The sequence below is a fragment of the Roseospira marina genome (genome assembly GCF_014197855.1).
GTDB classification, from domain to species: Bacteria; Pseudomonadota; Alphaproteobacteria; order Rhodospirillales; family Rhodospirillaceae; genus Rhodospira; species Rhodospira marina.
Genome location: NZ_JACIGJ010000004.1, coordinates 55,943 through 170,531 on the forward strand (window position 1 = coordinate 55,943; position 114,589 = coordinate 170,531).

Sequence of the window (114,589 nt, forward strand, 5' to 3'; positions counted from 1 at the left end):
GTACGCGATGAACTCGTTGGCCTCGGCGTCGAGGCGGTCGCCGTACCGCACCCGCAAGAGACCGAGGAAGTTGGAGATGGTGCGCAGCGGCGCCTGGAGGTCGTGCGAGGTGGCGTAGGCAAACTGCTCCAGGTCCTCGTTCGACCGTTTGAGCTCGCTGTTCATCGTTTCCAGCCGTTCCGTCCGCTCGCGCACCGCCTGTTCAAGGCGGGCGTTGCTTTCGTTCAGGATAGCCAGACGCTCGGCATCGGCGCGCTGTTTCAGGGCCAGGGTCACCACAAAGCCGATCATCAGCGCGGAGATAAGCCCGAGCATGATGAGTTCGCGCTCAAACGTGCGCTCCACGCCGAAGATGCTCAGTATTTCGTGTTCGGGCGTGGACAGGCCGATGGTCCAGGTATCCGCTCCGACCCGCACAGACGTCCACGCCGTGTATTCACGCCCTTTCTCGGGTAACCAGATGTACCACGCGGTGCCCGTGGTGGCGTTCTTCACCGCATTCACGATCTCTTCGTAGTGCGAGGCCCCACGTTCCTTTTGCCGCGCGAAGACCTGCTCCACGGATAGACCGGCGTATTCCGAGGGAAAGTCGGAACTCCCATCGAAGACGACGCTGTCTTGGTTGTAGACCCAGGCGTCGCCCAACTCGCCAAGCCGGATGGGCGCAATGAACAGGGCCAGCACCTCCTGTTCCGCCTGCCGAACGCTGACGTCGTCTGTGGTCGTGCGCTCCACAAGCCATTCACGGGCAGCGCGGGCGGCGTTCTCGACGATTTCCGCCTCCAGGTCCAACCACGACTCCAGGGCGGAGGCCGTTCGCGCCGCATGGCGATCGAACACCTGCCACCAAAGAACGCCAAGAACACACAGGGCAATCAGGCCGATTGCGACAAAAGGCTTAGAGGACGGCGGCCCTTGACCCCTTGGCGCACCCTGTTCCACGTCGCTGGCCATCGGGGCCTCTCGGTTTCAACGGGTCGGAACCGACCGGCGCGCGCCCCGGTTCCCAGGTTCGTCCTGCTGTGACGGGTGGAACGGTAAACTATGCTGCCCTCTTCTTTGGGTTGAGGCAATCCCCTAAAGGTGCGTGGATACGGCATTTGTCCTTTTGCTAGACATGCGGGTACCGAAGGCCTTGGCGCTTGACCCATTGGCCGCCAACCGAAATGGTACAAAATCCGATGCACCGACCCCGCAATCACAACGAGGAGGGCCCCATGTTCACGGCGATCATCCTGACCCGCGCCGAGGATAAGTCCACGCAGGCCGCCGTTGCGGAGGCGGACGAGACGGACCTGCCTGAGGGCGACGTGACCGTCGCGGTCAGTCACTCGACCCTGAACTATAAGGATGGCCTGGCCATCACGGGCAAGGGGCCCGTGGTGCGGTCCTGGCCGATGATCCCCGGCATCGACTTCGCCGGCACGGTGGCCGACAGCAGCCACGCGGCGTTCAAGCCCGGCGACCGTGTCGTGCTGAACGGCTGGGGCTTGGGCGAAACCCGGTGGGGCGGCCTTGGCGCCAAGGCTCGCGTACCCGGCGACTGGCTAGTGCCGCTGCCCGATGCGTTCTCACCGGCGCAGGCGATGGCCATCGGCACGGCGGGCTACACGGCGGCGCTGTCCGTGCTGGAGCTGGAGCGCCAGGGCGCGACACCCGACAAGGGGCCGGTGCTGGTGACGGGCGCCAGCGGCGGCGTCGGCGGCGTGGCCATCGCGCTGCTGGCCAGCAAGGGCTTCGAGGTGGTGGCGCTGACCGGCCGCACCAGCGAGGAGGCCTATCTCAAGGGCCTGGGGGCGTCGGCGATCATGGACCGGGCCGAATATGCCGGGCCGGCGAAGCCCTTGGGCAAGGAACGCTGGGCTGCGGCGATCGACACCGTCGGTACCCACACGCTTGCGAATGTGCTGTCCCAGATGAAGATGTACAGCCCGGTCGCGTCCTGCGGTCTGGCGGGCGGCATGGATTTGCCGTCGTCGGTGGCGCCGTTCATTCTGCGTGGCGTGAAGCTGTGCGGCATCGACAGCGTCTATATGCCGAAGCCGGAGCGCGTGGCGGCCTATGCTCTGCTGGCGGCGCATCTGGATCCGGCCCGGTTGGAGGCGATGACGGAGACGGTGGGCCTCGCCGACGCGATTCCGGCGGCGGAGCGCCTGATGGCCGGGCAGGTGCGCGGGCGCGTCGTCGTCGATGTGACCCGTTAGCGACCGAATCCCGCACCGCTTAGCGGGCGATCCGGTCCGAAACCACCCGGCGATATTGACACACCGGCCCGAGGCGCGTAGACATGCGACCCTTCCCTCGGGCCGGGGTCCTGGCACGAGGGCGTTCACGCACCGCATTCGGTCGCATCTCCACCGCCAGGGCGGTCCGTCAGTCCGCGAGGGTTCGCGCACTGGCGCCATACGTGTTTGCGTGGAGATTTGCGTTCGGGGGCACGGTCGCACGAGCAAAAGGTACGCTGGCCCATGTTCGAAGGTCTGTCCGGTCGTCTCGGCGATGTCCTGGAAAAGCTGCGCGGTAAGGGCAGCATCACCCAGGACGACGTCAACGCCGCCATGCGCGAGGTTCGCATCGCGCTGCTGGAGGCGGACGTGGCCCTGCCGGTGGTCAAAGACTTCGTCAACACGGTGAAGGAACGGGCCGTCGGTCAGGAGGTCATCAAGTCGGTGACCCCGGGCCAGATGGTCATCAAGATCGTCCACGATGCCCTGGTCGAGATGCTGTCCGGGCGCATCGGGTCCCAGGTGGAGGACGAGGAGGACGACGCCGAGGCCCGCAAGCGTGACCGGGTGGCGGAGTCCCTGAACCTCAACGCCACGCCGCCGGTGCCGATCCTGATGGTCGGCCTCCAGGGCTCGGGTAAGACCACGACCTCGGCCAAGATCGGCCTGCGCCTGAAAAGCGCGATGCGCAAGAAGGTGCTGATGGCCTCGCTGGACGTGCAGCGTCCGGCCGCCCAGCATCAGCTTGCTGTGCTGGGCGAACAGACTGGGGTGGATACCCTGCCCATCATTATGGGGCAGCAGCCGGTCCAGATCGCCCGTCGCGCGCTCGACGAGGGCCGCAAGGGTGGCTACGACGTGGTCATTCTGGACACCGCCGGCCGGCTCGCCATCGACGAGGAGTTGATGGAGGAGGTCGCCGAGGTTCGCAAGGTGACCAACCCGGCCGAAACGCTGCTCGTCACCGACGCCATGATCGGTCAGGACGCGGTGACCGTCGCGACCGAGTTTAACGACAAGGTCGGCATCTCCGGCATTGTGTTGACGCGCGTGGATGGCGACGCGCGCGGCGGTGCCGCCCTGTCGATGCGCGCCATCACCGGCCGCCCCATCAAGCTGATGGGCGTGGGCGAGAAGATGGACGCGCTGGAGGAGTTCCAGGCCGACCGCATCGCCGGCCGCATCCTCGGCATGGGCGACGTCGTCAGTCTGGTCGAAAAGGCCGCCCAGTCCATCCAGATGGACGAGGCGGAGAAGATTGCCCGCCGCATGGAGAAGGGCAAGTTCGACCTGGAGGACTTGCTCAGCCAGCTCCGGCAGGTGCGCCGGATGGGCGACATCAAGGGCCTGCTCGGCCTCATGCCGGGCGTCGCCAAGATGAAGAAGCAGATCGACGCCGCGAACATCGACGATTCGATGATCAAGCGTCAGGAGGCGGTCATCCTGTCGATGACCCTGCGCGAACGGCGTCATCCGGAGATCATCAAGGCCTCCCGCAAGAAGCGTATCGCGGCCGGCGCCGGCACCACGGTGCCGGAGGTCAACAAGCTGCTGAAACAGCATCAGCAGATGGCCATGATGATGAAAAAGATGAAGAAAATGGGCGGCATGAAGGGCATGGCCGAACGCATGGGTGGCCTATTCGGCGGCGGGGCCGGCGGCATGGGCGACATGGCCGGGCTCGGTGACATGGACCCCAAGGAACTGGCCGCCATGGCGAAGAAGGGCGAGCTGCCGCCCGAACTGGCGGAGCAGATCGCCGACGGCAAAATGCCCCCCGGTTTGGGTGGCGACCTGGGCGGCGGTGCGGGCGGCGCCGGTCTGCCGCCGGGCCTCGGCAGCGCGGCCGGTCTGCCCGGGCGCTCCGGCCTGCCGACAAACCTGCTGACCCAGCGGCCGAAGGGCCGCAAGAGATGAATCTGAGGCCGAAGGGCCGCAAGAGATGAATCTGAGGCCGAAGGGCCGCAAGAGATGAATCTGAGGCCCAAGGGGCGCCCGCGTTGACCCGCGACCCAGCGGCCTTAAAACGACACACCAGCGGCGTTTGGCCGTTGGCGAGCCCCACAACAGGTTCAAAGACCTAAACCCCAAGGAGTTCCACGTCCCATGTCCCTTAAGATTCGTCTGGCCCGTGGCGGTGCCAAGAAGCGTCCGTTCTACCGCATCGTGCTGGCCGACTCCCGTGCCCCGCGCGACGGCCGCTTCATCGAGAAGCTGGGCACCTACAACCCGGTTCTGCCGCGTGAGAACGAGGAGCGCATCCGCCTGAAGGAAGAGCGCATCCGTCACTGGATCGCCAACGGCGCCCAGCCGACCGACCGCGTCGCCAAGTTCCTGGCGGAGGCCGGCCTGATGGATCCGCGTCCGCGCACGGAGCAGACCAAGAAGAACCAGCCCAAGGCCAAGGCGCAGGAGCGTCTGCGCGAGGCTCGCGAAAAGGCTGAAGCCGCAGCGGCGGCTGCCGCCGAGGCCGAGGCCGGCGAGTAAGAGCAGGGCGAACGTCACGGGGACACGGGCATGGTCGACCGCGTGTGCGTGGGAGTGATCGTGGGCGTCCATGGCGTGCGCGGCGCCGTGCGGGTGAAGAGTTTCACCGCCGAGCCCGAGGACGTCGGCGCTTACGGCCCGGTGTCCACCGAGGATGGCGCGCGGTCGTGGGCCCTGAAGGTCGTCGGTTCGGCCAAGGGCGTTGTCATTGTCCAGTTGGACGGGGTGCGCGACCGCACCACGGCCGAGGGGTTGAAAGGTGTCCGCCTGTACGTCCCCCGCTCGGCGCTGCCGCCGCCGGAGGACGAGGAGGAGTTCTACCACGCCGACCTCGTCGGGCTGGCGGTGGAGCACGAGAGCGGGGAGCGCATCGGCACGGTGCGCGCGGTCCATGACTTCGGCGCCGGCGACATGCTGGAAGTGGCCCCGTCCGCCGATCCGGCCGATGCCGCCGGTGGGGGCCGAGCGATCATGATTCCCTTCACCCGCTCCGCCGTGCCGGTGGTGGATCTGAAGGGGGCGCGGCTCGTCGTGGCGCCGTTGCCGGGCCTACTGGATCCGGCACCGGTCGGCGGGGACCCGGACGATTGCGAGGGATCGGACGGTCCTCCGGACAGCCCCTCTGGGGGCGATACGGCCGATGGCTGAGGACACCCCTCCGTGCTGGACGGCGATGGTCCTGACGTTGTTTCCGGAGATGTTTCCGGGTCCGTTGGGGCTCTCGCTGGCCGGCAAGGCCCTCACGGATGGTGTGTGGGCGCTGCGGACGGCGGATATCCGGGACTACGCCCGCGACCGTCACCGCACCGTGGATGACACACCGTTCGGCGGCGGTGCCGGGATGGTCATGCGGCCCGACGTGGTCAGCGACGCCATCGCGGCCAACCATGACCCGGCGGAGGGCCGCCGTTTGATCTACCTGTCGCCCCGTGGGCGGCGGCTCGATCAGCCGCTGGTGCGGGAGTTGGCGGCGGGGCCGGGGGTGACCCTGGTCTGCGGCCGGTACGAGGGTCTGGACCAGCGCGTTCTGGACGCCTGGGCCATGGACGAGGTCAGCGTCGGCGATGTCGTCCTCTCCGGGGGCGAGACGGCGGCGCTGGTGCTGCTGGACGCGGTGGCGCGGCTGCTGCCCGGTGTGACCGGCAAGGTCGAATCGCTGGAAGACGAAAGCTTCGAGCACGGCCTGCTGGAGTACCCGCACTACACCCGACCCCGGGAGTGGAGCGGGCGGTCCGTGCCGGAGGTCTTGATCTCCGGCCACCACGGGCGCGTCGCCCAGTGGCGGCGGGAGCAGGCCGAGGCGGTCACCCGCGAGCGGCGGCCCGACCTGTGGGCGCGCTATGTCGCGGGAGAAGAGTAGGGCGGAACGGGCCACTGCACCGGAACAAACCGCTTTCCTCCGGGCGGAGGCCAGCGTATGAGAGGGGCCCGCGCGCGGACCCCTCAACGAGACGGTCCCGGTGGGACCCAGGCTTTTTAGCCCCAAAACCCTGTAGCCAATGAAAACCAACCAAGATTGATGCGAAAGGATCCCGGATCATGAACCTCATTGAGCAGCTCGAAAAAGAGCAGATGGACAAGGCCCTCGAGGCACGCGGCGTGCCCGAGTTCGCGCCCGGTGACACCGTCAAGGTTCACCTGAAGGTCGTCGAGGGCACCCGCAGCCGTATTCAGGTCTACGAGGGCGTTGTGATCGCCCGTCGGAATGCGGCCTTCAACAGCACCTTCACGGTGCGCAAGATTTCCTTCGGCGAGGGCGTGGAGCGCGTGTTCCCGCTGTACGCGCCGACCATCGACCGGATCGAGGTCGTTCGTCGCGGTAAAGTCCGGCGCGCGAAGCTGTACTACCTGCGCGGCCGTCGCGGCCGGTCGGCCCGCATCGTCGAGGACGGCACCGCCACGCAGAAGGCGCTGTCGCACGAGCGGCAGGTCAGCAAGGAGCGCAAGGAAGCCGCCACCGCCGCCAAGGGCGAGTAACGCGCGCGCGGCATCCGCGTTTGCGGCTGTGTTCGACCCCGCCCGGCGGCGTTCGCCTGGCGGGGTCGTTTGCGTTCGGGCCCCCATGGTGCGCGCCCGTCGGTTCCCGTCCGTCGGTTCGCAGCCGCCGGGCGGCACCTGCGGGTCCGCCGTGTCTTGCCCGGTGCGCGGCGTCGTGGCATGACTGCCCCACTTCATAAACACTAGAGACCATTGATCCGAGGAGCCCCCGCGCCATGGCCAGTACGCTGTTCGACAAGATCTGGGCAAGTCACCTGATCGAGCGTCAGGAGGATGGCACCTGCCTGATCTACATCGACCGTCACATGGTCCATGAGGTGACCAGCCCGCAGGCCTTCGAGGGGCTGCGTCTGGCCGGTCGCCCCGTGCGGGTGCCGAAGGCGACGCTCGCGGTGGCGGATCACAACGTGCCGACCACCGACCGGAGCAAGGGCATCAGCGACCCCGAAAGTGCCCTCCAGGTCCAGACGCTGGAGGATAACTGCCGCGACTTCGGCGTCGAATACCTGTCGATGACCGATATCCGTCAGGGCATCGTGCACATCGTCGGGCCGGAGCAGGGCTTCACGCTGCCGGGGGCCACCATCGTCTGTGGCGACTCCCACACCGCGACCCATGGCGCCTTTGGCGCGCTGGCGTTCGGCATCGGGACGTCGGAGGTCGAGCACGTCCTGGCCACCCAGACGCTGCGCCAGATGCCGGCCAAGAACATGCGCGTGCGCATCGACGGGCAGGTCGGGCCGGGCGTGACGGCCAAGGACATCGTGCTCGCCATCATCGGCACCATCGGCACCGCCGGCGGCACCGGCTACGTCATCGAGTACGCGGGCGAGGCCATTCAGGCACTGTCGATGGAAGGCCGCATGACGGTCTGCAACATGAGCATCGAGGCGGGCGCCCGCGCCGGCCTGATCGCGCCGGACGAGACCACGTTCGCCTATATGCAGGGCCGTCCGCTGGCGCCGAAGGGCGCCGCCTGGGAGGCGGCCGTCACCTGGTGGAAGACGCTCAAGACCGATCCGGACGCGACCTTCGACAAGGAAGTCGTGATCGACGCCACCACCATCGTGCCGCAGGTGACCTGGGGCACGAGCCCGGAGAACGTCCTGCCGATCACCGCCACCGTGCCCGATCCGGCCGCGGAGAGCGATCCGAGCCGGCGCGCGACCATTGAACGGGCGTTGGCCTACATGGGCCTGACCGCCGGCATGAAGCTGACGGACATCGCGGTGGATCGGGTGTTCATCGGCTCCTGCACCAACGGCCGCATCGAGGACCTGCGCGCGGCCGCCGCCCTGGCCAAGGGCCGTAAGGTGGCCGACAGCGTGAGCGCCATGGTCGTGCCCGGGTCCGGGCTGGTGAAGGAGCAGGCGGAGGCCGAGGGCCTGGACGCCATTTTCACCGAGGCCGGGTTCGAGTGGCGCGAGCCGGGCTGTTCCATGTGTCTGGCCATGAATGCCGACCGGCTGGCGCCCGGCGAGCGGTGTGCCTCCACCTCCAACCGCAATTTCGAGGGCCGGCAGGGCCGGGGCGGTCGCACCCACCTTGTGAGTCCGGAAATGGCGGTGGCCGCCGCCATCACGGGCCACCTGACCGACGCCCGCGATTTGGCGTAACCCGATACCGGGCGGGGGAGCCTACGCGGCTCCCCCCGGCTCACCACCGATTGCGGCCTGTCAACGACTCCCATTCGCATCGCGTGCTACCGTTTCGGGATGATCGGGCGTCCCGTGTGGGGCGCCCTCGCCTGATGCATGGGAGATTTATCATGGTGATGTCCGGGCGATGGGGCGGCGGGTTGGTCCTGGCCCTCGCTCTGGCGGTTTTCGCCGGGGTCGTGAGCGCCGGGACGGCCGAGGCTGCGGCCCCCACGGTTCGTGTGGACCTGCGATGCAATGGACCCGACGGGCCCCGTGATGTCCGCGCCTGTCTGGACGGCGCGACCCTGGAGGTCGGCCGCGCCGGCATCATCACGATCTATCAGACCGAGGATGTGGTGGCTCTGGGCGACCCGTCCACCGGCCATTTGAGCCTGTCCCTGCCCAAGGACTTCCGCGTCCGGGCGCAGAATCGGGGCGCCGACACCCGCCTGAGCCTGACCGTTGCCGCGCCGTCGGGCAAGACGGTCTACGAGGCCGCCGCCGGCCATTATGAGTGGGTGCAGTACACCCACTGCGGCCCGCAGGTGGAGCCGACGTGCCGCCAGTACAACTATGGCAAGGACGGCCGGGTCCGCCCCCGCTACAGCGACTCGGCCACGCACTGAGCGGGCCCGACCTGAGAGGCTATGCCCCGGGGGGCGAGTCGGTCTTGGGGCTCCGGCGTTGCGGCTACGGATTGATCCCGTTGGTGCCGACGGCCAGCCGGAATCGCACCTCCGTGGCCGCGTCGTAGCGGTCCATGACCGCGGGGTTCGCGTGGCGCGGCTCGTCGGCCGGTGTGCGCAGGGGGATCCCTGTGCCGTCGCGCGCGGCCAGCAGGGCCGGAAACGTCAGCGTGTCATAGCCCCCGTTCGGGCCTCCGTTCGGGTGCGCCCAGACCTGGAACGCGACCGCGCCATTCTGACAGCCGACCGCGAGCCACCAGTAGTCCTGAGAGCGCAGTTGCGTGCCGGCCGGCGCCGGGGCCCCGAGTCCGTCGCGAGCCAAGGCGGCGCGAACGGCGGCGGCGTCCGCGGGGGCCAGAGTCGTTTGCCGGATCTCCCCGGCCCAGGGCGCGAACACGCGCGACGGATTGCTGAACTCGAAGGTCGTCTGATTCGTCGGCCCGCCGATGACCCGAGTCCGCAGCCGCGCCGCGCCGGCGGGCGCTCCGCCGCTCAGAAATGGATCGGCGGCGACCATCTCATAGACCCGAATCCGCTTGCTGTAATTGGCGTTGTGGACCAGCCGGAGGTGGTCGGGCGCCCCTGGGCCACATGTCGCGCGGATGTCGTCGCCGTTCAGGAACGAGAACCACGTCAGTTTGCGGGTGACCGGATTGGATATATCTCCCGTCGAGGTGCAGGCCGCCACGGCCCCCAGGATCCCGCCAAAGGTTATAGCGGCGAGCACGCGACCCGCGGGCCCGCGTCGCGCCAGCGTCGGTGTCGACCGACCGACACCCCCAATCGGTAGTCCGCGCCAGTTTCGCGTCCCCAACATTTTGAAAATTCTATGGCCGCGTCCCATCGTGTGTACATCCTCGATCCGGAGGGCGGAGCGCCCCGTTCGCGCAAAGAGATTCTTTCTGTAAAACGAAACGCCTATGGACAGCCACTCACCGATTTTCTATGGTAAGCGCAGTTGCTCTTTGAATCCGCTCAAAATTATGTGTCGGTCGTAAGGCTGATCGGAGAGAGCGGACAGAGCGCTGCCGAACCCGTGCCCATACACCCGGATCGGGGGCGCCAGTCGCGTGCTCACGCTGTCGTGTCGCATTGCGTCCCGTCCTTTTCGTCCCGTGGCATGCGCTCCATGGCATGCTCCCGTCGCGCAGGAGGCCGCCGTGTCCTCGTCGCCGTCTTCATCCCCGTTGCGGCCTTCGTTCGTCCGGCTGTGCGCCGCGCTGTCGATCGGGCTGATGCTGGTGTTCATGTTGCCTGGAGAGGCGTCGGCCCGCTACGCCTCGATCGTCGTGGATGCGGCATCCGGGCGGATCGTGCACGCCCGGCACATCGACACGCGGCTGTATCCCGCGTCGATGACCAAGATGATGACTCTTTACCTGCTGTTCGAGGCCCTCGACACGGGCAAACTGTCGCTCGATTCGCGGTTGCCCGTCTCGGCGCGGGCGGCGGGGCAGCCCCCGACCAAGCTGGGGCTTCCGGCGGGGTCGACCATCGCCGTGCGCGATGCCATCCGCGCGCTCGTCACGCGATCAGCGAACGATATCGCCACGGTCGTGGCGGAGGCCGTGGGCACGACCGAGGTCAACTTCGCGCGCATGATGACGGCCAAGGCCCGCTCTCTGGGCATGCGGAACACGACCTTCCTCAATGCCTCCGGCTTGCCCAACAGCGGCCAGAAGAGCACCGCGCGCGATATGGCGATCCTGTCCTTGTCGCTGATGCGCCACTTCCCGCACTACTACCACTATTTCGGAACGGAGTCGTTCCGCTACGGCAACCGCACCATTGGGACCCACAACCACCTGATGAAGCGCTACAGCGGCGCAGACGGTCTCAAAACCGGCTACATCCGGGCGTCCGGGTTCAACATCGCGTTCTCCGCGACGCGGAACGGCCGTCGGCTGATCGGAGTCGTGTTCGGCGGCCGTAGTGCCCGCAGCCGGGACGATCACATGGCGGAGCTGATGGACTCCGGCTTCCGGACCATCGTGCAGGCTGGCTACAGCCCGAACAGCGGCGATCGCATCCGCGTTGTCGCGCGGCCGGATCTCCCCTCCGGGGTGGCGCCGATTCCGCCGGCTCTTCCCCCGGGCAAGATCGCGGAACCGCAGATCGCGGCGGTGCCGACAACCGGGCTCACCGACGTGATCGAACGGCTCGTGGTCATGCCGAAGCCCGATCCCGTGGGCGGGGAGGGCGACGCCACGACGACGGCTGCCATGATCGTGCCGGCGCCCCGTCCGGATCCGGCTGCGGCTCAGGACGGGGCGGCGACCGGGCCGGAGACGCCCGGCACGTGGGGCATTCAGGTCGGGGCGTTCAGTTCCCTGACCTCGGCGGAGGCAGCCGCGCGCGACGCGGCGGGGCTGCTCGCGGCGCGTCCGGCGGGCATCAAGGTGCGTGTGATCCCGCACGGGATTCACGAGGGCAAGGTCTACCGCGCCCGGCTGCTGGGCATGGATTCCGAGGAGCAGGCCCGGGACGCCTGCCGGGACCTGCGCGCGCGTCAGCGGTCGTGCCTCGTGGTCGTGCCGAAGGGCTGGACGGTGGCCTCGCGCTGAGCGCGCCGCTATCGGGCGCCGCTGGTCTCGGTTTCGAACCGGTCCAGCAGCGCCGCGATGCGGGCCGCGTCCGGCTGACCGAGGACCCAGTGGGCGAGTGTCTGGGCCTTGGCGGTGACTATGCGCCGCACCCTCTGCTTCACCGCTGGAATGGCGAACGACGCCATCGACAGATCGCGGAGGCCCAACCCGATCAACAGGGCGGTCATGCGTGGGTCGCCCGCCATCTCTCCGCACACCGACACCGGGATTCCGGCCGCCTGGGCCGCTCCCGTGGTGAAGTGAATCAGGCGCAGCACGGCCGGGTGCAGCGGGTCGTAGAGATGCGCCACCGATTCGTCGGTGCGATCGATCGCCAGGGCGTACTGCGTCAGATCGTTGGTGCCGATGGCGAAGAACGCGGCCTCACGCGCCAGGGCGTCGGCCGACAGGGCCGCGGCTGGGACCTCGATCATCACGCCCAGGGGCGGGATCGGGTCGGGAAGCGGCCGGCCACGGCTGCGGAAGTCGGCCACCACCTCCGCCAGGACGGCCTTGACGGCGATCAGTTCCTCGACCGTGCAGATCATCGGCACGAGAATGCGCGTTGGACCGTGCCAGGCGGCGCGCAGGATGGCCGCGAACTGCGTCCGCAGCATGTCCTTGCGCACCAGCGACAGGCGTACCGCGCGCAGGCCGAGGGCCGGGTTGGCGCTCGGCTTGATGTCCAGGGCGTCCCCCAGCTTCTCGCCCCCCAGATCGAGGGTGCGGATGGTGACCGTGCGGCCCCGCATATGCTCCACCAGGGTCGTCAGGGCGGCGGCCTGCTCGTCCTCGGTCGGCAGGGTGTCGCGGTTCATGAACAGGAACTCGGAACGCACGAGGCCGATGCCCTCGGCGCCCGCCTGCACCACGCTCTCGACCTCGGTCGGGAGTTCGATGTTGGCGTTCAAGTGAACCGCGATGCCGTCCCGCGTCACCGAAGGCACGTCGCGCAGCCGTTGCAGGTTGCGCCGGGTGCGCAGGAAGCCCATCCGCCGGTCCCGGTACAGCGCCAGGGTTTCCGGGTCGGGGTCCAGGATCACGACGCCCTCGGAGCCGTCGACGATGATGCGGGCGTCGGCGTGGGCGTGGTTCATGACCCCCGCGGTCGCGACCACGGCCGGCAGGCCCAGGGACCGGGCCATGATCGCCGTGTGGCTCTGCCGGGCGCCAAGCGCGGTGACAAGCCCACCGGTCTGGCGCGGGTTGAGCTGGGCCGTGTCGGCGGGGCTGAGCTCCTCGGCCACGATCACGCTGCCGCGCGGCAGGTTCGCAAGCCCGGTCTGGCGCGGCCGGCGTGCCAGATTCCGGATCAGGCGGCGGCCAACCTCGCGGATGTCGTCGATTCGGGCGGCCAGATAGTCGTCCTGCATGGCGGAGAACGCGCTGATGAGGTCGGCCATTTCCCCGCGGACGGCGGCCTCGGCGTTGATTTGCCGGGCAGCGATGCGTTGGTCGACGCCCCGCACCAGCCGGGAGCCGCGCAGCATCTGCTCGTAGGCTTCGAGGATGCAGGCCAGTTCCTCACCGGCGGCGCCGGGCAGAGCGCGCGCCTTCTGGCCCAGCGCGTTCAGTTCCTTGATGGAGCGGTCCGCGGCATGGGCGAAGCGCAGCCGTTCCCGCTCGACCAGCAGCGGCGGGATCCGGTACTCCGGAATCGGGGCCAGTCCGTTGTCGTACAGATAGATGGTTCCGATGGCGAACCCGGGGCCGACGGCAACCCCCTGCAGGCGCACCATCGGGCGGTCGTCAAGGAAGGGGGGCGCATCCTCGGCGTCGTTCGGGGGGCTCGCGCCCGCGCCCGGTCGCGATGCGGTCGGCCCCGGCCCGTCGGTGTCGGCCGTCATGTGGGCGGCGAGGGGCTCGTCCAGGTCGAGCCCCATAGGAAGCCCCATGGGGAGCCCAAGAGGGCCGACCCTAGTCCTCATCGAACCGGCCCGCGATCAGGGCGACCAGCGCGTCCCGGACCGCCTGGGCCTGGGCGCCCTCGCACACGATGCGGATCACCGTACCGGGTCCGGCGGCCAGCATCATCAAGCCCATGATCGAATGCCCCGACACCTCTTGGCCCCGGCTGAACACCTTTACCGCGGCGTTGAAGCGATCGACCGTCTTCACGAACTTGGCTGCCGCGCGGGCATGTAGGCCGCGCTGATTGACGATCTCGCACTCGGCGGTGACGGCGCCCCCGGGGGCATCCGCAACCGGGAGGGACGCGACGTTCGTGTCTCCTCCGGGGCCGGCGCCGTCATCGGCGGCGCGGACAAGGGCGACGGCGACGCCCTGGGACGGGGCGGCGGGGCGTGGGCGCACGGCTCTACTCCTGTGTCAGCAGGCGCGAGGCCACGTTGATGTACTTGCGGCCGGCAAGCTGGGCACTGGTGACGGCTTCCGCCAGGGGCTCGGAGCCACGCACGGAGGCCAGCTTGATGAGCATGGGAAGGTTCACGCCGGCAATGACCTCGATGCTGGCCCGATCCATGATCGAGATCGCCAGATTCGACGGTGTGCCGCCGAACATGTCGGTCAGAACGATCACGCCCTGGCCCGTGTCGACCTGGCTGACCGCTTCGACGATGTCGGCGCGGCGCTGTTCCATGTCATCATCGGGGCCGATACAGATGGTCCCGACGTTCTTCTGTACGCCCACGACGTGCTCCAGCGCGGCGAGCATCTCCTCGGCCAGCCGGCCGTGGGTGACGAGCACCAGTCCGATCATCGGGCGCTCCCCTGGGTCAAGCGGGACCTTGTCATAGCATCCATTTCCTTATTCCCTACGCATCCGGCGGTCCGGGCGGACCGGACCGGTGTCCTCACCGCGAGGGCTATCGCGTGTCCAGGTCCCGATGGCGCACGGACACGCGATGGCCCCGCTCCGCCAGCCAAGCCCCCAGGCGCTCCGTAATCAGAACCGAACGATGCCGTCCGCCGGTGCACCCGATTGCCAGTGTGAGGTAGCTTTTGCCTTCGATACCCTGGCGGAGCAAGACCACGTCGAGCAGGCCGATTAGGGCCGACCAGAAGCGGTCAAAATCTGGATCGCCCTCCACATGGGCGGCTACGGCCGCGTCCCTCCCCGTCAGCGGCCGTAATTCCGTCACATAGTGAGGATTACGCAGGAATCGGACGTCAAACACAAGATCCGCCTCGCGCGGCAGGCCATTGCGGTAGCCAAAAGAGACCGCGGCGATTTGGAGACCCTCGCTGGCGCGGCCCAATCCTAGACGTTCCTCCAGGCGGTGCTTGAGGTCGCCGAGGGTCTGATGCGCGGTATCAACGAGAATATCGGCGCAGGCCCGCAGCGGGTCCATGCGCTCCCGCTCCAGGGCGAGGCCGTCCGCTAAGGGCCGGTCGAGCGCCAGGGGGTGGCGTCGCCGCGTTTCCGTGAACCGCTGGCGCAGCACCTCGTCGTCGCAATCGAGATACGCGACCGTGACGTCGAGGCCGGGCCGGTCGCGCAGTTGCTGCACGGTGGACAGCAGGCGGTCGACGGTGAAATCGCGCGTCCGCACGTCGATGACGACGGCCAGCGGGCGATCAAGCGTGCCCCCGGCGATGAGGGCGTCGAGAAGGGCGAGCGGCAAGTTGTCGACCGCTTCGTAGCCGAGGTCCTCCAGCGCCCCGAGGGCCGACGACTTGCCGGCCCCCGACATGCCGGTCAGGACCACGAGGCGTTGGGTCACGCCGGGTCCCGCACCGACGCCGTCATCCGGCGGCGCGGAGCCGGGTGGGGGCGCATCGTCGGTCATTCGCTCTCCTGCTCGGCGATGGGCACGATGGCCTCAACGGCAATCGCGGCGGCCAGGCGGACCTTGGCTGGCGCCGACACCTCGAACGGCCACAGCACGAAGCGCCGCACCCGGACCGGGACATGCTCGCTGAAGCGGTTGGCGTCGGCCAGCGGATCGCAGGTGGCGGTCGAGGGCATGCGGGGCACGGCGCCCGGCAGCGGGGCCATGTCGACCACCGCGATGAGGGGCGCGTGCGCCACCCAGCGGGTGGTGTCGAGCGGAATGATGCCGATGCCACGCACCTCCATCAGGCCGCGCAGCGGGTGGGGGGTCGAGGCGTACAGAACTCCGCTTTCCGCGTCGCGTTCCAGGATAACGCGGTCATCGGCGACGAGGCGGACATCGCCCGTTTCCATCAGGCGAAGGGCCAGATCGGATTTGCCGCTGCCGGCGCCGCCGCGCAGCAGCACGGCACCCTCGGGCAGGGCGACGCAGGTGCCGTGAACGGTCAGCGGATGGGTCAAGGCATCTCTCCTTCGTCGGGCGGGCTCAGGTGCGCATCCGGCCGGGCCCAGAACACGGGCTTGGCGCGATGTGCGCTGCAGTGTAGCGTTCCTGGCTCCCAAAGGCCAAACCAGAGCCCATGTTTATTGCTATCTTTTCGGTTATCGCTCCGGTTCTTCTGATCGCCGGTATTGGTAACGTCTGGGCACGTCGCGGCTGGCCCTTCGATACGCAGATGGTGGCGGCGCTGTCCACCAACCTTGGCGTGCCGTGTCTGGTGCTGGACGTGCTGACGCGCGTCGAGCTGGACATGGCGGCGCTCGGCCAGATGGCGCTGGCGGCCATTCTGGGGCTCGGATTCTGCGCGGGTGCCGGGACCTTGGCGCTGCGGGCCGTCCGCCTGCCACTGTCCCCATATTTGCCGTCGTTGATCTTCGGCAACAGCGGCAACATGGGCCTGCCCCTGTGTCTGTTCGCGTTCGGCGAACCCGGCCTGGCGCTGGCCATCGCCATTTTCATCATCAGTGCCGTGTTCAACTTCACGGCCGGCGTGGCGATCGCGTCGGGCCAATTCAGCGCAAAGGCCCTTTTGCGCACGCCCGTCATCTGGGCGCTGGTGGTCGCCCTGATCCTGCGCGCGACCGGTGCCGACCTGCCGGCGTTCCTGGCGAACACGGTCAAACTGCTGGGCGGCATGACGATCCCGTTGATGCTGCTGGCGTTGGGCGTCGCCTTGGCGCAACTGCGGCCGGGCGGTCTCGGCCGCGCGGCGGCGCTGTCGGCGCTTCGCCTTGCCCTGGGCTGGGGTGGAGGCCTTCTGGTCGTCACCCTGCTTGGCATGGACGGCATCAGTCGGGGCATCGTGTTGATCGAGATGGCCATGCCGGTGGCCGTGTTCAACTATCTTTTCGCGCAGCGCTACGACAACCGGCCCGAGGAAGTGGCCGGAATGGTGCTGATGTCGACCCTGATGACGTTCGCGCTCTTGCCCGTCTTGTTGTGGTTGGCGTGGGGCGGGGCACCGCCACCCGGTTTAGGCGCTGTATCGGCGGGTTGACGCGGGGTGGTGGGCGTCGTACACGGACGGAACGGTTCAGACGGTCGCGCCCGCCAGCTTTGAGCGGGCTGAATCGTGAGAGGGGCACAGGGCATGCCGCGTCCGCGAGGTTTTGATATCGATGTCGCCCTTGAACGGGCTCTGGAGACCTTCTGGCGCCATGGTTTCGCGGCGACCTCGCTTCCGGCGCTGCTGGACGCGATGGAGATCGGCCGGTCCAGCTTCTACGAGACCTTCGGGGGGAAGCGCGAACTGTTCGAGGCGGTGCTCGATCAATACGAGGCCCGTGTGACTGCGCAGGTCCTCACTGCTGTGGAGCGGCCCGGTCCGATCCGCGGTGTGCTGCGGGATCTCGCGCAGGATCTGGTGGAGCGTGCCCTGAGCGACGGGGGCAAGGGCTGTCTGGTCGGCAACACATCCGTCGAGTTGGGACCACACGATCTCGAACTGCGGGCCTGGGTGGCGCGCAGCATGACTCGTGTCGAAACGGCCCTGGAAACCCGGCTGTCCGTTGCCCAGCAGGACGGTGATCTAGACGCCGGAGCCGACACACGCCAGATCGCCCGGACTATGGTGGCGACGTTCCATGGGCTGCGTATTGTGGCCAAGGCACGCCCGGACCGAGCCATTCTGGAGGATATCGCGGGCGGGGTCGTCGCCTTGCTCGATGCGCCGGCGACGCGCGCACCGGAAGCGATGCGCGTCGATGATGAGGTGCCGACGGGCGCGACGCTCGCCTGACCCCACCTGACGTCGTCGAATCCCGTCTGATTGGGGCGATCAGATGACCCGTCCCCCCCCCGTTCCTCCCCCCCCGTTTTTCCGTTGCCGGGGTTCCGTTCCCGGTGTTCACCGGCGCTTGTCGCGGCCCTTGAGAGTTGCGAATACCTCCGTGGCCAGGGCTCCGATTTCGCGCGCGGCCGTGGAGCGGGGCTGGTATTCGACCACACCCTGGCCTTCCATCATACTGGCGGCGAAGGCAACGCGGTTGCCGAGCGTGGTGTGGGCGATCGGTAGGCCTTCTTCCAGCAGCTTTTCCAGCATGATCTCCTGAAGCTTGCCGCGCGGCGGCATCCGGTTCATGACGATCAGGGCGTCGGTGCTTTCCTTCTCCGCCATCTCGGCCGTCGAGCGGGTGGCCCATAGGTCCATCGGACTCGGCTGCACCGGCAGCAGCAGAATGTCGCCGGCTCGCACGGCGGCGCGGGCCTCCGTCTCGGCGTGCGGCGGCGTGTCGATGACCACCACGTCGAAATGGTCGCGCAGCCGGTCCAATTCCGTGCCCAGGCGCCAGCCCGCCACATCCGACAGGTGGAGCGCCGCGCCGTCGGGCTGGTGCTCCGCCCGCCACGCATGCCAGGAGGCGAGGCTGCGCTGCGGGTCGATGTCGACCAGCCCCACCGACTGGCCGCGCCGGGCCCAGGTCACCGCCAATTGAGCGGCGAGCGTCGTCTTGCCGGCGCCCCCCTTCTGCTGGGCGATGGTGATGATGCGCGCCGCCATGCGCGTCCCCTCCCTTTTGTCGTAACCCGTTCCGGCCCCGAGCATAGCGGGTCCGGTCGGCGGCGGGCTAGGGCGGATCGCGTCCTATTTGACCCGTTGCGCGGGGCCAATAGGACCGTGTGAAACCGCCCGATCTGTCGGATTTAGGGTCGGCGGGCCAGCCGCTTTGCCATCTTGAAGTTTGTCAGCGCCACCGCGCCCTTCTGGACGGTCTGTTCGCGCTCCACGGTCCACCCCTGGCGCTCGAAAAAGGGCCGGGCCGTCAGGCTGGCGTCGGTTGTCAGGCGCGCAATGCCAAGGTCCTCGGCCCGCGCCTCGACCGCCTGATACAGGCGCCAGCCAGCCCCCGTTCCCGCGACATCCGACCGGACAAAGGCAAGGTCGATGTATCCGTTTGCATCGAGGGTCATGAACCCGACGGGTTCGCCGTTCCGCTCCGCCATGAAGCCGTCGACGTCGACACACATGGTTCGCCATCCGGCTGTGTTCGGGGATGCGCCAGCCCAAGCGATTCGCTGCTCCGGCGTGTAGTGCGCAGCCGCGCCCCTATGAACGGCGTCAAAGAAAATGGCGCCTGCGATGTCACCGTCGTCGGCGCGCAAGGGCCGGAGTGTCAGGGTCTCCATACGGATCTCCGTGTCGCGCTGTGGGATCGATGGGCGCGTCAGGGACGGGCAGGGGGACCGCATGGCGTTTCAGCGCGGGCCGAAAAGGTCCCCCTGGGCGGGGTTTGACCGGGCCGATGGCGGGTTTGGCGCGACGATATGATGCACGGGCAGCTTGGTCCGTTCGGCCAGGGCGGCCGCGATGAACCGCCGATGGCAGTGCATCGGGTCGCGTTCCAGGCACATCAGGGCTATGGGCCGCCCGGTTTCGGCCAGAAGGGCCGCCGCCGCGTCGAGCGCAGCCCGCCCCGCCCCCGACGCGAGGTGGTTCGCCATCCCGGGCCCGCCCGTTGGGTCCGTCTTGGCCGGATTGCCCAGGCCGGCAAGGTGGACGTACCGCAACTCGGCCGCGGTCGTGGCCGTACGCAGGGCCGCCTTCGTGAACACCGCCCGGCGCGACCATGGCACGGCGCGCACGTCGATGAGAACGCCGGCCCCGGCCGCGCGAAGGTCGGCGAACAGATCCTCCGGGCTCCGGCCCTGGTACCCGATGGTCAGGATGGCGGTCATGGGACGGTGTGGTTCGACATGTCGGACGGTTGGGGCGACAGTCCCCTCTCGAGCGGGGTGAACACCTGCTCTTCGCGGTCGCGGCCGCGCACCGAGACCGGTCCGAGCGCCGCGAAGGGGATCGCGGGGGCCAGTGCGGCGGTGCGCTCCGACACCAGGATGCGGGTGCCGGTCGTCTTGTTCAGCGACTCCAGCCGCGCGGCCAGGTTCACCGCGTCGCCGTGGACCGTATAGGTCAGGCGGTCCTGGGCCCCCACCGCGCCGGCCAGGACCATGCCGGTGCCGATTCCAATGCGGCAGGACAGGGTGCGACCCTCGATCGGTCCGGCGTCGAGGCGGGCCATCATGGCCTGGGCGGCCGTCACGGCGGCGGTGGCGTGATCCGGGTGGCGTTCCGGGACGTTGAACGCGACCAGCATGGCGTCCCCCTGGAACTGTGTCACGACGCCGCCGTGCTGCTCCAGAATGTCCACCATCACCGAGAAATAGGCGTTCAGCACCCGGACGGTTGGTTCCGGTCCCAGCGCCTGCGTCAGGGTGCTGAACGCCGAGATATCGGCGAACAGCACGGTGGCTTCGATTTCGTCGGCGCGGGCCTTGGCATCCTGGGCGAGCAGACGGCGGGCGACCTCTTCCGGGACGTACTTGCCGAACAGATTGCGGACCCGCTCCCGCTCCCGAAGCCCTTGAATCATGCTGCGGACTGCGTTGTCCGCCTCGTGATACTCGCGGATCCAGGAGCGGCTGCGCGGCGGATCCTGGCTCAGATCTCCGGCCGCGACGGCGCGGGCGAACCGCGCGAAGCGGACCACAGGGCGCGCAATCGACCGCGCCAGCAGGAGGCCGGCCAGGGCGGATAAGGCCAGGATCGCCAGGCTGACGCCGATGCTGAACCACAGGCGAACGTACGCCGGCGCGCCCTGTTCCGGCGTGAAATGGGCGCCGACCAAAATGGGCTCCGGCGTGATGTCGGTAATCTGGCGGAGCGTATGGATGACCTCCGTATCCGGCAACTGGATGCCCTGGGCCCACCCGGGCTTCAGGTCCGATGGTCCCATCAGGTCCAGCGGCTCGGCGCTCCACAGCGTGGCGAGATGGAGGTCTGGGAAGTCGGCGAGGTCGGGCAGGGCCTGCGCCCCCGTGCGGGACGCACCCTCGTCGAAGGCAGCCCCTGTGTCGAGCAGCGGATGCGCCAGGACCTTATCCCGGCCGTACAGGGCATACGGCGTCAGGATGTCCGTGGAGAGCAAACGGGGAAGGATCGGGCCGATCGGGGCCAGGCCGATCATGGCGATCAGCACACCCGCCGGCGCGCCGTCCGCCATCAGCGGCGCGCGGATATTGAACACCGTGTGGCCGTAGGTGCCGCGCCAGACCGGGTTGCCCCACTCGGGCGTGGTCTCGCCCAGGGCGGCGCGGTCCAGCAGATCGGTGATCATGGCCGCGACGGCGGGACGATCCTCCCAGGTTTCCGTGGTCGGCATTCCGCCCTGACGGTATCGGCGGACCTGCTGGTCCGGGCGCACGATGGCGAGGCTTTCCAGGCGCGGGACGGCGGTCAACAAGCCGACCGCATAGGCGTCCATCTGCTGCGGGTCGTCGAGGTCCAGTGTGCCGTCGGCCACGCGGGCCTGGGTGGCCGTCGCGATCTGGTCAAGTGGTTCAAGCTGGCGGCGCACCCAGCCTTCCAGCCCGTGCAGAACCGTGGCCGACCGCTGCAGCAGGAGCTCATGGGCCGACGTGTTTCCCGACCACGCCCCGATCGCGAGCATGGTGCCGGCCGAGGTCAACACCAGGCCGACAAACCCGACAAGAAGGACGGTGCGCAAGGATATCTGGACGTGTGGCGGCATCGATCACGGTCTTCAAGCAAGGCTGGCGCAAACGGGGGGAACCACACGAACGGGCGCTGCGGTCCGCAGACTGTCACAACATAGCAGGTGTTCAGGCCGGCGGAACCTCCGTATTGTGAGGGGCTTTCCGACACGGTCGGAGCGCAACCGGCGGCGCTGGGGTTCAGAACGGCCGTCCGGAGTTGAGACGGGGGGGACGGCATACGGGGCGCCAGACGCGATGCGCTTTTATTTCATCGGAACCGGGTCGGCTTTCACGTTGGCCGATGATAATTTTCAGAGTAATGCGGTCCTGGAGGCGGACGATGGGCGCCGCCTGCTGATCGACTGTGGCACCGACGCGCGCCGGGCGCTCAAGGCGCTCGGCTTGGGGCGCGAGGACATCCACGCGATCTATATCAGCCACCTGCACGGCGACCACGTGGGGGGGCTGGAGTGGTTTGGGTTTACCAGCTACTTTTGCCCGGGATCCCACAGGCCGGAGCTGTTCCTGGCGGAGGATCTGGTCGGTCCTTTATGGGACAACTCCCTGAAGGCGGGCATGGCGGCGCTGGATTTCGGCTGGGCGCGCCTGGAGACGTTCTTCAAAGTGCATTCATTGGCCACGACCGGGAGCTTTGACTTCGCCGGCGTGCGCCTCGATCTGGTGCGGCTGCTGCACATCCGCTCCGGCGAGGCTGAGATGTGGTCGTATGGCCTGATGATCCATGCGCCGACGGGCCCGGTCCTGTTTACCTCCGACTGTCTGCACCAGCCGGACGTTCTCATGCCGTGGTATCGGGCCGCGCGGCTGATTTTTCAGGATTGCGACACGGGTTCGCGGCCGGGCGGGGCGCACGCGCATTACAGCCACCTGTGTTCCCTGCCGGCGGAGATCCGCGCTCGCATGTGGCTCTATCATGTGAAGGACGGCCCGCTCCCCGATGCGGTCGCGGACGGGTTCCTGGGGTTCGTGCGTCCCGGGCAGGTGTTCGAGTTCGGGGCGGCCGCCTAATGCCGCCGCCGGAGGTCCATGTGCAACTCACCGTCCCGTCGTCCTGGATCGTCCGGTTCGCCGCCCTCATCCGCGCCGGCGGCACGGTGCTTGACGTGGCTTGTGGCGGCGGCCGGCATGCCCGCTGGCTGCTGGACCACGGCTTCGTTCCGACGCTGGTGGACCGCGATACCGAGTACGTCGGTGATCTCGCCGGTCGGGCGGAGATCATCACGATGGATCTGGAGGCGGGCGGCCCGTGGCCGTTCGCCGGCCGTCGGTTCGACGCGGTCATTGTGACCAACTACCTGCATCGCCCGCTGTTTCCGCACCTGATCGACAGCGTGGCCGCGCCGGGGGGGCGTGCTGCTGTATCAGACGTTCATGCTGGGCCATGAGCGCATCGCCCGGCCCCGCAATCCGGATCATTTGCTGCGACCGGGCGAACTGCTCGATGCCGTGGCGGGGCGGCTTCAAGTCGTGGCGTTCGAGCAGGGCCTTCAGCCGACACCCTCCCTTCGGGGGCAGGGTGTGGTGCAAAGTCTGTGCGCGGTGCGTGGTGACGAGCCCGCGAGTCTTCCCGCCGCGCCGTAGGTCTGCGTTATCCCCCGCCTGGAGAGCCGCCTTCGGTCGGTGGCGTGCCGGCGACCGGGTCCCCGAACTGGCGGATGCGGCGGTAGATCGTGCTGGGGCTGACCTCCAACAGGGCGGCCGCCCGAGGCACGTTGCCGTGGCAGATTTTCAGGGCCTTGGTCATGTGCTCCCATTCGACCTGCCATAGGGGGCGCAGCCCGTTGGCGTCGCGGCGGCCATCAAAGCGCCCCTCCGTCGGGCCCGGTTCGCCCGCGCCCCCGAGGGGGCCTCCCGCCATGGCGGGGCCGCCGGTCGCGGCGCTACCCGACATGGGGTCGCCTGAGGTGGGTGTGGCCTCGGCTGTCGGCGCGCGTGGCGGCTCGGGAGTGGCGGGGGCGGCGGGGGGGCCCGTCGACGGGGCGGATGGGGCGGCCTCACCGGCCGCCTTCGCCGCCTGTGCGGAGGACGCCGCCATGGCGCCGCCGAGGGTTCGCGCGGGCCCTTCCAGCATCTCGGCGGAGACGATGGGGCCGTCGTTCAGCACCACGACGTTGCGCAGAACATTCTGGAGCTGGCGGACGTTGCCGGGCCACGGCAGCAGCTTCAGCAGGGCCTCGGCGGGCTCGGTAAAGCCCGTGAAGGTACGCCCTTCTTCCTTTGCGAACCGTTCCAGGAGGGCCGTGGCGATCTCCACCACGTCCCCCTCCCGCTCGCGCAGGGGCGGCAGGTGAATCGGGATGACGTGCAGGCGGAAATAGAGATCCTCGCGAAAGCGTCCGCCCTGAACCTCGGTCCAGGGGTCGCGGTTGGTGGCGCAGATGAAGCGCGTATCGACGCTTTCCAGCTTGGTTCCGCCAACGGGGATGAAGGTGCCGGTCTGGATGAAGCGCAGCAGCTTGGCCTGCAACCCCAGATCCATTTCGCAGATTTCATCCAGGAACAGGGTGCCCCCGTCCGCGCGGGCGGCGGCGCCCTTGCGGTCGGCGGTGGCGCCCGTGAACGCGCCCTTGATGTGGCCGAAGATCTCGCTTTCGATCAGCTCGTGGGGGATGGCGGCGCAGTTGAGGGCCACGAACGGGCCGACCTTGCGTGTGCTGGCGCGGTGCAGGGCCTCGGCGCAGACCTCCTTGCCGGTGCCCGATTCGCCCGTGATGAACACGCTGGCGCGGGACGGCGCGGCCGCCTCGATGGTGCGGTAGACCGCCTGCATCGGCAGCGACGAGCCGATAAACCCGTGGAACGTCTCGCGGCCGATCTCCGCGCGGATGCGCCGGAGAGTCCCGGCCATCGTGTGCCGCTCCACGGCATTCTTGAGGGTGACCCGAAGGCGGTCGGCGGGGAAGGGCTTGGTGAGGAAGTCGTCCGCGCCCTCGCGCATGGCTTCCACGGCCACCTGCATGGATCCCTGGGAGGTTACGACGACCACCGCCATGTCGCTGGACCCGGCCCGGATCTCGCGCAGGATATCCAGGCCCGACCCGTCCGGCAGGCGAAGGTCCAGGATGATGGCGATGTGCTGGGCTTGGGCCAGCAGGCGGCGGGCTTCGGCGCCGGTCTCGGCCAGATCCACCGGCCACGGCAGGTCGCGCAGGTACTCCAGGTATACCCGTGCCATGGACGGCGTATCCTCGACGAGGAGAACGCGTCCATCCGACCCTGAAGTCGATGTTGTCGGGGCGACGGTGTGCCCGGGGGTCATTTGCTGTCCAGTTGCTGCAACCTAGGGCAGAGGGTGCCGACGGCTCATCCGGTCTTTGCGACGTGGAGAGACGACCTCACCACGCACGAGAAGAGGTGCGACGCAAAACTTTCGACCACACCCATGTTCTGTTGCCATACCCTCTTCTCAAGCGATGCGGTCCCTATAGTGTACCGTGTTACATGGCCATTGGAACCCACTGGATGACGGAAAGGGCAAAACAAGGCGGACGATCGGGTCGCTCCTGGGGTTATTACACCATACGGAGGGCGTTTCGTCCGGAAAACGCGGGATCATGGGGCGGGGCCTTTCGAACCTGGGTGATGGCTGCTCGCACTGCGTGTTGACCCAGCGCGGACAGAGTCGGTCGCTGCAGGCACACGACCGCCGGGCCGCGCGGCCGGTGTTTGTCCGGGTTGGACGCGGCGGAGAACAGGGCCACGGTCGGGCATCCGGCCAGGGCGATCATGTGCAGCGGGCCGGTGTCGTTGCCCACCGCCAGGGCCGCCCGGTGGCCGAGTGCGGGGATGTCGAGCAGGTCGGTCCGGCCGATCAGCGCGATGGCGTCCGGACAGGCCGCCCGCACGGCGTCGATCACGTTGGCCTCGGCGGTCGTTCCCAGCAGCACCGGGGTGAGACCCTCCTCCGCGACCAGCCAGCGGGCGAGGGCGGCGAACTGGTCCGCCGGCCAGCGCTTTTCCGGTCGGTGCGCGGAGCCGCCGGGCACCAGCAGGGCATACCGTTCCGGCAGGGCGAAGCGCGCGACGTCGGCCGCCCCGGGGCCTGTCCAGGCGAACGACAGGTCCGGGGCGTGCGTGACCGGGATCCCGGCGATCCGGAGTTGTTCCGCCTGACGCTCGATGGAGTGCAGGTGGGTGCGTTGGGGTGTGTCGTGACAAAACGCGCAGCCCGGCGCGATGCCGCTCCAGGGCGGGGCGGCGCCCATCAGGCGCAGGGCGCGGAAGTATCCGGATGAGCGGTCGGAGGTTTGCAGGTCGTACACCCGGTCGAATGCGCCGACACGGATCCACCGCACCGTGTCGGCCCAGGCGAGGGGCCGCCGCAGGCCGCCGCGCCGGTCCACCCGGACGGCGTCGAACAGGCCGCTGGCGCGCAGAAGGGGCGCATAGGGGGCCGTGGTCAGCATGGTCAGGTGTGCGTGCGGATGGTGGCGGCGGATGGCCGCCATCGGCCCCAGCGCCAACACGACATCGCCCAGCGCGGACAGCTTGATGACCAGAATGCGGGGGCGGGCGGAGTCCGGGGTCATGGGGCTGGCTTCATGGAACTGGGCTCATGGGGCGGGGCTCACGGGACGGAGAGAGCCGGTTCGGGCGCGCCGAGCAGTTCGCGGTACACCGCAAGCGTATCCAGGATCATCGCGGTCTTTGAAAACACCCGCTGGGTCTGCACCATGGCGCGTTCGGTCATGGCGGTCCGAGCGGCCGGGTCCATGTCGAGCGCGACGGCAAGGGCATAGGCGAGACTGTCGGCGTCCCCGGGCTCGAACAGCCAGCCGGTGACGCCGTGGTCCACGATCTCCAGCGCACCCCCATGCGCCGGCGCCACCACGACGCGGCCGAGAGCCTGCCCCTCGGCCGGCACCCGCCCGAACGCTTCCGGCTCCAGCGAGGCGGACACGACCACGTTGGCGAGGCGGTAGGCCGCCGGCATGTCGTCGCAATGATCCAGGATATGGACCTGGCCTTCCAAGCCATGGTGCGCGATCTGATCGTCCAGGGTGGTTCGATAGGCCGCGCGGCCCTGATCGGAGCCCACGATCAGCGCGTGGACGCCGGGCCGGCCGAGCCGGGCCATGGCCTCGATCAGCAGGCTCTGGCCCTTCCAGCGCGTCAGGCGGCCCGGCATGAGGATCACGGTGGCGTCCTCGGGCAGGCGCCATTGCGTGGCCAGCCGGACGATCCGCTGTTCGCGCACCGCTTGCGGGGTGAAGGTGGTGAGATCGACCCCGCGCGGGATGATCCGGATCCGGTCGTCGGTCACGCCGTACTGTTCGCGGATGTGCGCCGCGATGAACTGCGAGATGGCGATCACCCGGGCGCCCTCGATCATCACCCGGTTGTAGCCGGCCTTGAGGCCCCACGGCCCCAGGGTATAGGTGCCGTGAAAGGTCGTGACCAAGGGCACGCCGGTGGCGCGGGACGCCCACAGGGCGCTCCAGGCCGGGGCGCGGCTGCGGGCGTGGATCAGATCCACGCCGTGCTCCCGAATGACGCGGGCGAGCCGGCCGGCGTTGCGGCGCAGGGCGAGGGGGTTCTTGGTGGCCAGCGGCAACGTGATATGCCGTGCGCCGACGCGGGCCAGGGCGTGCTCCAACCGGCCCCCCTGAGAGGCGACAAGGGCCCGCCAGCCGGCGCCGACGATCCCTTCGGCCACGTCCACGGTGCCGCGCTCCACGCCCCCCGCCTCCAGGGCGGGCAGAACCTGTAGTACGGTGGGGATGGCCCCGGCTGCCTGTGTTTCCCTTCGCGTCGTCGCGGTGATACCGTGCGCCGTCACCCTCGTGCCGCCCTTGCCCTGTGCTTGCCCTGCACGCGTTGTCCTCGTTTGGACGGCTGGACCGACCGACCCATGAGTGAAACCGATATGACAGACACCGATACGCCCCCCGGCACTTCTCCTGACGCCGCGCCCCGCCGTCTGACCCGTCCGGATGGCGCCACCATCGCCTATCACACGGTGTCCGGCAAGGGGCCGGGCGTGATCTTCGTGCATGGCTTCATGTCCGATATGACGGGCGGCAAGGCCCTGTTCCTGGAGCACTGGGCGCGCCGGAACGGTCGCGCCTTCGTCCGCTTTGACCAGCGGGGCCACGGTGTGTCGGACGGCCGGTTCGAGGACGGCACCATCAGCGCCTGGGCGGACGACCTCGTTCAGGTCATCGACCACCTGACCGAGGGGCCGCAGGTGATCGTGGGGAGTTCCATGGGTGGTTGGCTGATGCTGCTGGCCGCGCTGGCGCGGCCGGAGCGCGTGGCCGGGCTGCTGGGGCTGGCCGCCGCGCCGGACTTCACGGAAGACCTGATGTGGTCGGAATTCGACGCCGCCGCCCGGGCGAGGCTGGCGCGCGATGGTGTGGTGCACGTGCCGTCCGATTACGGCGATACGCCGTATCCCATTACCCGGGCGCTGATCGAGGACGGCCGCACCCGCACGCTGCTGGGCGGACCGATTCCCATCCACTGTCCGGTGCGCCTGATCCAGGGCATGCAGGACGAGTCTGTGCCGTGGTCCACCGCCCAGCGCCTGCTCGACCGTCTGGAGAGTTCCGACGTCGAACTGACCCTGGTCAAGGCTGGCGACCATCGCCTGTCGGAGCTGCACGATCTGGCCCGGCTGGAACGGGTGCTGACCGGCCTTCTCGGAGCCCTGGAGTAGGACGCCCCCTCAGCGCGGCGCCTCGTCTCCGCCGGGAGCGGTCGCCGCGCCCAGAAGGCGGTCGTACACCTCCATGACGCGCGCGGCGGTATCGTCCATGCGCGCCTTGAGATCCTCGAAATCAACGGCGCCGTCCCAGATCGCAATCAGCCGGGCCTTCAGGCCCTCGGGCAGGGTGTCGTCCGTCGGTACGCCGTCCATGGAATGGCGGATCATTCCCTGTAAGCTGAGCCACCGCTGGTGCGCATCGCTTAGGAACGCGGCGTCCGGGGCCGGCAGCAGGCCGGCGTCGCCCACTCGGCGCAGCCCTTCCGCCGTGTTCGGCACCATGATGTTCGGGTGGTCGTGCGCGTGCTGGAGCTGGAGGAACTGCGCCAGGAACTCCACGTCCACCAGCCCGCCGCGCCGATGCTTGATGTTCCAGCGGTTGCGATCCCCGTGTTCCGCGTCCATGCGGCGGCGCATGTCGGCGACGTCGTGCGCCAGCCGCTCCGGGTCGCGCGGCCGGCAGACGGTATCCCGAATCACGGTCGCGACCCGCTCCGCCACCGTGGCGGGACCGGCGACGACGCGGGCGCGGGTCAGGGCCTGATGCTCCCAGGTCCAGGCGGCCTCGCCCTGATAGCGGCGGAACGATTCCAGGCTAGTGGCGAGCGGTCCCTTGTTGCCCGAGGGGCGCAGGCGCATGTCCACCTCGTACAGGCGACCCTGCGCGGTGTTGGCCGTGATCGCGTTGATGAAGCGCTGCACCAGCCGGGTGTAGTAGGCGGTCGGCGGCAGTGGCTTGGGGCCGGTCGACTGCTCCACGCTGTCCGGCACGTCATAGACCATGATGAGGTCGAGGTCGGACGTGGGCGTCATCTCCTGGCCGCCCAGCTTGCCCAGGGCCACGACCACCACGGCGGCGTCGGGCATGGCGCCGTGGGTCTGGGCGAACTCACACCAGACCCGATCGAGCATGACGGCCAGGGCGACGTCGGCGACATCGGCCAGCGCGTGCCCGGTCGCGCCCGGGGCCTGCCGGCCGAACAGGGCCTGCACACCGATCTGAAACCGGTGGTCGTTGGTCCAACGCCGGCAGATGTCGAGCACGTCCTCGAACACGCGGGCGTCGCGTAGCGCGACGTCGAGCCCCTCGCGGAGCACGGCTTGCGTCGGTGCGGTGTTCAGGAACGCCGGCTCCAGCACGGCGTCAAGCAGGCGCGGGTTGCGGGCCAAGTGTTCGGCCAGACGCGGCGCGTCGCCCATGATCTCGGCCACCAGCGTCATAACATGCGGGTTCGCCAGGAACAGCGACATGATCTGCGCGCCCGTGGGCAGGTGAGCCAGGAAGCTGTCGAAGCGCAGCAGGGCCGCGTCTGGATTGACGGTCCGGGCCAGGGCGCGGATCAGGGTCGGCATCAACTCGGTCAGGCGCTCCCGGGTGCGCGTGCTGCTCATGGCCCGATAGCGGGCGGTGTGCCAGCCGCGAATCGTGCTGGCGATGCCGGTGGGATTCGCAAAGCCCAGGTCGCTAAGGGTGCGCAGGGTTTCCGGATCGTCCTCGCCACCCGTGAACACCAGATTGCCGGCGCCGCCCGACAGATTGGGCTGGTCCTCGAACAGGTCGGCGTAATGGTCCTGCACGGTCATCAGCGTGGATTTCAGGGCCAGCGCGAATGGCTTGATGCCCTCGTATCCCAGGAACACGGCCAGGGCGCGCAGGGCGTCCGTGTCGGTCGGCAGGGTCTGGGTCTGCTCGTCGTTGACCATCTGCAAGCGGTGCTCGGCCTGCCTCAGGTGGCGATAGGCGGCCGTCAGATCATCGCGCACCGCCGGGGCGACCAGCCCGCGTGCGGTGAGGGCGTTCAGCGCCTTGAGCGTTTCCCGGTCGCGCAGCGTCGGATCCCGACCGCCCCAGATGAGCTGCTGGGTCTGCACGAAGAACTCGATCTCGCGGATGCCGCCCCGGCCGAGCTTCAGATTGTGACCCTCGACCGCCACCACGGCGTGGCCCTTCTGGGCGTGGATCTGGCGCTTGATCGAGTGGATGTCCTGGATGGCGTTGAAATCGAGCGAGCGCCGCCAGACGAAGGGGCGCAACCCGTCCAGGAACCGGTCGCCCGCCGGAATGTCGCCGGCCACCGGGCGCGCCTTGATCATGGCGGCGCGTTCCCAGTTCTGCCCGAAGCTCTCGTAATAAATCTCGGCCGCCAGCGTGGAGATCGCCACGGACGTGGACCCCGGATCGGGCCGAAGCCTCAGGTCGCAGCGGAACACATAGCCGTGCGCGGTCCGTTCCTCCATCAGGCGGACCACGTCCTTGGTCAGGCGCACCATGTCTTCGCGCGGCGTGCGGCGGCCCCGGTAGTTCAGGCGCTCCTCGTCGAACAGCACGATCAGGTCGATATCGGAGGAGTAGTTCAGCTCCCGGGCGCCCAGCTTGCCCATGCCCAGCACGATCAGCCCGCTGTCGCGCGTCGGTGCCTCCGGGTGGGGCAGCACGAGGTCGCCCTTGGTATGCAGGCGCGCCAACAGGTGGCCGCAGGCCAGATCCAGTGTGGTTTCGGCGAGCCGGGACAGAGCACCCGTCACCTGCTCAAGGGTCCAGAGCCCCAGGATGTCGGCGACCGCCGTGGTCAGGGCCACGCGCCGCTTGGCCACGCGCAGCGCCCGCATCACCGCCGTCTGATCGTCGGTGGCGGCCGCGTCCGTCCGTACGGTATCGAGCGCGCGGTCAAAGGCCGCATCGACGCCCGTCTCGCACAGCACATGGATCCAGGCGGGTTCCTGAAGCGCGCATTTGGTCAGGAACGGGCTGTTGCCGAACAGGGCATCCAGAAGGGGGCGGCACGGGTGGTCGGCGGCGACCGACTCCCGGATGAAGGCGGCCAGGGCTGGGTCGCCCGTGGTTTCGGCCTGATCCAGCCAACGCTCCCGCCCGCGTTCGGCGCGGTCGGTATCTCCAGCGGCGGGGGTTGTGTGCGGTGTGTCCGTCAGTTGGCACGGCGTCATAGCATCACCTCAATTGGACAGGCACACTGTGGACAACGCCCCGCCCGGTCAAGGTCGGCCATGGTTCGTCCACGAGCGTGGGGTGCGCACACTCAAACAGATCACACTCAAACTGATAAAGGGAGGGCGGGTGTCCGGACGGACCATGCACCGCGTGCTGGGGGGCCTCGGCGCCGGGGTGGGGGCTTTGGTGCTGCTGTTCGTGGTCGGTGCGTGGCTGGCTACGCGCGGGCCATTGAGCGTGCCCTTTCTCGTGCCCCTGATCGAACAGGAACTGACGGCCGCCGTCGAAGACGCGGGCCTCGACCTCGACGTGACGGTGGGCGAGGCGGTTGTCCTGTGGCGCGGCATCGAGCGCGGCCTGGATGTCCGGCTGCATGCGGTGCAGTTGGGGTCGGCGGAAAAAGGGGCCCCGGCCGAGGTCGGGACGGTCGAGGCCGCGCTGGATGGGCGCGCGCTGCTGGAGGGGACCGTCCATCTGTCCGGGCTGGCGTTGGTCGGCTCCACCGTGCGGGTGATCCGTACCCCGGAGGGCACGGTCCAGCTTGCGTCCGGCCCTGGGCCGGCGGCTCTGGCGGGCGTCTCGCCGCCGGCAACCGAGGACGGGACGGAAGAGGGGGCCGCGCCGGGGGGCGCTGGCCTGTCGCCGGACGTGATCGTGAACGCCTGGGGGCGGCTCGCCGATTTGGGGCTGGCGTTGCGCAACGCGCGGCTGGTGTTCGATGACCGGATGACGGATCAGGTCTGGCTGGCGACCATCGGCCATCTGACCGCGACGCGGGACGGTGAAGCGGCGTTGATCGTGGAGACGTCGGTGCGGGTGCAGACGCGCCCCGCCGAGGCCTCCGAAACGGCGCCACATGAGGACCCGTATGAGGACGGGGCGGGGCCGTCCCTGGATCTGGCGCTGCGGCACGAGATGACCAGCGGAACCGCGTCCGGCCTTGTGGCGCTGCACGACATCAATCCGTCGCGGGACCTGGCGCCTTTGGCCGCCGTTGCCGATGTGCCGGCGTTGGCCGGTTGGGATCAGCACCTCGAAGGCACCGTTACGCTGGATATCGCGTTCGAGGGTGACGCGCCCGAAACCTGGTTCCGGTTCGCGAGCCTTTCCGTGGTGGGTGGGGCCGGCAGCGTGACCGCCCCGCCGCCCGTGGATCGTCCCTATGCCCTGGATGACCTTACCGTTGAGGCGACGTTGGACCGTGCTCCGGAGAGCGGGCGCCTGACCCTGACCGTGGAGCAGGGGCACATCGGTCTGGACGGCGTCGCACTGGCCGCGACGGGCGCGTTGACGGTGGATCCCGGTGGGCCGGCCGTGGGTTATGCGGACCTATCGACCTCGACGGTGACCGTTCCCGTGGTGGAGCGGCTGTGGCCGGGCTCCCTCGCGCATGGGGCCATCGAGTGGATCGGACACAATCTGTCGGACGGCGTGGTCGTAGGGACCCAGATGCGCGCCACGCTGGCGGGGGGCTCCCTCGCGGATCTGACGCTGACCGATCTGAGCGGCGATGCCGGCCTCTTTGGCATGACGGTGAACTATCTGGACGGCCTGCCGCCGGCCACCGATGCGCACGGGCGCTTGCGGTTCGGCCTTGAGACGGTGGAGGTCGACGTCTCCGGCGGCGGCGTTGGCGCCGTGCGCGTGACTGATGGCCACGCTGTGTTCTCGGATTTCGACGCCGATGTGGAACGGGCGGACCTGACGTTCGATATCGTCGGGCCGCTGGCGGATGCCCTGGCGCTGATCGACCACGAGCCGCTGGGGTATGCGTCCAAGGTTGGGATCGATCCGGCCAGCTTGCGCGGCGACGCCAAGGCCACCTTGACCCTGGGGATGCCGCTGCTGAAGGATTTGCCCCTGGAAGACCTGGAGATCGGGGTTGAGGCCTCGGCCGAGGGCGTTGGTGTTCCCGAGGTGCTTCTGAACCAGGATCTGTCGGCCGGTGACCTGGATCTGAGCCTGACCCAGGACGGCATGGATGTGAACGGAACCGCCCGGCTGGGGCCGGTGCCGGTCCGCCTGACATGGCGCGAGAACTTCACGGATGGCGCGCCGTTCGACCGGCGTTACCGGGTCAAGGCCCGCGTGGATGCGGCCGGGCGGAAGGCATTCGGTCTGCATGGCGTGCCGTTCCAGCCCCCCTGGCTTGATGGCCCGGTCGAGGCGGTCGCGACCTACACCGAGGCGGAGGGCAAGCCCGGGCGCCTGACGGCGGACCTTGATCTGACCCCGGCGTCGCTGTCGGTCGGGCCGCTGGGCTGGAGCAAGCCGGCGGGTGTGGCCGGCCGGGCGGCGGTGAAGGGTACATTCTCAGACGACGCGATGGTCATCGACTTCGATGTAACCAGTCCGGCCGGGGCTACCGTGGCGGGACAGGCTCGCCTGAACGGGGAGGGCGGGCTGCGCGACATCACGGTCGATCCCATCCGCCTCGGGGCCGATACGGACGCCCGGGCATTGGTGCGGGCCGAGACCGACCCGGAGAGGGTGATCCGGGTCACCGTGGCCGGGCGGTCCGTCGATCTTCGCGCGGCCCTGGGGGGCGATGATGCGCGACCGGCCGAGGAGGCGGACCCCGGACCCGACGCCGAGGCTGGGGGCGGGGCGCTGCGGACTCTGGAGCCGGGCGCGGCGGCGGACAGCGGCACCGCGCTCGATCTGGCGTTGGCTGTTGAGCGAGTTCGCATGACGGACACCATTGCTTTGACGGACGTGAATGCGACCGCGATCCGCGATGCGGCCGGTCACTGGCGCAGCGGCGACGTGGATGCGCGTATCGGCGGCGGGCCGGAGATCGTCGTGCACCTCACGCCCGAAGGTGCCGGGCTGGCACGCACCCTGACGGCGCGGGCGGGCGACGCCGGCGCGGTTGCCGCGGCGCTCGGTGTCATCGACCAGCTTCGCGGGGGCACGCTGTCCCTGGACGGCACACTGGATGCCGAGGACCGCTTGAGCGGGACGTTGACGATCCGCGACTTTCACTTGGCGGAGGCGCCATTGTTGGCGCGCATCCTGGCGGTGGCCTCGCTGACCGGCATTCTGGACGAGTTGCAGGGCGATGGCTTGTCGCTGTCCCGCCTGGTGGCTCCGTTCACCTACGCGGACTCCCTCCTGACCCTGTCCGAGGCCCGCACCAACGGGCCGTCGCTTGGCCTGACCGCCAACGGCACGATCAACATCGACACGGGTCGGCTGGACCTGACCGGTGTGGTGGTACCGGCCTATGTCGTGAACGCGCTGCTGGGCAAGATTCCGGTCGTCGGTGACATCCTGGTCGGGGAGAAAGGGGGCGGTGTGTTTGCCGTCGGGTATGGGGCGACCGGGACGCTGGACGACCCGGACGTTTCGGTGAATCCGCTGACGGTGCTGACACCCGGGGCTCTGCGCGGGGTGTTCGGCGATGGAACGAGCGACGGGGACGATGGGCCGGTGACCATGCCGAGCGTCGGCCCCCCGGATTGAGTGGTCCGGCGGATGCAATCGTCATGTTTCATATCAAGCAAAAGATTTGAGGACAAAGACCTTATGTGCTCGCTCGAAGAACACGGAGTGCGTGCGCTTATTATTTATTGAAGTGGAAATGCACCTATCATACCATCGTTGATCGAGAGGAGGGGGCGCCGAGGCATCATCAAAGGAGGATGACCTCTTGCCTAGTCTGTGCCCCGGGGGTTTGCAACGCGCGGCTGCGGCCGTGCGCGCCGTGAGGCGATGTTGCGCCGCAACGTTTTGGGGAGTCCCCAGCCCTCTTGTCATCCATCGTGATACTCACTCTCTGCGCTGGCGGCACCCATCCGCGACGTTCAGGAGGACTGTGCCGAGGGCCGACGTACTGGCAGCGGGCTGGGCGGCGTCCGGTCGTCTGCGGCCGGCGGCCGCTAACGTGTCGCGGTCGACGCCGCCCGTCCGGGGGGCGCGGTGCAGTCCGGAGGTCTTCACGGGCCGGTCCGGCAGAAGGGCAAGCCCACGCCGCGCCGAGCGAAAACAGAGCACGGGACTTAAAGCGCCCGCGCGGCTTTGCCCTTTGCGCTCTCTGTAAATAAAAATTCCGTCAAATAGTAAAGACGAGTCCGATCGAGTCCTGTGTCGTGGCCGGAAAGGGGTTTTATCATGAGCTTTTTTAATTCGATCAAAATTGGTGTAAGGATTACGATCGGGTTTGTCATTGTTCTGGCCCTTCTGGCTGTAATTTGCTCTATTTCCTATTTTTATCTTCGGGGTGCGGACTCCAATCTGACGGAATACCGCCAACTGGCCCGTCTGGCCAATCAGGTCGGCAATGTTCAGGCCGCCATGCTGCAGACGCAACTTGCGGTGAAGGATTTCGTGATCCAAGGAGAGTTGGAGTACGCGCCGCTTGTTGAAGACGCCGCGAAAGAAACCCTTACGGCGATCCGACGGGCCTTGGAGTTGGCCGAGGCTGACGCCCGCATCGAGGATTTGCGGGGCCTGGAGTCCCAACTCGACAACTACATCACCGCCTTTGGCCAGATCGTCACCCACCAGCAGGATCGGAACCGGATGTTCGACCAACTCCGCGATCTCGGTCCGGCGGTCGAGCAGCCGTTGACCCAGGTGATGGTGCGCGCCAACGAGGATGAGAACGCCAAGGCGGCCTATCTGGCCGGGCTGACCCTTCGGCATCTGCTGCTCGGACGGCTGCAGGTGTCGGTCTATCTGGTGAGCAACGGTTCGGAGGCTTATGAGGGCGCGGTCGAAGAGATCGGTCGCATGCAAGCCCAGGCCGATGTCATGGAGGCGGCTCTGACGGACCCGCAACTCCTGGCTTTGGCACGCGAGGCACAGACTCAAGGATACGAGTATGCCAAGGCGTTCGATGCCATCCACGTCGCCATTTCCGAGCGTAACGATCTGATCGAGAAGGTCCTCGACAATGTCGGTCCCTTGGTCTCGCAGCAGGTACAAAGGCTCAAGGCCGGTATTCAGGCGCGTCAGGACGAATTGGGCCCGGCCGCCAAGCGCGATATCGACACCGCGGTGGTCACCTCTCTGGTCGTCGGGCTCATCGCCCTGTTTATCGGGATCATCGCGGCCTGGGTGATTGGGGGCGGCATTTCGCGGCCCATCAAGCGGATGACCGACGCGATGCTGAACCTCGCCAAGGGGGATACGGCGATTGAGGTTCCGGCCCACGGTCAACGCGACGAGATCGGCCAGATGGCCGAGGCCCTGACCGTCCTGCGCTCGGCGGCGCAGGAGCGGGACCGGCTGCGGGCTGAGCAGGCGACGGCCGAGCAGGAGGCCGAGGAGGAACGGCGCGTGGCGTTGCGTACCATGGCCGACAACGTCGAATCCTCGTCCCGGACGGCGTTGGAGTCCGTGGAGACGCTGGCGAATACCATGCACGCCGACTCGCGGCGTCTCAGCGCGGCGTCACAACAGGTGTCGGAACATGCGTCAACGGTTTCGGCCGCCGCCGAGGAAGCCCAGGCCAACGCCCAGACGGTGGCGGCTGCTGCGGAGCAACTGAGTGCGTCGATCGCCGAGATCGGGCGTCAGGTCGAGCAGTCCCGGACCATCGCCAACACCGCCGTGGACAAGGCCGAGGCGACCCAGAGCGTCGTCAATCATCTCGGGGATGTCGGGAGCCGTATCGGCGAGGTGGTCAAGCTGATCGGGGAGATCGCCGAACAGACCAACCTTTTGGCGTTGAACGCCACCATTGAGGCGGCCCGCGCGGGCGAGGCCGGTCGCGGCTTTGCCGTCGTGGCCAACGAGGTCAAGTCGCTGGCGCAGCAGACCGCCCGGTCGACCAACGACATCGCCCAACGGGTCGGCGAGATCCAGACCGTGTCCAAGGAGGCGGCGGCGGCCATCGACGCGGTATCGACGACGATCCGCGAGATGGACACCATCACCACCACCGTGGCCGGGGCGGTGGATCAGCAGCGCAGCGCGACGCAGGAAATCGTGGCGTCGATTCAGGAAAGCGCTGCGGCAACCCGCGAGGTGTCCAGTTTGATCGCCAAGGTGAATGAGCAGTCACAGGTGACCATGACGTCGTCGCGGACCGTGGAGGAGTACGCCAGTTCGCTGTTCGGGGCGGTGTCGGACTACGGTCAGACGGTTACCCGCCTCATCCGCTCGTCGACCAGCGATGTGGACCGGCGCCTCCACGAACGGTTCGCCATTGAAGCCGAGGTGGTCGCGGACGCCAACGGGGAGCGGATAGCGACCGTTCTCGTCGACGTCTCGCGCGGCGGCGCGCGTATCAAGCCGGTGGACAACGTGCACAAGGGCGACGCCCTGACCCTGCTTGTGGGCAGTGTCGGCGCCCGTTGGCACGGTCGTGCAATCAACATCACCCGCGCCGGGATCCACATTCAGTTCGATACGGAGCAGGATATCGATATCGAGCGCCTGCGCCGGGCCGGTCGGATGGCGGCGCAGTAACCGGGCGGTGCGATGTCCGGCCCGGCCCCATCATAGGCGGGGGAGAGAGGGGATCGCGCCTTTGGCGGTCGTCGCGCGGTGGGTCTGAGTCTTCGAGAACATCCGCACCGTCCGCCAACCCGATCTCTTGATGCGCACGATGCCCCTGATCACCCGACGGTCATCGACCCTCTCGACACCGCGCGTGTCCGCCGGCACATGCGGGGCCAAGCAAGAAAACCGTTCTTCGGCGAGCCAAAAAGAGCGGTCTGCCATCCCCACGCTGCCAACATCTTGGGGTGGTGACTCCGATTCGGGATCGATTGGAAACCCCTTTGTAGGGCCCGACGCTAAATTGTCACCACACCCTATATCGGCACGTATCCTCTGGGTCGTGGTTCCGATGGCCTGTTCGCGGTGTTCGGCGCGGCCAAGACACCCATTTGTGCCCTGCGGCGTATCGATCAGGTGGTGATCGGCCAGACCAGACATGCTGAACGCCGGGAGGATATGGGCCTGCCGACTCGCTGTGATGTCAGCCCGTCAGCACCCCATGCGCTTGGGCGAGGTCCACGATCAGCGTGGCCAGCACGTCCGGCCGTTCCTCGTGCGCCAGATGCCCCAGGCCGGGCAGCATGCGCACATGGGCGTTGGGCGCGCGCGCCGCGATCATCTCGGCGTCGGCCGGTTTCACGGTGGCGTCGCGCTCGCCCACCACCAGATCCAGCGGCATGTCGAGGCGCGCGACCAAGTCGCGCAGCGCCCGAAGGTCCCAGTTGGCCATCATGGCCAGCGCGCCGCCCACATGCGCCGGTTCCTTGAACAGGCGGCCGTACAGCTCCAGCCCGCGCGCGTCGATCTCCGACCCGGTGTCGCGGATCAGCGTCTCGACCCGGCTCTGGTCCACGGCGCTCCAGGCGAACAGGCGGGGCACAAGGGGGTTCATCAGCAGCAGTTTGGCGAGGCCGGACCACCAGTGCCCGGACGAGCCCTTGAACGGCAGCAACGCGCCGTTGAGGCTGATGATCGCCTTGGGGTGAATGTGCCGGTCCAGCGCCATGCGGATCAGGATCGCCGCGCCCGCCGAATGGCCCACGGCCAGAGCGGGCTTGACCTTCAACTCCCGCAGCAATGCGGCGACCGACCGGCCCATGCCGGGCAGGGTGAAGGAACTGGCCGGCGGGTTGGCGGTGAAGCCGTGGCCGGGCAGGTCGGGCACGATCACCGTGAACCGCTCGGCCAGGCGCGGCAGCAGGTCACGGAAAGAGTGGGTCGAGGCCCCTGTGCCGTGCAGCAGCAGCAGCACCGGCCCCTGGCCCGCCACCTGGACATGCCAACGGAAGCCATGCGCGAGAAGGAACCGGCTGTGCTCCCGGTTGGGCCAGTCGTGGCCCACCGTGTCCCAGTCCGGTCGATGTGCCCGGAAAACCATGCCCCGCCGCTCCCGCTTCGCCATCGCCCCTAGGCGTCCGCCGTCTGGGCGGCGCTGCGCGCGGCCACGGACAGCGCCCGCGCGTCCGCCCGGGGCAGGGGCATGTAGGTCGCCCCCATGCTGTCGGCCAGCGCCTGTGCCTTCGCGGCCGGCCGCAGCGACGTGTCCACCAGCAGGGTCGAAACCCCCATGGCGCGCAGCCCCTCCGCAGCGGCCTTGGCGTCTTCCTCGGCCTTGGCGCGGCCGCCGATGCCCTCGAGCGTCACGTTGGCGCGGCCGTCGGTCAGAATCACGACCGAGGGCGTCTCGCCCCGGGTGCGACAGACCTCCGCCATCATGTGCGCGGCCTCAATGCCGGCGGCGAGCGGTGTGCCACCCCCGCCCGGGAACCCGGCCAGCCGCTTCTTGGCCCGCGCCAGGGAGCGCGTCGGCGGCAGTAGGGCCTCCGCGCCCTTGCCCCGGAAGGCCACCAGGGCGACCTGGTCGCGGCGGGCGTAGCAGTCCGCCAGCAACAGCTCGATGGCACCCTTCGCTTCACCCAGGCGGGCGATGGCCGACGAGCCCGACGCATCCACCACGAAGATGATCGTGGCCTGCGACCGCTTCTTGAAGCGGGTGATGCGGAAGTCGTCCTTGCGCACCAGCACACGCGGCAGCGGGCGGTCATCGCCCCTGTGTTCGGCCCATTGGGCCATCTCGGCACGACGCAGTGGCTGCCAGGGCGCGGCCGAGCGCAGGGTGTCGATCAGCGCCAGACGGGCCCCGGCACGCGGGTCGCCCCGGCGGGAGCCGATCGGCCGGCCCCGGGTGAGCGCCTTACGCTGCTCGCCGGAGCGCCCGAGAATGCCGGTGCGCCGTTTGCGCCCCGCCGCCGCCATCAGGCGGGCGAGCAGATTGGCGGGAATGGCGGCCTGCGCGGCATCGACGATCTGGTCCTCAAGCGGCTTGTCGTCGTCGTCCTGCTGGCGTTCGTCCTCGCCCTCGTCCGGCGGGGGCGGCGGCTCCTCCTCCTCTTGGTCCTCCTCGGGGGGAGGCGGCGGCGGCATTTCGGGGATGCGGGTGGCCCGCGGCGCCAGCACCAGCCGGGCGGCCAGCGTCAGGTCGTCCTGCTCCACCGTGTCGCGGCGATCGAGCGCGGCGGCGGCCCGGGCCACGCGCAGCGCGAACAGGGGCGCGCGCAACGACACGACGCCCATGGCCAGGGCGGCCCCGCACAGGGCCTCCAACGCCCGGTCCTCGATGGTGACGCGGGCCAGTTGGTCGCGCGCGGCCACGATTTCCTCGGGCTCGTGCAGAGGCTCGCCGATGTCGCGCTCACGCAGACCCTCCAGCTCCATATGGAACGCCAGGCGGTCGCGCAACGCCTCCGGCGGTCCCTCGTCGGGCCCGACCGATTCATCCAGCGCCACCACGCCAAAGCGCGTCGGGGTCAGCGCGGCGATGCCGTCGCGCTCCACCCGCACGGCGCCATGGTCCACCGCCATGCCCAGCTTGGCGGCGAAGGCCGGCGTCAGGCGCTCGGCCATGGCCAGCACGATCACGCCGCCGTCGGCCTCCACCAGCAGCCCTTTCTCGGCCACCGGCCGGCCAGCGTGCAGGGTCGCGGCCAGATCCAGGCCGCCCAGCAGGCGCTCGTCCGTCACGTGCAGGGGCACGCGGCGCAACGGCGTGCCCTCGGGCAAAAGGGTGCGGAGCATGTCCAGCCAGGCGTCGCGGGCCGGGCCGGGCAAGGCCTTCAGCAGGGCACCGCCCAGGCCGGCCGGATCGACCGCAACCAGCGCCGCCACCAGGGCGGCGTCGGTCCAGGGGTCGGACACCGGGCCGGCGTCCTCTCGGTCCGCCGCCTGCGGCGCCGGGCCGAGACCGGCCGGGTCGGGTGCGAAGGAGCCCAGGATTTCCATATCAGGCGACCTCGCCCAGCACCTCCGCGACCGCGCGTTCGACACGCACGGTGGAGCCGGATTCGTCCAGCGGGTCGCGGCGCAGGCGGTGGCGCAGCGCCATGGTGGCGACCTTGCGGACGTGGCTCTCGTCGACCTCCACATCGCCCTCCAGCGCGGCCAGCGACCGGGCGGCGCGGATCACGGTCAGCTCGCCGCGCAGGCCGTCGGTGCCCAGGGTCAGGCACAGCTTGGCGACGGTGTTCAACACGGACTCGGGTACTTCGACGTCCTGGACGCGGGCGCGGGCCTCGCGGATGCGCTGGGCCTCGCCGGCTTCGCGCTCGTTCCAGGTGCTAAGGAAGGCCTTGGGGTCACGCTCGAACGCATCGCGGCGCTTCACGACCTCGACGCGGGTTTGCAGTTCCTTCGGCGTGGTGACTTCGACGGCCAGCCCGAAGCGGTCCAGAAGCTGTGGGCGCAGTTCGCCTTCTTCCGGGTTGCCGGAGCCGACCAGCACGAACTTGGCGGGGTGGCGCACGCTCAGGCCCTCGCGCTCCACGACGTTCTCGCCGGAGGCGGCGACGTCGAGCAGCAGGTCCACAAGGTGGTCTTCCAGCAGGTTGACCTCGTCGATGTACAGGAAGCCGCGATGGGCGCGCGCCAGCAGGCCGGGCTCGAACGCCTTTTCACCCTGTGTCAGGGCGCGTTCCAGATCGAGCGCGCCGACCACGCGGTCCTCGGTGGCGCCGAGGGGCAGGTCCACGACGGGCACGGGCGCCTCTTCCACCTCAAGCGGGGTGTCTTCGGCCAGATTGTTCAGCGTGCGGTGGAACGCCTCGTCCCGCACCGGGTCGCTGTTGTAGCGGCACCCCGCAATACGCTGCATGGGGGGCAGCAGGGCGGCCAGCGCGCGCACGGCGGTGGACTTGCCGGTGCCGCGATCGCCGAAGACCATCACGCCGCCCACACCCTGATCGACCGCCGCGATCAGCAGCGCCATCTTCATCTCATCCTGGCCGACGATGGCCGAGAAGGGGAATGCCAAAGCCATGGTCAGCACCCTCCCCGAACGAGGGGCGTGGACGGGGCAAGGCGGGGTGCGGAGAACGAACGGACGGTCATGGGCGAGTGGCTTTCCTTGAACGGCGGGACGAACAGGGCAGCCGGCGCCCGTCCTCGGACCACGGCGGCCGGCTCGGCGCGCGACTATGGCCCCGGGCGGGGTGCGGGTGCAAGGGTGGGTAGGGGCGTTGTCCTGGAATTGACGATTGACGGCGGCGTTACGGCGCGACCGAGGCCGGATGGTGCATCGTTCGGCCGCGAGGGGTGGCGGCTTGGGCCGCGAACGCGGCGCGACTCCGGCGTCCTTTGCGCGAGTGCCGCGCGCGCCCCGCGTCGGTGTCCGGCATCGGGGCCCGGCATTTTCGGCTTGACGGGTCCGGGTGCCTTGCGCATCGTAAGACCCATGATGACCACCTTGCCCCGCAAGACGCTGGCCCTACGCCTGGACCTGTCGCTGGCTCTAACCCGCTAGCGATACCGAGCCCGTGCGCACCGCGCCCGTGGCTCTTCCTTCCAGAGCCGTACCGTCCCGCAAGGTTCCGTCTCATGACTCCCTCCCCATGCATCCCGACCGTGTTGGGTCGTTTGAATGCCCCGCTGACGCTGCGACTAACCGTCGGTCGCCGGCCACCCCGCGCGTGGCCCGCCGGCGACCGTATCGCGGCCACCGCGCCCCTTATGTAGACTGAGACCAATTCGCGCCGCGATCGGCGCCCCTCCTACAGCGCGCCCCATAGTCGCGCCACGACGACCGGAGACAGGACCATGCGTGTCGACCCCACCGTGAAATATAAACCGTTCCAGCCCATCGACCTCCCCGACCGCCGTTGGCCGTCGGCGTCGATCACCGAGGCGCCGATCTGGGCGTCGGTCGATCTGCGCGACGGCAACCAGGCGCTGGTCGAGCCCATGGGCATCGAGCGTAAGGCTCGCATGTACAAGGCCTTGGTCGCGATGGGCTTCAAGGAGATCGAGGTGGGCTTTCCGGCCGCCTCGCAGACCGATTTCGACTTCGCCCGCTACCTCATCGAGCACGACATGGTGCCGGAGGACGTGACCCTTCAGGTGCTCGTGCAGGCGCGCGAGCCGCTGATCCGGCGCACGTTCGAGGCGTTGAAGGGCTGCAAGCGGGCCATCGTGCACGTCTACAACTCCACCTCGACGTTGCAGCGTCGCGTGGTGTTCGGCATGGACCGGCCCGGCATCATCGACATCGCGCGCCAGGGTGCGGAGTTGATCCACACGCTCGCCGACGAGACCGACACCGAGATCGTCTACCAGTACTCGCCGGAGAGCTTCACCGGGACCGAACTCGATTTCGCGGTCGAGATCGTCGAGGCGGTGATGGACGTCTACCAGCCGACCCCGGAGAAGCGGCTGATCGTCAATCTCCCCAGCACGGTGGAAATGGCGACGCCGAACGTCTACGCCGACCAGATCGAGTGGTTCTGCCGCAACGTGAAGAACCGCGACAGCCTCATCATCTCCGTCCATCCGCACAACGACCGGGGCACGGGCGTGGCGGCGACGGAACTCGCGCTCATGGCCGGCGCGGACCGGGTCGAGGGTACGCTGTTCGGCAACGGCGAGCGCACCGGCAACGTGGACGTGGTCACGCTGGCGATGAACATGTTCACCCAGGGCATCCATCCGGGGCTCGACTGCTCCAACATGCCCGAGCTCGTGACCATGGCCGAGTACTGCACACGCCTGCCGATCCATCCGCGCCACCCCTACGCCGGGGAGTTGGTGTTCACGGCCTTCTCCGGCTCGCACCAGGACGCGATCAACAAAGGCCTCCGGGCGCTCCGCCAGTCCAACAGCGGGGTGTGGGAGGTGCCGTACCTGCCCATTGATCCGACCGACGTCGGTCGGTCGTACGAGGCCGTCATCCGCATCAACAGCCAGTCCGGCAAGGGCGGTGTGGCCCATATCCTGGAGCGCGACCATGCGCTTCAGATGCCGCGCCCGCTTCAGGTCGAGTTCTCCGGCGTCGTCCAGCACATCACGGACGAAAGCGAGGGCGAGGTCACGGCCAAGCAGCTTTGGGATATCTTCCAGGGTGAGTATCTGGCCCAAAACCCGGGCGATCTGGCGTTGAAGGAGTATCGCACCGTGCCGGACACCCACGCCAGCGACGTCCGCGTTCTGGACGCCACGCTGGTGGTGAACGGCGAGGAGTGCCGCGTCAGCGGGCGCGGCAATGGGCCGCTGGATGCGTTCGTGGACGGCTTGCGGAATCACCTGGGCATGGGGCTTGAGGTGGTGAACTACTCCGAACACGCCCTCGGGGTCGGCGCCAGCGCGCAGGCCTATGCCTACGTTGAGATGAAGGCCGAAGGGCACGCGCCCATGTTCGGGGTCGGGCGCCACGCCAACATCGTGCAGGCGTCGCTTAACGCCATTCTGTCCGCCGTCAACCGGGTCCGCCGGCTGAACGCGGCGGGGAGCACCGGGGGCGACCGCTCCACCCAGAAGGTGAAAGAGGACGCGCAGAGCGCCCCGACCGCCGCCGCGGAGTAAGAGAGGCAGACGGTCCGTTCGACGTCGTCCGATCGATCAGCGCCCGCCCGGGTTCCGCCCGCGGCGGGCGCGTCTGTGTCGGATGTACAGCACCAACAGCGCCAGGCTGCCCAGCGTGATCGCGGTGGGGAAGAGGGCCACCATCAGCGGCAGGCTCGCCACCGCCATCAGCCCCGCGGCCAGCAGCGCTCCGGCGGGGATCAGCAGCAGCAGGCCGAACAGCACGTTGCAGCCGATGTTGACCGGGTCGACGGTCCGACGTGGGGCCGGCGGATCAGGGGGGGGATCGGGTTGGGGCGCGGTCACGGCTCTCTCATGCAGGCGAGGGGAGGCGATCAGGGAGGGCGATCCTACAGCCTGATCTCCCTTCTCGAAACGCCGCGCCGTCAGGCGGAGAACGTGATGCGATGGCCGGGACGCAGGCGGATCGCGATCAGCCCCATCACGAGGCACAGTCCCGCCATCAGGCCCCAGGCCGGGGTGAGATCGGACAGGGTCTGACGCAACACGCCGGCCAGCAGCGGGAGGACCGCCGCGACCACGTAGCCGCCGCCCTGCACGAATCCGGCGATGGCGCCGGCATCGTTCGCACTCTCTCCATGATCCATGGCCACGATGAGTCCCAGCGGGAACAGGGCGCCGATGCCCAGGCCGGTTAGGATCGCCGACGGCCAGGCGAGGGGGAGCGGGACAACGATGAAGCCCAGGATGCCGACGAGCAGGAAGCCGATGGCGGTGCAGAGGGCCGGGCGGCGATCCACGGTGCGGTTCACCCAAAAGGAGATACCGAGTCCCGCGACCACTTCGGCCAGCGTGACCAAGCCGAGCATCAGGCCCGCCGCCTCGGCGGACCACCCGAGTGCCGTGTAGAACGGCGGCAGCCACGCCAGGACCAGCGTGTACGCGCCGGTTCCAAGGCCGAAGAACGCCATCAGCAGCCAGGCGCGGGGCTGACGCGAAACGGGCCGACGCGGCGCCGCGCCGGTGTTGCTGTCCGCGGCGGTCGTCGCAGCCCACCAGACGAGGCCGCCCATGAGGGCCGGGATCGCCCAGACGCCCAGCGCCGTCGACCAACTGGATGCACCCGCGATCCAGGGGCTCGCCGTCCCCGACAGGAAGGCGCCGCCCATGATCCCGGTCGTATACAGGGCCATCACGGCGGCGGTGCGGGGGCCGGCGCGGTGCCGGATGACGATGGGCAGCAGGGCCTGAACGATCGCAATGCCGATACCGCCGAGGGTGGCGGTGACGAGCAATAGCGTGGCGCTTGGCATATCCCAGCGCAGCACGTTGCTCAGCAGGATCAGCCCGAGGCCGAGGGCAATCCCCTGCCGTTCGCCGAGAAGGGCCTTCACCTTTCCCGTGGCGAGGAGGCAGACCCCCATCAGCGTGATGGGCAGTGTGGTCAGCAGGCTGGCGCCGGCGTCGGTCAGGCCGGTGTCGCGTTGGATGGCGTCGAGCATGGGCCCGATCGCCGCCATCGTCGGTCGCAGATTGAGGCCGACGAGGAGGATGGCGACCGTAAAGAGAACCCGGCCGGAGAGTGTGGACATGGTGCGCTCCTTTCGCCGGCGCTTGCTGGGCACCGGTGTTTCGAATATATCTTGACGTAGAGATTTAATATCTTGACGTCAAGATAGGAGCGGGCGATGGATCGAGCGCGACGGGCGGCCGAGCAGTGGGCCCGGGAACGGCCGGACCTGGATACAGCGCCGATGGTCTTGCTGGGGCGTTTGGCGGAGGCCGCGCAGGTGATTGCGCGGGATCACATCCATCCCGCGTTGGCTACGTTCGGTTTGCATCCGGGGGAATTCGATGTCCTGGCCACGTTGCGGCGTGGCGGTGCGCCCTATGCGCTGTCCCCTACCGCGCTGTACGAGGCGGCCATGATCTCCTCCGGGAGCATGACAAACCGGATCGACCGGCTGGAAACGGCGGGGTTGGTCGAACGCCGGCCGAATCCCGCCGACAAACGCGGCACCCTTGTCGCGCTCACGGACCAAGGGTGCGCCTTGATCGAGCGGGCGGTTGATGCGCACGTCGCCACCCAACAGGCCGTCGTCGCGGGGTTGGAGGAGGCGGACCGGGCGCAGTTGTCCGCGCTGCTGCAAAAACTTCTGGACGCACAAGACGGAGCAGGCCGCCCGTAACGATCGGACTCACAGGGGTCTAAACGGTCCCGAAATGCTGGCCCAGGCGCCGCACCGCCTCGTCGAGGGCGCTGTCCAGCTTGGCGAAGCAGAAGCGGGCGTAGTGCGGCGGGGCGGCCGCACGGTCCTGATAGAACGCCGAGACCGGCACCGCCGTCACCCCGGCCTCCACCGTGATGTGGCGACAGAATTCCTCGTCCGTGCCCGTGAAGCCCACCCCCCGGATGTCGACGGTCAGAAAGTACGTCCCGGCGCAGTCCATCACTGGGAACCCGATCCCCCGCAGGCCCGTTGCCAGGCGGTCGCGGCGTGCCGCCATGTCCACGGCAAGCTGGTCCAGGACGGCCGGATCCTGCCCCAAACCGAACGCCACCGCCGTTTGCAGGCAGGTCGGCGTTGTGAACGTCAGGAACTGGTGGGTCTTGGCGATGGGAGTCAGCAGAGCGGGCGCGGCGACGATGTAGCCGACTTTCCAGCTCGTCAGGGAAAACGTCTTGCCGGCGGAGCCGATGCGCACACAGCGGTCCCGCATGCCCGGCAGGGTCATCAGGGGCACGTGACGGCGGCCATCGAACACGAGGTGCTCGTAGACCTCGTCACAGATGGCGTAGGTGTCGTGGCGCTGGACCAGATCGGCGATGAACGCCAACTCGTCAGTGTCGAACACCGTGCCCGACGGGTTGGTCGGGCTGTTCAGGATGATCGCCTTGGTGCGGTCGGAGAACGCCGCCGCCAGCGCCTCGCGCGGCAGCGTCCAGTCCGGCGGCTCGATCCGCACCGTGCGCGGGATGCCCCCGGCGCGCCGCACGATCGGCAGATAGCTGTCGTACAGGGGCTCGATCAGCACCACCTCGTCGCCCGGTTCGATCAGGCCGAACAGCGCGTCCGCCAGCGCCTCCGTCGCGCCCGAGGTCACCATCACCTCGGTTTCCGGATCCAGGTCCAGGCTGTAGAAATGCCGGTCGTGCGCCGCGATCGCCTGTCGCAGGGCGGGAATGCCCATCATCGGCGGATACTGGTGCGGTCCGCCCTCGGCGGCCTCAGCGGCGGCGCGCAGTACGGCCGGAGGCTCCAGCCCTTCCGGGAAGCCCTGGCCGAGGTTCACGGCGCCGTGCTCCTGCGCCAGCTTGGACATGACGGTAAAGATGGTGGTGCCGTAAGACGACAGGACAGCGTTGGCGGCTTTCACCGGCGGGGCTCCGCATAGGGGCGGTTGGGGACTCGAGTCGGCGGGGGCCGGCAGGCCGGGTCCGCCCAAAGCGCGCGCCCGCCCAGTCGCGCGGGGACGACCCAACAGGAGTTTGCGTGCGGGGTCAACCGGTCGACCGCGTGGCGCGCGAAAAGCGTGCCGAAATTGTAGGCATCCTGATGGATCGTTGGGCAAGGTCCGCCGGTCCGTCGGGACCAGATCCCGCAAAAAAGTGTGGAAATGGGCCCCTCCGCTTGGGTGCTGGGCAGTTGGCACGCCGCGTGATACACGAGCGGATACGGAACGCCGCCCGGCTGCCATCGCCTGCGGCGCCGCGTTCAGGCGTAAGGCCCGTTGCCGGACGGCACGTCCATGGGATCGGGCCGCTGTCATTCCGGGCGGAGAGATCGGATCCCATGAAAAAGATTGAGGCGATCATCAAGCCGTTCAAGCTGGACGAAGTGAAGGAAGGCCTTCACGAAATCGGGCTGCAAGGCATTACGGTGACCGAGGCCAAAGGGTTCGGTCGGCAGAAAGGACACACCGAGCTCTATCGTGGGGCCGAATACGTGGTCGATTTCCTGCCCAAGGTCAAAATCGAGGTGGTTCTGGACGATGCGCTCGTGGATCGCGCCGTCGAGGCCATCCAGCAGGCGGCCCAGACGGGCCGTATCGGCGATGGCAAGATTTTCATTACGCCGGTGGAGGAGGTCATTCGGATCCGCACCGGCGAGCGGGGTACCGACGCCATCTAAACGGATGGCGCGGGAGGTGGGGAACGCCGCGGACCGATCGCGCGACGCGGTTTCTAGTCGAAGGGAAGCACGAAGCGAGCCCCCGTTCAGCGGTCCTACCGCTCCGGGAGACAGCGCGCGGCCCGGACGGAATATGCGTCCGGGACCTCTTCGGCCGGGTCTCCTTCAGAGAGGCTTCGTAGGTTAGCCAAGGACAAGGGAACACACCGTCATGTCTGACGTCAGCACCATTATGGAAATGATCAAGGAAAACGACGTCAAATACGTCGATTTCCGGTTCACCGACCCCAAGGGCAAGTGGCAGCACACCGCCCAGCATGTGTCCACGATCGACGAAGAGTCGCTGACCGAGGGCATCATGTTCGACGGCTCCTCGATCGCCGGCTGGAAGGCCATCAACGAGTCCGACATGATCCTGAAGCCGGATCTGGCCACCGCCGTCATGGATCCGTTCGCCGCCCAGCCCCTCCTGGTGCTGTTCTGCGACATTCTGGAGCCGTCGACCGGCCAGCCGTATGAGCGCGATCCTCGCTCGATCGCCAAGAAGGCCTTGGCCTATATGCAGTCGGCCGGCATCGGCGACACCGCGTTCTTCGGTCCGGAAGCCGAATTCTTCGTGTTCGACGACGTGAAGTACGAAGTCAACATGAACAAGATTTCCTTCGAGATCGACTCGGAGGAAGGCCCGTACGTGAACGGCAAGAATCTGCCCGAGGGTAACTTCGGTCACCGTCCGGCGGTCAAGGGCGGTTACTTCCCGGTGCCCCCGGTCGACAGCGGGCAGGATCTGCGCGCCGAGATGGTCACCGTCATGTGCGAGATGGGTCTCGACATGGAGAAGCACCACCACGAGGTGGCGCCGTCGCAGCATGAGCTGGGCATTAAGTTCGGCACGCTGATCCAGTCGGCCGACGCGATGCAGATCTACAAGTACGTCGTGCATCAGGTGGCCGCTGCCTACGGAAAGACCGCGACCTTCATGCCGAAGCCGGTCATGGGCGACAACGGCTCGGGCATGCACACCCACCAGTCGATCTGGAAGGACGGCAAGCCGCTGTTCGCCGGTTCGGGCTATGCGGACCTGTCCGACACCGCCCTGTACTACATCGGCGGCATCATCAAGCACGCGCGCGCCATCAACGCGTTCACCAACCCGCTGACCAACAGCTACAAGCGCCTGATCCCCGGCTTCGAGGCCCCGGTGCTGCTGGCCTACTCGGCGCGCAACCGCTCCGCCTCCTGCCGTATCCCGTACGTGTCGAGCCCGAAGGGCAAGCGCGTCGAGGTCCGCTTCCCGGATCCGGGCGCCAACCCGTACCTGGCCTTCTCCGCCATGATGATGGCCGGCCTGGACGGCATCGAGAACAAGATCCATCCGGGCGACCCGATGGACAAGAACCTGTACGACCTGCCGGCCGAAGAGCTGGCCGGCGTGCCGACCGTGTGCGGCAGCCTGCGTGAAGCCCTGGAGGCCCTGGACGCCGACCGCGAGTTCCTCAAGAAGGGCGACGTGATGACCGACGACATGATCGACGGTTATCTGGAGCTGAAGTGGGAAGAGGTGTACGCGTTCGAGCACACCCCGCACCCGGTCGAGTACCAGATGTACTACAGCGTCTAAAAGCGTTCCTTTGAGACGTACAGAAGCGCGTCCGCCCGATCCAAGGCGGGCGCGTTTTTGTGTCCGCCCCGCAGCGCGTCCGCCACCCCGGCTGTAGGAGCAATACCGTAATGACAACTCCGGACATCCAATCTCTGGCCGATCTCGACGCCCTTAAAATTGTTGGCGACGATGGCGAGATCGCGGCACGCCTTGGCGTGATGGCAACGCTCTACATCTCACACCCGCATGACGTCGACGTTCGCCAACGCCTTGGCACAGCCGTTGACCATATTTTGTCAATTTTTTCCGACCACTACAAATGGCGGGTGGAGCCGGTCGGCGAGACCAAGGCGCGCATCGTGTCAACCGAAGGGTGGATCCCGCCGTCCCATGCAGAGCTGTTCGCGGGGGCGCACCGCTTCGATGAACCCTGGATACAGATGCACGGTGCCGATCGACCGGACGATGCGGCGCAGTTCGCGCTGGCCTGCTTTGCGCCGCCCTATCGACCACGAGTCAAAATCGGGTACCTGACCTTTTCTACGTCGTTTCAGTGGGTTCAGGACCATGCGCCGGGCGCCCTGCAACGCCTTGTGCTGGACGTCTGCCGCATCCTGAAGCCCATCAACGGCTACGCTGGGTTGGGAATTCTTCGCAACCCGGACTATGCCGTCGCGCGGGGGGCCGAGCGGTATATCTTGGGGCTCGCCGAGCGATTTCCCGGCCTGGAGGTCGATCAACCCATAGACCACGCGCCCAAACTGGCGGACGGGATCAAGGGCATCAATTGGCTAACCGTTCTGGGACATGCGTTGGTCCAGCGCTTGGGTGGGGATGACGCCCTCACCGCCGCAGCCGCAGCGTCCGACACGGGCCTGCTTTGGACCCCCTATGATGGGGGCGGTATTCTGCAGGCTGGCGACGTGCCGCAACTTGGGGATCTGGACCGTGGCGTTGTGCCCTCCGCCTACGCAGCGGCCAACCGTCTTCTGAGACCGGTTCGCGCCGTTTATGACGATGTTATCTTTACGACGCGCCCCCCCGGATTCAACCGAAAGGCGTTTTCAGAGGCATGGTTGAATCGTTTTGAAGGGGGGCGCCCCAGAACGGGGCTCTCTCCACAGGGCGAAACCAAACAATAGGGCACTCTGCCAAGCCTAGAGCAGAGTGCGCCAAAACGGCATGTGACCTGCGTGCGCCGACGGTATCCGACCCGGGCCGCTCCCGGACCGTGCGGTTCCTCGCCGATCACTCACGGCAGTCGATGAAGCGCAGGCTGTCGGTCCGCGCCGAAAACACGAACTCGAAATATCCGGTCCGCGGGACAAAGTGGGGCAGGGCGCCGTCATCGGCGTTCCGAACGCTCAAGGCGAGGACCGCCCGCCACATGCGGGCTCGGACAGCTTCGGGTGTTCCGGGGGGGCTGCGCAGGAGGGGGGAGCTTCCAGGGGCATAGCCGGCAAAGCGGGCGTGCCAGGGGATCGCGCGGCCATGCGCGAGACCCTCCAGATTGGCCTCGGCGACCATCTCGATCAGCAAACCCGAATCTACGGTCACGGCGATGCCGCAATAGCGCGCCGGATCGTATTCGTTGACGATGACCGAGTATGACGGTTCGAGATCCGCGAAGGCGGCGCGGCAGGTGTCATAGCGGGCGCCGATGCGGGTCAGGCGCTGTCCATGACGGTCACCGGGGACCGCTCGGACCACGACAGCGTCACCGTACCGCGCGAACAACGCGGCCATGCCGGTCGCGTCGGTCTGGAAATCGTGGAGAGGGACGACGTGAAATCGGTAGGTCGGCAGCCCGCTGGCGACGAGGTGGCGGATCTCCGCCAACCGGTTTTCCACTGGCACGGCGAACGGGGCCCGCAATCCCCGGTCCCGTAAGGCCTGCAACCAGCCCGACATGTTCGGTTGGTAGGACGTCACAGCGTCTGCAGCCGCGCGATCCCGGTGACCGGCGCGGGCAGCGGCCGTGTCGGACGGACCTCGACCTCTCCGACGAAGGCTCCGGCTTCGAGGCCGACGATGTCCCACAGGACCTGAGCCACATGATCCGGCCGGATCTTCCAGCCGTCGTTTGCCATGGGCCGGTTGCGAATGGCGCCGGCCGAAAGCAGGCTGCAGCGCATGCCGGACTCGCCGTTCTCGAGCACGATGACCTCGTGCAGGGCTTTCAGCGCCGCCTTCGTTGCGCAATAGGCGCCGCCCCCCTCGAACGGATGAGTGGCCGCCTGACTGCCGACAAAGACCAAATGACCGTTCGAGTCCCGTAGGACGGGGATTGCCAACTGAGCCAGCCGGAACGCCCCGGACAGATTGACGGCCACGGCGTCATCCCAGGCTTCGGCGGTCATGTGCGTGACGCTGTCGAAGGTTCGTACCGCCGCGTTGGCCACGCACACGTCCAGGCGCCCCAAGTGTTCCAGGGCCCGGTGGAATGCGTCGGCGAGTTGCGCGGGATCACGCAGATCGCAGCGGATATCAAGGGCGGTGCCAGGACCGCCGGGCGTGCGGTTGAGCATGGCGACGCGCCACCCTTCGGTCACGAACCGCGCGGCGATGGCATGGCCCAAACCCCGGTTGGCGCCGGTAATCATCAGCGTTCGCGTCATGCGGCGCGCAACTCCCGAACCAAGCGTGTCCAGACCGTGAGGATGTCCTCGCGGGATCCGCCACGGCGGAACAGGTCCTTGTCGAGGGAGCCGCCATCCGGCCCCTTGAGCCGCATGGCGTCGGGGGAGATTTCCGAGACGACACCCAGCCGACCGTGCCGATCGGTCCCAAAAATCAGACAGAAGTCATGCAAATCCCGGGGCGCCAGCCAGGCCCGCAACACCCTGTTGGTTTCCAGCGCCAGGGCCTTCATCGCGGCGGCATCGCAGCCGGCCTCGCGCACATAGTCTTCGGCGATGGGTTGATCCTCCGGATCCACGCGATAGTCGAATTTGACGACCGGGTGGGCGAAGCGGTGACCCTCGCGAAACAGGTCTGGGTATTTCCGCGTGGTCGATCCCGTGGCGACGTTCTTGACGATGACCTCGAACGGCGGACCTGGACAGTAGTCGGCGATGTAGAGGTCCGGGCCGACCCGGTCCTCGAACGCGACGGGAACGCCGGCCTGCTGAAGGCGGCGGGCCGCCATCTCGAAGAAATCGAGGCGGAGAACCTCGGTTCCGGCGAACAGGTCGTGGCGATCGTAGGTGAAACTTGAGAGACTGGGGATCAGGCGAACAAGGCATCTGTGATCGCCGAGACGCCAGATTTCCTTGCTTTTTCCTCGGATCAGGGGCGCCGCGGCGACGATAGTCGCGACATCGAGCGGCGGGTCCGTCGCGACTGACATACACCGCATGGCCGTGCCTCCTCCCTAAAGGTGTCTCAGTGCCTCCGCGCGATACAGTAGGTCAGGGGCCCGTCGACGAACGGGGGGTCTGACACGAACCCCGTCTGCCCCAGCATCTCCAGGAACCGCTCCGGGCTCAGGCGGGACTTCGCATAAGTGCCGGCGTAAAGCTGCCATGCCCCCCCTTCGTTCAGGTACAGCATGTCGTTGACCCGCACGGTGCGCGGCAGGAATTCGATCAGAGTGGTCCAGATTCGGTTGGCGTCGGAGCGCACGGGGAACACCCTCTTGGACCCCGTTGCCGCCTTCTTGAAGTCGCGAAACGACACGAACAGGCGCCCGCCGGGAACCAATGCCTTGCCGACGTTGGCCAGCAGTTGCCAGATCTCGTCCTCGCCGCCCAGGCAGAGAATGGTATCGGTCATGCAGACGGCGACATCGAACGGGCCGGCCCGGTCGTAAACAGCGGGATCGCGGATGTCGCCCTGGGCGACCGACACCGGCAGGTCGCCACGATGCTGCTCCAACGCCCGCAACAGCACCGGGCTGATATCCACGCCCAGGACCTGAAAGCCCAAGCGGGCCATGGCCAGGCTCTGGAACCCACTGCCGCACCCGAGATCCAGCGCCTTGCCGGTGCGCTCCGGGGCGAGATGATGACGACGGAAAAACGCCTCATACGCTTCTATGTTCTTGTCTTCGCCGCCATACATCCAGACATAGTGCTCGTCCAGCACCGGGTTGTAATCGTCCCGTTCCGGCGGGGCACGCCGTTCGGTCGCCTTGGCGGCTGGCGCGTCGATGACGGCGCTTTGGGCGGCGTAGCCCAACTCGTCCTGACGCGCTGTGACGTATGCCACCTCCAGGTCGATCCCGTAGTGCAACGCAACCCGGATCAGGCAGTACAGAACATCGGCAAGCTCATTGGCGATGTTGTCGAGGGTCGTGTGATAGGCGGGGTGGCGATCCCGATCCGGTAGATAGTACCGTTCGTACATCAAGACCCGTTTCGCCAAATCACCGACCTGTTTGGACAGCTCGATTATCGTGGTTTCGATGGTCCAGGGACGCGTCTCGACCTTGCGAAAAGCCTCGACGGACTCTCTCGTCCGTTCGACCATGTCCTGAAAGCTGAGTGCCTCCATGTGAGCCTCATGCATACGGTTGAGGTGCCCTGGAGACACGATACATGAGATTGGAGACGGACCCGTCGGCCAACTCGACAATGGCGCGCGTCAACGCGGACTTGGTCAGCTCGCAGGTTTCCGGGTCGGCCAAGTAGACGGTTCCGGTATTGCGGGCGGCGCGCACCAGACAGTTTCCGGCGCAGTTGGTGCGAAAGGCGCAGATCCGACACTCTTCGGCGATAGTGCTGGTTCGGCCGCGCAACCGGTCGATCATCGACCAATCGACATCGAACCGGCGCTGATCGCTGTCGTAGCGTCCGAAGATCAGTTCCTCGTGTCCGGCATTGCTTTCGTTCAGCACCTCGACGCAGGTCGACAGGGTCCCATTCGGGGCCACGACCATGTTGAAGCCGCAGGCGCCGCAATAGTGGTGGGTGTAGTAGTCCACCTCCTGAACAAGGTTGATGATCTTCATGCCGTAGTGGGCGGCCCGCTCGACCGCCTGATCGAACAGGGCGTCGTAGCGCCGCGTGTCGAGGCGGTCGAGACCGGTGATTTCACAGCGACCGCAGTAGGCCATGGGCAGCAAACGCACTTCCGGAATGCCACCCAAACGCCCCAGATAATCGACCGTGTCGACCATGCGTTCCAGGCTGTACGGGGTAATCACCGTGTTCATGCGTTTCAGGACGCCGCTGCGCTGAAACACGCGCAGCGTGCGCAGCACGGTTTCATGGGTCTCTCCACCGCCTTGAGTCGGACGGTGTCGATTGTGAATGTCCGGCGGGCCGTCGAGCGACAGGCTGACGTGGTCAAAGTTGTCCGCGATCCATTGGGCGCGGGCCTCGGAATAGACCCCGTTGGTGGAGAGCCGACACCAGAGTTTGGCACCGCGTTCGGTGGCCTTCCGGCGAGCGTGCTCGACCGACTGGCGAACCACAGGGAAGTTGATCATCGGTTCGCCAGCGCCGTGAAATTGCAGCGTGTACAGATCAGCCGCCATCACGTTGTCGAAATAGAACTCAACCGCATCATGGGCTACCTCCGCACTCATACGAAGCGACGGATCGGTCCCTGATGTGCCAGAACAATACAGGCAGCCGAGATTGCAGTTGGAGGCGGGGCACAGGACGAGAACATTGTGGAATTGATAAGGATCAATTGAAGGGCGCACCGCCTCTCCTTCGGGGCCGGCGACATACAGAATCAGGTCGCGGACGCGGTCCCGCAACGATGGCTCAACGCCGGCCGTCTGAATGGCCGTGGAGAGGGGCACGCCGGTCTGTGCCAACGTTGCAACTGTGCCGACAATCCGTGGAACGCGCTCGGACACACGGCGATACAGGCTGTTGAATAAGACGCACTGGTCGTCTTCCAACCACAGGATTCGGTAGTCGTCGATGGCCATAGCGTCCGTCTCGGTTCGCGGATGAGAGAGTGAGAGGGTGGGGGGCCGATGGTCCCACCCTCCCGGTCAAACCCGTGCGGCAGACTTAGAGTCCGCGCCGGGTCCAGTCGGTGACCGGCGCGCAGGCGGTGGCGGGGGCACAGGCGGTCATGGCCGGCGCGCAGGCGGTGGCGGGGGCACAGGCGGTCATGGCCGGCGCGCAGGCGGTGGCGGGGGCACAGGCGGTCATGGCCGGCGCACAGGCGGTGGCGGGGGCACTGGCGGTCATGGCCGGCGCGCAGGCGGTGGCGGGGGCACAGGCGGTCATGGCCGGCGCACAGGCGGTGGCGGGGGCACACGCCGTTGCGGGAGCACACGCGGCGGCGGGGGCACAAGCAGACTGGGGACCCATCTTTCTTTCCTCCTTGGTGACGTCCGTCGTGGTCTCGGTGGTCTCGGTGGTTTCGTCCTTGGGGGCACCCTTCGCGTCATCGGCGCCCGGGGCGGAGTCTGGTCTCGGAGAGTCGGGCTCGTCTCTAGATTTTTGTGTTGCCATAAAAACAGCCTCCGGATGTGTCTCGGCGCATGGCTAGTCCGTCTGCCGGCGATCGCCTAGCCGTCTCAACCGCTTGTGATGGTGTCCAGCGCCGCGAAAAGCACGTCGATATCCTGAGAGTCATTGAAGATATTGGTCGACACGCGGAGCGTGTAGGTCGTCGCTTCGGCCGGTGCTGCGGGATCCGGGAACTGGGTCATGCGGGCCCATATTCCCCGGTCTTGAAGTGCGGTCACGACGCCGGATACGAAGCTCTGATCATGACGTTTGGCCGGATCGGCCGACGGGACGAACGCCGCGATGCCCGCGCTCAGGGCCGGGTCGAGCGACGTAAAGAGACAGGCCTCCCCCCATCGGGACACGGCCATGGTCTTGACGCGACGGTTCAGGGTGGCGAGGCGCTGGGCAATGGCGTCCTGCCCGATGGCTCCCTCGAAATCCATCACATCGCACATGGCCTCGAAGCTGGGCGTGTTGTTGCAGCCCCGGATCTGGAGCACGGTGGTGATCGGGTACTGGTCCATGACCAGCGCGTCCTCGGACAGGATCGGCCACAGGTCCACCGGGACGCTTGCCGCGTTACGGGCAAAAAGGAAGCCGGTTCCCGGAGGGCCGCTCAGCCACTTGTGACCGGGGCCAGCGTAGTAGTCGCAGGCCAATTCCGGGAGGTTCAAGGCAACCGCACCGGGGGCCTGGGCGCCGTCGATGATGGTCGTGATCTCGCCGCGATCCCGCATGATGGCGCAAATGGCCGCCACCGGCATCCGCAGCCCGTTGGTCCACGTGACGTGAGAGAAACACACGGCTTTCGTTTTGGCTGTGATCGCGGACTCGAAGATTTCGATGATCTGCTCCGGGGATGACGGCGGGATGGGAATGGCCAGTTCGCGGATCTGAACGCCCCAACGGCGCGCGAGCACGTCCAGCGGCGACAGCAGGGAATAGTGTTCTTGGTTCGTGGTCAGGATCTCGTCGCCCGACTCCAGATTGATCCCCAGGGTGGCCATGGCCAAGCCCATGGTGGTGTTGTTGGTCAGGCAGATATTGTCGGCCTGCGTGCCAAGAAACCGCGCCACCCGCTCGCGATTGACGGTCTGGTATTGACCGAGTTCTGGGTCCGAGAAGTAGGAATAACTTGGGTTCTTAGCCCACTGAGTGCTGTATTGCGCTAAGTTGTTGAGAACAAAACCCGGCATGGACCCTTCCGATCCAGAGTTCATGTAGACCATGTCGGGCGGAAGAATGAACTGGGACCGAACGGCGGCCCAATCGATGTCGTCGTTTGTTTGGCGGATCTGCGGCAGGTTCGGTGGGGTACGCTCGGCCGCGGCCGCGCGTGTGAACAGGCCACCGGCTGCGAGCGCCGCGCTACCGGCCAGGAAGCGACGGCGCCTCGGGTCGTGGGTGCGAGGCAGGGGTGCCATGGTCGTCCCTCCCATGTCCCGATTGGTCCGGAGCCGCGGCGGCGACCGGTGGCGGCTTTTGATGTGTTCTGCCGTACGTCTCTCGAAAAAATTTTAATGTCCTACTTTCTGCCTTATAGCAGGATTCGTATGGAGATTAAAGGAATAATTTATCACGATATGGTTGTTCTTGGCGATCCATACGGCAGCGCCGGGTCCCGCCGGGGCGGTCCTGCCTTCACCTCAGCTTTGTCGATGTTCAACCAGATCCCTCACGTCCCGCATCGTGGTCCGACACACCGTGCCGGCGATAGCCGCGATGCCTGGGGCCGCCTCTTCACAAGCACACGGCCCATCACCGCCGTCCAGACCCTGAACACCGGTCCTAACCAGAGGCTTACGAAATCAGAGGCTTATGAAACCCGCTGACCGAAAGGAGACCAAAACGACCCCGAACCACATCACCGCGACCGCGGCCTTAGAGCCTGACTCAAAAGCCGACTGGCGGGCGCGCGGCGTCGCAGAGCGAGTTGGACAGCGGCGAGGCTGACGAAAGCGGCAAGGGGGCCGCCTCGGGGACCGGAGCCGGGGCCGGGAACAGGCGGCCGCGCCATAGGCTGGCGGCGGTGTTGCTCGCCACCAGCATCCAGAACAGCGCCAGACAGACGACCAGCAGCCCTCCGCACAGGGTGAACAGGGGGAGGTGGGTCATGCGCCCCAGAGCCAGCGTGGCCAGGGTGTAGACTCCAAGCGGGAAGGTGAACCCCCACCAGCCCAGATTGAACGGCAGGCCCTCTCGCGCATACCGCAGGGTCTTGACGGCGGCCAGGGCCAGCCACCACAGGCCATAGCCCCACAGGACCACGCCGCCGATGATGCCCAGGCCGTACGCCACCGCGCCGACGCCTGCAAGCCCCTGGGCGGCGAACACGGCCGGGGCGTCATCGCCCAGCACCAGGAGGCCAAGGGCGCCCGTGCCGATCGGTCCCAGGGCCAGCCAGCCGGTCACCCCCATCTCCCGCTCCGGCAGGCTGTGCAGCACCAAGCGCAGGAACAGCAGCACCAGGAGGCTCAGCGCCAGGGGGACCGAGCAGGCCCACAGCACGTACCCCAACAGCAACACCGTGTAGGCCTGATCCGGCGGCAGATGCGGCACCAGCAGGCCGGCGCTGGCGGCGGCGACCTCGGACGCGACGATGGGCAGCAGCCAGACGGCCGTCATGCGGTCGAACCGGTGGTCCTGGCGGGTGAACATGAAATACGGGATCACCAGCCCGCACAGCAGTGCCAGGGCCGCGTTGATCCACCACAGGCCGGTGGCGATGCGGACAGCGGTGGCGGGATCGCCCAGAACCTCGGGGCCGAAGGCCAGCGTTCCGTTTACGATGGTGGTCAAGCCCATCGGGATGGCGCCGAAGAACATCGACATCACCGGGTGATCGAACACGCGGCGCGCCTCCGCCGGGAAGAGCAGCCAATGCGCCGCGTACAGGGCGGTGATCACCGTGAACAGGCCAATGTTGAGGAGCCACAAGGTGACCGCGATGGCGTGGAGCAGCGGGCTGTTCAATGGGACCTGCGCCAGGCAGAGGGCCAGGACCCCGGTCCCCATCGTGACCGTGAACCAGTTCGGGGTGAACGTGCGCACGACGGTGCGGAGCGAAACGGTAGGCATGAGCCGACGTCCTTGTGGTGGGCCGGCGTGCGCCGCGGCGCGGCAGCGCGTTCCGGCCCGGAATGGCAGGGGCGAGGCCGACTGTACGGGGGCGCAATTCATCAGACTAATACAACGAATTCATGATATCGTTCGTGCTGAGAGAACGGTTGCAACCTCAACGCTGTCATGACCCTGGATCAGCTTCGCCTCTTCGTCGCCGTCGCCGAACGGCAGCACCTCACGCAGGCCGCGCGGGCCTTGAACGTGGCGCAGTCGGCGGCCAGCCACGCCATCGCCGCGCTGGAAGCCCGGCATGGCACGCGCTTGTTCGACCGCGTGGGCCGGCGCATTGTGCTGACCGAGGCCGGGCGCGCCTTCCTCGACCAGGCCCGTCTTGTGCTGACCCAGGCCGACCGCGCCGAACGCACACTGAACGAGTTCGGCACCCTGGCCCGGGGGACGCTGGCCGTGCATGCCAGCCAGACCATCGCCGGCAGTTGGCTGCCCCGGCATCTGGTGGCGTTCCGCCGCGTCTGGCCGGGCGTGATGGTGCGCCTGAGTATCGGGAACACGGCGCAGGTGGCGGACGCGGTCGACAGCGGACGAGCCGACGTGGGGTTCGTGGAAGGGGCGGTCGCCGCCGAGACCCTGGAACGCCGGCTTGTGGCGCGGGACCGGCTGGTGGCGGTGGTGGGGCCGGAGCATGAGTGGTGCGGCCGGGAATCGCTGGATGCGGCGACCTTGGCGTCGGGGGCGTGGGTGTTGCGCGAACCGGGGTCGGGGACACGCGCCGCCCTGGAGACGGCCCTCGCGGGGCTGGGCGTGCCGACGGCCCAGCTTCAGGTCGCTCTGGAACTGCCGAGCAACGAAGCGGTTCGGGCCGCGGTCGAGGCCGGCCTGGGGGCGACGGCTCTGTCGGCCTCGGTTGTGGCGCCCAGTCTGGAAGCGGGCCTTTTGCAGGCCCTGCCACTCCGGCTACCGGATCGGGCCTACCATGTGGTGCTGCATCGGCATCGCCCGCCGGGACGCGCCGGCGGCGCCTTGCTGGCCCTTATGGGCCTCGACGCGGTTTCGGGATGATCGTGCCCGTGGCGCCAGGCGGGTGAGCCCGGCCGTTCACCCCCCTTTTCACCACACACGACCGATCGCCCGGCGCACGGCGGTCTCGGCTCGCCGGGCGGTCCGATCTCATACGGCGATCAGGCCGGCGTCGATGGCCAGACTGGTGGCGTGGGTGCGGTTGTGCGCGCCCAGTTTCCGGGCGGCGTTGGCGATGTGGAAGTTGACGCCGGAGACGGAAATGCCGAGCGCGCTTCCGACTTCGCGCGTGGTCATGCCCAGGGCGCTCAGGCTGAGGACCTCGCGCTCCCGGTTCGTCAGCGACAGGCCCTGCGCGGCTTCCGTCCCAAGCAGCTGATGCGCGCGCACGTGAACCACAACGGCGGCGTACGCGAGATGCAGGGCGCGTTGCTTCATCAGAACGTCGAACGCCTCGGGCTCCAGCGTCGAGAGGAGAATCACGCCGGCGGCGCAGGGTGCGGACCCGGGCCGGACCGGCACCGCCAGCAGGCCCTGGTAGCCGGCCTTGGCGGCGGCCGCCATGACGCCGGCCGGGGTCTCCTCGGAACACGCGGTCGAACCGCCGCAGACGGCGATCGCCAGCGGCCCCAACTGCTTGGCCATGTGGCGCAGAACGGGATCCATGTTGGGGCCCGCCCCGTCGATGCAGGCCTGGACGACGGCGGGATGCGCCTCCGCCAACGCCACGGGCGATCCAACGCTCTCGGACTCGCCGCGTCGGTCGCGGACGGCGGAGGCGGATACGATAATCAGCCCGGTCAGGCCGACCCGGCTGAAATAGGCCACACCTTCCCTCAAGGCGTGGCGGGCGGTGTCCGCGTCGGCCAGCCTTCCAAGGAAGGTGTCCAAATCGGACTCCATCGGTTCCAGTAACATTTGACATGCCTTCCGTAGCGTACAGATGTCTAGCGCGCGATTGTTTCTATAAAAGAACAATCGCGCGTGGCGTGGCTGTACAACGAAGCGGAGACCTTTCCCCCCTCTAAGCTACGGATTTTACGTCAATCTGCTTGAAACTTACAACTCATCCGAAAGTTATATCTCAGGCTTTCCACCCTAACTTTAGTAAATATCCATCTATTCAAACGCACGCGCCTGGCACGAATCGCGTCGGTTCCGCCCCGTTCGGAGGCATGCTATAGGACGCCCACAGTCCGGCGCCGGAGTGCCTGTCACGGGTCGTCTCGCGCCCGGGCGTCCGAGTCACGAAATCCCTTCCCTTGTGGACCCGCCACCGGAGAGTTCGCCTGTGTCCGACCTATCCACTGTCCCCGCCGCCCCTGTCGCTGACCTCATGCCGATTCGCCGGGCGTTGATCTCAGTGTCCGACAAAAGCGGGCTCGTCCCGCTGGTTCGCGCGCTGCACGGGCATGGCGTGGCGATCCTGTCGACCGGCGGGACCGCCCGTGCCATCCAGGAGGCTGGCGTGCCGGTCACCGAGGTGTCGGACCACACCGGATTTCCGGAGATGCTGGACGGCCGCGTGAAGACGCTTCATCCCACCATTCACGGTGGGATTCTGGGCGTGCGCGGCAATCCGGAGCATGAGGCGGCGATGGCCGAGCACGGCATTGCGCCCATCGATCTCGTGGTCGTGAACCTGTATCCGTTCGAATCAACGGTCGCCAAGGGCGCCGACTTCGCCACCTGCATCGAGAACGTGGACATCGGCGGGCCGGCCCTGATCCGGGCCGCCGCGAAGAATCACGGCGCGGTCGCGGTTGTGACCGATGCCGAGGACTATGACGCCCTGGTCGACGAGATGAAGAGCCAGGACGGGCAGGTCTCATTGGACCTGCGCCGGCGGCTGGCGTCGCGGGCGTTCGCGCGCACGGCGGCGTACGACGCCGCGATCGGCCGCTGGTTCACCGGTGAGGTGGGCGAGACCTTCCCGCGTCATCTGGTGGCCGCCGGTCGCCTGAAACAGGATCTGCGCTACGGCGAAAATCCGCATCAGAAGGCCGCCTTCTATGTCCATGGGCTGGCCCGCCCCGGCGTCGCCAGCGCCCGTCAGGTGCAGGGCAAGGAACTGTCGTACAACAATCTGAACGACACCGACGCGGCGTTTGAACTGGTCAGCGAGTTCACCGAGCCGGCCGTGGCGATTATCAAGCACGCCAACCCATGCGGCGTCGCGGTGGCGGGGTCGATCCGCGCCGCCTATGAAAAGGCGCTGGCCTGCGATCCGGTCAGCGCGTTCGGGGGCATCGTGGCCGTCAACCGCGCCCTTGATCGGGACGCCGCCGAGGCCATTACCGGTATTTTCACCGAGGTCGTCATCGCGCCGGACGCCGACGACCGCGCCCGCGCCGTGTTCGCGGCCAAGAAGAACCTGCGTCTGCTCATCACCGGGGTGATGCCGGATCCGGCCACACCCGGGTTGACGGTGCGCACCGTCGCGGGCGGTATGCTGGTGCAGGAGCGCGATATCGGCCGCGTCGAGGCGGACGACCTGAAGGTGGTCACAAAGCGCGCCCCGTCGCCGCAGGAGATCACCGACCTGCTGCTGGCCTTCCGCGTGTGCAAGCACGTCAAGTCCAACGCCATCGTGTACGTGAAGGACGGGGCGACGGTGGGCATCGGCGCCGGTCAGATGAGCCGGGTGGACAGCGCCCGCATCGCCGCCCGCAAGGCCGGCGACGCGGCCGAGGCCTCCCGGCTGGCCGAGCCGTTGACGCGCGGGTCCGTGGTGGCGTCCGACGCCTTCTTCCCGTTCGCGGACGGCCTGCTTGCGGCGGTCGAGGCGGGGGCCACGGCGGTCATCCAGCCCGGCGGCTCGGTGCGGGACGACGAGGTGATCGCCGCCGCCGACGAGGCCGGCTTGGCCATGGTCTTCACCGGCATGCGGCACTTTCGCCACTGACCCGGCTTTGGAACGGCTGCGCCTGAGTGTGGGCGACTCCTGACGGGTGCCCGATCGGGCGGCATCCGTTCGGGCCGGGCTTGGTCCGCCTCGTTCGGGAGCATGGCCCACTACCGTGTCCCGCCACCGACGGAGGGCCGCCGTGTTCCATGGACTGTTCGAGCGGATCGACCGCCTGATGCGCGCGCGCCGTCCCACGGTCCTGGACCTCGGCGTGACGGGGCTCGCCGTTCTGTATCTGGCCGGCGTTGTGATCCGCCCGCCGCTGGTCTTTGAGCCGGTCGTGGCCGGGCTGGACGGTGCGGCGGTGCAGGCGGTGTCGCGCTGCCTGACGGAGCGCGGGATTCCCCATCGGCGCGCGGCGGATGCGCAAGGCCCCATCTTGGTGCGGGCCGATCAGAAGCCGCGGGTCCGGCTGCTGCTGGAATTGATTCAGGCGGACCTGAAGCCGGATCTCGGCCCCGACTGCGTGGCGCTGCGGGCCGGCCCCCGCGTGTTCGACCGCTACCGCTATATCGATCACCTGGATCTGCGGGATCCCCGTGTGCGCGCGATTCTGGAGGTCCTGCGGGGTTGGAAAAACGTCCGTCATGGGCACATCCGGCTTGCGCCCACGGCGATGGGCAGTATTCCGCCGTGGGTCTCGGTCCTGATGCGATCTCATTCGGGCGGGTTCTCCAGGGCGGAAGCTCAAGCCCTCCACGCGGCGATTGTGCCGATCGTGGGACCGGATATTGCCCCGGACGACGTCTCCGTGTTCGTGGAGTCGTGGGGATTCGGGGACGGGACCACGCTGATTCTCCCGCCGCCCGGCGCACCGGGCCGCGATCGGGTGACCGTGCGTATGGCGCATGACATCTGGCGTGACATCCGCCGGTTCGAGGCGGTCATCGGGCATGTGCGTGTCGTGCACCGCTAAAGCCCACCGGGCTGCTGTGGCGGGACGGGGACGGCGGTCTGCCGCCGGCCGCCAGTCGGCAACAAGTGCCTACCGTTAAGGAGTTCTTCAGCCTCCGCCGCTAGCCTGAGCATCGACCAGGAAGGGTCGTGGCCCTGGAGTCACGGGCGTGTCTCCGGAGAGTCACCGGACCGGTCGCCGCCCGTCACCGGAGCGGTCCGGCGCCCGGCCCGGCCATCACGGAATGATCCACCCATTCGCCCGCTATGCGGGCCGCCCGAGCGGAGGGGCACCCCCTTGAACGGCCTTATGGAGCAGATGCGCGCTCTCGGACCCGCCCGCCTGGCCGCGATTGCCGGCGTGGGTGTGGCCTTGATCGGTCTTGTGATTTTCTTCGCGACGCGCTTCACGACACCGCCGTACGAACTGCTGTACAGCAATCTGGAGCAGGCCGACGCGCAGGCGATCGTGCAAAGCCTGGAAGACCAGAATATCCCGTACCAGCTCGCGAACAACGGCACGGAGATCCGGGTGCCGGAAGACGTGCGCGACCGCATGCGCCTGCAAACCGCCGAACTGGCGGTCGGCGGCGGTGCGTCGGTCGGGTATGAGGTGTTCGACAACACCAGCGCCCTCGGCTCCACCAACTTCATTCAGAACGTCAATCTCGTGCGCGCCCAGGAGGGCGAGCTGGCCCGCACCATCCGGTCGATCGACGGTGTGCGCCACGCGCGGGTGCACCTGGTCCTGCCGCGCCGGGAGGTGTTCTCGCGCGAGACCAACGAGCCTTCGGCCTCGGTCATGGTCGCGACCGGCCGGGCCACCCTGGATTCCGGTCAGGTGATCGCCATCCAGAACCTGATCGCGGCGGCGGTGCCCAAGATGTCGCCGCAGCAGGTGTCGATCATCGATGAACGCGGCCGGATGCTGACGCGCGGCATGGATCAGGACGGGGCCCTTGCGGCGATGACGCAGGACGAACTCCGTCGTGCGGAGGAACAGCGGCTCGCGCGCTCGATCGAGACCCTTCTCGGCCGCACACTCGGCCCCGGCAGCGTGCGGGCCGAGGTTCACGCCGACATGAACTTCAACCGCGTGGTCACGAACGAGGAGTCGTATGACCCGGACCAGCAGGTCGTGCGCTCCACCGTCACCGTCGAGGAAAACTCAAGCAGCACCGAGGGCGGTCCGTCCCCGGTGACCGTTGGCCAGAACCTGCCGGAGGGCCAGTTCGATCAGGCCGAGGGGGCGACGGCCTCCACCAACGAAAGTCGCACCGAGGAGACGGTCAACTACGAGATTTCGCGCCGCGTGACCAACACGGTGCGCGACCGAGGGGTCATCGACCGGCTCAGCGTGGCCGTGCTGGTGGACGGCGCGCGCCCGACCGGCCCCGACGGCGCGCCGACCTATGAAGACCGCACGCCGCAGGAGATGGAGAACATCACGGCCCTGGTGCAATCGGCGATCGGCTACGATCAGCAGCGCGGTGACCAGATCGAGGTCATCAACATGCGCTTCGCCGATCTCGACAACATGTTCGGCGACGAAGAGCCCTGGATGTTCATGGGCTTCACCAAGGACGAGATCATGCGGATGGCCGAGGGCCTGGGCGTCGCCATCGTCGCCATCCTCGTCATCCTGCTGGTGGTCCGGCCGCTGGTCACCCGGGCGTTCGAGAGCCTGCCGTCCGGCGCCGATGGCGGCAGCACCGGTCTGCTGTCGGCCGAGGCCGCCGGCGCGCCGCAACTCGCCGGGCCGGTGACCGCGCCGGTGCCCATCGGACTTGGCGACGACGACATGGAAGACGTCGACGAGCTGATCGACATCGAAAAGGTCGAGGGACGGGTGAAGGCCTCAAGCCTGCGCAAGATCGGCGAGATCGTCGACAAGCACCCCGAGGAAGCCCTGAGCATTATTCGGAACTGGCTCTATCAAGAGAACTGAGCCGAAAAACGCCCCGGCGATCACCCGGCCTGGCCGTCAGTGCCGTTGGCCCGGGATCGCCGCCAGCATGGAGAATCCGCCGTGGGTCGCGTCAAGGAAGACTATCGCAGCCTCACCGGGCCCCAGAAGGCCGGCATCATGATGCTGTCGTTGGGCGAGGACCATTCGTCCAAGCTGTTCTCGATGATGGACGATGAGGAAATCCGCGAGCTGTCCCAGGTCATGGCCAGCCTGGGGACGATCAACTCGACGCTGGTCGAACGCCTTTTCGTCGAGTTCGCCGACGCCATTTCGAACACGGGGTCCCTGGTCGGGTCGTTCGACACCACGGAACGCCTACTGGTCCGCTCCCTGCCCAAGGATCGCGTCGAGGCGATCATGGAGGAGATCCGGGGGCCCGCCGGCCGCACCATGTGGGACAAGCTGGGCAACGTGAACGAGCAGGTGCTGGCGAACTACCTCAAGAACGAATACCCGCAAACCGTGGCCGTCGTGCTGTCGAAGATCAAGCCGGACCATGCCGCGCGCGTCATGTCGCTGTTGCCCGAGAACTTCGCCATGGAAGTGGTGATGCGCATGCTGCACATGGAGGCGGTCCAGAAGGAAGTGCTGGACGGCGTCGAAAAGACCCTGAGGACCGAATTCATGTCGAACCTTGCCCGCACCGCGCGCCGCGACGCCCACGAGATGATGGCCGAGATCTTCAACAGCCTCGACCGCAACACGGAAAGCCGCTTCCTCACCGCCCTGGAGGAACGCAACCGCGACTCCGCCGAGCGCATCAAGCAGCTCATGTTCACCTTCGAGGACCTGTCCCGGCTGGATGGCCAGGGCGTGCAGGTGCTGCTGCGCCATGCCGAGAAGGACAAGCTGGGCCTCGCGCTCAAGGGGGCCTCGCAGGGCATTCAGGACATGTTCTTCAAGAACATGTCGGAGCGCGCGGGCAAGATGCTCAAGGAGGACATGGAAGCCATGGGGCCGGTCCGCATGCGCGAGGTCGACGAGGCCCAGAACGCCATCGTCACCGTTGCCAAGGAACTGGCGAACAGCGGGCAGATCGTCATCTCGGACGGCAAGGAGGAGGACGAACTGGTGTACTGATCCGGTCGCCCTCCGATCCGATTGCCTCTCACTGCGCGCCGGTGGCGCGCGCCGTCCGCCTGCAAGGGAGTCCGCCGCGTCCATGGCCTCGGTCCACAAGTTCCTTTTCGACCGCTCGTTCGATGAACCGCGCATCGGGCAGCGTCGGCGCGGGGGCAGCGACACGCCCCCGGCCGAGGACGCCACCGGGGCGTCGGCGGCCGACGAGGCCGCAACGGACGGAGACGCGGGCGGCGAGGCGAACGGCTATGTCGGCCTGGACCGGCGTCGGCATGCGCGCGAAGAGCCGCCGACCCCGCCGCCGGAGATGTTCTCCCAGGAACAACTGGAAGCCGCGCGCGAGGAAGGCTACATCAAGGGCCATACGGCGGCACTGGAAGAGGCTGCCAAGGCGGATGGCCACGTGACGGCGAACGCTGTGAAGCGGGTGGCCGAGGCGATCGACCGCATGGACGCCGCCGACCGGGACCATGCGCTGGACCTGGAAAAGATGGCGATCCGGCTGGCCCTGACCGTTGCCCGACAGATTCTCCCGGCCACGGGCGAACAGGCCGCCACAACGGAGATTGAACGGCTGGTGGCGCGCGTGCTGCCCGATCTGCTCGACCAGCCGCGTCTGGTCGTCCGGGTCCACGGCGCCATCGCGGAGGTGGTGCGGGGCGCCGTGCGGGACTTGCAGGCCTCCAGCGGCTACGAGGGCCGCGTGGTCGTGCGCCCCGACAATGCGCTGGGCCGGCAGGACTGCCGCCTGGAATGGGGCGAGGGCGGCACCGAGCGCGACACCGACCGCTTGTGGGCCGATATCGAGGCCGCCGTGGCGCGGCATCTGGACGAGCCGGTGCCACCGGCCGCGCCCCGGCCGTCTCAGGATGATGATCGGGATGCTCCGAACGATGACGCCCCAGGTTGGAACGCCCCAGACGATGACGCCCAGAACGGCGCGACCCCGGATGACACGATTGCGGATGGCGTGACTGACGACGCCGTCCCAGAGAGCGAGCCGGACGACGGCTTCGACACCGACTCACCCCACGCGCCCGCGTCCGAAGCGCGGCGCGGCGCTGGACCCGGCACGTCGCCGCCGGCCGCGCCGACGGCTGGCTAGGCCGCGAGCCCAAGAAGGGAGACAACCATGTCCGACGACGGCGATTTCAACCTCGACGAGCTGGACGACGGCTCGCGTTCGGGCGCCGGGGACGGCGGTCCCGAGGACGCGCCCTCCCACGTGCCCGAGCGGCCCCGCTCCGCCTCCGACCTGGAGGCCGTGTACGACATCCCGGTGCAGGTCTCTGCGGTGCTGGGCAAGTCGCACATGCAGGTGAACCAGCTCCTAAAGCTGGGCCGGGGCGCGGTGGTGGAGCTGGACCGCAAGGTCGGCGAGGCGATCGACATCTACGTGAACAACCGGCTGGTCGCGCGCGGTGAGGTCGTGGTGGTCGAGGAACGCCTGGGCGTGACCATGACCGAGATCATCAAGACGGACCGGAGCTGACCGCGATGGCCGATGGCGGCTCTTTCCTCAGCCGATCCCGCCGAGACCTGGCCGACGAGGGCCGGGGCGGGGTGGATCTGGCCACGGTGGTCGGAATTGGCGGCGCGCTGGCTCTGATCGGGCTGGCGATGGTGCTGGGCGGTTCGCCGGGGTCGTTCATCGATCTGCCGGCAATTCTGATCGTGATCCTGGGTACGCTGGCGGTGACGCTGGCCTCGTTTTCGTTTGAGGAGGTGGCGAGCACCGTCCAGGTTCTGCCGCGGGCCCTGACCCATCCGCGCGTCGACGCGACCGAGGCCGCCGACCGTATGCTCGATCTGGCCGGGCAAGCCCGGTCCCGTGGCCTATTGAAGCTCCAGGGGGCGACGCTGGAAGGCACGGCCGACGAGCCGTTCCTGTACAAGGGGCTGGGCTTGGTGATCGATGGCGTCGCCGAGGACGAGGTCGAGGCCATGATGCGCCGGGAGATGGAATCGACCGCCGCCCACAACGCCCGCGGCGTCGGGGTTCTGCGCCGCGCGGCCGAGGTCTCGCCGGCCATGGGCCTGATCGGCACCCTGGTGGGGCTGGTGCAGATGCTGGGCAATCTGGACGACCCCGCTCGCATAGGGCCGAGCATGGCCGTGGCCCTGCTGACCACCTTCTACGGCGCGATTCTGTCCAATGTTGTTTTCGCCCCCCTGGCCAGCAAGCTGGACCGCAACGCAGCCGAGGAACAGCTTGTCTGCCACTTGTATGTCCTGGGCGTGCTGTCCGTCGCGCGCAAGGAGAACCCGCGCCGACTGGAAATGCTGCTGAACAGCGTTCTGCCGCCCCATCAACGGATCCGTCGCATCCATGTCTAGGTCGAGTTCCGTCGCGCTCTCCGGGGTTTCGGCCCCGCGTTCCGTCCGGTTCCTGTGGGGGCGGGAGGAGGGCGCATGCGTGTCCTGATCGTCGGCGCCATGGAAGGGCAGGTGGGCGCCGCCGCCCGCATCGCCGTGCAGCGCGGCGCCAAGGTCGCGCAGGCCGATGACGTCGCGGCGGCGCTGGTGTCGCTGCGGGGCGGGCAGGGGGCCGATCTGGTGATGATCGACGCCCGGTTCGATGTGGCGGGCCTGATCGAGGCCCTGACTACGGAACACATCGTTGCGCCGGTGGTGGCCTACGGCATCGGCAGTGACACCCGTGTGGCGGTCAAGGCGATCAAGGCCGGCGCCAAGGAGTTCATTCCCCTGCCGCCTGACCCCGATCTGATCGCGGCCGTCCTGGAGGCGGTGGCGGCGGACCGGCATGCGCTGGTGTTCCGGGATCCGGCCATGGCTCGCGTGGTGCAGATGGCCGAGCAGGTCGCGCCCAGCGACGCCAGCGTGCTGGTCACCGGGGAGTCCGGGACCGGTAAGGAACTGGTCGCCCGCCATCTGCATCGGCGCAGCCGGCGCTCGGACGGGCCGTTCATCGCCGTGAACTGCGCCGCCATCCCGGACGGTCTGCTGGAAAGCGAGTTGTTCGGGCATGAGAAGGGCGCCTTCACGGGGGCGGTCGCGCGCCGGATCGGCAAGTTCGAGGAGGCGAGCGGCGGGACCCTGCTGCTGGACGAGATTTCCGAGATGGACGTCCGCTTGCAGGCCAAGTTGCTGCGCGTCATCCAGGAACGCGAGATCGACCGCATCGGCGGCAAGCAGCCGGTCAAGGTGAACACGCGCATCGTTGCGACGTCGAACCGTGACCTGCGTGCCGAGGTCACGGCCGGGCGCTTCCGCGAGGACCTGCTGTTCCGCCTGAACGTCATCACCCTGGCTCTGCCGCCGCTGCGCCAGCGCCCGCTGGATATCGATCTGCTGGCCGAGCACTTCGCGCGCAAGTTCGCGGACGCCAACCAGGTGCCGGCGCGCCCGCTGGCGACCGCCGCGCGCGCCGCCCTGCGCGCCCATAGCTGGCCCGGCAACGTGCGTGAGCTGGAAAACACCCTGCACCGGGCCGTTCTGCTGGCGGTCGGCGACGAGATCGGGCCGGAGGCGGTCTTCCTGGACACCGATGGCGCGCCGCTCAGTGCTGGTGCCGGTGCTGGGGGCGCCAGCCAGGAGGCCGCGGCTTTGGCCGGCGGCGGCACGGCCGGGTTGGTCGGGCGCACCGTGGCGGATGTGGAGCGCGACTTGATCATCGACACGCTGCGCCACTGCCTGGGTAACCGCACCCATGCTGCGACGATTCTGGGGATCTCCATCCGGACCCTGCGCAACAAGCTGCGGCAGTACGCCGACGAGGGCGTGACGGTCCCAGCCCCGGGCGGCAACGAGAGTCCGGCGGTGCCCTGAGCGGGTGGTTTAGACGCGGGACACGACACGCAACGCGACGCGAGAGATAACGGCGATGGCCGAGGACACGAATACACAGGGGCGCGCGGTGGCGGCTCGTACCGAGGGAGACGCGCCGGCCGCGGGCGGCGCGGGGTTCGACCTCGGCGGGTTGGGGCGACGCCTGACCGAGATCGCGGTCCGGGGCGAGGTCGGCCTGGCGTTCGGCGTCGTGGCGATCCTGGTCGTCCTCATCATGCCGATGCCGCCCTGGCTGCTCGACATCATGCTGGCGTTGTCGCTGACGTTCTCCACCCTGGTGCTGATGACCGTCATCTACGTGCGCAAGTCCATGGAGTTCAATTCGTTCCCCATGGTCCTGCTGATCGCGACGCTGCTGCGGTTGGCCCTGAATCTGGCCTCGACCCGCCTGATTCTTGCGAATGGGCACGAGGGGCCGGACGCCGCCGGTGAGGTCATCGAGGCTTTCGGCGGCTTCATCATGGGCGGCAATTTCGTGATCGGCGTGATCGTGTTCGCGATCCTGGTGCTGGTCAACTTCATGGTCATCACCAAGGGCGCGACCCGTATCGCCGAGGTGTCGGCCCGGTTCACCCTGGATGCCATGCCCGGCAAGCAGATGGCGATCGACGCCGACCTGTCCACGGGCCTCATCACGGAGGACGAGGCCCGCGCGCGCCGCGAGGAGATGCAGAAGGAGGCGGACTTCTTCGGCGCCATGGACGGTGCGTCCAAGTTCGTGCGCGGGGACGCCGTCGCCGGCATTCTCATCACCGCCATCAACATCATCGGCGGCATGGTCATCGGCATGGTTCAGGGCGGCCTCACCTTTGCCGAGGCGGCCAACATCTACACCCGGCTGACCGTGGGCGACGGTCTGGTTTCGCAGATTCCGGCGCTGATCGTCTCGGTCGGTGCCGGCATCATGGTCGCGAAGGGCGGCCTGAAGGAAAGCGCCGAGACCACGCTGGTCGACCAGTTTACGGCCTATCCGCGCGCCCTGGGGATGAGCGCCATCCTGGCGCTGGCGCTGGCGTTGCTGCCGGGCACGCCGTTCCTGCCCTTCACGTTGCTGGCGCTGGCGGCGGGCGGGGCGGCCCTGTGGCTGGACCAGCGCAACCGCCGGCAGGCGCAGGTGGCGGCGGAGGCGGAGCGTCCGGAGCCGGCCGCGCCGGTCGCCGAGGAGCCGATCTCGTCGGCGCTGAAAATCGATCTGGTGCGGCTGGAGCTGGGCTACGGCTTGCTGTCCCTCATCAACAGTCCCGGAAGCACCCGCCTGACCGACCAGATCAAGGCGCTGCGCCGGTCGCTGGCGATGGAAATGGGCTTCGTCATGCCCTCGGTGCGCATCCAGGACAACATGCAACTCGGTGCCAACACCTACGTGCTCTACATCAAGGAGGTGGAGGCCGGGCGCGGCGAACTGCGGCCGAACATGCTGTTGGTCATGGATCCGCGCGGCGAGGATATCACCTTGCCGGGCGAGAAGACGACCGAGCCCACGTTCGGCCTGCCGGCGGTCTGGTCCGACGTGTCCAACCGCGAGGAGGCGATGTTCCGCGGCTATACCGTGGTCGATCCGCCCACGGTCATCACCACCCACCTGACCGAGGTGGTGAAGGACAACATGGCGGACCTGCTGTCCTTCGCGGAGACGCAGAAGCTGCTCGACGAGCTGGAGCGGGAGCACCAGAAGCTCGTTTCCGACCTGATCCCGAACCAGATCTCCATGAGCGGGGTCCAGCGCGTGCTCCAGAACCTGCTGAACGAGCGGGTCTCGGTGCGCGACCTGTCCACCATCCTGGAGGGCATCAGCGAGGCCACCGCCTCGACCCGCAACATCCTGCTGGTCACCGAGCATGTCCGCGCCCGGCTTGCGCGCCAGTTGTGCGATCAGAACATCAACGCGGACGGGGTGGTGGCACTGGTGCCGCTGTCCGCCCAGTGGGAGCAGGAGTTCGCCCAGGCCCTGGTGGGGCAAGGTGAGGAACGCCAATTGTCCATGCCGCCGTCGAAGCTTCAGGAGTTCATCCTGCTGGTGCGGCAGACGTTCGAACGCTTCGCGATGCAGGGCGAGTCGCCGGCGCTGCTGACCAGCCCTGGAATTCGTCCGTACGTGCGCTCAATCATTGAACGGTTCCGCCCCACCACAACCGTGCTGTCCCAGAACGAGATCCATCCCAAGGCCCGAATCAAGACGTTAGGACAGATTTAAGACACGCGCCGTTATGCTTCCCCAACAATGGTGATCTGGGCGGGCGAGGCATACCGTCGCGCGTCCCGGTCGCCCCGCTCCGTGACCGTCCCGGCCGGGGCTGGCCGGATGCCTAAGGACTTGCCGGTCGATGCGGCTCAAATGCTACTCCGCGCCCAGCATGGCCGAGGCCATGGCGTTGATCCGCCAGGAATTGGGGGACGACGCGGTTATCGTCTCCACGCAGCGGGCGGCGGGCGACGGGGGGATCCGCATCACTGCGGCGATCGAGGTCCCCGACAACGACGGCGATCTGCGAACGGCCCTGGCCGAGGAGTTTGGTCAGGCCCGCGCGGCTGAGGACGACCCGCGGGTCGTCGAGGTCGAGGCCGCGCTGTCGTATCATGGCGTGCCCGTGCGTCTGGCCGACCGTATCCTGACCCTGGTCCACAGCGCCGAGACCGAGGCCCTGGACGGCGTCGGCGCCTGTGCCGCCGCCTTGGATGCCATCTTCCCGTTCGCGCCTCTGCCGGAGCGCAAATCCCCGCGCCCCTTCCTCATCTGCGGTCCGCCCGGCGTGGGCAAGACGATCTCCGTGGCCAAGCTGGCCGCACGCGCCCGCCTGTCCAACCGCCCGGTCGGGGTCATCAGCGCCGATTCCGTCCGGGCCGGCGCGATGGCCCAACTCGCCGCTTTCACCCGGATTCTCGAAGTCGATCTGAAGCGGGCGCGCGGACCCGAGTCGCTGCGCGCGTTGGTGGAAGACAGCGTCGGGGTGCATGACCTCGTGTTTATCGACAGCCCGGGCATCAATCCCTTTTCGCGCCATGACACCGCCTTTTTGAAGGAGTTGATTGAGGCCGCCGACGTCGAACCCATCCTGGTGCTGGCGGCCGGCATCGATCCGATGGAGGGAGCCGAAGCTGGGGAGAGCTTCGCCAAGGTCGGGGCGACCCGCCTGCTCGCAACACGGCTCGACATGGCTAGACGTCTTGGTGGTATTCTTGCGGCCGCGGACCAGGGACAGTTGATGTTCAGTGAGGTCACAATCAGCCCGCATGTGGCGAATGGGTTGATTCCTATCCATCCCCAGTCGCTCGCCCGCCTGATTCTGCCCCGACCGAGCCGCGAGACCCGTCCGGCGGCCCCGGTCTCCACATCCGCCGTTGGCGAGACGGACGCCGCAGTCCCCTCCGTTGCCGAGGCCGCCCGATGACAACACTCGACCCCGCCATGGCCCCCCGTGCCCCCGTGCCCGCGACCGAGGGACACGTGATGGCCGTTGCGTCCGGGAAAGGAGGGGTCGGCAAAACCTGGTTCGCCATCACCCTGAGCCACGCTCTGTCCAAGCGTGGGCTGAACGTGTTGCTGTTCGATGGGGATCTGGGGCTCGCCAATATCGACATTCAGTTGGGCCTGATGCCGGATCGGGATCTCGGCAGCGTGGTGGCCGGCAAGCTGACGCTGAATCAGGCGGCCACGCGCTTTTCGGCGGGCGGGTTCGACGTCGTGGCCGGTCGCTCCGGCTCGGGCAGCCTCGCCAACATTCCGCCCAGTCGCCTGCAACTCGTGGCCGACGATCTGTTGCTGATGGCGCGGGGCTATGACCGGGTCATCCTGGATCTGGGGGCCGGTGTCGAGAAGGCGGTGCGCCAGTTGGCGCGCACGGCCAGCACCATTCTGGTGGTGACGTCGGACGAGCCGACCGCGCTGACCGACGCTTACGCCTTCATCAAGATCACGGCGATCGAGCGGCCGGATACGGACATCCGTGTCGTGGTCAACGCCGCCAACTCGACACGAGAGGGCGAGCGGACCTACAGCACGCTCCTCAAGGCGTGTCAGGGGTTCCTCCGGATTGCGCCGCCGCTGGCCGGGGTGGTGCGCCGGGACACCCGGGTGCGGGAATCGATCCGCAATCAGACCCCGTTGCTGACGCGCTATCCCAACAGCGAAGCCGCGCTCGATGTCGAGGCGCTGGCGGAGCGTCTTCTCGCCGATTGAGTCGGCGCGGCGTCGCCGCCGTTCCGTCTTCTCTCCGGAAGGAAACCCGCGCATGTCGATGGTGCCGCCTCCGGTTCCGCCGATGCCGGCCACCCCGCCGGCACCGGCGGTTGCGCCGGTGACCGTCAGCGTGAGTGTGGCGCAGGCGCCGCCCGCCGTGGCGGCGCTGCCGGCGGAGGCGGTGTTGACCGCCACCGTGACCCAGACGGCCCGGGCGGGCCAGCCGATCGTACTCGATACCCCCTTGGGACCGCTGACCGGACGTCTCGGCGCCACGGCGGCTGCGGCGTTGCCGGAAGGCATGGTGCTGAGCCTGCGGGTCCAGTCCATCGGGCGCGACCTTGCGGTCTTTCGGGTGCTCGGACCGGTCGGTGGCGTGCCCGGTGGTCCGGGGATGAGCGGTGCGGCTACCGGGCGGGCCGGCGGGCCGCCCGGCCTGGCGGCGGGAGGCGACGCCCACAGGCCTGGGGCGATTCTGGGGCGAGCCGATGGGGCGGCACGGGGGGCCATCACGGCCACGGTGGTGCACGGGGCCGCGCGGCCGGGATGGTCGGGTGCGCCGGTCGGGGGGGGCGGCATGGGCGAGCCCCTGCCTCTCGGCACACGGATGTCTGTGCAGGTGATGGGGATACGGCCTTCGGGAACGCCGCAAGCGGCGGTCCCCGGCGGTGGCGTCTCCGGCGCGAACGCGGGTTCGGGCGGTGTGAGCGGGGGGCCGCCGTTGGGGGCGCCCTCGTCCCCGTCCCTGGTGTCATCGGGCTCGTCCTCCGGCGCCGCGTCCGGGCCGGCGGGTGCGGCCGACGGCGTCGCCGCCCCGGGGTCGTCCGGCCGCGTGCTCGGATCGGTCTCGGCGCTTGTCTCGCGCGTGGCCGGGACGGCGACGTCGGCGCTGGCGGCGGGCAACGCCGGTTCCGCCACCACGGGCGTGACGGCTGGGCCTGTCCCGACAGCGTCCCCGACACCCGCACAGCCGACCACGCTGACCGGGACGGTGATGCCGGGCGCCCCGGCCGGGCAAAGTGTGCTGACCACCGGGGTGGGCACTCTGGCGCTGCCCGTGCGGCTCGATGCGCCGCCGGGCAGTCAGGTTACGCTGTCGGTTCTGGCGACCACGCCGCCCGCGTCCGGTGCGCCGGGAGCGGCGGCGGCGGGACCGGCCGTGCCCCAGGGCGGCTTGGCGGGCTGGCCGGTTTGGACCGAGGCCGTGGAGACTCTCAACCGGGTGGACCCGGCGGCGGCGCGGGCGCTGGAGGCGGCGATCCCGCGGCCCGGGCCCCAACTGGCCTTCGCGGTCGCCAGCCTAGCCGGGGCGCTGCGGGCCGGTGGCGATCTGCGTCAATGGCCGGGCGAGGGGGCGGTTGGCGCTCTGGAGCGGTCGGGTCCCGCCGGCGCGCGGCTGGCGGGTGCCTTGAAGAGCGATCTGTCCGACCTTGCGGGCCGGGTGCGGGAAAGTCCCGGCGGCGAATGGCGCGCCATGACCCTGCCGTTCGCCGATCAGGCGGAGATCGCGCCGATCACCTTGATCGTACGGGTGCCGGGTGGGCGCGGCGATGCGAACGGCGAGGGCGAGGGGGACGACGACCCGGGGCAGGGCGATCCCGGCCAGCGCTTTCTGGTCGACGTCACGCTGTCCGCCCTGGGCCGCCTTCAGATCGACGGCTTGATGCAAAGCCGCGCCCGGCGGCTTCACTTGATCCTGCGCACCGACCGGCCCCTGCCGGAGGCGATGCGCCGTGATCTTCAGGCCATCGTGGACAGCAGCCTGTCCGCGTTCGGACTCGCGGGCGGCCTGTCGCTGCATCCGGGCGAGGACTTCCTGAAGCCCGTGCCGGCGGTCGCTGGTGACGGCGACGGCGGTTTTCCGCCCCCAGGCGGTCTCGTCGCCTGATTCGATCGCTCCGGCTGACGGCAGCCGACCGACCGCAGCCCGACGGCCCCATCCGGGCGGTGCTTTCGGTCGGCAACACGCTGTTCCCGTGTCTGCGGGGGTGTGTCGGATGGGGCGATGTTGTGCGGACCGTGTTGTCTTCGCGCCCATACGTGTAATCTAGGGGGCGCGTCGGCCGGGTGCCCTCCGAACGGTCCCACACCCATCGCGCCCTTTCTGTCGGACGCTTTCACGCCATTGGTTCGGCCGGCTCGTGGTCCACGGGACCGGTCCCGTCACGCGAGGTTTCATCATGCCCCGGGCCCATCGCCTGGACGACCAGATCGGCCGCCTGCGGGAGGCGGTGCCCCTTCGCGCGAAGTCGCTCATCGTCACGATTTACGGGGACAGCATCCTGCCGCATGGGGGCAGCACGTGGCTGGGCAGCCTGATCCGGCTGGTGGCGCCACTGGGACTGTCGGAGCGCATGGTACGGACGGCCGTGTTTCGCCTCACCCGCGATGCGTGGCTGAGGCCTCAGCCGGTCGGGCGGCGCAGCTACTACAGCCTGACGACCGAGGGACTCCGTCGGTTCGAGCGCGCGCACCAGCGCATCTATGCGATCGACCAACCGCCCTGGGACGGCGGGTGGCTGCTGGTGTTCACCAACGCGATGCCGCTGGACCCGGATGCGCGGGAAGCGCTGCGCCGTGATCTGTTGTGGCAGGGCTTCGGCAATGTGGCGCCCTCCGTCCTGGCGCACCCCGGCGTGGCGGAGGACAGCCTGCGCCAGACCCTGGACGCCCATGGGGTGGCGGACCGTGTTGTGGTGCTGCGCGGGGAGGGCCATCCGCTGACCGATCCGGCGGCTCGCGTCGCCCTGGTGAAGAGCTGTTGGGATCTGAACACGCTGGGCGCCGACTACGGGCGCTTCCTGGACCGCTTCCGGCCAGTCTGGCGCGCGCTGGAGGTCGTTGGATCGGCCTGCACGCCCGAGCAGGCGTTTCTGGTCCGCACCCTGCTGATCCACGATTACCGCCGCGTCCTGTTGCGCGACCCCCTGCTGCCGGTCGAGGTGTTGCCGCCGGACTGGCCGGGGCTGGCGGCGCGGCGCCTGTGCCGAAGCATCTACCGCGCGACGGGGGCGCTGGCGGAGCAGCACATCATGGCGCGCCTGGATACGGTGGACGGCCCGCTGCCGCCGGCCTCGGCTCTGTTTCACGCGCGCTTCGGTGGCGTGATGGAGGAGGTTTCGGCGCCATGAGCTCCACCCCGCGTCCCCCGCTGGCTGAGGGGCCTGTGCTGCTGTACGTGCAGCATGTGATGGGTGTGGGGCATCTCAACCGCATGGCGGCGCTGGCGCGCGGGCTGGCAGGGTGCGGCCGGGAGGTCGTGCTGGTCTCCGGCGGGCGGCCGGTGCCGCACCTGCTGCCGCCCGATCCGGCGCGGCCGGTGCGTGTGGAACAACTCCCCTCCCTCGCCGCCGCCGGGTTCGACTTCACCGCGCTTGTGGACGCGGAGGGCGCGCCGGTCTCGCCGATGCTGTGGCAGGCGCGGGCGGCGCATCTGGCCGGGCTGGTGGACGCGCTGCGGCCGGCGCTGCTGGTCGTGGAGATGTATCCGTTCGGGCGGCGCGCCTTTGCGGCGGAGATCGACGCCCTGATCGACCGGGCGCGGGCACGGCGACCCGAGGTGCGGGTGGCGTGCTCGGTCCGCGATATTCTGGTGCGCAAGACCAAGCCGGGCTGGGCGGAGCGGATGCGTGACGCGGCCAACGCGCGCTTCGACCTGATCCTGGTACACGGCGATCCCACCCTGATTCCGTTCGGCGCGACATTCCCCCTGGTTGATGAGCTGCGGCCGCCGCTCGTGCACACCGGCTACGTCGTCGAACCCGCCGGCGCGGCGGACGGGACGGACGGAACGGACGAGATTCTGGTCTCCGCCGGCGGCGGCGCGATGGGCGCGGCCTTGATGGCGGCCGCGGTGGCGGCCCCGCCCTTGTGCACGGGTCGGGCGCGGGACCGCCGTTGGCGGGTGCTGGTCGGGCGCAACCAGGGACCGGACGCGCGGGATCGGTTGTGCGCGGCCGCCGCGCCCGGGGCGCGGGTGGAGTGGGTCCGTCCGGACTTCCGGGCGATGCTCGGTCGGGCCGTGCTGTCGGTGTCGCAGGCGGGCTACAATACCGTGGCGGAGGTTCTGGCGGCCGGGGTGCCGGCCGTGCTCGTGCCCTGGGGCGAGGGGCGCGAGTCGGAACAACGCGATCGGGCCGCCGCGTTGGAACGTTTGGGTCGGGCGCGCGTTGTCTCTTCCGGAGAGCTGTGTCCGGGGACGCTGGCTCAGGCCGTCACGGCGGTGTTGGGCGACGCCGTGGCGCATCATTGCGCGCGAATGACGATTGCGCTGGACGGTGTGGCTCGTGCACGGGAAGCTCTGCTAGGGTAACTCTGTTTCCCGATTTTGCCGCTGCGGATTGCGTATGAACATGTCGGTGTGGGACCCGCTGGATGCGGAATTAAGGGCCTGGAGCGCGGCCGGACGGACCGTCACGCTGTGGTGGCGGGACGATGACGCCGTCTCCGTGACGCCGGCCCTGGAGCATATGGCGCGCCTGTCGGCGACACACGAGGCCCCCGTGACCCTGGCGGTGATTCCCGCCGAGGTCGAGCCCGTCCTGGCGCGGTGGGTGGCGGACCAGTCCGGCGTCAGTGTGGCCCAGCACGGGCTGTCCCATGCGAACCACGCTGGTCCGCAGGACGGCGGCGCGAGCGAGTTTCCGGCATCCCGCCCCTTGGCGGCCTGCATGGCGGCCCTCGCCGAGGGCTGGTGCCGCATGACCGATGTGTTCGGCGTTGAGGGCGCCGTGCCCATGCTGGTGGCCCCGTTCAACAAGGTTGGCCCCGATGTGCCGAGCGTGCTGCCGACGGTGGGGCTGTCGGCCTTGTCGGTGCATGGTTCGCGGGCCACCTGGCCGTCCGCGCCAGTGGCAATCGTGAACACTCACGTGGACCTGTTGCGCTGGCGTCCGGACGCCGAATTTATCGGCGTCGACAAGGCGGTCCGGCGCTTGGTCGGTGCGTTGGCGGCCCGCCGGCTCGGGCGGGATGAGGCCGGTGTGCCGCAGGACCCGGCGGAGCCGGTCGGGCTGCTAACCCATCACCGGGTGCATGGGGATGATCTGTGGGCGTTCCTGGCGGACCTGCTGCCCCGCTTGCGGCACCCCAGCGTGCGGTGGGCGGAGGCCTCGGCGTTGATCGCGGAGGGCGCGCCATCGTGAGGTCCCCCGCTGTCGCCCGACCCACCCGCGCGGAGCCGGAGGTCGAGCCGGACGCGCCGGTCCTTCGGGTCCAGGATCTGACGATCGACTTTCGCCTGCCGACTGGCTTGTTGCGCGCCGTGGACGGCGTCGGGTTCAGCCTGCGGCGCGGCGGCTGCTTCGCTCTGGTTGGGGAGTCCGGGTCCGGCAAGTCCACCATCGCCCAATGTGTCCAGGGGATCCTGCCCCGAACCGCGACGGTGGTGGGGGGACGGGTGACCCTCGGGCCGGGGCGTGCGGGGGAGCCCGCGGTGGACATCACCGGCCTGGGGCGGGACAGCCGGGCCATGCTCGCCCTGCGCGGCGCCCGCGTGGCGACCATCTTTCAGGAGCCGATGTCGGCCCTGTCGCCGCTGCATTCCATCGGCGATCAGGTCGGCGAGCCCTTGCGGTTGCACAAGGGGCTCACCCGGCGTCAGGCCGACGCGGCGGTGCCGGATCTGCTGGCGCGGGCGCGCTTTCCCGATCCAATCGCAGCGGCGCGAATGTACCCGTTCGAGCTGTCGGGCGGTTTGCGCCAGCGCGCCATGATCGCGATGGCGCTGGCCTGCGAACCGGACATCCTGATCGCCGACGAGCCCACCACCGCGCTGGACGTGACCACGCAGGCGGAGATCCTGGCGCTGATCGACGCTTTGCGGCGTGACACCGGGCTGTCGGTGCTGCTCATCACCCATGATCTGGGTGTGGTGGCGCATATGGCGGAGCACATGGTGGTGCTGCATCGGGGGCGCGTGAAGGAGGCGGGGCCGGTGCAGACGCTGTTCCAGGCCCCGGCCCATCCCTACCTTAAGGCCCTGATGGGCGCGGTGCCCCGCTTGCGGGGGGATGTGCCCGAGCGTCTGACCCCGCTGCGCGACATTCCGGTGGAACCGGCGCGGTTGTACGCCCTGCGGCAGCAAATCGCCCCGGACGCCGCGCGGGCGGACCCGGTGATGCTGCGGCTGGAGGCGGTGGAGAAGAGCTTTCCCCTGCGCCAGGGCGGCCTGTTCCGGCGTCAGGGGGGCACGGTCCACGCCGTGCGGGGGGTGAACCTCGAAGTGCACGCGGGGACCTGCCTCGGGTTGGTGGGGGAGAGCGGCTGCGGCAAGACCACGCTGATGCGACTCATCACCGGTGCCCTCCGGCCGACGGAGGGCCGGGTGCTGTTCGACGCCGGCGACGGCCCGGCCGACGTCGCCCACATGGACCGGGGCCGGCTGACCCGCTACCGCCGCGAAGCCCAGTACGTCTTTCAGGACCCGTTCGGCAGTCTCAATCCGCGCATGACGGTGCGCGAGATCCTGACCGAGCCGCTGCTCGTCCACGGTATCGGCACGCCGACCGAGCGCGCCGACCGCGCCGCCGAACTGCTGCGGGTCGTCGGGTTGGACCGCCGCGTCATGGCCCGCCATCCGCACAGCTTTTCCGGCGGGCAACGGCAGAGGCTCAGCATCGCGCGGGCGTTGGCGCTGGGGCCGCGCCTGCTGCTGTGCGATGAGCCGGTGTCCGCGCTTGACGTGTCGGTGCAGGCCCAGATTCTCAACCTGCTGGGGGACCTGCGCGCCGTGCTCGGCCTGACCATGCTGTTCGTGTCGCACAATCTGGCCGTGGTCCGGCATGTCGCAGACACCATCGTGGTAATGTGCGCCGGCCGGCTGGTTGAGGCCGCGCCGGCCGAGCGGTTGGTGGCCGAGGCCCGGCATCCCTATACGCAGGCGCTTCTCGCCGCCGTGCCGGAACCGGAGCCGGGCCTGTTCGTCCGGCCGGAGGTGTTGGGGGCCGCGCGTGCTTCCGATCCCGCGGCCTGGCCGGCGCCCTATGCGCCGGGGGCGGACGGGGCGACCCGGTGGCACGATCTGGGCGAGGGGCACCTCGTCGCCGTGGGGGAGGAGACATGAGGACCGCGCCACACAGGCAATCCGCGCCGGTTTGGGCGACTGGCGTGATCCTGGCGGTTGTGCTGCTGGCGCTGGGTCTCGTCGGGGGCCTGACGGCCGCCCGGGCTGCGCCGGTCGAGCCGCCAATTCTGGCCGATGCCGTTGCCGCAGGCGCCCTGCCGCCGATGGCGCAGCGATTGCCTGACACGCCGCGCGTCATCAATCTGGCGTCGCAGGGCAAGACGGTGGGGCGCCCGGGCGGGTCGATCGCGACCCTGATGGCGCGCGACAAGGACATCCGCCTGATGACGGTCTACGGCTACAGCCGGCTGGTCTGCTACACGCCGGATCTGGAGTTGGTGCCGGACATTCTGCGCGACGTGACGGTGGAGGAGGGGCGCATCTTCACCCTTTACCTTCGCCCCGGCCATCGCTGGTCCGACGGCCACCCCTTCACCACCGAGGATTTCCGCTATTGGTGGGAGGACATGGCCCTCAATCCGGTCTTGTCCCCCGGTGGTCCGCCGCCGGAAATGGTCCCGCACGGCGCCCCGCCGACGGTGGAGGTGCTTGGACCGCGGTCCATCCGCTACACCTGGGTCGAGCCCAATCCCCTGTTTCTGCCCGCCCTGGCCGGGGCGCGGCCGCTGGAGATTTTCCGGCCCGCCCACTATCTGCGGCAATTCCACGCGGATTACGCTGATCCCGAGGCCCTGGCCAAGCGGATCAAGGACGAGGATGCGCGCGACTGGCGGGCGCTGCATTTCACCAAGGACCGCTGGTATCGCAACACGAACCCGGATCTGCCGACGCTCGACCCGTGGCGTATCACGACCGAGCCACCGGCGCAGCGGTATGTGTTCCAACGCAACCCATACTTTCACCGTGTGGACACGTCCGGTCAACAACTGCCCTATCTGGACCGGGTCGTTCTGGACATCACCGATGCCAAGCTGGTGCCGGCCAAGACCGCGGCCGGGGAAACGGACCTTCAGTCCCGCTACCTGGGCTTCGACAACTACACCGTCCTGAAGGCGGCGCAGCAGCGCGGGGGCCCGGTGGTGTCGCTCTGGCGGGAGGGGCAGGGCTCCAGCGTGGCGCTGTATCCCAACCTGACCACCAACGATCCCGTCTGGCGGGCGGTGCTGCGGCAGGCGGACGTACGGCGCGCCCTGTCCCTGGCCATCGACCGCCATGAGGTCAACCAGGTGGTCTTTTTCGGGCTCGGCCTGGAGGCGAACAACACCCTGCTGCCCGAAAGTCCGCTGTACGTCCCCGACATCTCCCGGCGCTACACCGACTACGACCCCGCCCGCGCCAACGCGCTGCTGGATAGCGTGGGGCTGGACACGCGCGATTCGCGGGGGACACGGCTGCTGCCCGACGGGCGGCCGATGGAGTTGATCGTGGAGGAGGACGGCGAGGATCGGGCCCGCCTCGATGCTCTGCGGCTGATTCAGGACCATTGGGCGGCGCTGGGCATCCGAATGTACATCCGCACCTTTTCTCGCGAGGTGCTGAAGCGGCGGGTGTACGCCGGATCGTCGGTGATGGTGGCGGCGTACGGGCTCAACAATGGGCTCGCCACTCCGGAAATGCCGCCGAGCGAGCTGGTTCCGGTGGCGCAGGACATGTGGCAATGGTCCCAATGGGGCCAGTACCATGAAACCCGGGGCGAGGCCGGCGAAGCCGTCGATATGCCGGCCGGCGAACGCCTGATGGAGCTGTACGACGCCTGGATGCTGTCGACCAGCCGGGCGGAGCAGGTTGCGATTTGGAAGGAAATCCTGGCTCTGCATGCCGAGAACCAGTTCAGCATCGGTGTGGTATCCGGTGGCAACCAACCGGTCGTGCATGCCCGCGCGCTGCGCAATCTGCCGGCCGAAGCGCTGTACACCTGGGAGCCGGGCGCGCACTTCGGCATATACGGGATGGATACGCTGTTCCTGGCGCCCCCCGAGTCCGCGGCGGCGACCAATACCGCGTCGGACGAACCCGGTTAGGCGAGAAGGGGGAAGTCCGCCGTGGGACCCTATCTGATCCGACGCCTCGGTCTGATGGTGCTGACGCTGACCGTCACCAGCGTGCTGGTGTTCGTGATTATCCAGCTTCCGCCTGGCGACTATCTGACGACGTATATTGAAGAACTGCGGGCGCAGGGCGAGATGGTGCCGCAGGAGCGCATCGACTATATGCGGGAGCAGTATGGTCTCGACAAGACTCTGGTGCAGCAGTATTTTGTGTGGGCCGGTGGTCTTTTGGTGGGCGATCTGGGATATTCATTCGAACACGACGTTCCGGTCGAAGCGTTAATAGGAGACGTTTTCATATTAACGCTGGTGGTCAATGCCGCCACTGTCCTGTTCGTGTATATCGTCGCCTTCCCGATCGGCTTGTATACCGCCACGCACCGCTATTCGATTGGGGACTACGGCCTGACGTTCATCGGGTTCCTTGGACTTGCGACGCCGAACTTCCTGCTGGCGCTGATCCTGCTGTACCTCGCCAACCGCTGGTTCGGCACCTCCATTGGGGGGCTGATGGACCCGTCCTACCTCGACGCGCCGTGGGGCGTGGGCAAGGTTCTGTCGGTTATCGAGCACCTGTGGGTGCCGGTGGTGGTGATCGGGACCGCCGGCACCGCCGCCATGATCCGCCGGTTGCGGGCCAACCTGCTGGACGAGTTGAACCGACCGTACGTGACCACCGGGCGCGCCAAGGGGCTGCCGCCCACCCGCCTGCTGGTCAAATACCCCCTCCGCATGGCGCTGAACCCGTTCGTCGCGGACATCGGCAACCTGCTGCCGCAACTCGTGTCGGGCTCGGTGATCGTCTCGGCGATTATGAGCCTGCCGACCACGGGACCACTTTTGCTGCGGGCGTTGGCCGCGCAGGACTACTACGTGGCGGGGGCCATGCTCATGTTTCTGGCCCTGCTGACGGTGGTGGGGCAGTTCGTGTCCGACGTGCTGCTGGCGGTCCTGGACCCCCGCATCCGTCTGGGCGGGGGACTGGCGAAATGAGCGAGGCCAATCCGCCCATTGTGCACGCGCTGGATCCCGACCGCCCGGATCGCCACTTTGTCTGCCCGGAACCGTTCGATCCGGCCGCCGAGGAGGTGCTGCCGCCGGCGCGCCAGCGCGAGATGATGGCGGGCTATTGGCGTCTGGTCTGGTGGAAGCTGCGCCGCCACAAGCTGGCGGTGGGCAGCGGGGTGGTGCTGATCCTGCTCTATCTGGTCGTGGCGTTCGCCGAGGTGTTGGCGCCCTATCCCCTGGGCAGTCGCGACACCGATCATATCTATGCGCCGCCGCAGTCGGTGCACCTGTTCCACGATGGTGCGTTCATCGGGCCGTATGTGTATCCGCTGGACTACACGCTCGACATGGTTCGGCTGAAACGCGAATACGCCCCGGACACGACGCGGCCGCAGCCTCTGCGGTTTTTCTGCGCCGGGCTGCCGTATCGGTTTTGGGGTCTGTTCGAGGCCAATGTGCATCTTGTCTGTCCACCGGAGGGCGGCACGCTGTTCCTGCTCGGCACCGACCGGCTGGGACAGGACATGGCGTCGCGGCTGATGCATGGCACGCGGGTGTCGATGACCGTGGGGCTGATCGGCATTGCCATCAGCTTCGTGATCGGCGTGACGCTGGGCGGCATGGCGGGCTACTTCGGCGGCTGGGTGGACGCCGTCGTACAGCGTATGATCGAAATTCTCCGCTCGCTGCCCGAGTTGCCCTTGTGGATGGCCCTGTCCGCCGCCGTGCCGGTGACCTGGAGCCCGATCGTCGTGTTTTTCTGCATCACCCTGATCCTGGGTCTGATCGACTGGCCGGGGTTGGCCCGGGCGGTGCGCTCCAAGCTGCTTGCGCTGCGCGAGGAAGACTATGTCACCGCGGCCCAGCTGATCGGCGCGCGGCCGGCCCGCATCATCGGGCGCCATTTGCTGCCGAACTTCTCCAGCCATCTGATCGCCTCGGTCACGCTGTCGATTCCGGGCATGATCCTGGGCGAGACGGCGCTGTCCTTCCTGGGCCTGGGGTTGCGGCCTCCGGTGACGAGTTGGGGTGTGATGCTGACCGAAGCCCAGAACATCGAGGCCGTGGTCCTCTATCCCTGGCTGATGACGCCGATGCTGGCCGTGATGGTGGCGGTTCTGGCGTTCAATTTCCTGGGCGATGGCCTGCGCGACGCCGCCGACCCCTACGATTAATTGGTCTGTTTCGAGTGGTTTTCGCGTATTTGGATCGCATGCGCTATTGCGTCTGCAGGCGGTTGTGTCACCCTGGGTATAGTCGGGGTTGGGGTGCCGGTGCGACCCCTTGCGTCCGCAAGGTGACCGGGACCGTGCGAACAGGGCGCGTGTCCGTGTCACCGCAGGGAGGGCGGCGGCAGGATGTTGGACATCCAGACGCTCCTCATTGTCGCCGTGCTGGCCGCTCTGATCCTGGCCTGGAGCATGGGCATCCTGTTCCGGCGCCCGCCGTGGCCGCCGGAGGCCGGGTATTGGAGCGCCGCGGGGCTCTTGATTGCCGCCGGCGCCGGCTTGATCGCGGCCCGGAACCATGCCCCCGACACCCTGTCCATCGTGGTGGCCAATCTGGCTATTATCGGCGGGGAGACGGGGTTTCTGGCCGGGGTGGAGGTGTACTGCGGTCGGCGGCCGGGGGTCTGGCTGCCCGCCATTGTCTTGATGAGCACATTGGCGGGGCTGCTCGCCTTTACCTTCGGATCGTTCGACACCGACGCGCGGATCGTCGTGGTGTCTGTGGCGCAGGCCGTGATGTGCGGGGCCGTGGCATGGTTCCTGATCCGGTATGTCGTACGGCGGCCCGGGCATCATGCGCTGGACGGCATCGCGGCGCTGCCGTTCGCGCTGCACGCCGTCGCTTCGGTCGGCCGGGCGATCGCGACGGTTCTGTATGACCATGAGGTGGGCCCGTTCTTGCAGGCCGGACCGATCCAGGCCGCTGCGCTGCTGGAGGCGATCGCCTTTCTGACGCTGGTGACGGTGGCGCTGAATTTTCTCATTATCAGTCGGGAGCGGGCGCGGGCCGAGGACGTGATCTGGGCCACCGGTGCCGGCACCTGGGATTGGTCAATCGCGCGGGACGTCGTGCGGGTCAACGCGCGCTGGGCGGAGATGCTCGGCTTCACCCGGGCGGAGCTGGATCCCGTGACGGGGCGGCAGTGGCGGTCCCGGATTCATCCCGCCGATCTTGCGCGCGTGGAGCGCCACGTCCGCGACCATCTCGAGGGGCAGACGCCTATCTACGAGGTTGAGGCCCGGTTGCAACACAAGGACGGTCACTATATCTGGGTGCGGCACGGGGGCCGCGTGGTCGAATGGGACGCCGACGGCACCGCCCTGCGCATGACGGGCACCCATACGGATGTGACCGCGGGCGTGGCCCGGGCCCAGGAGATCCAGGCGCAACGCAACCTGTTGGCGAAGCTGGCGCGCCAGATCCCGGGGGTCATCTATCAGGTTGTCCTGGGGCCCGACGGCGTCCTGCGCTTCCCCTACGCGAGCGATGGCCTGCAGGACGTGTTCGGCCTCAGTCCGGACGCGGTCGAGGACGATGGGGCCATGGTGTTCGACCGGCTGCAGCGCGAGGATCGCGCGCGTGTGCTCGACGAACTGCGCCACTCCGCGCGCACCCTGGAGACGTGGCGGTCGGAGTTCCGGGTGATCGGGCCCGAGGGGGCGCTCTCCTGGTACGAGGGCCATGCGACACCGGAGAGCCTGCCGGACGGTGGGGTGCTCTGGCATGGACTGATCACCACCATCGACGCGCGGATCCGAAAGCGTCAGGCGTTGGAACGCTACGCCCGGGATCTCGAATACGCGCACCAGCAACTGGAAGATCAGGCGGCCGCCCTGAGCGATCTCGCCGCGACCCACGCCGCCACCAGTGAGCTCCTGTCCCGGGAGGTGGCGACCAAGAACCGCTTCTTCGGCATTGTCGCGCATGATCTGCGCAGTCCGCTGACCGCGCTGCTGGGCCTGACCGATCTGCTGGTGCAGGGCGCAGAGACCAAACCAGCGGCCGAGTTGCGGGCCTTCGCCCAGCACATCCACGACAGCACCCGCAACCTGTACACCCTGCTGGAACAGCTTCTCGACTGGGCGCGCCTTCAAATGGGATCGACCGCCCCCCGCGCGCGCGATGTTCCCTTGGCGCCCCTGGTGACGCAGGCCCTGTTGCCGGCCCGCGCCGCCGCGACGGCCAAGGGGATCGGCCTGGAGGTCAACGTTCCTGCCGACCTCGCGGCGCACGTGGATGCCGATATGCTCCATGCCGTGCTGCGCAACCTGATGTCGAACGCGATCAAGTTCACGCCGACGGGCGGACGGATCTGGATCACCGCGGGCGTCGCGCCCGATCGCGACACCATCTGGCTCGCCGTGAACGACACGGGCGTGGGGCTGGATCCCGCCGCGACTCCCGACCTGTTCAATGTGGCCGTCAAGACCACCACCCCAGGCACGGGCGGCGAGAAGGGGACCGGGCTGGGCCTGCCTTTGTGCGCCGAGATGATCCGGCTGAACGGCGGCACCATCACGGCGGAGCCGGGCGCGGACGGGATCGGCGCCACCGTGCGGGTGACGCTGCCGGCGGGCCAGGATGCGGGCCAGGACGAGGGTGTCCACGGCGGCGCGACCCCATCGGGGGACTCCGTTGCCGCGTCGATGTGAGGCATCGATGTGATGCGTCGGGGCGGGGCTCCGGGCGCGGCGCGCTACATCCGCAGGGTGCGGGCGCGCGGCGTAAACCGGGCCAGCTTGGACCGGGCTTCGTCCGACAGGGCCCGTTCGAGGGAGCGGCGGGTGCGCCCGTCGTGCAGCATGTGCACCAGCCGGACCGTGGGCTTCGCCATGAACAGCACGCTGCCGATCACGAACAACCAGATCGCCGGAGTTTCCGTGGCGGGCCAGAAAAACAGCACGCTGCCGACGGTGAACGTCAGGCCGGCCAGGAAGTCGACCAGCAGGTGAACCAGGGCGTACAGGTCGTGAAGCTCTTGCAGGCGGTCGCGCGCGGCATCCATCTGCGCGTCGCGCCGCCGCTCCAGCGGGTTCATGTCGGCGCTGTGAGAGACGGACGACGTATGCGTGGCGGTGCTGTGCGAGGGGGCCATCGTCTCTCTCTCTGTGCTGTGTCCGGCGTGTGTTGCCCTGCGATCTGGTTGCGCGACCCAGGCCCTGTCAAGCACGCCCGGTCCGCTCCACCCGGTTCCCTCATGCGGCGAGACCGGCTAGACTGCCGTCGATATCGCCTCCCCTGAACACACCGTTTCGCCCCATCCTCTCGCCGCCTGGAGGTCCCATGGCCCGCGCGCGCACTCCCGCCGCCCCGTCCAACGCTGCGTCGTTCCCCACCGCCCCGACCGGCACACCCGCATGGGAGGCTCTGGCCGCCCATCGCGACGCCCTGGCCGGGACGACCATGCGCGCGCTGTTCGAGGCCGATCCGGACCGGTTCCAGCGCTTCTCGCTGCGGTTCGGTGATCTGCTGCTCGACTACGCCAAGAACCGCATCACCGACGAGACCATGGGTCTGCTCCGGGATCTGGCCGCCGAGACCGGGGTCGAGGCCAAGCGCGATGCCATGTTCGCCGGGCAGGCCATCAACAGCACCGAGGGCCGCGCCGTGCTGCATGTGGCGCTGCGCAACCGCTCCAACCGGGCTATCCTGGTGGACGGCGCCGACGTGATGCCGGAGGTCAATCGCGTGCTCGAGCAGATGCGCGTCTTCTCCGACGCCGTGCGCGACGGCACCTGGACCGGCGCCACCGGCAAGGCGGTCACCGACGTGGTCAACATCGGCATCGGCGGTTCCGACCTGGGGCCGGTGATGGTGGCGGAGGGCTTGAAGCCCTATTGGCACGCCCGCATCCGGCCGCATTTCGTCTCCAACGTCGACGGCACGCATATGGCGGAGACGTTGCGCGGCCTGAACCCGGAGACGACGCTGTTCCTGATCGCCTCGAAGACCTTCACGACGCAGGAGACGCTGACCAACGCGCACACGGCGCGGGCGTGGCTGACGGCGGCGTTGGGCGAGGCCGCGGTGGCCAAGCACTTCGCGGCCCTGTCCACGAATGCCGAGGCCGTGTCGGCATTCGGCATCGATACCGCGAACATGTTCGCCTTCTGGGACTGGGTCGGCGGCCGCTATTCCCTGTGGTCGGCCATCGGGCTGCCGATCGTCCTCGCCATCGGGTTCGAGCGCTTCACCGAGCTGCTCGACGGCGCCCATGCCATGGATGAGCACTTCCGCACCGCGCCCTTGGCGGAGAACATGCCGGCGATTCTCGGCCTGCTGGGGGTGTGGTACGGCAACTTCCACGGCGCCGCCGCCCACGCCCTGCTGCCCTACGACCAGTACCTGCACCGCTTCGCCGCCCACTTCCAGCAGGTGGACATGGAGAGCAACGGCAAGCGCGTGACGCTCGACGGCACCCCGGTGCCCTGCGACACCGGGCCGGTGATCTTCGGCGAGCCGGGCACCAACGGCCAGCACAGCTTCTACCAGCTCATCCACCAGGGCACGCGGCTGATCCCCTGCGACTTCATCGCGCCGGCCATCAGCCACAACCCGATGGGCGAACATCACCGCATCCTGCTGTCGAACTTCTTCGCCCAGACCGAGGCCCTGATGAAGGGCAAGACCGAGGACGAGGCCCGCGCCGAGCTGGAAGGGCAGGGCAAGAGCGCCGAGGAGATCGACGCCCTGCTGCCGCACAAGGTGTTCCCGGGCGACCGGCCGACGAACTCGATCCTGGTCAAGCGCGTCGATCCGTACACCCTGGGCATGCTGGTGGCGCTGTACGAGCACAAGGTGTTCGTCCAGGGCGCCGTCTGGGGCGTAAACAGCTTCGACCAGTGGGGCGTGGAACTGGGCAAGCAGCTCGCCAAGGCCATTCTGCCGGAACTGAAGGGCGATGGAGGCGTTATGAGTCATGACGCTTCCACCAATGGCCTGATCAACGCATACAAGGAGCTGCGGAACTCGTGACCCCGTCCCTACGGGCGATTCGCCCGCTTCCCGCCACGCTGGTCAACCGCATCGCGGCCGGCGAGGTGGTGGAGCGGCCGGCCAGCGCGGTCAAGGAGCTGGTCGAAAACGCCATCGATGCCGGCGCGACACGGGTGGATGTGACCCTGTCGGCCGGCGGCAAGGCGCTCATCGTGGTGGTGGACGACGGCCGGGGCATGGGCCCGGACGATCTGTCCCTCGCCGTCGAGCGCCATTGCACCAGCAAGCTCGCCGACGATGCCGACCTGACCGATATCCGCACCCTGGGCTTCCGGGGCGAGGCGCTGCCCTCCATCGGTTCCGTGGCGCGGCTGACGCTGACCAGCCGCCCGCCCGGCGCGGAGGAGGCGTGGCGCATCGCCGTGGAGTCCGGCACTGTGGGCGCGGTCGAACCCGCCGCCCACCCGCCGGGCACGCGGGTGGAGGTGCGCGATCTGTTCCACGCCACGCCGGCCCGGCTGAAATTCCTGAAGGCCGACCGCACCGAGCAGGGCCACGCCGTCGACATCGTCAAGCGGCTCGCCATGGCGCATCCGGAGGTCGCCTTCACCCTGTCGGACGGGACGCGGACGCTGGTGAAGGCGCCGGCCCTGACCGGTGGTCTGCTGGACGATCCTCACGCGGCCCGGCGGGAGCGTCTGGGCGCCATCCTCAGCCGCGACTTCGCCGAGAACTGCGTGACGGTGGATGTGGAGCGGGAGGGCGCCCGCCTGACCGGGCATGCCGGTCTGCCGACGTTCCACAAGGCCACGGCGCAGGACCAGTTCCTGTTCGTCAACGGCCGCCCGGTGCGCGACCGCCTGCTGCACGGCGCGGTGCGCGGCGCCTATCAGGATTTCCTGGCGCGCGACCGGCATCCCGTGCTGGCCCTGTATCTGGACCTCGACCCGGCGGCCGTGGACGTCAACGTGCATCCGGCCAAGACCGAAGTGCGGTTCCGCGATGCTGCCCTGGTGCGCGGCCTGATCGTGTCCGGTATCCGCCACGCGCTGGCGGGGGCGGGGCATCGGGCGAGCACCACCGTGGCGGCTGGTGTGCTCGGCCGGGCGCGGCCGGAGGGCGTGGCGGAGGCGCCGACCCCGTCCGGCCTGGCGACCGGATTGGCGCCGCGCGGGGCGTCCGGTGACGCGCCGCGCCTGGCTTTGGGCGGCGGAGCGTGGCGCGGCGGGGTGCGGCCGTCGGTTCAGGAGCGCGAGACGGCGCGGGCGTGGCAGGCGCCATCCGCAGATGGGGCGTCCGGTGAGTCGTACGCGGGCGAGGCGGGGTTTGCCGAGGCGTCCGGCGGTGTGCCGCATCCGGCGCCCGAGAGCGCACACCAGGCGGATGAACCCGACCTGCCGTTGGGGCGGGCGCGGGCGCAGGTCCACACCACCTATATCGTCGCCGAAACGGCCGATGGGCTGGTGATCGTCGACCAGCACGCCGCCCATGAACGGCTCGTGTACGAGCGCATGAAGACCGCACTGGCTGATGGTGGCATCGCCCGCCAAGGCCTGCTGCTGCCCGAAGTCGTCGAGCTGGACGAGACCGCCGCCGCCCGGCTGGTGAAACGCTCGACCGAGTTTGCTGACCTGGGGCTGGTGATCGAGGGCTTCGGTCCCGGCGCCGTGGTGGTGCGGGAGGTGCCGGCGTTGCTCGGCCGGGTCGATGTCGCCGCCCTGGTGCGCGATCTGGCCGACGAACTGGCCGAGTGGGGTCAGACCCTGGCGCTCAAGGACCGCTTGGCCGATGTGTGCGGCACCATGGCCTGCCACGGCTCAGTGCGGGCCGGGCGGCGCCTGAACGAGGCCGAGATGGACGCCCTGCTGCGCCAGATGGAGGCCACGCCCCATTCTGGCCAGTGCAACCACGGCCGCCCGACCTACGTTGAACTGCGGCTGGCGGATATCGAAAAGCTGTTCGGACGGCGGTAGGGGGCGGTCGTAGGGGGCTGCCGCGACGCACATGCGTTGCCTTGCGGCGCCCACGCCGGAGCGGGCCGATGGATGTGTTAAAGGGTGCGTGCGGAGGTAAAAATCCCTATAAATAGAAGAAGGGGCTCCGTCGTGACGGAGGCCGTCTGGTGTCCGGAGGCGTGCAACCACGCGGAAGGGGGCAGGGTATGTGGACAGCGGCGCTCATCAAAAAATACCATGACGGAACCAAGGCCTATATTGAGGATAACTTTGTTAAGACAAAGGTAAAGGTCGATTGCGCGGACCTTGCGTTGTCCTACCTCGTGGATTTCGCACACGAGAATTCGCTACCCATCACCATAAAGTACTACGCGTCCAAGAAGTGGCAGAAGTACCAAATAAAGGCTAAGCAAAAAGATATCGCGAATGCGAAATCATATGTAAATATTAATTTTGGTGCCTTGAACGTTATTGACAATACAAAGCCGATTGCGGTCTCTGAGGCCAAGCCGGGCGATCTTATTATGAGCAAATGGGCCGGGGGTGGTGGGCACACCCGGGTTATTATCGAGATCAAGACGGGCAAGACGGACGGTGATGCCTCCGTGACCTTCTATCAGGGCAATCTTCCGGCCGCGATTCCCATCAAGAAGACGGAAACCCTGAAGGATATCGATTTCGGGGAAGTGACCGACAAACGCCCGCGTCGCTGGCGGTTTGAGGCGTTTACCTGATGGGGGCGTGGGGACACAGGCGGATCCCGTGGGCGCAGGTGCGCGGTGCGGCGGCGGCGCTTCTGGTCTCCATTGCCGTGTTCGGCTGCGATGACCTTGAGGCCGCGGATCTGACCGCGTGCTTGACGGCGGCGTACGGCGCCGAGGCCGTCGTCCGGCTGGACGACGTGAACACGCGGGTGTTTTTGGTCTGGCCAGAGGATCGGCCGCTCGAGACGCCGGATGTCGTGGCCTTTTTGCGCCAGGCCGAGACCTGCCTGGGCGCCGACCCGGATTGGGCCGGCGCGTACAGCATCAGCCTGTTCGCCAAGCGTAAGTTTGCCGGCTACAAGACGGAGCCCGAGATGCGGCCGTTTGTGAAGGCCGGCGCATGGCCCGCGGCCTATCTTGCGGAGTTCGACCGGGCGGCGGGTACCTTGCGCTATTATCCGGCGCGAACTCCGGCGCAGGGCGGGCGGTTGGTGGACCTGTCCCAGACCCTGGCGGACTGGTGACCGCCCGGTGATCGCCCGGCGGGCGGCCCTTCCGGGCCAACCCGCCAAAAGCCGGACCTTTCTCCCTAAAGCTGGCGGAAGAAGTCGTTGCCCTTGTCGTCGACGATGATGAAGGCCGGGAAATCCTCCACCTCGATGCGCCAGACGGCTTCCATGCCGAGTTCGGGGTATTCCAGCACCTCGACCTTGCGGATGCTGTTCAGCGCCAAGCCAGCGGCCGCGCCGCCGACGGAGCCCAGATAGAACCCGCCGTGCGCCGCACAGGCGTCGGTGACGGCCTGGGAGCGATTGCCCTTGGCGATCATCACCATGGAGCCGCCGGCGGCCTGGAACTGGTCGACGTAGGCGTCCATGCGCCCGGCCGTGGTGGGGCCGAACGAACCCGACGCCATGCCCTCGGGCGTCTTGGCCGGGCCGGCGTAGTACACCGGGTGGTTCTTGATGTAGTCGGGCAGGCCCTGGCCGGCGTCCAGCCGCTCCTTCAGCTTGGCGTGGGCGATGTCGCGGGCGACGATCATCGGGCCGGTCAGGCTGACGCGGGTCTTGATCGGGTACTGGCTCAGGGTCTTGCGGATCTCGGCCATCGGCTGGTTCAGGTCGATGGAAACCACGTCACCGGACAGCTTCTCCGCCTTGATGTCCGGCATGTATTTGGCCGGGTCGGCCTCCAGCTGCTCCAGGAACACACCGTCGCGGGTGATCTTGCCCAGCGCCTGACGGTCGGCGGAGCAGGACACGCCGATGCCCACGGGGCAGGAGGCGCCATGGCGCGGCAGCCGCACCACGCGCACGTCGTGACAGAAGTACTTGCCGCCGAACTGGGCGCCGATGTTCAGGCGCTGGGTCATCTCCAGCACCGCCTGCTCCAGCTCCGTATCGCGGAAGGCGTGGCCGTGGTCGCCGCCGCCGGTCGGCAGCCCGTCCAGGTACTTGGCGGAGGCCAGCTTGACCGTCTTCAGGTTGGCCTCGGCCGAGGTGCCGCCGATCACGATGGACAGGTGATAGGGCGGGCAGGCGGCCGTGCCGAGCGTCTTCACGTGCTCTTCCAGGAAGGCCATCAGGCTCTTCGGGTTCAGCAGCGCCTTGGTCTGCTGGTACAGGAAGGTCTTGTTGGCCGAGCCGCCGCCCTTGGCCATGAACAGGAATTTGTAGGCGTCGCCCTCGGTGGCGTAGAGGTCGATCTGCGCCGGCAGATTGTTGCCGGTGTTGACCTCGTCATACATGGTGCGCGGCGACATCTGCGAATAGCGCAGGTTCAGCTTGGTGTAGGCGTTGCCGACACCTTCCGACAGCGCCAGGGCGTCGTCGGCGTCGGTGATGACGCGCTGGCCCTTCTTGCCCAGGATGATCGCCGTGCCGGTGTCCTGGCACATGGGCAGCGCCATGCCGGCCGAGATGTTGGCGTTCTTCAGCAACTCCAGTGCCACGAAGCGGTCGTTCGCCGACGCCTCCGGGTCGTCCATGATGCGGCGAAGCTGCGCCAGATGACCGGGCCGCAGCAGGTGGGAGATGTCGCGGAACGCCTCTTCCGCCAACAGGGTCAGCGCCGCCGGATCGACCACCAGGATGTCGCGGCCCTGGAAGGACTCGACTGAGACGAAATCACCGGTCAGCTTGCGATACGGCGTGTGGTCCGCGGCAACGGGGAACACCTCGGCGAAAGCGGCATCGAGCATCGGACTCTCCGAACGGGCATGGCTCGCGCCCGACGGGTCATGGTCGGCGCGGCGATTTTGGTTTTTTGAACGCGGCCCACGGGGAACGATGAGCGAACGATAAACGGGCGCGCGCGGTTACTTTTTGCGGAAGGCGTCGAGGGCGATCACGTTGGCGCCCTCACTGTCACCGTCGCCCTCGGCGCTGTCGGACCCTCCGGCCGCGCCGCGGCGATCATCATTGGTCTCGCCCTCGCCCATCAGCGCATCCCAGTCCGCGCCGGCGTCGTCGTCCAGATCGTCGAGGTCGCTGTCGGTGCTCAGGTCGGTCTGGAACTGTAGGCCGAAGCTAGCGTGCGGATCCGCGAAGGCGGTGACGGCGGAGAAGGGCACCCGCAGACGTTCCCGCTTGCGGTTAAAGCTAAGGGTCACCTCCAGCGCGTCATCGAACACCCGCAGATCCCAGAATTGGTTCTGGAGCACGATCGTCATGTCCTGCGGATGCTGAGCGCGCAGGCGGTCAGGTATCACCACGCCGGGTCGCGTCGTTTCGAAGGTGATGTAGAAGTGGTGCTCCCCGGGCAGTCCGCCCTGGGCCTCGACCACGCGCAATGCATCCCGCAGGACGCCGCGCAGCGCGGACTCGACCATTCGATCATATTGAAAGGAGGTCACTTTCTCGGTCACGTCGCAGATCCCGTGTGTCAAACGCGGAGCGGCCGGGCGCAGCCCGCCAGGGCCCCACCGGACCGGGCGGCCCTGGGTCCCGGTCGGTCATCCGCCCGGGACGGAAATGGGGGGCTTCTGTTGCCAGGTGCCCCCCGGACCCCGCCCGAACGTGCTACCGCCCGGGGCTTAAATCGGTTACCGGCACCGCATTACGCGGCGACAGCTTCCGGAGCATAGTTGTCGTTGGCAACTATTGCGTTTGGCCCGATAACGGTGGTGCCATGCCGAACGCAACCTGCTTCTTTACCACGCGTGTCGATCCTGTTTCGCCCCCAGATCGGCGGGATTCGGGGCCGGTTCCGAATCCCGTCCCACCAGAATGGTGGAGGCGCCGGGTACTGCCCCCGGGTCCACTACGCTTATTCCAAACAGGGTTTAGCGTCATAGCCGGCGAACCGGCAGCTCTGAATATAGGACGGTGTGTCCCGCGATGCAAACGGCGCGGTCGCGCGCGGCCGGGACTCACCCCGGGGCAACTCCGGGGTCAAAACGAGGCGCAACCGGAACGGGGTGCAAAGTGCGTTGGGTCGGCGCCCGATCCATGCTAGCGATACCGGGTCCCGGTCGGCATGCGCGCCGCACCGGACCCAGATCATGCCGTGGGACAGATCAGGCGTGCCGGTCCGGGGCCCGCGACCGCCACGACGTCCGATCTTGCACGGCGGCCAAACGGGGCCCGGGACCCGCCCTCCGGGCCCGTCATCAAGGGACTGCTGCCATGACATCTCTCGCTTATATGCCCCGCCTCGCGGCGGTGGTGCGGACCGTTCTTCTGCTCGCGCTGTTCGCGGTGCCCGCCTTGTCGGCCACCGGGGCGCGGGCGGACACGTTGCCGTCCGAGCCGGACGCCTTCATCAAAGCGGTGGCCGACCGTGCGATCGACGAGATCCTGACCCCCGACATTTCCACAGAAGAGCGTATCGCAAAGTTCGAAAGCCTTCTGGAAGACGCCTTCGATCTGGAGGCTGTGGGCCGTTTCGTGGTCGGTCGCGCCTGGCGGTCGGCATCCGAGGCGGAGAAGACTCGTTTCATTGAGCTGTTCAAGCAGTTCAACGTCTTCAACTGGGGCTCCCGGTTTGACGAGTATGGCGGCCAGCGTTTGGAGGTCAGCAACGTTCTTCCGGATTCCGACAAGGGCTATTTCATCGAAACGCGGATCGGCAGCCGGGATGGCAACCCGTTCGTGGTGACCTGGCGGGTGCGCAAGCGCGATGTCGGTCTGCGCATCGTCGATATCTCGGTGGAAGGTATCTGGATGTCCCAGACGTGGCGCTCCGAATATGCCTCTGTCCTGAAGGACACGGGAAGCCTGAGCGGCCTGAACGAGGTTCTCGAAGACCGCGTTGCCGACCTGAAAGCGAAATCGGAACTGTAGCGCGCACGGCGCCACGCGCGGCGCGCGACCGCGTCGTGCGTTGACTGGCGCGAAGCCGCGCCCCATGTCGCGGATGTGGGGCGCGGATCAGGGCCCGCGAGCCGGCGGCGGTCGGCGCGTGGTCCCGCGCGCCGCCGTGCCACCCGGAGCTAAGACCGGAGGTTGCGGTCATGCCTGCGACACCAAAGGGACCGTACGGACGTGGCAACAGCGCGATGAACACCGCGAGTCTCTTGCGGCTCGGTCTGTTCGGGGCGTTCGCGCTTTTGGTTGCCTCGACGATGCCGCCGACGCTTATGCTGGCGACGTTTCAGTCCCTGGTGTGGATCGGAGCGATCGTTTCCGCCCTGGTGGCCGCGTTTCGGGGAGAGGCCCTTCAGGCGCCCCACCTGACGCGCTGGGATGAGGCTGCGGTGCTGATGGCCGCCAGCCTGTTGATGGGGGCGTTCGTGGACCACAAGGCGGTGATGCAGAACGCCGAGGCCTTACGCGGTTGATACGGCGGCCCGCGGCTCGTGCGGATGGGCGTGTTACGATCCACGCATCGAGCCGGGCTTCCGTGGCTCCGGCTTGAGACGCCTAAGACCCTGCTCCGGCCAAACGAAGGGCGGAGGGGCTGGATGGCCAGACTTCGGGGCAGGCCCGAACGGACCGCCGGGCGGAACGCGGTCGCGTCCGCTCAGCGTCCGGGCGTCTGGTCCTTTGGATCAGGCGATCACCATGTCCAGATCGAGATTCGGCACCGACGTGCTCTCGGTGTCTGGCGTGTGAGCGACCTCGGCGGCCTCAATGACCAGCGCGGCGTGCGCATTCAGGAAGGCCTGTCCGTCGGGCGTACGCTGCACGAGCACGCTGCGGCGATCAGTCGTGTCCACTTCCCGCGTCAGCAGGCCGTACTTGCTGAGCCGGTCCAAGGCCCGCGTGATGGCGGGCTTTGAAATCTCCAGGGTTCGCGCCAAGCCGCGCACGGTGTGCGGCGGCGCGGTCTGGTACACCGTCAGAAGAACCGCCATCTGCCGCGAGGACAGATCCGGCGTATCGCGGCGGACACCTTCGACGGTTGCGACCCGCCAGAGATTCAGCGCCTGATCGGCGGTCATTGTCTTTGAGGAGAAACCCATTCCAAAATCCAAGCCTTCGAGACATTCGGGGCCGACGTCACTCCCAAGTATTACGATGCCTTATGCCCATTGCACAGACTGCCAAACGACATAATCCTTTTCAACTATAGGAGTATTCGTTGGGGAACGTGGCACCTAAGGGAGTATTCATTGGCGGGGACCGGCACTCAGGACACCGACACCGGCGACGGATAGAGACGCGAGACTATGGCGAACCGGAAATGATCCGGCATTGATAAGAATCAACGCCTGCCATCGACACGCAGCCCGTTTTCGACCATCGTGACCGTCTGTGGCTCGAACCGCTTCGGCACGACAGCGCGCCGCCGCCCTGCGCCCCCTCGGACGACCCGATGCCGGACTACAGCCGGGAAGTCAACACGCCAATTGCGGTCTTCGCGCGACGTGATGTAAAAATCGGGACACAATACGCGCGCCGGCTGTTATACCTTAAGATGCAATCCCTTTGGTTGTCATTTCAAGGGGCCGGCACGCCTATCAACACCATACGTTCGGAGGATAATGCCATGCGTCGGATCTCCCTTGCTCTCGCGGCGATTCTTTTTGCCACGCCGGCGTTCGCTCACACCGGCGTGGGGGCCACATCGGGCTTGGCGCATGGCGCCCTGCACCCGATCGGGGGCCTGGATCATGTCCTCGCCATGGTGGCGGTCGGTTTGTTCGCCTGGCGGTTGGGCGGGCGCGCCCTCTGGTTGGTGCCGCTGGCGTTCGTGGCTATGATGGCGGTGGGCGGGGCCCTGGGGGTCTTTGGCGTGCCGGTGCCGTATGTCGAGACGGGAATCGCCCTGTCCGTCGTTGTGATCGGGGCGATGGTCGCGCTGGGCGGCGGCCTCCCGTTGGGCGTTGCGGCGGCGGTGGTCGGGATCTTCGCCGTGTTCCACGGCCATGCGCATGGCTCCGAGATGCCAGAGACCCTGTCAGGTGCGGCCTACGGCCTCGGGTTCATGGCGGCGACGGCGTTTCTCCATGGCGTGGGGATCCTGGCCGGGGCGGGCGTGACGACCGTCGCGAAACAGCCCGGTGCGGCGATGGTGCGTGCCGGTGGCGCGGCGACCTCGGTGGCCGGTCTGGCGCTGCTCGGCGGGGTGCTGTAGTCGGGGCCAGCGCGGCGCCGTTGGGCATTTCTTAAGAGATTTCCGCTCTACTCATCGGACGGCGCGCCGGGCCGGTCCCGGGTTCGGGGCCTCTGGTCCCAGGACTCCGAGACCCCGGGCGCCCTCCACCGAACGATGAGACAGGCAGGCGGGCATGGCGAAAGGGCGCAGGCGAGCGAAAGCATCGGCCGCGGCGTCGCCCCGGGTCGGGGTGCTGCATCTGGTGATCGTCGCCGGGGTTCTGATGCTGTCCGTCCGCATCGGTACGCTGTACGAGGATCTGAACGGGTGGGTCGGGACCATCGAGGTCGGTCGCACCCAGGCCCTCGCTGTGGAGACGGCGGCGGGCGCCGAGGAGGCCACGCCCGCCCGGGCTGGACCCGAGGCCGAACCCGCGTCGCCCTCGGGCGATCCCGGTCCGGCACCGGCCAGCGGTGCGCCGGACATGGCCTCCCAGGCAGCGACCGGTCTCACCCCACCCGGGTTTACCCAATCCGAGATCAATCTGCTTCAACGGCTTGCGGAACGGCGCGAGGAGCTCGACGCCATGGAACGCGAGCTGCGGAATCGCGCCGCGCTGTTGCAGGCGGCCGAGCAGCGCATCGAGACCCGGATTTCGGAACTGAAGGATCTGGAGACCGTCATTCAGGGTCTGCTCGCCGAACATTCGGCCCAGGAGCAGGCGCGGATCGACCAGCTTGTCAGCATCTACGCGACGATGAAGCCAAAAGATGCGGCACGCATCTTCAATGATCTCGACATGCCGATCCTTCTGCGCGTGATCGAGACGATGAAGGAACGCAGTGCCGCCGCCATTATGGCGCAGATGACGCCCGAACGGGCCAAGGAAGTCACCACCGAACTCGCGCGCCGCCGGTCTTTGCCGGGATCGGATCCGATGATGGACGACCAGGCGGCCGCGATCCGGTAAGGTTGAAGCGGATGAAAGGGGGCACCGCTCCGAGACCGCCGTCACGAATTGGGGTCTTGCGCCGCCCCTCCGCCTTCATTTAACTAGCCGTCAGGCCCACGAAGGCGATATATCGGGTGGGCGCAGCGCTCGTGAGTGGGGAGAACAATGGCCGTCGACATGAACATGAACGTCCTGATCGTGGACGACTATAAGACGATGCTTCGCATCATCCGGAACCTGCTGCGCCAGCTCGGATTCAACAACATTGACGAAGCCATGGACGGCAGCCAGGCCCTCCAGCAACTCCGGTCCGGTACGGACTACGGCTTGATTATCTCGGACTGGAACATGGAGCCGATGACCGGGCTCCAGCTTCTCCGGGAAGTCCGTGCCGACGCCAAGTTGAAAAGCACGCCGTTCATTATGGTGACGGCCGAGTCCAAATCCGAGAACGTGATTGCGGCCAAGGAGGCCGGCGTCTCGAACTACATCGTCAAGCCGTTCAATGCGGAGACGCTGAAGTCGAAGATGGTCAGCGTTCTCGGCGACTTCTGATCCCGTCGCACGGTCTGCTCGTCCGGGCTGACTCTCCCCTGCCGTCGATTCGCGCCCGCGCCCTTTCCAGGGGCGGGCGCGGTGCCGCTTGGGGACCCGGCGGGCGGCCGAAGCGGCCGTGCGACCAACAGCCTCGGACCAAACGCCCCCAAACCGAGAGCCGGATGCGGCGCCCGTTCTCGGCGTGGGGATCCGGCTGGGACTCGGGACCGGTCACCCGCCGCCTTTCCGTTTCTGTCCGCGCGCGGCCAGCCACAGGCCCGACACGATCAGCGCCAGCCCCAGGCCATGCGTCCACAGCAGGCGTTCGCCCAGGAAGGCCACGGACATCAGGCCGCCTACCAGCGGCAGCAGATACATGAACTGCCCCGCCACGTTGGCCCCGACCATCGCCACCCCCCGGTTGAAGCAGGCATAGGCCAGGATGGACGGGAAGAGCGTGACATAGCCGATGGCGCCGAATGTGGTCATGTCCAGCGGCAGCGTGCGCCCTCCCACCAGCATTTCCCACAGGTACAGCGGGACCAGGAAGGTGGCGCCGGTCAGGAAGCTGACGGCCAGGAAGACGGAGGCGGAGATCGGCGGGCGCAGCCGCAGCAGCGTCGTGTATCCGGCGTAGCAGCCGACCGCCCCCAGCACCCAGACGTCCCCGACGTTCCACTCCAGCGCCAGCAGTGCCATCGGGTCGCCCCGGCTGATGACCGCCGCGGCACCGGACAGCGAGACCAGCAGGCCCGCCATCTGCAGGCGTGTGACCCGCTCCCGGAACAGGGCGAAGCCCCACAGGATGATGAGCACCGGCATGGCGGTCTGCATCAGCAGGGCGTTGATCGCCTGCGTGTCCTGAAGGCCGATGTACAGGAACGTGTTGAAGATCGTGATGCCCAGGATGGACAGCAGCACAACGATGCGCCAGTGGCGGCGCACGATGGGCCATTCCTCGCGCACCTTCGGCCACGCGAAGGCGAGCACGATCAGGCCCGCCAGCGTCCAGCGCCAGAACGCCATGCCGATCGGCGGGACGTGGCCGCTGACCGCCCGTCCCACGATGGCGTTGCCCGACCAGAATGAAATGGTCAGGAACAACAGGAGATAAGGCCACTCGCCGATGCGGGCGAGCGGCCCCCATCCAGAGGCGTGGCCGCCGCGCCTCACGAGGCCTCGCTGGCGGACACGCCGGCTTCGGCAAAGGTGGCCATGCCGGTGTGGCAGGCGAGGGCGCTGCGCAGCGGCCCGAGCGCCACCAGCGCGCCGCTGCCTTCGCCCAGCCGCATGCCCAGATCGAGCAGCGGGCGCTTGCCCAGGGTCTCGAGCAGGCGCCGGTGGCCCGGCTCCACGGAGGCATGGGCGGCCATGGCGTGATCCAGCCCGTCCGGGGTCATCGCCTGCCACACCGCCGCGCTGGCGGAGCAGATGAAGCCGTCCAGCAGAACCGGCACGCGGGCGAGACGGGCGGCGAGCACGCCGCCGGCCATCGCGGCCAGTTCGCGGCCGCCGACGCGGCGCAGGGCTTCCAGCGGGTCCGCCAGCGCGGCACCGTGGAACGCCTTGGCGGCATCGACCGCTGCGCGTTTGCGGGCGAACCCGGCATCGTCGATGCCGGTGCCGCGTCCGACCCAATCCTCGGCCGTGCCGCCGAACAGGGCCAGTGCCAGCGCGGCGGCGGCGGTGGTGTTGCCGATGCCCATTTCGCCGACGATCAGGGCGTCAACGTCCGTCAGGTCCAGGGTCAGCCCGGCGTTGAGGGCATCCAGCACCTCGGCCTCGGTCATGGCGGCGTCGGTGTCGAACGGCTGGGTGGGGCGGTCCAGCTCCAGCTCGATCACGTCCAGCTCGGCGCCCCCGGCCTTGCAGAGCTGATTCACGGCGGCGCCGTCGTTGCGGAAGTTCTGCACCATCTGAACCGTCACCTCGGGCGGAAACGCGGAGACGCCCTTGGCCGCGATGCCGTGGTTACCGGCGAAGATGACGCAGCGCACCCGCTCCAGCCGGGGCGGATGCCGGCCCTGCCATGTGGCCAGCCACGCCGCGATCTCCTCCAGGCGCCCTAGCGAGCCGGCCGGTTTGGTCAGGGTCGGTTCACGGGCCTCGGCGGCGGCGCGGGCGGCAGTGTCGGGGCCGGGCAGGGTGCGGACGAGGGCGCGGATGGCGTCGAGGGAGGCAAGCGGAGCAAGCGGCGTGGCGGACATGGACACTTCCTATGGAGGGTTCCGGCTATGGAGGGTTCCGGATGAACGGCGAAACGAGAAACGGAGTGGTGGACCCAGGGGGAAGTCGGGTACACCCGGCGGTCCCGGCCGGCACGACCCGGACGATCCTGCCTTACCCGAAGCGAACGGAGAAATCACCCCATGGCGACCGCCCTGCCGTCCTGGATCGGAGCCCGCGTTAACGAGGTGCATCTGGCGGTCGTCTTCCTGACGCGCTTGCCCTGGTTCCGGGCCGACTGGTCGGTGTCGCTGATGAGCGCGGCCTGGGCGTTTCCGCTCGCGGGGGTGCTGCTCGGTGCCGTCTGCGGGCTGGTGGCGGGGCTCGCGATGGAGGCCGGGGCAACGCCGCTGCTGTCGGCGGTTCTGGCCGTGGGCGCGGCCACGCTGTTCACGGGGTGCCTGCACGAGGACGGGGTGGGCGACACCGCCGACGGCATCGGCAGTGGGCGCGACCGCGAACGTTCGCTAGAGATCCTGCGCGATTCCCGCATCGGCACCTACGGGTTGGTGGCGATCGTCATGACCCTGCTGATCCGCGTCTCGGCGCTGACGATGCTGCTGGAGGCCGGTTCGTGGTGGGCCGGGGCCATGCCGGCCTGGATGCTGGCGGCGGCGCTCGGGCGCGGGACCGGGCCGCTGTTCACCCGCCTGTGCCCGCCGGCGCGCGCCGACGGGGTGGGGGCGGGCGCAGGGCGCCCCGGCGCCGTCGGCACCGTCGTTGCGCTCCTGCTGCCCCTGGTTGCCGGATGCCTGACTGCATTCGGGGTGACCGGTGGACTCATGGTGCCGCTGGCGCTGGTGGCGGCCCTGGCGCCGCTGCCCTGGCTGGCCCGGCTGGCGCGCCGTCGGCTGGGCGGCTATACCGGCGATGTCATCGGAGCGGCCATTCTGATCGTGGAGTGCACGGCGCTCGCGCTGCTCGCGGTGACGTGGGTCTGACGCACAGGCAAGCGGAGAGAGAGGACGTATGACACCTTCGCCGGATCCGGCGGCGGAAACCGCCGAAACGCGCTGGTGGCTGGTGCGCCACGCGCCCGTGCCCGATCCCGAGGGCCGCATTGTCGGTGCCTCTGATCCGGATGCGCACACGGGTGATGTGGAGGAGTTGGAGGCGCTGGCCCGCAGCCTGCCGCCGCATGCGGTGCTTCTGACCACGCCGCTGCGGCGCACCGGGCAGACGGCGCGGGCGCTGGCGGCGGCTGGATTGCGCGTGCCGCGCGCGGTGGAGGATCCGGACTTGCGGGAACAGAGCTTCGGCGCGTGGGAGGGCCGCACCTGGGGCGCCCTGGCCAGCCGCGAGCCGCCGGAGCCGGGGCTGGCCGCGTTCTGGGCCGATCCCGCGCACCGCGCGCCGCCGGAGGGGGAGAGTTTCGCGGACGTCGTGGCGCGCGTGCGGGCGGCGCTGGAGCGTCACAGCACCACTTACGCCGGCCGGGACATTATCGCCGTCGTGCACGCCGGAAGCATTCGCGCCGCCTTAGCCGTCGCGCTGGACCTGGACCCAGCGGTGGCGTTGCGTTTCGCGGTGGCGCCGCTGTCGTTGACCCGGCTGGACCGGCTGGCGGGCGGGGCCTGGGCCGGGTGGCGGGTGGGCGGCGTCAACACCCTGATGACGCCCTAACCGCACCCGCCGGGGTGTTGGCCAGGGCGTTCTAGCCGACGCGAACCAGCGCGTGGTTCTTCTTGCCGGCGGACAGCTTGATCTCGCCGTCCTTCAGGTCTGCGTCCGTGATCATGCGGCCGATGTCGCCGACCGGGGCGTCGTTGAGCCGCGCGCCGCCGCCCTTGATCAGCCGCTTGGCCTCGCCGTTGGAGGCGGTGAGGCCGGCGCGCGTGAACAGCGCCGGGGCCAGCAGGCCGGCCGCCAGTTCGTCGGAGGGGACGGTGATGGTGGGCAGGTCCTCACCGACGCCGCCCTGTTCGAACACCGCCCGCGCGGTTTCCGCCGCTGCCGTTGCGGCCGCCGCCCCATGGGCCAGCGTGGTCGCCTCGTGCGCCAGGACTTTCTTGGCTTCGTTGATCTCGGCGCCGCCCAGCGCTTCCAGGCGGGCGATCTCGTCCAGCGGCAGTTCGGTGAACAGACGCAGGAAGCGGCCCACGTCCGCGTCCTCCGTGTTGCGCCAGAACTGCCAGAAGTCGTAGGTGGAGAGCTGGTCTTCGTTGAGCCAGACCGCGCCCTGGGCGCTCTTGCCCATCTTGGCGCCCGAGGCGGTGGTCATCAGCGGCACGGTCAGCCCGTACAGCGACAGGCCGTCGCAGCGGCGGCCGAGCTCGACGCCATTGACGATGTTGCCCCACTGGTCGGCCCCGCCCATCTGGAGCCGCACGCCATCGCGGCGCGCCAGCTTCAGGAAGTCGTAAGCCTGGAGAATCATGTAGTTGAATTCCAGGAACGACAGGTGCTGTTCGCGCTCCAGTCGGAGTTTCACCGAGTCGAATGTCAGCATGCGGTTGACGGAGAAATGCGGCCCGTAATCGCGCAGGAAGCCGATGTAGGACAGGTCGTCCAGCCAGTCGGCGTTGTTGACCATGACGGCTTCGGTGGGGCCGTCGCCGAAGGTCAGGTACTTTGAAAACACGCTCTTGATGCCGGCCATGTTGGCGGCGATGGCCTCATCGGTCAGCACCTTGCGGGCTTCGTCCTTGCCGGTCGGGTCGCCCACGCGGGTGGTGCCGCCGCCCATCAGCACGATCGGCCGGTGACCGGTTTTCTGAAGCCAGCGCAACAGCATAATGGACACCAGCGAGCCCACGTGCAGGCTGGGCGCCGTGCAGTCATAGCCGATATAGGCCGAGACCACCTCCTTCTTAAGCAGCGCGTCCAGCTCGTCGGCATGGGTGCAGGAATCCACGAAGCCACGCTCGTGGATAATGCGCAAAAAGTCGGAGGAAAAAGCGGTCATCGGTTGCGGTCTCGCCTCTATGATATTCACGCCCTTGCGGACAGCGAGGTCGTTTAGCACACTCCTGTAGTCCCGGAAAGCGAGGTGCTCCGACATGATTCCGTTTCCCAAGGGCTTGTCCCGCACGCCGCCGCGTCCGGTTCATGTGCCGCCCCGCGTGGTGCAGCGTGACCCGGCCGCAACATGGCTAGTGGTCGGCTTGATGAGCGGGACCTCCATGGACGGCATCGACGCCGCGTTGATCGAGACCGATGGCGAAACCGTGTGTGGGTTCGGTCCCCATATGACGGTGCCGTACGATCCCGAATTCCGGACCCGGCTGCGCGATATGCTGGGCCGGACCACGCTGGTGGACGAGGATGGTCGGCGCCTGAACCGGGATATCGCCTTGCGTCACGCCGAGGTGGTGCGTGGCCTGCTGGCCGGCAGTGATGTGACACCCGATCTGGTCGGCTTTCACGGTCACACCATCTGGCACGATCCCGTGGCGCGGTTGACCGTGCAGGCGGGCGACGCGGCCTTGTTGGCGAAGGAGTTGGGGCTGCCGGTCGTGGCCGATCTGCGGCAGGCCGACATTGCGGCGGGCGGCGAGGGCGCGCCGCTGGCGCCCGTCTATCACGGCGCGCTGGCGTCGCCGCTCGACCGTCCGCTGGCGGTGCTGAACGTGGGTGGGGTGGCCAACGTCACCTGGATCGGCAAGCGTGGCATGGACGATATGGTGGCGTTCGATACCGGGCCGGGCAATGCGCCGCTTGACGACTGGGTGTCCCGCCACACCGGCCAGCCGTACGACGAGGACGGCCGGCTGGCCGCCGCCGGTACGTTGGCCGAAGACCGGCTGCTGCGCCTGATGGACACGCCCTATTTCGCGCGCACGGCGCCGAAGTCGCTGGATCGGCGCGACTTCGACCATGTGCTGGACGTTCTGGAGGGGCTGTCGCCGGAGGACGGGGCGACCACCCTGGTGGCGCTGGTCGCGGCCGCCGTGGTGCAGGCGGAGGCGCATATGCCCTTGCCGCCGCGCCGCTGGCTGGTGACCGGCGGCGGCCGTCACAATCCGGTTCTGATGGAGACGCTGGCCGGCTGGCTGAAGGCGCCCGTCGAGCCCGTCGAGGCGGTGGGCTGGGACGGTGATGCCATCGAGGCGCAGGCGTTTGCGTTTCTGGCCGCGCGCTACCGGCGTCAGCTTCCGATCAGCTTCCCGGGCACGACCGGCGCGCCGTTCCCGATGGTGGGCGGTCGCCTGTATCGGCCGTGACGGCCCCGGACGATATAGAACCGGGTGAACCAGAACCGGGATATCCCGCACCGGCTCGCCACAAGCACGGGCGGTCTTATTCCATGCGGTGGGTGCGTTCCATGCGCTCGTGGCGCTCCTGGGCCTCCAGGCTCAGAGTGGCGATGGGACGGGCTTCCAGCCGGCGCAGGCTGATCGGCTCTTGCGTTTCCTCGCAATAGCCATAACTTCCGTCTTCGACCCGGCGCAACGCGGCGTCGATTTTGGAGATCAGTTTCCGGGCGCGGTCGCGGGTGCGCAACTCGAGCGCGCGCTCCATTTCCGCCGAGGCACGATCCGCAAGGTCGGGTTCCTGGAGACCGCCTTCTTGAAGGTGTTCCAGGGTCTCCTCGGCTTCTTTTATAAGCTCGGCACGCCATTTCAGCAGCTTATTGCGAAAGTACTCGCGCTGCAGGTCATTCATGAAGTCTTCTTCTTCACTCGGCCGGTAATCCGGCGGCAGCGTGACGCTCATAGTCCGCCTCGAATCTTTCTTGATGCTTGTCCCGATCCCCTCAGACAACGGGACAGGGCCTTCCCATGCCGGGCCGGACTATAGGCGCGCGACCGCAGGCCCGCAAGCGTTCCGGTGGAATCGGGAACGAAATGTCTGGAATCAACAGATCCGTGCTTCGGATCCATATCGGGCCGTGTATTGGATCAGGCCCCGGCGCGGGACAGCTTGGCCAGTTCTACCTCGGCGCGGAGTTCAATCTCGTCCAGCAGAGCGTCGAGTTGGCGGTCCGGCCCTTGCTCGCGCCGGGCCCGGACGGTGCGCGCCAGCTCCATGAGGCGATCTTTGGGGATGGCCCCCAACAGCAGCCCCAGGCGCACGTCCTCCAACCGCTCCAGCATGTCCTCGCCGTGCCGCATCAAGCGGTCGCGGCGCTGACGGCGGCTGGCCTCCGAGTCCGCGCCAACATCTTGAATGGACAACAAACCCTGCAAGGCGTCGACGGCGGCGGCTCCGCTCCCGGCGGGGGCGGCGTCGGCTTTGGCGGGCGCCTCCGGCCCGTCGCCAAGGACCCCGTTCAGGGCGCGTTCAAACTCAAGGGCGGCGCTGTCGGCCACACGTCCGGTCCGGCGGATCCGTCCCACACCGGTGCCGCGTCCGGGCCCTTCGATCTTCGTTGTCATGCCGCACCTCTGTTCGAACGTCCTGTTCACGCCCCACGGCCCGGTTCCGCGCGGGTGTCGGTCCGGGCATCGCGGCGCCCCGATATCGACGCTGCGAATCGTAACGCTGCCGACCCGGGGCCGGCAAGGCTTGCGGGGCGGCTGCAAAACGCGCGCCACAGACCGACAGATTACATTAGGCCGCGGCCGGGGAGGCTCAACCCCCTCATATGGCCTATGAAATTGGGATGAGGCGGGGCGGCGTCGACGGCTGAGGGGGCGGAGGGACCGAGTCGGTGTTCCGCGGCGGGGGCGGCAACTCCTGCCTGGGGGCGGCGGGAAGTGCCGGGTGTCGGCCTCGGACCCTGGCCGGAAATCCAGCGTGGTCAATGTGTTCGCTCTCTCACACTGTTGGCACGGCATTCGCATATCTGAAGGCGGGGTGGTGTCCGCGTACGGCGGTCGCCCCAAGGTTTGCGTTCTTTTTGCTTTTCTGGTCCCAGATGCCAACGGGGTCCCGAGCATGACACGGCCATGGTCCGTTTCGCGTTTTCTTGTTGCCGTGCTTGTCCTGGCGGCCTGCGCCCTGGCGTGGGTCCCGGCTGGATCGGCGTGGGCGGCCTCGCGCGTCAAGGATATTGCCAGCTTCGAAGGCGTGCGGGACAACATCCTGATCGGCTATGGCCTCGTGGTCGGCCTCAACGGCACCGGCGACGATGTGGATGACGACCCATACACGCGGGAAAGCCTGATCGGCATGCTGGAGCGGATGGGCGTCAATACCCGCGATGGCGAGATGGCCCCGGACAACTCCGCTGCCGTCATCGTGACGGCGACGTTGCCGCCGTTCGCGCGCCAGGGGAACCGCATTGATGTGACCATCAGCGCCCTGGGTACGGCCGAGAACCTGATGGGGGGCACCCTTCTCGTCACCCCGCTGCTGGGCGCGGACGGTGAAGTGTATGCGGTCGCGCAAGGGCAGGTGCAGGTCGGCGGCTTCGTCGCCCAGGGGCAGGCCGAGACCATCACCAAGGGCGTCCCGACGAATGGCCGCATTCCCAATGCGGCGATTGTCGAAAAAGAGGTGCCCTTTGAACTGGCCGGCATGGAATCGGTGAAGATCAGCTTGCGCAACCCCGACTTCACCACCGGCCGCCGCATTGCCAACGCGATCAACACCTACCTGGGCACGGAGGTCTCTGAGCCGCTGGATCCCGGGACCGTGCTGCTGCGGGTGCCGCGCGGCTATCCCGGGGGCGTGGTGGCGCTGCTGACGGATGTGGAACAGCTTCGTGTCGAGCCGGACCAACTGGCCCGCGTCGTCATCGACGAGCAGACCGGCACCATCGTGATCGGCGAGAATGTGCGCATCGATACGGTGGCCATCGCCCAGGGCAACCTGACGATTCGGGTGACCGAAACTCCTCAGGTCTCGCAGCCGGCACCGTTCTCCACCAGCGGCCAGACCGCCGTGGTGCCCCGGACCCAGATCGAGGTGGACGAGGACGAGGACAATCAACTGACCGTGGTCAATCCGGGCGTGACGCTCCAGGACCTCGTGAACGGCCTGAACGCCCTTGGGGTGGGGCCGCGCGACATGATCTCCATTCTTCAGGCCATCAAGGCGGCGGGCGCCATGCAGGCCGAAATTCAGGTGATGTAGCATGGATACGATGATCCAGGCTCAGGCCCAGAACGCCATGACACGCGCGCAGTCGACGGCGCCGGCCGGGCTCGCCGGCATTGGCGCCGCGCTGAAGGCCGGCGATATGGCCAAGGCGCGTGAAACGGCGCAGGACTTCGAGGCGTTCTTTCTGTCGCAGATGATGCAGCCCATGTTTTCCGGACTGTCGACCGAGCCGCCGTTCGGCGGTGGGCACGCGGAAAACACGTGGCGCTCGCTGTTGGTGGACGAGTACGGCAAGCTGATGGCCCGGAACGGGGGCGTCGGCATTGCTGATTCCGTGATGCGCACCATGCTGGCCGCGCAAGAGGCCTGACGCAAACGGACAGGGAAGGAGGAACGATCATGGCTGACGGACAGACGCCCAAACGCCCGACCGTGACGCCGCCCCCGGCGTTGGGGCCGGCCCGTGCCGCGACGCCCAGTACCCGTGCCACGGCCGAGGGGCCGTCCGGCGGGGCGCCGCCGCGCGTCGCGGTGGGGGTGGCCGGTCCGCCCAAGGGCCCCGGGGCAAACGCCTCTGCGCCCAAGACTCTCGCGCCGAAAGGTGTAGCCCCCAAGGGGGCGGCGCCCGAGAGCCTCGGCTCTGGCGGTGCGGGTGCGGTGTCCCCCGTCCTCGGGTCTGCGCCAGCCGGGGCGCCTGCGGGGGCACCCCGCATCGCCGTGGGACCCGCCAGAGCTGCGCCCGGTGGTGGCGTCGGTCGCGGTCAGGACGCCAGCCCGTTGCCCGGTGGCGCCGCAAAACCGGCGGCCGCTCAGGGTACAAGCCGGCCCGCCGAACACGCCCGCGCGGCGGGCACCCTGGAGCCCGGCCACACGGTGCGGGATATGCGGCGGCCGACCGGAACGGTCACGTCCAATCCCGTGGTGGCGGACGTCATGCGCGCCAGCGGGGCGCTCGTCGATCTTCTCGAGGAGGAGAACGCGGCCCTGCGTAAGCACGACATCGACACGGTGCGCGCCCTGGCCGAACGCAAGCAGAAAGCGACGCGGTACTACCGGGAGCGCATGCTCAAAATCCAGAAGGACCCGTCGGAGATCACCGAGCTTCCCGAGGACGAGCGCGATGTGGTGCGGGAAATGGCGTGCTATCTCGACTCGCATTTGGCTGAGAACGGCCGCCTGTTGAAGAGCGCCAAGGCGTGCAGTGAACGGCTGATGGGCCTGTTTGTGGATGCCGTGCGCCACACCAACGCGGACAAGGCGGCCGGCTATGCCCCCGACGGCCGCCTGAGCGAACAGAACCATAACCCGTCCCGCATGTCCTTGTCGTTCAACGAGAACCTGTAGCCTGGATGTGACCTCGCCGCGTCGGTGTCCGCCGTCGCGGTTTAACAAAGGCAGAAGCCCATGAGCATCAACCTGGCCCTCAGTTCGGCGCTCAGCGGATTGAAGACCAACCAGAAAGCCCTGGATCTGGTCTCGCGCAATATCGCGAACGTCAACACGCCCGGCTACACGAAGAAGATCTTCAACCAGGAAAGTGTCGTCCTGGCTGGGGTCGGCTCAGGTGTGCAGGTCAGTGAGATCCAGCGCCGCGTCGATTATGGCTTGATCGACGAGTTGAATCGCGAGAACGCCCAGCTTGAGAAGCTGTCGGTCAAATCCCAATTCTTCGACCAGATGCAGAATCTGTTCGGGAAACCCGCCGACAACAACTCCATTGCGCACATTATGGAGACCCTCGCCGGCGAAGTGGAAATGCTCGCGCTCGACCCGGACAAGACCGAGCAGCATATGACGGTCGTGCAGCGGGCCCAGGATGTAAGCCACAAGCTGAACAGCATGGGCGACCATTTGCAGCAGCTTCGCCTTGATGCCGACCAGGACATCCAGCGGTCCGTGCAGCGCGTGAACACGCTGTTGGAGGACATCAACGACCTCAATAAGGAGATCGCCTACACCATCGCGACCTCGCGGGACAGCACCGACCTGACGGACAAGCGCGATATGGCGGTCGCGGAGTTGCAGTCGCTGATGAATGTCACGGTCTTCACGCGGGACTCCGGGGAACTCACAGTCTACACCGAGGGCGGCGACATTCTGGTCGACCGCGAGGTGAAGCAGGTGTCGTACTCCCCCCGTTCGTCGTACTCGGCGTGGACCACGAAGGGCGGCAACGACGTTCAGGGCATCACGGTCAATGGCCACGACATCACGGAGGACATCACCGACGGCCGGATTTCGGCGCTGATCGAGATGCGGGATTCGATCCTGCCCAACTATCAGGCGCAGCTCGACGAGTTGTCCCAGGAACTGCGCGACACCGTCAACGCGGTCAACAACCGGGGCACCAGTTTTCCCAACCTGGCCACCGAATTCGTCGGGACGCGGACGTTCCTGGATTCCGCCGCCCAGACCATGCAGCTTGATGCCGATCACGACACCGTGGTCGCGCTGTTCGACGGCGACGGCAATCAGGTGGCGCAGACCACGATGAAGGACATCGTGAACCTGATCGGGGGCGGCGATCTGGAAACCCCGACCACGATCGACGATGTGGCGGCCGCCCTGCAAACCTGGCTGCAATCCGGCAGTGGCGCCACCCCGCCCGGACCGGGCTTGGGGTCGGCCACCGTGAGCGTGAACAGCGACGGCGTGCTGGATATCAAGCTGAACGACAACAGCGTCGGCCTTGCCTTCAAGGATGTGAACACCACTGCCGGCACGGATCCCGCCTCCTGGACGGCCGAGGACGCTTCCGTGACGTTCGACGCGGACGCCGATGGCAACGGGGATATTACGCACGCCGGCTTCTCGTCGTTCTTCGGTCTCAACGACGTGTTCACCGATGGTGGCCGGGCCGAGTGGGCCTGGGATTCCGGCATCAAGTCGGAGACGTGGCGGCCATTCTCCGGCGGCACTTTGAACTTCAGCAATGCGTCCGGTTTGGTCGTCGATAGCCTGACCCTAACCGGCACCGAGACCGTTGAGGAGATCGCCGCCGCCATCAATTCGGACCCCGGCCTGAAAGGGTTTCTGGAGGCCGAGGTGGTGCCGGAGGGCGAGGGCGTGCGGTTGCGCATCAAGCAGCGTGATGGCAGCGACCTGATGGTGACCCAGGCCGGGGGCGGCACGGGGCTGATGGATTCTCTCGGCCTGAAGCCCAGCAGTGCCGGCTTGGCGAATGCGGTGTCGGTGAAAAAAGAGATCGCCGACAACCCGTCTTTGCTCTCGCGCGGCGCCGTGCTCTACAACAGCGATACGAAGGAGTACACTGTCAGCTCCGGCGACAACAGCACGGCCAACGCCATGGCGGAGGCCCTGCGCGCGGGACGATCGTTCGACAGTGCC

The 114,589-nt window shown here is 68.0% G+C and carries 97 protein-coding genes, 1 other RNA gene and 2 pseudogenes (2 of these 100 cut by a window edge); 59 read left to right on the forward strand and 41 right to left on the reverse strand.

All coding sequences use genetic code 11. From position 1 onward, the window contains the following. On the reverse strand, nt 1-954 hold the 5' portion of the coding sequence (locus tag GGD82_RS06630) for a sensor histidine kinase (RefSeq protein ID WP_150063111.1). It extends 582 nt beyond the left edge of the window; the window shows 954 of its 1,536 coding nt (coding positions 1-954); its start codon is at nt 952-954; its stop codon lies beyond the left edge, outside the window. A gap of 263 nt (nt 955-1,217) precedes the next feature. Between GGD82_RS06630 and acuI the strand changes: the two genes are divergently transcribed. The 8 genes from acuI (at nt 1,218) to GGD82_RS06670 (ending at nt 8,976) form a co-directional block, all read left to right on the forward strand. Continuing rightward, nucleotides 1,218-2,204: an acrylyl-CoA reductase (NADPH) gene (acuI, locus tag GGD82_RS06635; protein ID WP_150063112.1), complete on the forward strand. Its 987-nt coding sequence runs from the start codon at nt 1,218-1,220 to the stop codon at nt 2,202-2,204. 264 nt (nt 2,205-2,468) lie between these two features. Further along, nucleotides 2,469-4,142 carry a signal recognition particle protein gene (ffh, locus tag GGD82_RS06640; RefSeq protein ID WP_150063113.1) on the forward strand — a complete coding sequence of 558 codons (1,674 nt, stop codon included), beginning with the start codon at nt 2,469-2,471 and terminating at the stop codon, nt 4,140-4,142. A 189-nt stretch (nt 4,143-4,331) separates the two neighbouring features. Then, nucleotides 4,332-4,712, forward strand: coding sequence for a 30S ribosomal protein S16 (rpsP, locus tag GGD82_RS06645; RefSeq protein ID WP_150063114.1), 381 nt, complete (start codon nt 4,332-4,334; stop codon nt 4,710-4,712). 30 nt (nt 4,713-4,742) lie between these two features. Next, nucleotides 4,743-5,360: a ribosome maturation factor RimM gene (rimM, locus tag GGD82_RS06650; protein WP_150063115.1), complete on the forward strand. Its 618-nt coding sequence runs from the start codon at nt 4,743-4,745 to the stop codon at nt 5,358-5,360. Then, nucleotides 5,353-6,072 carry a tRNA (guanosine(37)-N1)-methyltransferase TrmD gene (gene trmD, locus GGD82_RS06655; protein WP_150063116.1) on the forward strand — a complete coding sequence of 240 codons (720 nt, stop codon included), beginning with the start codon at nt 5,353-5,355 and terminating at the stop codon, nt 6,070-6,072. The genes rimM and trmD overlap by 8 nt, the downstream gene beginning before the upstream one ends. Before the next feature lie 179 nt (nt 6,073-6,251). Then, entirely contained in the window at nt 6,252-6,689 is a 438-nt protein-coding gene (gene rplS, locus GGD82_RS06660; RefSeq protein WP_150063117.1) for a 50S ribosomal protein L19, read from the forward strand. A 236-nt stretch (nt 6,690-6,925) separates the two neighbouring features. Next, the gene (gene leuC / locus GGD82_RS06665) at nt 6,926-8,326 is read left to right on the forward strand and encodes a 3-isopropylmalate dehydratase large subunit (protein ID WP_150063118.1); all 1,401 of its coding nucleotides are present in this window, start codon (nt 6,926-6,928) and stop codon (nt 8,324-8,326) included. Nucleotides 8,327-8,478: 152 nt separating this feature from the next. Beyond that, nucleotides 8,479-8,976: a hypothetical protein gene (locus GGD82_RS06670; RefSeq protein WP_150063119.1), complete on the forward strand. Its 498-nt coding sequence runs from the start codon at nt 8,479-8,481 to the stop codon at nt 8,974-8,976. A gap of 64 nt (nt 8,977-9,040) precedes the next feature. Here GGD82_RS06670 and GGD82_RS06675 read toward each other — a convergent pair whose 3' ends face one another. After that, nucleotides 9,041-9,724, reverse strand: coding sequence for a hypothetical protein (locus tag GGD82_RS06675; protein WP_221240727.1), 684 nt, complete (start codon nt 9,722-9,724; stop codon nt 9,041-9,043). A 472-nt stretch (nt 9,725-10,196) separates the two neighbouring features. Between GGD82_RS06675 and GGD82_RS06680 the strand changes: the two genes are divergently transcribed. After that, the gene (locus GGD82_RS06680; protein WP_246163951.1) at nt 10,197-11,600 is read left to right on the forward strand and encodes a D-alanyl-D-alanine carboxypeptidase; all 1,404 of its coding nucleotides are present in this window, start codon (nt 10,197-10,199) and stop codon (nt 11,598-11,600) included. Nucleotides 11,601-11,608: 8 nt separating this feature from the next. On the opposite strand, the gene ptsP is transcribed toward GGD82_RS06680, so the two are convergent. From ptsP to GGD82_RS06705, 5 genes are all read right to left on the reverse strand, one after another. Next, nucleotides 11,609-13,516, reverse strand: coding sequence for a phosphoenolpyruvate--protein phosphotransferase (gene ptsP, locus GGD82_RS06685; RefSeq protein ID WP_246163952.1), 1,908 nt, complete (start codon nt 13,514-13,516; stop codon nt 11,609-11,611). 22 nt (nt 13,517-13,538) lie between these two features. Then, a complete protein-coding gene (locus GGD82_RS06690; protein WP_184013243.1) occupies nt 13,539-13,934 on the reverse strand; it encodes an HPr family phosphocarrier protein in 396 nt (131 codons plus the stop codon). 4 nt (nt 13,935-13,938) lie between these two features. Then, nucleotides 13,939-14,340: a PTS sugar transporter subunit IIA gene (locus GGD82_RS06695; RefSeq protein ID WP_150063121.1), complete on the reverse strand. Its 402-nt coding sequence runs from the start codon at nt 14,338-14,340 to the stop codon at nt 13,939-13,941. Nucleotides 14,341-14,446: 106 nt separating this feature from the next. After that, entirely contained in the window at nt 14,447-15,370 is a 924-nt protein-coding gene (rapZ, locus tag GGD82_RS06700; protein ID WP_150063122.1) for an RNase adapter RapZ, read from the reverse strand. Next, complete coding sequence (locus tag GGD82_RS06705) at nt 15,367-15,876, reverse strand: HPr kinase/phosphorylase (protein ID WP_246163953.1); 510 nt, start codon at nt 15,874-15,876, stop codon at nt 15,367-15,369. Before GGD82_RS06705 ends, rapZ begins: the two co-directional genes overlap by 4 nt. 119 nt (nt 15,877-15,995) lie before the next feature. Between GGD82_RS06705 and GGD82_RS06710 the strand changes: the two genes are divergently transcribed. Further along, the gene (locus tag GGD82_RS06710) at nt 15,996-16,913 is read left to right on the forward strand and encodes an AEC family transporter (RefSeq protein WP_150063123.1); all 918 of its coding nucleotides are present in this window, start codon (nt 15,996-15,998) and stop codon (nt 16,911-16,913) included. A 93-nt stretch (nt 16,914-17,006) separates the two neighbouring features. Further along, nucleotides 17,007-17,654 (forward strand): TetR/AcrR family transcriptional regulator, encoded by a 648-nt coding sequence (locus tag GGD82_RS06715; protein WP_150063124.1) that lies wholly within the window; start codon nt 17,007-17,009, stop codon nt 17,652-17,654. Nucleotides 17,655-17,762: 108 nt separating this feature from the next. Here the strand turns inward: GGD82_RS06715 and parA are convergent, their stop codons facing one another. From parA to GGD82_RS06735, 4 genes are all read right to left on the reverse strand, one after another. After that, nucleotides 17,763-18,416, reverse strand: coding sequence for a ParA family partition ATPase (gene parA, locus GGD82_RS06720; RefSeq protein WP_150063125.1), 654 nt, complete (start codon nt 18,414-18,416; stop codon nt 17,763-17,765). Nucleotides 18,417-18,559: 143 nt separating this feature from the next. Then, entirely contained in the window at nt 18,560-19,105 is a 546-nt protein-coding gene (locus GGD82_RS21555; protein WP_375782118.1) for a GNAT family N-acetyltransferase, read from the reverse strand. 6 nt (nt 19,106-19,111) lie between these two features. Continuing rightward, nucleotides 19,112-19,591, reverse strand: a complete 480-nt coding sequence (locus tag GGD82_RS06730) for a DUF488 domain-containing protein (RefSeq protein ID WP_150063127.1) — start codon at nt 19,589-19,591, stop codon at nt 19,112-19,114. After that, nucleotides 19,588-21,444, reverse strand: coding sequence for an adenylate/guanylate cyclase domain-containing protein (locus tag GGD82_RS06735; RefSeq protein WP_150063128.1), 1,857 nt, complete (start codon nt 21,442-21,444; stop codon nt 19,588-19,590). Before GGD82_RS06735 ends, GGD82_RS06730 begins: the two co-directional genes overlap by 4 nt. A gap of 220 nt (nt 21,445-21,664) precedes the next feature. Between GGD82_RS06735 and GGD82_RS06740 the strand changes: the two genes are divergently transcribed. From GGD82_RS06740 to GGD82_RS21375, 3 genes are read left to right on the forward strand one after another with little or no spacing between them, the layout of a single operon-like run. Further along, entirely contained in the window at nt 21,665-22,438 is a 774-nt protein-coding gene (locus GGD82_RS06740) for an MBL fold metallo-hydrolase (protein WP_184013244.1), read from the forward strand. A 20-nt stretch (nt 22,439-22,458) separates the two neighbouring features. Beyond that, a complete protein-coding gene (locus tag GGD82_RS21370) occupies nt 22,459-22,815 on the forward strand; it encodes a class I SAM-dependent methyltransferase (protein WP_311731929.1) in 357 nt (118 codons plus the stop codon). Further along, nucleotides 22,781-23,011: a hypothetical protein gene (locus GGD82_RS21375; protein ID WP_311731930.1), complete on the forward strand. Its 231-nt coding sequence runs from the start codon at nt 22,781-22,783 to the stop codon at nt 23,009-23,011. The genes GGD82_RS21370 and GGD82_RS21375 overlap by 35 nt, the downstream gene beginning before the upstream one ends. A gap of 7 nt (nt 23,012-23,018) precedes the next feature. Here GGD82_RS21375 and GGD82_RS06750 read toward each other — a convergent pair whose 3' ends face one another. The 3 genes from GGD82_RS06750 to GGD82_RS06760 form a co-directional block, all read right to left on the reverse strand. Further along, entirely contained in the window at nt 23,019-24,689 is a 1,671-nt protein-coding gene (locus tag GGD82_RS06750) for a sigma-54-dependent transcriptional regulator (protein ID WP_150063130.1), read from the reverse strand. Nucleotides 24,690-24,942: 253 nt separating this feature from the next. Next, on the reverse strand, nt 24,943-25,959 hold the full coding sequence (locus GGD82_RS06755; RefSeq protein WP_150063131.1) for a glycosyltransferase family 9 protein: 1,017 nt from the start codon (nt 25,957-25,959) through the stop codon (nt 24,943-24,945). Nucleotides 25,960-25,997: 38 nt separating this feature from the next. Then, entirely contained in the window at nt 25,998-27,209 is a 1,212-nt protein-coding gene (locus GGD82_RS06760) for a glycosyltransferase family 4 protein (protein ID WP_170284355.1), read from the reverse strand. Nucleotides 27,210-27,281: 72 nt separating this feature from the next. Between GGD82_RS06760 and GGD82_RS06765 the strand changes: the two genes are divergently transcribed. Next, entirely contained in the window at nt 27,282-28,088 is an 807-nt protein-coding gene (locus GGD82_RS06765; protein WP_246163955.1) for an alpha/beta fold hydrolase, read from the forward strand. 9 nt (nt 28,089-28,097) lie between these two features. Here the strand turns inward: GGD82_RS06765 and GGD82_RS06770 are convergent, their stop codons facing one another. Then, on the reverse strand, nt 28,098-31,082 hold the full coding sequence (locus GGD82_RS06770; RefSeq protein WP_150063134.1) for a bifunctional [glutamine synthetase] adenylyltransferase/[glutamine synthetase]-adenylyl-L-tyrosine phosphorylase: 2,985 nt from the start codon (nt 31,080-31,082) through the stop codon (nt 28,098-28,100). Nucleotides 31,083-31,212: 130 nt separating this feature from the next. Here GGD82_RS06770 and GGD82_RS06775 point away from each other — a divergent pair, with 130 nt between their 5' ends. Both GGD82_RS06775 and GGD82_RS06780 read left to right on the forward strand, forming a co-directional pair. Then, complete coding sequence (locus GGD82_RS06775) at nt 31,213-34,551, forward strand: YhdP family protein (RefSeq protein WP_150063135.1); 3,339 nt, start codon at nt 31,213-31,215, stop codon at nt 34,549-34,551. A 648-nt stretch (nt 34,552-35,199) separates the two neighbouring features. Then, nucleotides 35,200-37,503: a methyl-accepting chemotaxis protein gene (locus GGD82_RS06780; RefSeq protein WP_150063136.1), complete on the forward strand. Its 2,304-nt coding sequence runs from the start codon at nt 35,200-35,202 to the stop codon at nt 37,501-37,503. Between the two features lie 111 nt (nt 37,504-37,614). Here the strand turns inward: GGD82_RS06780 and GGD82_RS21015 are convergent. The 4 genes and pseudogenes from GGD82_RS21015 to bchI form a co-directional block, all read right to left on the reverse strand. Continuing rightward, a pseudogene (locus tag GGD82_RS21015) lies at nt 37,615-37,758 on the reverse strand (IS5/IS1182 family transposase); the annotation flags it as partial. 259 nt (nt 37,759-38,017) lie between these two features. After that, nucleotides 38,018-38,914 carry an alpha/beta fold hydrolase BchO gene (bchO, locus tag GGD82_RS06785; protein ID WP_150063137.1) on the reverse strand — a complete coding sequence of 299 codons (897 nt, stop codon included), beginning with the start codon at nt 38,912-38,914 and terminating at the stop codon, nt 38,018-38,020. A gap of 29 nt (nt 38,915-38,943) precedes the next feature. Then, nucleotides 38,944-40,815, reverse strand: a complete 1,872-nt coding sequence (locus tag GGD82_RS06790; protein WP_150063138.1) for a magnesium chelatase subunit D — start codon at nt 40,813-40,815, stop codon at nt 38,944-38,946. 1 nt (nt 40,816) lies between these two features. Then, entirely contained in the window at nt 40,817-41,848 is a 1,032-nt protein-coding gene (gene bchI, locus GGD82_RS06795; protein WP_150063139.1) for a magnesium chelatase ATPase subunit I, read from the reverse strand. A gap of 776 nt (nt 41,849-42,624) precedes the next feature. On the opposite strand from bchI, the pseudogene leuA reads away from it, so the two are divergent. Next, a pseudogene (gene leuA, locus GGD82_RS06800) lies at nt 42,625-44,286 on the forward strand (2-isopropylmalate synthase); the annotation flags it as partial. A gap of 132 nt (nt 44,287-44,418) precedes the next feature. Here leuA and GGD82_RS06805 read toward each other — a convergent pair. Beyond that, nucleotides 44,419-44,688 (reverse strand): hypothetical protein, encoded by a 270-nt coding sequence (locus GGD82_RS06805; protein ID WP_150063141.1) that lies wholly within the window; start codon nt 44,686-44,688, stop codon nt 44,419-44,421. 80 nt (nt 44,689-44,768) lie between these two features. After that, nucleotides 44,769-45,935, reverse strand: a complete 1,167-nt coding sequence (locus GGD82_RS06810) for an MFS transporter (RefSeq protein ID WP_150063142.1) — start codon at nt 45,933-45,935, stop codon at nt 44,769-44,771. Between the two features lie 96 nt (nt 45,936-46,031). Here GGD82_RS06810 and GGD82_RS06815 point away from each other — a divergent pair, with 96 nt between their 5' ends. Further along, the gene (locus GGD82_RS06815; RefSeq protein WP_150063143.1) at nt 46,032-46,532 is read left to right on the forward strand and encodes a MarR family winged helix-turn-helix transcriptional regulator; all 501 of its coding nucleotides are present in this window, start codon (nt 46,032-46,034) and stop codon (nt 46,530-46,532) included. A gap of 19 nt (nt 46,533-46,551) precedes the next feature. On the opposite strand, the gene GGD82_RS06820 is transcribed toward GGD82_RS06815, so the two are convergent. After that, nucleotides 46,552-47,721: an aminotransferase gene (locus GGD82_RS06820; protein WP_150063144.1), complete on the reverse strand. Its 1,170-nt coding sequence runs from the start codon at nt 47,719-47,721 to the stop codon at nt 46,552-46,554. 416 nt (nt 47,722-48,137) lie between these two features. On the opposite strand from GGD82_RS06820, the gene GGD82_RS06825 reads away from it, so the two are divergent. From GGD82_RS06825 to GGD82_RS06835, 3 genes are all read left to right on the forward strand, one after another. Next, a complete protein-coding gene (locus tag GGD82_RS06825; protein ID WP_150063145.1) occupies nt 48,138-48,476 on the forward strand; it encodes a P-II family nitrogen regulator in 339 nt (112 codons plus the stop codon). Nucleotides 48,477-48,687: 211 nt separating this feature from the next. Beyond that, entirely contained in the window at nt 48,688-50,097 is a 1,410-nt protein-coding gene (gene glnA / locus GGD82_RS06830) for a type I glutamate--ammonia ligase (protein WP_150063146.1), read from the forward strand. 110 nt (nt 50,098-50,207) lie between these two features. After that, on the forward strand, nt 50,208-51,221 hold the full coding sequence (locus GGD82_RS06835; protein WP_150063147.1) for a type VI immunity family protein: 1,014 nt from the start codon (nt 50,208-50,210) through the stop codon (nt 51,219-51,221). Between the two features lie 106 nt (nt 51,222-51,327). On the opposite strand, the gene GGD82_RS06840 is transcribed toward GGD82_RS06835, so the two are convergent. From GGD82_RS06840 to GGD82_RS06875, 8 genes are all read right to left on the reverse strand, one after another. After that, nucleotides 51,328-51,954 (reverse strand): hypothetical protein, encoded by a 627-nt coding sequence (locus tag GGD82_RS06840; RefSeq protein ID WP_150063148.1) that lies wholly within the window; start codon nt 51,952-51,954, stop codon nt 51,328-51,330. Between the two features lie 53 nt (nt 51,955-52,007). Then, complete coding sequence (locus GGD82_RS06845; protein ID WP_150063149.1) at nt 52,008-52,697, reverse strand: SDR family oxidoreductase; 690 nt, start codon at nt 52,695-52,697, stop codon at nt 52,008-52,010. Beyond that, on the reverse strand, nt 52,694-53,437 hold the full coding sequence (locus tag GGD82_RS06850) for a phosphoribosylaminoimidazolesuccinocarboxamide synthase (protein ID WP_211364796.1): 744 nt from the start codon (nt 53,435-53,437) through the stop codon (nt 52,694-52,696). Before GGD82_RS06850 ends, GGD82_RS06845 begins: the two co-directional genes overlap by 4 nt. A gap of 26 nt (nt 53,438-53,463) precedes the next feature. After that, nucleotides 53,464-54,573, reverse strand: a complete 1,110-nt coding sequence (locus GGD82_RS06855) for a methyltransferase domain-containing protein (protein WP_170284360.1) — start codon at nt 54,571-54,573, stop codon at nt 53,464-53,466. Between the two features lie 7 nt (nt 54,574-54,580). Then, on the reverse strand, nt 54,581-55,963 hold the full coding sequence (locus GGD82_RS06860; RefSeq protein WP_150063151.1) for a radical SAM/SPASM domain-containing protein: 1,383 nt from the start codon (nt 55,961-55,963) through the stop codon (nt 54,581-54,583). Nucleotides 55,964-56,048: 85 nt separating this feature from the next. Continuing rightward, entirely contained in the window at nt 56,049-56,270 is a 222-nt protein-coding gene (locus tag GGD82_RS06865) for a hypothetical protein (protein ID WP_184013245.1), read from the reverse strand. 293 nt (nt 56,271-56,563) lie between these two features. Further along, on the reverse strand, nt 56,564-57,922 hold the full coding sequence (locus tag GGD82_RS06870; protein ID WP_170284250.1) for an aminotransferase class V-fold PLP-dependent enzyme: 1,359 nt from the start codon (nt 57,920-57,922) through the stop codon (nt 56,564-56,566). A 469-nt stretch (nt 57,923-58,391) separates the two neighbouring features. Further along, entirely contained in the window at nt 58,392-59,576 is a 1,185-nt protein-coding gene (locus tag GGD82_RS06875; RefSeq protein WP_150062044.1) for a TDT family transporter, read from the reverse strand. Between the two features lie 168 nt (nt 59,577-59,744). Between GGD82_RS06875 and GGD82_RS06880 the strand changes: the two genes are divergently transcribed. After that, on the forward strand, nt 59,745-60,638 hold the full coding sequence (locus GGD82_RS06880; RefSeq protein ID WP_150062045.1) for a LysR family transcriptional regulator: 894 nt from the start codon (nt 59,745-59,747) through the stop codon (nt 60,636-60,638). Between the two features lie 108 nt (nt 60,639-60,746). Here the strand turns inward: GGD82_RS06880 and GGD82_RS21380 are convergent, their stop codons facing one another. Beyond that, complete coding sequence (locus GGD82_RS21380) at nt 60,747-61,514, reverse strand: response regulator transcription factor (protein WP_281292732.1); 768 nt, start codon at nt 61,512-61,514, stop codon at nt 60,747-60,749. Between the two features lie 418 nt (nt 61,515-61,932). Between GGD82_RS21380 and purH the strand changes: the two genes are divergently transcribed. The 20 genes from purH (at nt 61,933) to GGD82_RS06985 (ending at nt 89,176) form a co-directional block, all read left to right on the forward strand. Continuing rightward, complete coding sequence (purH, locus tag GGD82_RS06890) at nt 61,933-63,501, forward strand: bifunctional phosphoribosylaminoimidazolecarboxamide formyltransferase/IMP cyclohydrolase (protein ID WP_150062046.1); 1,569 nt, start codon at nt 61,933-61,935, stop codon at nt 63,499-63,501. Nucleotides 63,502-63,643: 142 nt separating this feature from the next. Then, nucleotides 63,644-64,420, forward strand: a complete 777-nt coding sequence (locus GGD82_RS06895; RefSeq protein WP_150062047.1) for a hypothetical protein — start codon at nt 63,644-63,646, stop codon at nt 64,418-64,420. A 276-nt stretch (nt 64,421-64,696) separates the two neighbouring features. Beyond that, nucleotides 64,697-66,346 (forward strand): flagellar basal-body MS-ring/collar protein FliF, encoded by a 1,650-nt coding sequence (gene fliF / locus GGD82_RS06900; protein WP_150062048.1) that lies wholly within the window; start codon nt 64,697-64,699, stop codon nt 66,344-66,346. Between the two features lie 81 nt (nt 66,347-66,427). Further along, on the forward strand, nt 66,428-67,447 hold the full coding sequence (gene fliG, locus GGD82_RS06905; RefSeq protein ID WP_150062049.1) for a flagellar motor switch protein FliG: 1,020 nt from the start codon (nt 66,428-66,430) through the stop codon (nt 67,445-67,447). 82 nt (nt 67,448-67,529) lie between these two features. Further along, on the forward strand, nt 67,530-68,552 hold the full coding sequence (locus GGD82_RS06910; RefSeq protein ID WP_150062050.1) for a FliH/SctL family protein: 1,023 nt from the start codon (nt 67,530-67,532) through the stop codon (nt 68,550-68,552). 27 nt (nt 68,553-68,579) lie between these two features. After that, nucleotides 68,580-68,939 (forward strand): flagellar motor switch protein FliN, encoded by a 360-nt coding sequence (gene fliN / locus GGD82_RS06915; protein WP_150062051.1) that lies wholly within the window; start codon nt 68,580-68,582, stop codon nt 68,937-68,939. Nucleotides 68,940-68,944: 5 nt separating this feature from the next. Further along, the gene (locus GGD82_RS06920) at nt 68,945-69,784 is read left to right on the forward strand and encodes a motility protein A (RefSeq protein ID WP_150062052.1); all 840 of its coding nucleotides are present in this window, start codon (nt 68,945-68,947) and stop codon (nt 69,782-69,784) included. Between the two features lie 75 nt (nt 69,785-69,859). Further along, nucleotides 69,860-71,236, forward strand: a complete 1,377-nt coding sequence (flbD, locus tag GGD82_RS06925; RefSeq protein ID WP_150062053.1) for a sigma-54-dependent transcriptional regulator FlbD — start codon at nt 69,860-69,862, stop codon at nt 71,234-71,236. Nucleotides 71,237-71,291: 55 nt separating this feature from the next. Beyond that, nucleotides 71,292-73,451 (forward strand): flagellar biosynthesis protein FlhA, encoded by a 2,160-nt coding sequence (gene flhA, locus GGD82_RS06930; RefSeq protein ID WP_150062054.1) that lies wholly within the window; start codon nt 71,292-71,294, stop codon nt 73,449-73,451. 130 nt (nt 73,452-73,581) lie between these two features. Beyond that, nucleotides 73,582-74,646 (forward strand): flagellar biosynthesis protein FlhF, encoded by a 1,065-nt coding sequence (locus tag GGD82_RS06935; RefSeq protein ID WP_150062055.1) that lies wholly within the window; start codon nt 73,582-73,584, stop codon nt 74,644-74,646. Further along, complete coding sequence (locus GGD82_RS06940) at nt 74,643-75,434, forward strand: MinD/ParA family protein (RefSeq protein WP_150062056.1); 792 nt, start codon at nt 74,643-74,645, stop codon at nt 75,432-75,434. Before GGD82_RS06935 ends, GGD82_RS06940 begins: the two co-directional genes overlap by 4 nt. Nucleotides 75,435-75,486: 52 nt before the next feature. Then, a complete protein-coding gene (locus tag GGD82_RS06945) occupies nt 75,487-77,322 on the forward strand; it encodes a hypothetical protein (RefSeq protein ID WP_150062057.1) in 1,836 nt (611 codons plus the stop codon). Between the two features lie 292 nt (nt 77,323-77,614). Further along, nucleotides 77,615-78,565, forward strand: coding sequence for a phenylacetic acid degradation operon negative regulatory protein PaaX (gene paaX / locus GGD82_RS06950; RefSeq protein ID WP_150062058.1), 951 nt, complete (start codon nt 77,615-77,617; stop codon nt 78,563-78,565). Beyond that, complete coding sequence (locus tag GGD82_RS06955; protein ID WP_150062059.1) at nt 78,562-79,746, forward strand: glycosyltransferase family protein; 1,185 nt, start codon at nt 78,562-78,564, stop codon at nt 79,744-79,746. Before paaX ends, GGD82_RS06955 begins: the two co-directional genes overlap by 4 nt. 34 nt (nt 79,747-79,780) lie before the next feature. After that, on the forward strand, nt 79,781-80,578 hold the full coding sequence (locus GGD82_RS06960; RefSeq protein ID WP_150062060.1) for a polysaccharide deacetylase family protein: 798 nt from the start codon (nt 79,781-79,783) through the stop codon (nt 80,576-80,578). After that, nucleotides 80,575-82,497: a dipeptide ABC transporter ATP-binding protein gene (locus tag GGD82_RS06965; protein WP_150062061.1), complete on the forward strand. Its 1,923-nt coding sequence runs from the start codon at nt 80,575-80,577 to the stop codon at nt 82,495-82,497. Before GGD82_RS06960 ends, GGD82_RS06965 begins: the two co-directional genes overlap by 4 nt. Continuing rightward, nucleotides 82,494-84,479, forward strand: coding sequence for an ABC transporter substrate-binding protein (locus GGD82_RS06970; protein ID WP_150062062.1), 1,986 nt, complete (start codon nt 82,494-82,496; stop codon nt 84,477-84,479). Before GGD82_RS06965 ends, GGD82_RS06970 begins: the two co-directional genes overlap by 4 nt. Before the next feature lie 21 nt (nt 84,480-84,500). Continuing rightward, nucleotides 84,501-85,499 carry an ABC transporter permease gene (locus GGD82_RS06975; protein WP_150062063.1) on the forward strand — a complete coding sequence of 333 codons (999 nt, stop codon included), beginning with the start codon at nt 84,501-84,503 and terminating at the stop codon, nt 85,497-85,499. Beyond that, complete coding sequence (locus GGD82_RS06980; RefSeq protein WP_150062064.1) at nt 85,496-86,689, forward strand: ABC transporter permease; 1,194 nt, start codon at nt 85,496-85,498, stop codon at nt 86,687-86,689. Before GGD82_RS06975 ends, GGD82_RS06980 begins: the two co-directional genes overlap by 4 nt. 183 nt (nt 86,690-86,872) lie before the next feature. Next, complete coding sequence (locus GGD82_RS06985) at nt 86,873-89,176, forward strand: sensor histidine kinase (protein WP_150062065.1); 2,304 nt, start codon at nt 86,873-86,875, stop codon at nt 89,174-89,176. Between the two features lie 44 nt (nt 89,177-89,220). Here GGD82_RS06985 and GGD82_RS06990 read toward each other — a convergent pair whose 3' ends face one another. Beyond that, on the reverse strand, nt 89,221-89,619 hold the full coding sequence (locus tag GGD82_RS06990) for a YrhK family protein (RefSeq protein ID WP_211364750.1): 399 nt from the start codon (nt 89,617-89,619) through the stop codon (nt 89,221-89,223). Between the two features lie 188 nt (nt 89,620-89,807). Here GGD82_RS06990 and pgi point away from each other — a divergent pair, with 188 nt between their 5' ends. The 4 genes from pgi (at nt 89,808) to GGD82_RS07010 (ending at nt 94,643) form a co-directional block, all read left to right on the forward strand. Continuing rightward, entirely contained in the window at nt 89,808-91,499 is a 1,692-nt protein-coding gene (gene pgi / locus GGD82_RS06995; protein WP_150062066.1) for a glucose-6-phosphate isomerase, read from the forward strand. Then, entirely contained in the window at nt 91,496-93,433 is a 1,938-nt protein-coding gene (gene mutL / locus GGD82_RS07000) for a DNA mismatch repair endonuclease MutL (RefSeq protein WP_150062067.1), read from the forward strand. The genes pgi and mutL overlap by 4 nt, the downstream gene beginning before the upstream one ends. A 149-nt stretch (nt 93,434-93,582) precedes the next feature. Beyond that, a complete protein-coding gene (locus tag GGD82_RS07005) occupies nt 93,583-94,149 on the forward strand; it encodes a hypothetical protein (protein ID WP_150062068.1) in 567 nt (188 codons plus the stop codon). Next, on the forward strand, nt 94,149-94,643 hold the full coding sequence (locus GGD82_RS07010; protein ID WP_150062069.1) for a hypothetical protein: 495 nt from the start codon (nt 94,149-94,151) through the stop codon (nt 94,641-94,643). The genes GGD82_RS07005 and GGD82_RS07010 overlap by 1 nt, the downstream gene beginning before the upstream one ends. Nucleotides 94,644-94,708: 65 nt before the next feature. On the opposite strand, the gene GGD82_RS07015 is transcribed toward GGD82_RS07010, so the two are convergent. From GGD82_RS07015 to ssrA, 3 genes are all read right to left on the reverse strand, one after another. After that, nucleotides 94,709-96,319 carry a fumarate hydratase gene (locus tag GGD82_RS07015; RefSeq protein WP_150062070.1) on the reverse strand — a complete coding sequence of 537 codons (1,611 nt, stop codon included), beginning with the start codon at nt 96,317-96,319 and terminating at the stop codon, nt 94,709-94,711. A 117-nt stretch (nt 96,320-96,436) separates the two neighbouring features. After that, nucleotides 96,437-96,985 (reverse strand): SspB family protein, encoded by a 549-nt coding sequence (locus tag GGD82_RS07020; RefSeq protein ID WP_246163820.1) that lies wholly within the window; start codon nt 96,983-96,985, stop codon nt 96,437-96,439. Between the two features lie 105 nt (nt 96,986-97,090). Then, nucleotides 97,091-97,467: a transfer-messenger RNA gene (gene ssrA, locus GGD82_RS07025) on the reverse strand. A gap of 278 nt (nt 97,468-97,745) precedes the next feature. Between ssrA and GGD82_RS07030 the strand changes: the two genes are divergently transcribed. After that, a complete protein-coding gene (locus GGD82_RS07030) occupies nt 97,746-98,402 on the forward strand; it encodes an MlaC/ttg2D family ABC transporter substrate-binding protein (protein ID WP_150062071.1) in 657 nt (218 codons plus the stop codon). A 170-nt stretch (nt 98,403-98,572) separates the two neighbouring features. After that, nucleotides 98,573-98,899, forward strand: coding sequence for a hypothetical protein (locus GGD82_RS07035; protein WP_150062072.1), 327 nt, complete (start codon nt 98,573-98,575; stop codon nt 98,897-98,899). A gap of 210 nt (nt 98,900-99,109) precedes the next feature. On the opposite strand, the gene GGD82_RS07040 is transcribed toward GGD82_RS07035, so the two are convergent. Beyond that, nucleotides 99,110-99,523, reverse strand: a complete 414-nt coding sequence (locus tag GGD82_RS07040; RefSeq protein WP_260178339.1) for a MarR family transcriptional regulator — start codon at nt 99,521-99,523, stop codon at nt 99,110-99,112. 527 nt (nt 99,524-100,050) lie between these two features. On the opposite strand from GGD82_RS07040, the gene GGD82_RS07045 reads away from it, so the two are divergent. The 3 genes from GGD82_RS07045 (at nt 100,051) to GGD82_RS07055 (ending at nt 102,106) form a co-directional block, all read left to right on the forward strand. Then, nucleotides 100,051-100,638, forward strand: a complete 588-nt coding sequence (locus GGD82_RS07045; RefSeq protein WP_150062074.1) for a HupE/UreJ family protein — start codon at nt 100,051-100,053, stop codon at nt 100,636-100,638. 154 nt (nt 100,639-100,792) lie between these two features. Next, a complete protein-coding gene (locus GGD82_RS07050; RefSeq protein ID WP_150062075.1) occupies nt 100,793-101,569 on the forward strand; it encodes a MotE family protein in 777 nt (258 codons plus the stop codon). 147 nt (nt 101,570-101,716) lie between these two features. Continuing rightward, nucleotides 101,717-102,106 (forward strand): response regulator, encoded by a 390-nt coding sequence (locus tag GGD82_RS07055; protein ID WP_150062076.1) that lies wholly within the window; start codon nt 101,717-101,719, stop codon nt 102,104-102,106. 213 nt (nt 102,107-102,319) lie between these two features. Here the strand turns inward: GGD82_RS07055 and GGD82_RS07060 are convergent, their stop codons facing one another. Next, nucleotides 102,320-103,261 carry a DMT family transporter gene (locus GGD82_RS07060; protein WP_150062077.1) on the reverse strand — a complete coding sequence of 314 codons (942 nt, stop codon included), beginning with the start codon at nt 103,259-103,261 and terminating at the stop codon, nt 102,320-102,322. Further along, the gene (cobT, locus tag GGD82_RS07065) at nt 103,258-104,295 is read right to left on the reverse strand and encodes a nicotinate-nucleotide--dimethylbenzimidazole phosphoribosyltransferase (RefSeq protein WP_150062078.1); all 1,038 of its coding nucleotides are present in this window, start codon (nt 104,293-104,295) and stop codon (nt 103,258-103,260) included. Before cobT ends, GGD82_RS07060 begins: the two co-directional genes overlap by 4 nt. A 162-nt stretch (nt 104,296-104,457) precedes the next feature. Between cobT and cobS the strand changes: the two genes are divergently transcribed. Next, on the forward strand, nt 104,458-105,255 hold the full coding sequence (gene cobS / locus GGD82_RS07070; RefSeq protein WP_150062079.1) for an adenosylcobinamide-GDP ribazoletransferase: 798 nt from the start codon (nt 104,458-104,460) through the stop codon (nt 105,253-105,255). 28 nt (nt 105,256-105,283) lie between these two features. Next, the gene (locus GGD82_RS07075) at nt 105,284-105,937 is read left to right on the forward strand and encodes a histidine phosphatase family protein (protein WP_150062080.1); all 654 of its coding nucleotides are present in this window, start codon (nt 105,284-105,286) and stop codon (nt 105,935-105,937) included. Nucleotides 105,938-105,968: 31 nt separating this feature from the next. Here GGD82_RS07075 and tyrS read toward each other — a convergent pair whose 3' ends face one another. Further along, complete coding sequence (gene tyrS / locus GGD82_RS07080) at nt 105,969-107,219, reverse strand: tyrosine--tRNA ligase (protein ID WP_150062081.1); 1,251 nt, start codon at nt 107,217-107,219, stop codon at nt 105,969-105,971. Between the two features lie 94 nt (nt 107,220-107,313). Between tyrS and GGD82_RS07085 the strand changes: the two genes are divergently transcribed. Continuing rightward, nucleotides 107,314-108,477, forward strand: a complete 1,164-nt coding sequence (locus GGD82_RS07085) for an anhydro-N-acetylmuramic acid kinase (RefSeq protein ID WP_221240729.1) — start codon at nt 107,314-107,316, stop codon at nt 108,475-108,477. 76 nt (nt 108,478-108,553) lie between these two features. On the opposite strand, the gene dksA is transcribed toward GGD82_RS07085, so the two are convergent. Together dksA and GGD82_RS07095 are read right to left on the reverse strand one after the other, a co-directional pair. Then, on the reverse strand, nt 108,554-108,970 hold the full coding sequence (gene dksA, locus GGD82_RS07090) for an RNA polymerase-binding protein DksA (RefSeq protein WP_150062082.1): 417 nt from the start codon (nt 108,968-108,970) through the stop codon (nt 108,554-108,556). A 185-nt stretch (nt 108,971-109,155) separates the two neighbouring features. Further along, entirely contained in the window at nt 109,156-109,632 is a 477-nt protein-coding gene (locus GGD82_RS07095; protein WP_150062083.1) for a flagellar assembly protein FliX, read from the reverse strand. Nucleotides 109,633-110,134: 502 nt separating this feature from the next. Here GGD82_RS07095 and GGD82_RS07100 point away from each other — a divergent pair. The 4 genes in view from GGD82_RS07100 to flgK are tightly spaced (at most 60 nt apart) and all read left to right on the forward strand, a layout consistent with a single transcriptional unit that may run on beyond the window. Then, the gene (locus GGD82_RS07100) at nt 110,135-111,274 is read left to right on the forward strand and encodes a flagellar basal body P-ring protein FlgI (RefSeq protein ID WP_150062084.1); all 1,140 of its coding nucleotides are present in this window, start codon (nt 110,135-110,137) and stop codon (nt 111,272-111,274) included. A gap of 1 nt (nt 111,275) precedes the next feature. Further along, nucleotides 111,276-111,611, forward strand: coding sequence for a rod-binding protein (locus tag GGD82_RS07105; RefSeq protein ID WP_150062085.1), 336 nt, complete (start codon nt 111,276-111,278; stop codon nt 111,609-111,611). A 29-nt stretch (nt 111,612-111,640) separates the two neighbouring features. Next, nucleotides 111,641-112,585, forward strand: a complete 945-nt coding sequence (locus GGD82_RS07110; RefSeq protein WP_150062086.1) for a flagellar protein FlgN — start codon at nt 111,641-111,643, stop codon at nt 112,583-112,585. 60 nt (nt 112,586-112,645) lie between these two features. Then, a protein-coding gene (gene flgK, locus GGD82_RS07115) for a flagellar hook-associated protein FlgK (RefSeq protein WP_150062087.1) crosses the window boundary here: on the forward strand, nt 112,646-114,589 show its 5' portion. 270 nt of this gene lie beyond the right edge of the window; the window shows 1,944 of its 2,214 coding nt (coding positions 1-1,944); it begins with the start codon at nt 112,646-112,648; its stop codon lies beyond the right edge, outside the window.

What these genes read in the sequence shown, in the direction of transcription:
- acuI (WP_150063112.1), top strand. Translation starts at nt 1,218, where the DNA reads ATGTTCACGGCGATCATCCTGACCCGCGCCGAGGATAAGTCCACGCAG.
- ffh (WP_150063113.1), top strand. Translation starts at nt 2,469, where the DNA reads ATGTTCGAAGGTCTGTCCGGTCGTCTCGGCGATGTCCTGGAAAAGCTG.
- rpsP (WP_150063114.1), top strand. Translation starts at nt 4,332, where the DNA reads ATGTCCCTTAAGATTCGTCTGGCCCGTGGCGGTGCCAAGAAGCGTCCG.
- rimM (WP_150063115.1), top strand. Translation starts at nt 4,743, where the DNA reads ATGGTCGACCGCGTGTGCGTGGGAGTGATCGTGGGCGTCCATGGCGTG.
- trmD (WP_150063116.1), top strand. Translation starts at nt 5,353, where the DNA reads ATGGCTGAGGACACCCCTCCGTGCTGGACGGCGATGGTCCTGACGTTG.
- rplS (WP_150063117.1), top strand. Translation starts at nt 6,252, where the DNA reads ATGAACCTCATTGAGCAGCTCGAAAAAGAGCAGATGGACAAGGCCCTC.
- leuC (WP_150063118.1), top strand. Translation starts at nt 6,926, where the DNA reads ATGGCCAGTACGCTGTTCGACAAGATCTGGGCAAGTCACCTGATCGAG.
- GGD82_RS06670 (WP_150063119.1), top strand. Translation starts at nt 8,479, where the DNA reads ATGGTGATGTCCGGGCGATGGGGCGGCGGGTTGGTCCTGGCCCTCGCT.
- ptsP (WP_246163952.1), bottom strand. Translation starts at nt 13,516, where the DNA reads ATGGGGCTTCCTATGGGGCTCGACCTGGACGAGCCCCTCGCCGCCCAC.
- GGD82_RS06695 (WP_150063121.1), bottom strand. Translation starts at nt 14,340, where the DNA reads ATGATCGGACTGGTGCTCGTCACCCACGGCCGGCTGGCCGAGGAGATG.
- rapZ (WP_150063122.1), bottom strand. Translation starts at nt 15,370, where the DNA reads ATGACCGACGATGCGCCCCCACCCGGCTCCGCGCCGCCGGATGACGGC.
- GGD82_RS06710 (WP_150063123.1), top strand. Translation starts at nt 15,996, where the DNA reads ATGTTTATTGCTATCTTTTCGGTTATCGCTCCGGTTCTTCTGATCGCC.
- GGD82_RS06715 (WP_150063124.1), top strand. Translation starts at nt 17,007, where the DNA reads ATGCCGCGTCCGCGAGGTTTTGATATCGATGTCGCCCTTGAACGGGCT.
- parA (WP_150063125.1), bottom strand. Translation starts at nt 18,416, where the DNA reads ATGGCGGCGCGCATCATCACCATCGCCCAGCAGAAGGGGGGCGCCGGC.
- GGD82_RS21555 (WP_375782118.1), bottom strand. Translation starts at nt 19,105, where the DNA reads ATGCGGTCCCCCTGCCCGTCCCTGACGCGCCCATCGATCCCACAGCGC.
- GGD82_RS06730 (WP_150063127.1), bottom strand. Translation starts at nt 19,591, where the DNA reads ATGACCGCCATCCTGACCATCGGGTACCAGGGCCGGAGCCCGGAGGAT.
- GGD82_RS06735 (WP_150063128.1), bottom strand. Translation starts at nt 21,444, where the DNA reads ATGCCGCCACACGTCCAGATATCCTTGCGCACCGTCCTTCTTGTCGGG.
- GGD82_RS06740 (WP_184013244.1), top strand. Translation starts at nt 21,665, where the DNA reads ATGCGCTTTTATTTCATCGGAACCGGGTCGGCTTTCACGTTGGCCGAT.
- GGD82_RS06750 (WP_150063130.1), bottom strand. Translation starts at nt 24,689, where the DNA reads ATGACCCCCGGGCACACCGTCGCCCCGACAACATCGACTTCAGGGTCG.
- GGD82_RS06755 (WP_150063131.1), bottom strand. Translation starts at nt 25,959, where the DNA reads ATGACCCCGGACTCCGCCCGCCCCCGCATTCTGGTCATCAAGCTGTCC.
- GGD82_RS06765 (WP_246163955.1), top strand. Translation starts at nt 27,282, where the DNA reads ATGAGTGAAACCGATATGACAGACACCGATACGCCCCCCGGCACTTCT.
- GGD82_RS06770 (WP_150063134.1), bottom strand. Translation starts at nt 31,082, where the DNA reads ATGACGCCGTGCCAACTGACGGACACACCGCACACAACCCCCGCCGCT.
- GGD82_RS06780 (WP_150063136.1), top strand. Translation starts at nt 35,200, where the DNA reads ATGAGCTTTTTTAATTCGATCAAAATTGGTGTAAGGATTACGATCGGG.
- bchO (WP_150063137.1), bottom strand. Translation starts at nt 38,914, where the DNA reads ATGGTTTTCCGGGCACATCGACCGGACTGGGACACGGTGGGCCACGAC.
- GGD82_RS06790 (WP_150063138.1), bottom strand. Translation starts at nt 40,815, where the DNA reads ATGGAAATCCTGGGCTCCTTCGCACCCGACCCGGCCGGTCTCGGCCCG.
- bchI (WP_150063139.1), bottom strand. Translation starts at nt 41,848, where the DNA reads ATGGCTTTGGCATTCCCCTTCTCGGCCATCGTCGGCCAGGATGAGATG.
- GGD82_RS06810 (WP_150063142.1), bottom strand. Translation starts at nt 45,935, where the DNA reads ATGTCCACACTCTCCGGCCGGGTTCTCTTTACGGTCGCCATCCTCCTC.
- GGD82_RS06815 (WP_150063143.1), top strand. Translation starts at nt 46,032, where the DNA reads ATGGATCGAGCGCGACGGGCGGCCGAGCAGTGGGCCCGGGAACGGCCG.
- GGD82_RS06825 (WP_150063145.1), top strand. Translation starts at nt 48,138, where the DNA reads ATGAAAAAGATTGAGGCGATCATCAAGCCGTTCAAGCTGGACGAAGTG.
- glnA (WP_150063146.1), top strand. Translation starts at nt 48,688, where the DNA reads ATGTCTGACGTCAGCACCATTATGGAAATGATCAAGGAAAACGACGTC.
- GGD82_RS06835 (WP_150063147.1), top strand. Translation starts at nt 50,208, where the DNA reads ATGACAACTCCGGACATCCAATCTCTGGCCGATCTCGACGCCCTTAAA.
- GGD82_RS06845 (WP_150063149.1), bottom strand. Translation starts at nt 52,697, where the DNA reads ATGACGCGAACGCTGATGATTACCGGCGCCAACCGGGGTTTGGGCCAT.
- GGD82_RS06850 (WP_211364796.1), bottom strand. Translation starts at nt 53,437, where the DNA reads ATGCGGTGTATGTCAGTCGCGACGGACCCGCCGCTCGATGTCGCGACT.
- GGD82_RS06855 (WP_170284360.1), bottom strand. Translation starts at nt 54,573, where the DNA reads ATGGAGGCACTCAGCTTTCAGGACATGGTCGAACGGACGAGAGAGTCC.
- GGD82_RS06860 (WP_150063151.1), bottom strand. Translation starts at nt 55,963, where the DNA reads ATGGCCATCGACGACTACCGAATCCTGTGGTTGGAAGACGACCAGTGC.
- GGD82_RS06865 (WP_184013245.1), bottom strand. Translation starts at nt 56,270, where the DNA reads ATGACCGCCTGTGCCCCCGCCACCGCCTGCGCGCCGGCCATGACCGCC.
- GGD82_RS06870 (WP_170284250.1), bottom strand. Translation starts at nt 57,922, where the DNA reads ATGGCACCCCTGCCTCGCACCCACGACCCGAGGCGCCGTCGCTTCCTG.
- GGD82_RS06875 (WP_150062044.1), bottom strand. Translation starts at nt 59,576, where the DNA reads ATGCCTACCGTTTCGCTCCGCACCGTCGTGCGCACGTTCACCCCGAAC.
- GGD82_RS06880 (WP_150062045.1), top strand. Translation starts at nt 59,745, where the DNA reads ATGACCCTGGATCAGCTTCGCCTCTTCGTCGCCGTCGCCGAACGGCAG.
- GGD82_RS21380 (WP_281292732.1), bottom strand. Translation starts at nt 61,514, where the DNA reads ATGTTACTGGAACCGATGGAGTCCGATTTGGACACCTTCCTTGGAAGG.
- purH (WP_150062046.1), top strand. Translation starts at nt 61,933, where the DNA reads ATGCCGATTCGCCGGGCGTTGATCTCAGTGTCCGACAAAAGCGGGCTC.
- GGD82_RS06910 (WP_150062050.1), top strand. Translation starts at nt 67,530, where the DNA reads ATGGCCTCGGTCCACAAGTTCCTTTTCGACCGCTCGTTCGATGAACCG.
- fliN (WP_150062051.1), top strand. Translation starts at nt 68,580, where the DNA reads ATGTCCGACGACGGCGATTTCAACCTCGACGAGCTGGACGACGGCTCG.
- GGD82_RS06920 (WP_150062052.1), top strand. Translation starts at nt 68,945, where the DNA reads ATGGCCGATGGCGGCTCTTTCCTCAGCCGATCCCGCCGAGACCTGGCC.
- flbD (WP_150062053.1), top strand. Translation starts at nt 69,860, where the DNA reads ATGCGTGTCCTGATCGTCGGCGCCATGGAAGGGCAGGTGGGCGCCGCC.
- flhA (WP_150062054.1), top strand. Translation starts at nt 71,292, where the DNA reads ATGGCCGAGGACACGAATACACAGGGGCGCGCGGTGGCGGCTCGTACC.
- GGD82_RS06935 (WP_150062055.1), top strand. Translation starts at nt 73,582, where the DNA reads ATGCGGCTCAAATGCTACTCCGCGCCCAGCATGGCCGAGGCCATGGCG.
- GGD82_RS06940 (WP_150062056.1), top strand. Translation starts at nt 74,643, where the DNA reads ATGACAACACTCGACCCCGCCATGGCCCCCCGTGCCCCCGTGCCCGCG.
- GGD82_RS06945 (WP_150062057.1), top strand. Translation starts at nt 75,487, where the DNA reads ATGTCGATGGTGCCGCCTCCGGTTCCGCCGATGCCGGCCACCCCGCCG.
- paaX (WP_150062058.1), top strand. Translation starts at nt 77,615, where the DNA reads ATGCCCCGGGCCCATCGCCTGGACGACCAGATCGGCCGCCTGCGGGAG.
- GGD82_RS06955 (WP_150062059.1), top strand. Translation starts at nt 78,562, where the DNA reads ATGAGCTCCACCCCGCGTCCCCCGCTGGCTGAGGGGCCTGTGCTGCTG.
- GGD82_RS06960 (WP_150062060.1), top strand. Translation starts at nt 79,781, where the DNA reads ATGAACATGTCGGTGTGGGACCCGCTGGATGCGGAATTAAGGGCCTGG.
- GGD82_RS06970 (WP_150062062.1), top strand. Translation starts at nt 82,494, where the DNA reads ATGAGGACCGCGCCACACAGGCAATCCGCGCCGGTTTGGGCGACTGGC.
- GGD82_RS06980 (WP_150062064.1), top strand. Translation starts at nt 85,496, where the DNA reads ATGAGCGAGGCCAATCCGCCCATTGTGCACGCGCTGGATCCCGACCGC.
- GGD82_RS06985 (WP_150062065.1), top strand. Translation starts at nt 86,873, where the DNA reads ATGTTGGACATCCAGACGCTCCTCATTGTCGCCGTGCTGGCCGCTCTG.
- GGD82_RS06990 (WP_211364750.1), bottom strand. Translation starts at nt 89,619, where the DNA reads ATGGCCCCCTCGCACAGCACCGCCACGCATACGTCGTCCGTCTCTCAC.
- pgi (WP_150062066.1), top strand. Translation starts at nt 89,808, where the DNA reads ATGGCCCGCGCGCGCACTCCCGCCGCCCCGTCCAACGCTGCGTCGTTC.
- GGD82_RS07010 (WP_150062069.1), top strand. Translation starts at nt 94,149, where the DNA reads ATGGGGGCGTGGGGACACAGGCGGATCCCGTGGGCGCAGGTGCGCGGT.
- GGD82_RS07015 (WP_150062070.1), bottom strand. Translation starts at nt 96,319, where the DNA reads ATGCTCGATGCCGCTTTCGCCGAGGTGTTCCCCGTTGCCGCGGACCAC.
- GGD82_RS07030 (WP_150062071.1), top strand. Translation starts at nt 97,746, where the DNA reads ATGACATCTCTCGCTTATATGCCCCGCCTCGCGGCGGTGGTGCGGACC.
- GGD82_RS07035 (WP_150062072.1), top strand. Translation starts at nt 98,573, where the DNA reads ATGCCTGCGACACCAAAGGGACCGTACGGACGTGGCAACAGCGCGATG.
- GGD82_RS07040 (WP_260178339.1), bottom strand. Translation starts at nt 99,523, where the DNA reads ATGGGTTTCTCCTCAAAGACAATGACCGCCGATCAGGCGCTGAATCTC.
- GGD82_RS07045 (WP_150062074.1), top strand. Translation starts at nt 100,051, where the DNA reads ATGCGTCGGATCTCCCTTGCTCTCGCGGCGATTCTTTTTGCCACGCCG.
- GGD82_RS07050 (WP_150062075.1), top strand. Translation starts at nt 100,793, where the DNA reads ATGGCGAAAGGGCGCAGGCGAGCGAAAGCATCGGCCGCGGCGTCGCCC.
- GGD82_RS07055 (WP_150062076.1), top strand. Translation starts at nt 101,717, where the DNA reads ATGGCCGTCGACATGAACATGAACGTCCTGATCGTGGACGACTATAAG.
- cobT (WP_150062078.1), bottom strand. Translation starts at nt 104,295, where the DNA reads ATGTCCGCCACGCCGCTTGCTCCGCTTGCCTCCCTCGACGCCATCCGC.
- cobS (WP_150062079.1), top strand. Translation starts at nt 104,458, where the DNA reads ATGGCGACCGCCCTGCCGTCCTGGATCGGAGCCCGCGTTAACGAGGTG.
- GGD82_RS07075 (WP_150062080.1), top strand. Translation starts at nt 105,284, where the DNA reads ATGACACCTTCGCCGGATCCGGCGGCGGAAACCGCCGAAACGCGCTGG.
- tyrS (WP_150062081.1), bottom strand. Translation starts at nt 107,219, where the DNA reads ATGACCGCTTTTTCCTCCGACTTTTTGCGCATTATCCACGAGCGTGGC.
- GGD82_RS07085 (WP_221240729.1), top strand. Translation starts at nt 107,314, where the DNA reads ATGATTCCGTTTCCCAAGGGCTTGTCCCGCACGCCGCCGCGTCCGGTT.
- dksA (WP_150062082.1), bottom strand. Translation starts at nt 108,970, where the DNA reads ATGAGCGTCACGCTGCCGCCGGATTACCGGCCGAGTGAAGAAGAAGAC.
- GGD82_RS07095 (WP_150062083.1), bottom strand. Translation starts at nt 109,632, where the DNA reads ATGACAACGAAGATCGAAGGGCCCGGACGCGGCACCGGTGTGGGACGG.
- GGD82_RS07100 (WP_150062084.1), top strand. Translation starts at nt 110,135, where the DNA reads ATGACACGGCCATGGTCCGTTTCGCGTTTTCTTGTTGCCGTGCTTGTC.
- GGD82_RS07105 (WP_150062085.1), top strand. Translation starts at nt 111,276, where the DNA reads ATGGATACGATGATCCAGGCTCAGGCCCAGAACGCCATGACACGCGCG.
- GGD82_RS07110 (WP_150062086.1), top strand. Translation starts at nt 111,641, where the DNA reads ATGGCTGACGGACAGACGCCCAAACGCCCGACCGTGACGCCGCCCCCG.